General features: G+C 71.5%; 98 protein-coding genes and 1 pseudogene (1 of these 99 running past the window's edge). 48 read left to right on the top strand and 51 right to left on the bottom strand.

The genetic code is table 11. From position 1 onward, the window contains the following. The 3 genes from Ade02nite_RS14165 to eno all read right to left on the bottom strand — a co-directional run. Positions 1-29, bottom strand: partial view of a DUF501 domain-containing protein gene (locus Ade02nite_RS14165; RefSeq protein ID WP_203762118.1) — the 5' end (the start) only. The gene continues 463 nt to the left of window position 1, outside the view; the window shows 29 of its 492 coding nt (coding positions 1-29); its start codon is at positions 27-29; its stop codon lies off the left edge, out of view. Position 30: 1 nt separating this feature from the next. After that, a complete protein-coding gene (locus tag Ade02nite_RS14160) occupies positions 31-579 on the bottom strand; it encodes an FtsB family cell division protein (protein WP_203762116.1) in 549 nt (182 codons plus the stop codon). An 84-nt stretch (positions 580-663) separates the two neighbouring features. Beyond that, complete coding sequence (eno, locus tag Ade02nite_RS14155; protein ID WP_203762114.1) at positions 664-1,947, bottom strand: phosphopyruvate hydratase; 1,284 nt, start codon at positions 1,945-1,947, stop codon at positions 664-666. A gap of 166 nt (positions 1,948-2,113) precedes the next feature. On the opposite strand from eno, the gene Ade02nite_RS14150 reads away from it, so the two are divergent. The 4 genes from Ade02nite_RS14150 (at position 2,114) to Ade02nite_RS14135 (ending at position 4,513) form a co-directional block, all read left to right on the top strand. Continuing rightward, positions 2,114-2,737: a PilZ domain-containing protein gene (locus Ade02nite_RS14150; protein WP_239168740.1), complete on the top strand. Its 624-nt coding sequence runs from the start codon at positions 2,114-2,116 to the stop codon at positions 2,735-2,737. 42 nt (positions 2,738-2,779) lie between these two features. Continuing rightward, positions 2,780-3,442, top strand: a complete 663-nt coding sequence (locus Ade02nite_RS14145; protein ID WP_203762112.1) for a hypothetical protein — start codon at positions 2,780-2,782, stop codon at positions 3,440-3,442. A gap of 100 nt (positions 3,443-3,542) precedes the next feature. Then, positions 3,543-4,067: an RNA polymerase sigma factor gene (locus Ade02nite_RS14140; protein WP_203762110.1), complete on the top strand. Its 525-nt coding sequence runs from the start codon at positions 3,543-3,545 to the stop codon at positions 4,065-4,067. Beyond that, positions 4,064-4,513: a hypothetical protein gene (locus Ade02nite_RS14135; RefSeq protein ID WP_203762108.1), complete on the top strand. Its 450-nt coding sequence runs from the start codon at positions 4,064-4,066 to the stop codon at positions 4,511-4,513. The genes Ade02nite_RS14140 and Ade02nite_RS14135 overlap by 4 nt, the downstream gene beginning before the upstream one ends. Here Ade02nite_RS14135 and Ade02nite_RS14130 read toward each other — a convergent pair. The 7 genes from Ade02nite_RS14130 to mfd form a co-directional block, all read right to left on the bottom strand. Then, positions 4,510-5,751, bottom strand: a complete 1,242-nt coding sequence (locus Ade02nite_RS14130; protein ID WP_203762106.1) for a serine hydrolase domain-containing protein — start codon at positions 5,749-5,751, stop codon at positions 4,510-4,512. The genes Ade02nite_RS14135 and Ade02nite_RS14130 overlap by 4 nt on opposite strands. A 100-nt stretch (positions 5,752-5,851) precedes the next feature. Continuing rightward, the gene (locus Ade02nite_RS14125) at positions 5,852-7,084 is read right to left on the bottom strand and encodes an RICIN domain-containing protein (RefSeq protein ID WP_203762104.1); all 1,233 of its coding nucleotides are present in this window, start codon (positions 7,082-7,084) and stop codon (positions 5,852-5,854) included. A gap of 138 nt (positions 7,085-7,222) precedes the next feature. Further along, complete coding sequence (locus Ade02nite_RS14120; protein ID WP_203762102.1) at positions 7,223-7,930, bottom strand: hypothetical protein; 708 nt, start codon at positions 7,928-7,930, stop codon at positions 7,223-7,225. Positions 7,931-8,009: 79 nt separating this feature from the next. Beyond that, complete coding sequence (locus Ade02nite_RS14115; RefSeq protein ID WP_203762100.1) at positions 8,010-9,626, bottom strand: DUF885 domain-containing protein; 1,617 nt, start codon at positions 9,624-9,626, stop codon at positions 8,010-8,012. Positions 9,627-9,635: 9 nt separating this feature from the next. Then, positions 9,636-10,889, bottom strand: a complete 1,254-nt coding sequence (locus tag Ade02nite_RS49245) for a nucleoside triphosphate pyrophosphohydrolase (protein ID WP_239168739.1) — start codon at positions 10,887-10,889, stop codon at positions 9,636-9,638. Between the two features lie 20 nt (positions 10,890-10,909). Then, positions 10,910-11,617, bottom strand: coding sequence for a hypothetical protein (locus tag Ade02nite_RS14100; protein ID WP_203762098.1), 708 nt, complete (start codon positions 11,615-11,617; stop codon positions 10,910-10,912). 137 nt (positions 11,618-11,754) lie between these two features. Next, complete coding sequence (gene mfd, locus Ade02nite_RS14095; protein WP_203762158.1) at positions 11,755-15,369, bottom strand: transcription-repair coupling factor; 3,615 nt, start codon at positions 15,367-15,369, stop codon at positions 11,755-11,757. A gap of 162 nt (positions 15,370-15,531) precedes the next feature. Between mfd and Ade02nite_RS14090 the strand changes: the two genes are divergently transcribed. The 7 genes from Ade02nite_RS14090 (at position 15,532) to Ade02nite_RS14060 (ending at position 26,084) form a co-directional block, all read left to right on the top strand. Continuing rightward, positions 15,532-17,295 carry an enoyl-CoA hydratase-related protein gene (locus Ade02nite_RS14090; RefSeq protein WP_203762096.1) on the top strand — a complete coding sequence of 588 codons (1,764 nt, stop codon included), beginning with the start codon at positions 15,532-15,534 and terminating at the stop codon, positions 17,293-17,295. 122 nt (positions 17,296-17,417) lie between these two features. Continuing rightward, positions 17,418-20,213: a phosphoenolpyruvate carboxylase gene (ppc, locus tag Ade02nite_RS14085; protein ID WP_203762094.1), complete on the top strand. Its 2,796-nt coding sequence runs from the start codon at positions 17,418-17,420 to the stop codon at positions 20,211-20,213. Between the two features lie 117 nt (positions 20,214-20,330). Beyond that, entirely contained in the window at positions 20,331-21,665 is a 1,335-nt protein-coding gene (locus Ade02nite_RS14080; protein WP_438870978.1) for a cellulase family glycosylhydrolase, read from the top strand. Between the two features lie 114 nt (positions 21,666-21,779). Next, positions 21,780-22,970 (top strand): MFS transporter, encoded by a 1,191-nt coding sequence (locus Ade02nite_RS14075; RefSeq protein ID WP_203762092.1) that lies wholly within the window; start codon positions 21,780-21,782, stop codon positions 22,968-22,970. After that, positions 22,967-23,707 (top strand): GntR family transcriptional regulator, encoded by a 741-nt coding sequence (locus tag Ade02nite_RS14070; RefSeq protein ID WP_203762090.1) that lies wholly within the window; start codon positions 22,967-22,969, stop codon positions 23,705-23,707. The genes Ade02nite_RS14075 and Ade02nite_RS14070 overlap by 4 nt, the downstream gene beginning before the upstream one ends. 213 nt (positions 23,708-23,920) lie before the next feature. Then, a complete protein-coding gene (locus tag Ade02nite_RS14065; protein ID WP_203762088.1) occupies positions 23,921-24,304 on the top strand; it encodes a hypothetical protein in 384 nt (127 codons plus the stop codon). 52 nt (positions 24,305-24,356) lie between these two features. Then, on the top strand, positions 24,357-26,084 hold the full coding sequence (locus Ade02nite_RS14060) for an MOSC and FAD-binding oxidoreductase domain-containing protein (RefSeq protein ID WP_203762086.1): 1,728 nt from the start codon (positions 24,357-24,359) through the stop codon (positions 26,082-26,084). Here the strand turns inward: Ade02nite_RS14060 and Ade02nite_RS14055 are convergent, their stop codons facing one another. Next, positions 26,085-26,672 carry a TetR/AcrR family transcriptional regulator gene (locus Ade02nite_RS14055; protein WP_203762084.1) on the bottom strand — a complete coding sequence of 196 codons (588 nt, stop codon included), beginning with the start codon at positions 26,670-26,672 and terminating at the stop codon, positions 26,085-26,087. A gap of 120 nt (positions 26,673-26,792) precedes the next feature. Between Ade02nite_RS14055 and Ade02nite_RS14050 the strand changes: the two genes are divergently transcribed. From Ade02nite_RS14050 to Ade02nite_RS14025, 6 genes are all read left to right on the top strand, one after another. Further along, positions 26,793-27,632, top strand: coding sequence for an SDR family oxidoreductase (locus tag Ade02nite_RS14050; RefSeq protein WP_203762082.1), 840 nt, complete (start codon positions 26,793-26,795; stop codon positions 27,630-27,632). Between the two features lie 79 nt (positions 27,633-27,711). Continuing rightward, positions 27,712-28,626: an ABC transporter ATP-binding protein gene (locus Ade02nite_RS14045; RefSeq protein WP_203762080.1), complete on the top strand. Its 915-nt coding sequence runs from the start codon at positions 27,712-27,714 to the stop codon at positions 28,624-28,626. Then, positions 28,619-29,485 carry an ABC transporter permease gene (locus Ade02nite_RS14040; RefSeq protein WP_203762078.1) on the top strand — a complete coding sequence of 289 codons (867 nt, stop codon included), beginning with the start codon at positions 28,619-28,621 and terminating at the stop codon, positions 29,483-29,485. Before Ade02nite_RS14045 ends, Ade02nite_RS14040 begins: the two co-directional genes overlap by 8 nt. Next, on the top strand, positions 29,482-30,393 hold the full coding sequence (locus Ade02nite_RS14035) for an ABC transporter ATP-binding protein (protein ID WP_203762076.1): 912 nt from the start codon (positions 29,482-29,484) through the stop codon (positions 30,391-30,393). The genes Ade02nite_RS14040 and Ade02nite_RS14035 overlap by 4 nt, the downstream gene beginning before the upstream one ends. Beyond that, the gene (locus tag Ade02nite_RS14030; RefSeq protein ID WP_203762154.1) at positions 30,393-31,103 is read left to right on the top strand and encodes an ABC transporter permease; all 711 of its coding nucleotides are present in this window, start codon (positions 30,393-30,395) and stop codon (positions 31,101-31,103) included. The genes Ade02nite_RS14035 and Ade02nite_RS14030 overlap by 1 nt, the downstream gene beginning before the upstream one ends. A gap of 565 nt (positions 31,104-31,668) precedes the next feature. Next, positions 31,669-32,859: a radical SAM protein gene (locus Ade02nite_RS14025; RefSeq protein WP_203762074.1), complete on the top strand. Its 1,191-nt coding sequence runs from the start codon at positions 31,669-31,671 to the stop codon at positions 32,857-32,859. Here Ade02nite_RS14025 and Ade02nite_RS14020 read toward each other — a convergent pair. From Ade02nite_RS14020 to Ade02nite_RS14005, 4 genes are all read right to left on the bottom strand, one after another. Next, positions 32,850-33,215, bottom strand: a complete 366-nt coding sequence (locus Ade02nite_RS14020; protein ID WP_203762072.1) for a hypothetical protein — start codon at positions 33,213-33,215, stop codon at positions 32,850-32,852. The genes Ade02nite_RS14025 and Ade02nite_RS14020 overlap by 10 nt on opposite strands. A gap of 74 nt (positions 33,216-33,289) precedes the next feature. Beyond that, on the bottom strand, positions 33,290-35,362 hold the full coding sequence (locus Ade02nite_RS14015; RefSeq protein ID WP_203762071.1) for an SIR2 family protein: 2,073 nt from the start codon (positions 35,360-35,362) through the stop codon (positions 33,290-33,292). 59 nt (positions 35,363-35,421) lie between these two features. After that, positions 35,422-36,630, bottom strand: coding sequence for a YqgE/AlgH family protein (locus Ade02nite_RS14010; RefSeq protein ID WP_203762070.1), 1,209 nt, complete (start codon positions 36,628-36,630; stop codon positions 35,422-35,424). After that, a complete protein-coding gene (locus tag Ade02nite_RS14005; protein WP_203762069.1) occupies positions 36,627-36,995 on the bottom strand; it encodes an effector-associated constant component EACC1 in 369 nt (122 codons plus the stop codon). Before Ade02nite_RS14005 ends, Ade02nite_RS14010 begins: the two co-directional genes overlap by 4 nt. Before the next feature lie 179 nt (positions 36,996-37,174). Between Ade02nite_RS14005 and Ade02nite_RS14000 the strand changes: the two genes are divergently transcribed. Next, positions 37,175-37,717 (top strand): DUF4352 domain-containing protein, encoded by a 543-nt coding sequence (locus Ade02nite_RS14000; protein WP_203762068.1) that lies wholly within the window; start codon positions 37,175-37,177, stop codon positions 37,715-37,717. Here Ade02nite_RS14000 and Ade02nite_RS13995 read toward each other — a convergent pair. Continuing rightward, entirely contained in the window at positions 37,710-39,857 is a 2,148-nt protein-coding gene (locus tag Ade02nite_RS13995; RefSeq protein ID WP_203762067.1) for an MMPL family transporter, read from the bottom strand. The genes Ade02nite_RS14000 and Ade02nite_RS13995 overlap by 8 nt on opposite strands. Before the next feature lie 178 nt (positions 39,858-40,035). Between Ade02nite_RS13995 and Ade02nite_RS13990 the strand changes: the two genes are divergently transcribed. Genes Ade02nite_RS13990 through Ade02nite_RS13980 form a run of 3 tightly spaced genes read left to right on the top strand, consistent with a single transcriptional unit; the run spans position 40,036 to position 43,097 of the window. Further along, the gene (locus tag Ade02nite_RS13990; protein ID WP_203762066.1) at positions 40,036-41,202 is read left to right on the top strand and encodes a sensor histidine kinase; all 1,167 of its coding nucleotides are present in this window, start codon (positions 40,036-40,038) and stop codon (positions 41,200-41,202) included. Then, positions 41,177-41,860 (top strand): response regulator, encoded by a 684-nt coding sequence (locus Ade02nite_RS13985; protein WP_203762065.1) that lies wholly within the window; start codon positions 41,177-41,179, stop codon positions 41,858-41,860. The genes Ade02nite_RS13990 and Ade02nite_RS13985 overlap by 26 nt, the downstream gene beginning before the upstream one ends. 19 nt (positions 41,861-41,879) lie before the next feature. Continuing rightward, positions 41,880-43,097 carry a hypothetical protein gene (locus Ade02nite_RS13980; protein WP_203762064.1) on the top strand — a complete coding sequence of 406 codons (1,218 nt, stop codon included), beginning with the start codon at positions 41,880-41,882 and terminating at the stop codon, positions 43,095-43,097. A 367-nt stretch (positions 43,098-43,464) separates the two neighbouring features. On the opposite strand, the pseudogene Ade02nite_RS13975 reads toward Ade02nite_RS13980, so the two are convergent. Next, positions 43,465-43,812: pseudogene (locus tag Ade02nite_RS13975) on the bottom strand (ADP-ribosylation/crystallin J1); the annotation flags it as partial. 234 nt (positions 43,813-44,046) lie between these two features. On the opposite strand from Ade02nite_RS13975, the gene Ade02nite_RS13970 reads away from it, so the two are divergent. Further along, complete coding sequence (locus tag Ade02nite_RS13970; RefSeq protein ID WP_203762063.1) at positions 44,047-45,771, top strand: ATP-binding protein; 1,725 nt, start codon at positions 44,047-44,049, stop codon at positions 45,769-45,771. Here Ade02nite_RS13970 and Ade02nite_RS13965 read toward each other — a convergent pair. Both Ade02nite_RS13965 and Ade02nite_RS13960 read right to left on the bottom strand, forming a co-directional pair. After that, complete coding sequence (locus Ade02nite_RS13965; protein ID WP_203762061.1) at positions 45,768-46,616, bottom strand: hypothetical protein; 849 nt, start codon at positions 46,614-46,616, stop codon at positions 45,768-45,770. The two genes, Ade02nite_RS13970 and Ade02nite_RS13965, sit on opposite strands and share 4 nt — an antisense overlap. Before the next feature lie 9 nt (positions 46,617-46,625). Next, positions 46,626-47,951, bottom strand: a complete 1,326-nt coding sequence (locus Ade02nite_RS13960; RefSeq protein ID WP_203762059.1) for a glycoside hydrolase family 26 protein — start codon at positions 47,949-47,951, stop codon at positions 46,626-46,628. Positions 47,952-48,101: 150 nt separating this feature from the next. Between Ade02nite_RS13960 and cysC the strand changes: the two genes are divergently transcribed. The 8 genes from cysC (at position 48,102) to Ade02nite_RS13920 (ending at position 58,187) form a co-directional block, all read left to right on the top strand. Then, positions 48,102-49,607, top strand: a complete 1,506-nt coding sequence (cysC, locus tag Ade02nite_RS13955; protein ID WP_203762151.1) for an adenylyl-sulfate kinase — start codon at positions 48,102-48,104, stop codon at positions 49,605-49,607. 92 nt (positions 49,608-49,699) lie between these two features. Beyond that, positions 49,700-51,445, top strand: a complete 1,746-nt coding sequence (locus Ade02nite_RS13950; RefSeq protein WP_203762057.1) for a Wzz/FepE/Etk N-terminal domain-containing protein — start codon at positions 49,700-49,702, stop codon at positions 51,443-51,445. Further along, positions 51,442-52,818 carry a hypothetical protein gene (locus tag Ade02nite_RS13945; RefSeq protein ID WP_203762055.1) on the top strand — a complete coding sequence of 459 codons (1,377 nt, stop codon included), beginning with the start codon at positions 51,442-51,444 and terminating at the stop codon, positions 52,816-52,818. The genes Ade02nite_RS13950 and Ade02nite_RS13945 overlap by 4 nt, the downstream gene beginning before the upstream one ends. After that, positions 52,815-54,044, top strand: coding sequence for a hypothetical protein (locus Ade02nite_RS13940; protein ID WP_203762053.1), 1,230 nt, complete (start codon positions 52,815-52,817; stop codon positions 54,042-54,044). The genes Ade02nite_RS13945 and Ade02nite_RS13940 overlap by 4 nt, the downstream gene beginning before the upstream one ends. A gap of 1 nt (position 54,045) precedes the next feature. Further along, positions 54,046-54,927 carry a sulfotransferase family protein gene (locus Ade02nite_RS13935; protein ID WP_203762051.1) on the top strand — a complete coding sequence of 294 codons (882 nt, stop codon included), beginning with the start codon at positions 54,046-54,048 and terminating at the stop codon, positions 54,925-54,927. Further along, entirely contained in the window at positions 54,888-56,468 is a 1,581-nt protein-coding gene (locus tag Ade02nite_RS13930; protein ID WP_239168738.1) for a lipopolysaccharide biosynthesis protein, read from the top strand. The genes Ade02nite_RS13935 and Ade02nite_RS13930 overlap by 40 nt, the downstream gene beginning before the upstream one ends. Next, on the top strand, positions 56,465-57,199 hold the full coding sequence (locus Ade02nite_RS13925; protein ID WP_203762049.1) for a methyltransferase domain-containing protein: 735 nt from the start codon (positions 56,465-56,467) through the stop codon (positions 57,197-57,199). Before Ade02nite_RS13930 ends, Ade02nite_RS13925 begins: the two co-directional genes overlap by 4 nt. Continuing rightward, positions 57,192-58,187, top strand: coding sequence for a glycosyl hydrolase (locus tag Ade02nite_RS13920; RefSeq protein ID WP_203762147.1), 996 nt, complete (start codon positions 57,192-57,194; stop codon positions 58,185-58,187). Before Ade02nite_RS13925 ends, Ade02nite_RS13920 begins: the two co-directional genes overlap by 8 nt. Here the strand turns inward: Ade02nite_RS13920 and Ade02nite_RS13915 are convergent. Together Ade02nite_RS13915 and Ade02nite_RS13910 are read right to left on the bottom strand one after the other, a co-directional pair. Further along, on the bottom strand, positions 58,177-58,551 hold the full coding sequence (locus tag Ade02nite_RS13915) for a VOC family protein (protein WP_203762047.1): 375 nt from the start codon (positions 58,549-58,551) through the stop codon (positions 58,177-58,179). The two genes, Ade02nite_RS13920 and Ade02nite_RS13915, sit on opposite strands and share 11 nt — an antisense overlap. A gap of 2,180 nt (positions 58,552-60,731) precedes the next feature. Beyond that, positions 60,732-61,526, bottom strand: coding sequence for a WecB/TagA/CpsF family glycosyltransferase (locus Ade02nite_RS13910; protein WP_203762045.1), 795 nt, complete (start codon positions 61,524-61,526; stop codon positions 60,732-60,734). 62 nt (positions 61,527-61,588) lie between these two features. Here Ade02nite_RS13910 and Ade02nite_RS13905 point away from each other — a divergent pair, with 62 nt between their 5' ends. From Ade02nite_RS13905 to galT, 4 genes are all read left to right on the top strand, one after another. Beyond that, on the top strand, positions 61,589-62,521 hold the full coding sequence (locus Ade02nite_RS13905; RefSeq protein ID WP_203762043.1) for a sulfotransferase family protein: 933 nt from the start codon (positions 61,589-61,591) through the stop codon (positions 62,519-62,521). Then, positions 62,518-63,432, top strand: coding sequence for a glycosyltransferase family A protein (locus tag Ade02nite_RS13900; RefSeq protein ID WP_203762041.1), 915 nt, complete (start codon positions 62,518-62,520; stop codon positions 63,430-63,432). Before Ade02nite_RS13905 ends, Ade02nite_RS13900 begins: the two co-directional genes overlap by 4 nt. Positions 63,433-63,513: 81 nt before the next feature. Then, a complete protein-coding gene (locus Ade02nite_RS13895) occupies positions 63,514-64,290 on the top strand; it encodes a DeoR/GlpR family DNA-binding transcription regulator (RefSeq protein WP_203762039.1) in 777 nt (258 codons plus the stop codon). Next, positions 64,287-65,378 carry a galactose-1-phosphate uridylyltransferase gene (galT, locus tag Ade02nite_RS13890; RefSeq protein WP_203762037.1) on the top strand — a complete coding sequence of 364 codons (1,092 nt, stop codon included), beginning with the start codon at positions 64,287-64,289 and terminating at the stop codon, positions 65,376-65,378. Before Ade02nite_RS13895 ends, galT begins: the two co-directional genes overlap by 4 nt. Before the next feature lie 325 nt (positions 65,379-65,703). On the opposite strand, the gene Ade02nite_RS13885 is transcribed toward galT, so the two are convergent. After that, on the bottom strand, positions 65,704-66,708 hold the full coding sequence (locus tag Ade02nite_RS13885; protein WP_203762035.1) for a GlxA family transcriptional regulator: 1,005 nt from the start codon (positions 66,706-66,708) through the stop codon (positions 65,704-65,706). A gap of 71 nt (positions 66,709-66,779) precedes the next feature. Beyond that, entirely contained in the window at positions 66,780-67,994 is a 1,215-nt protein-coding gene (locus tag Ade02nite_RS13880) for an NADP-dependent isocitrate dehydrogenase (RefSeq protein WP_203762034.1), read from the bottom strand. Positions 67,995-68,156: 162 nt separating this feature from the next. Between Ade02nite_RS13880 and Ade02nite_RS13875 the strand changes: the two genes are divergently transcribed. Together Ade02nite_RS13875 and Ade02nite_RS13870 are read left to right on the top strand one after the other, a co-directional pair. Beyond that, the gene (locus Ade02nite_RS13875; RefSeq protein ID WP_203762032.1) at positions 68,157-69,779 is read left to right on the top strand and encodes an alkaline phosphatase D family protein; all 1,623 of its coding nucleotides are present in this window, start codon (positions 68,157-68,159) and stop codon (positions 69,777-69,779) included. Positions 69,780-69,856: 77 nt separating this feature from the next. Next, positions 69,857-70,657: an MBL fold metallo-hydrolase gene (locus tag Ade02nite_RS13870; RefSeq protein ID WP_203762030.1), complete on the top strand. Its 801-nt coding sequence runs from the start codon at positions 69,857-69,859 to the stop codon at positions 70,655-70,657. A 200-nt stretch (positions 70,658-70,857) separates the two neighbouring features. Here Ade02nite_RS13870 and mdh read toward each other — a convergent pair whose 3' ends face one another. From mdh to purN, 4 genes are all read right to left on the bottom strand, one after another. After that, positions 70,858-71,808 carry a malate dehydrogenase gene (mdh, locus tag Ade02nite_RS13865; RefSeq protein ID WP_203762028.1) on the bottom strand — a complete coding sequence of 317 codons (951 nt, stop codon included), beginning with the start codon at positions 71,806-71,808 and terminating at the stop codon, positions 70,858-70,860. A gap of 101 nt (positions 71,809-71,909) precedes the next feature. Further along, entirely contained in the window at positions 71,910-72,509 is a 600-nt protein-coding gene (locus Ade02nite_RS13860) for a pentapeptide repeat-containing protein (RefSeq protein WP_203762026.1), read from the bottom strand. Further along, entirely contained in the window at positions 72,509-74,077 is a 1,569-nt protein-coding gene (purH, locus tag Ade02nite_RS13855) for a bifunctional phosphoribosylaminoimidazolecarboxamide formyltransferase/IMP cyclohydrolase (RefSeq protein WP_203762024.1), read from the bottom strand. The genes Ade02nite_RS13860 and purH overlap by 1 nt, the downstream gene beginning before the upstream one ends. Beyond that, positions 74,074-74,691, bottom strand: coding sequence for a phosphoribosylglycinamide formyltransferase (gene purN / locus Ade02nite_RS13850; RefSeq protein ID WP_203762022.1), 618 nt, complete (start codon positions 74,689-74,691; stop codon positions 74,074-74,076). The genes purH and purN overlap by 4 nt, the downstream gene beginning before the upstream one ends. Positions 74,692-74,837: 146 nt before the next feature. Here purN and Ade02nite_RS13845 point away from each other — a divergent pair, with 146 nt between their 5' ends. Continuing rightward, entirely contained in the window at positions 74,838-75,179 is a 342-nt protein-coding gene (locus tag Ade02nite_RS13845; RefSeq protein WP_203762020.1) for a DUF4190 domain-containing protein, read from the top strand. 36 nt (positions 75,180-75,215) lie between these two features. Here the strand turns inward: Ade02nite_RS13845 and Ade02nite_RS13840 are convergent, their stop codons facing one another. The 5 genes from Ade02nite_RS13840 to icmB form a co-directional block, all read right to left on the bottom strand. Beyond that, entirely contained in the window at positions 75,216-76,637 is a 1,422-nt protein-coding gene (locus Ade02nite_RS13840) for a cell division protein PerM (RefSeq protein WP_203762018.1), read from the bottom strand. 95 nt (positions 76,638-76,732) lie between these two features. Next, positions 76,733-77,614 carry a succinate--CoA ligase subunit alpha gene (sucD, locus tag Ade02nite_RS13835; protein WP_203762009.1) on the bottom strand — a complete coding sequence of 294 codons (882 nt, stop codon included), beginning with the start codon at positions 77,612-77,614 and terminating at the stop codon, positions 76,733-76,735. 4 nt (positions 77,615-77,618) lie between these two features. Beyond that, complete coding sequence (gene sucC / locus Ade02nite_RS13830; protein WP_203762008.1) at positions 77,619-78,797, bottom strand: ADP-forming succinate--CoA ligase subunit beta; 1,179 nt, start codon at positions 78,795-78,797, stop codon at positions 77,619-77,621. A gap of 218 nt (positions 78,798-79,015) precedes the next feature. Beyond that, positions 79,016-79,585, bottom strand: a complete 570-nt coding sequence (locus Ade02nite_RS13825) for a hypothetical protein (RefSeq protein ID WP_203762007.1) — start codon at positions 79,583-79,585, stop codon at positions 79,016-79,018. Between the two features lie 330 nt (positions 79,586-79,915). Continuing rightward, positions 79,916-80,320 carry a coenzyme B12-dependent isobutyryl CoA mutase small subunit gene (gene icmB, locus Ade02nite_RS13820; RefSeq protein WP_203762006.1) on the bottom strand — a complete coding sequence of 135 codons (405 nt, stop codon included), beginning with the start codon at positions 80,318-80,320 and terminating at the stop codon, positions 79,916-79,918. 391 nt (positions 80,321-80,711) lie between these two features. Here icmB and Ade02nite_RS13815 point away from each other — a divergent pair, with 391 nt between their 5' ends. Further along, complete coding sequence (locus tag Ade02nite_RS13815) at positions 80,712-81,449, top strand: M23 family metallopeptidase (protein WP_203762005.1); 738 nt, start codon at positions 80,712-80,714, stop codon at positions 81,447-81,449. A gap of 151 nt (positions 81,450-81,600) precedes the next feature. Beyond that, complete coding sequence (locus Ade02nite_RS13810) at positions 81,601-82,422, top strand: M23 family metallopeptidase (protein ID WP_203762004.1); 822 nt, start codon at positions 81,601-81,603, stop codon at positions 82,420-82,422. On the opposite strand, the gene pcrA is transcribed toward Ade02nite_RS13810, so the two are convergent. Beyond that, entirely contained in the window at positions 82,419-84,800 is a 2,382-nt protein-coding gene (gene pcrA, locus Ade02nite_RS13805; RefSeq protein WP_239168737.1) for a DNA helicase PcrA, read from the bottom strand. The genes Ade02nite_RS13810 and pcrA overlap by 4 nt on opposite strands. A 178-nt stretch (positions 84,801-84,978) precedes the next feature. Here pcrA and Ade02nite_RS13800 point away from each other — a divergent pair, with 178 nt between their 5' ends. Then, entirely contained in the window at positions 84,979-86,802 is a 1,824-nt protein-coding gene (locus Ade02nite_RS13800) for a bifunctional metallophosphatase/5'-nucleotidase (protein ID WP_203762002.1), read from the top strand. A gap of 247 nt (positions 86,803-87,049) precedes the next feature. Then, positions 87,050-87,346, top strand: a complete 297-nt coding sequence (locus Ade02nite_RS13795; RefSeq protein WP_203762001.1) for a chorismate mutase — start codon at positions 87,050-87,052, stop codon at positions 87,344-87,346. Between the two features lies 1 nt (position 87,347). Here Ade02nite_RS13795 and Ade02nite_RS13790 read toward each other — a convergent pair whose 3' ends face one another. The 7 genes from Ade02nite_RS13790 to Ade02nite_RS13760 form a co-directional block, all read right to left on the bottom strand. After that, positions 87,348-88,355: an ABC transporter ATP-binding protein gene (locus tag Ade02nite_RS13790; RefSeq protein WP_203762000.1), complete on the bottom strand. Its 1,008-nt coding sequence runs from the start codon at positions 88,353-88,355 to the stop codon at positions 87,348-87,350. Then, positions 88,348-89,346 carry an ABC transporter ATP-binding protein gene (locus Ade02nite_RS13785; protein ID WP_203761999.1) on the bottom strand — a complete coding sequence of 333 codons (999 nt, stop codon included), beginning with the start codon at positions 89,344-89,346 and terminating at the stop codon, positions 88,348-88,350. The genes Ade02nite_RS13790 and Ade02nite_RS13785 overlap by 8 nt, the downstream gene beginning before the upstream one ends. A 5-nt stretch (positions 89,347-89,351) precedes the next feature. Then, the gene (locus tag Ade02nite_RS13780) at positions 89,352-90,290 is read right to left on the bottom strand and encodes an ABC transporter permease (protein WP_203761998.1); all 939 of its coding nucleotides are present in this window, start codon (positions 90,288-90,290) and stop codon (positions 89,352-89,354) included. After that, positions 90,283-91,209: an ABC transporter permease gene (locus Ade02nite_RS13775; protein WP_203761997.1), complete on the bottom strand. Its 927-nt coding sequence runs from the start codon at positions 91,207-91,209 to the stop codon at positions 90,283-90,285. Before Ade02nite_RS13775 ends, Ade02nite_RS13780 begins: the two co-directional genes overlap by 8 nt. Positions 91,210-91,300: 91 nt before the next feature. After that, on the bottom strand, positions 91,301-92,935 hold the full coding sequence (locus Ade02nite_RS13770) for a peptide ABC transporter substrate-binding protein (RefSeq protein WP_239168736.1): 1,635 nt from the start codon (positions 92,933-92,935) through the stop codon (positions 91,301-91,303). A gap of 226 nt (positions 92,936-93,161) precedes the next feature. Further along, the gene (locus tag Ade02nite_RS13765) at positions 93,162-93,824 is read right to left on the bottom strand and encodes a response regulator (RefSeq protein WP_203761996.1); all 663 of its coding nucleotides are present in this window, start codon (positions 93,822-93,824) and stop codon (positions 93,162-93,164) included. Then, positions 93,821-95,044 carry an ATP-binding protein gene (locus Ade02nite_RS13760; protein WP_203762143.1) on the bottom strand — a complete coding sequence of 408 codons (1,224 nt, stop codon included), beginning with the start codon at positions 95,042-95,044 and terminating at the stop codon, positions 93,821-93,823. Before Ade02nite_RS13760 ends, Ade02nite_RS13765 begins: the two co-directional genes overlap by 4 nt. A gap of 189 nt (positions 95,045-95,233) precedes the next feature. Between Ade02nite_RS13760 and Ade02nite_RS13755 the strand changes: the two genes are divergently transcribed. From Ade02nite_RS13755 to Ade02nite_RS13745, 3 genes are all read left to right on the top strand, one after another. Further along, positions 95,234-96,721: a PspC domain-containing protein gene (locus tag Ade02nite_RS13755; RefSeq protein ID WP_203761995.1), complete on the top strand. Its 1,488-nt coding sequence runs from the start codon at positions 95,234-95,236 to the stop codon at positions 96,719-96,721. Further along, the gene (locus tag Ade02nite_RS13750) at positions 96,718-97,077 is read left to right on the top strand and encodes a hypothetical protein (protein ID WP_203761994.1); all 360 of its coding nucleotides are present in this window, start codon (positions 96,718-96,720) and stop codon (positions 97,075-97,077) included. Before Ade02nite_RS13755 ends, Ade02nite_RS13750 begins: the two co-directional genes overlap by 4 nt. Positions 97,078-97,259: 182 nt before the next feature. Further along, positions 97,260-98,501, top strand: coding sequence for a phosphatidylserine decarboxylase (locus tag Ade02nite_RS13745; protein ID WP_203761993.1), 1,242 nt, complete (start codon positions 97,260-97,262; stop codon positions 98,499-98,501). Between the two features lie 59 nt (positions 98,502-98,560). Here Ade02nite_RS13745 and Ade02nite_RS13740 read toward each other — a convergent pair whose 3' ends face one another. The 3 genes from Ade02nite_RS13740 to Ade02nite_RS13725 form a co-directional block, all read right to left on the bottom strand. Next, positions 98,561-99,442: a CDP-alcohol phosphatidyltransferase family protein gene (locus Ade02nite_RS13740; RefSeq protein WP_203762141.1), complete on the bottom strand. Its 882-nt coding sequence runs from the start codon at positions 99,440-99,442 to the stop codon at positions 98,561-98,563. A 300-nt stretch (positions 99,443-99,742) separates the two neighbouring features. Continuing rightward, a complete protein-coding gene (locus tag Ade02nite_RS49240; protein ID WP_239168735.1) occupies positions 99,743-100,885 on the bottom strand; it encodes an NUDIX hydrolase in 1,143 nt (380 codons plus the stop codon). Between the two features lie 66 nt (positions 100,886-100,951). After that, the gene (locus Ade02nite_RS13725; RefSeq protein ID WP_203761992.1) at positions 100,952-101,902 is read right to left on the bottom strand and encodes an NUDIX hydrolase; all 951 of its coding nucleotides are present in this window, start codon (positions 101,900-101,902) and stop codon (positions 100,952-100,954) included. A gap of 204 nt (positions 101,903-102,106) precedes the next feature. On the opposite strand from Ade02nite_RS13725, the gene Ade02nite_RS13720 reads away from it, so the two are divergent. Continuing rightward, positions 102,107-102,307: a PspC domain-containing protein gene (locus Ade02nite_RS13720; protein ID WP_203761991.1), complete on the top strand. Its 201-nt coding sequence runs from the start codon at positions 102,107-102,109 to the stop codon at positions 102,305-102,307. Position 102,308: 1 nt separating this feature from the next. On the opposite strand, the gene guaA is transcribed toward Ade02nite_RS13720, so the two are convergent. From guaA to Ade02nite_RS13705, 3 genes are all read right to left on the bottom strand, one after another. Next, positions 102,309-103,856, bottom strand: coding sequence for a glutamine-hydrolyzing GMP synthase (guaA, locus tag Ade02nite_RS13715; protein ID WP_203761990.1), 1,548 nt, complete (start codon positions 103,854-103,856; stop codon positions 102,309-102,311). Positions 103,857-103,865: 9 nt separating this feature from the next. Next, positions 103,866-104,777 (bottom strand): S8 family serine peptidase, encoded by a 912-nt coding sequence (locus tag Ade02nite_RS13710; protein WP_203761989.1) that lies wholly within the window; start codon positions 104,775-104,777, stop codon positions 103,866-103,868. Positions 104,778-104,896: 119 nt separating this feature from the next. Next, the gene (locus tag Ade02nite_RS13705; RefSeq protein WP_203761988.1) at positions 104,897-106,693 is read right to left on the bottom strand and encodes a S8 family serine peptidase; all 1,797 of its coding nucleotides are present in this window, start codon (positions 106,691-106,693) and stop codon (positions 104,897-104,899) included. Between the two features lie 129 nt (positions 106,694-106,822). Between Ade02nite_RS13705 and Ade02nite_RS13700 the strand changes: the two genes are divergently transcribed. Then, positions 106,823-107,899, top strand: coding sequence for an LCP family protein (locus tag Ade02nite_RS13700; RefSeq protein ID WP_203761987.1), 1,077 nt, complete (start codon positions 106,823-106,825; stop codon positions 107,897-107,899). Here Ade02nite_RS13700 and Ade02nite_RS13695 read toward each other — a convergent pair. The 3 genes from Ade02nite_RS13695 to guaB are packed head-to-tail and all read right to left on the bottom strand — an operon-like array spanning position 107,896 to position 111,977. After that, positions 107,896-109,311, bottom strand: coding sequence for a M1 family metallopeptidase (locus Ade02nite_RS13695; protein ID WP_203761986.1), 1,416 nt, complete (start codon positions 109,309-109,311; stop codon positions 107,896-107,898). The two genes, Ade02nite_RS13700 and Ade02nite_RS13695, sit on opposite strands and share 4 nt — an antisense overlap. Before the next feature lie 9 nt (positions 109,312-109,320). Continuing rightward, positions 109,321-110,439: a GuaB3 family IMP dehydrogenase-related protein gene (locus Ade02nite_RS13690; protein ID WP_203761985.1), complete on the bottom strand. Its 1,119-nt coding sequence runs from the start codon at positions 110,437-110,439 to the stop codon at positions 109,321-109,323. A gap of 50 nt (positions 110,440-110,489) precedes the next feature. Next, the gene (guaB, locus tag Ade02nite_RS13685) at positions 110,490-111,977 is read right to left on the bottom strand and encodes an IMP dehydrogenase (protein WP_203761984.1); all 1,488 of its coding nucleotides are present in this window, start codon (positions 111,975-111,977) and stop codon (positions 110,490-110,492) included. A 122-nt stretch (positions 111,978-112,099) separates the two neighbouring features. Between guaB and Ade02nite_RS13680 the strand changes: the two genes are divergently transcribed. Further along, positions 112,100-112,501, top strand: coding sequence for a DUF5319 domain-containing protein (locus tag Ade02nite_RS13680; protein ID WP_203762137.1), 402 nt, complete (start codon positions 112,100-112,102; stop codon positions 112,499-112,501). Between the two features lie 31 nt (positions 112,502-112,532). Here Ade02nite_RS13680 and Ade02nite_RS13675 read toward each other — a convergent pair whose 3' ends face one another. Then, positions 112,533-113,381 carry a response regulator transcription factor gene (locus tag Ade02nite_RS13675; protein ID WP_203761983.1) on the bottom strand — a complete coding sequence of 283 codons (849 nt, stop codon included), beginning with the start codon at positions 113,379-113,381 and terminating at the stop codon, positions 112,533-112,535. 231 nt (positions 113,382-113,612) lie between these two features. Here Ade02nite_RS13675 and Ade02nite_RS13670 point away from each other — a divergent pair, with 231 nt between their 5' ends. Next, positions 113,613-114,002 carry a WhiB family transcriptional regulator gene (locus Ade02nite_RS13670; RefSeq protein WP_097322711.1) on the top strand — a complete coding sequence of 130 codons (390 nt, stop codon included), beginning with the start codon at positions 113,613-113,615 and terminating at the stop codon, positions 114,000-114,002. Between the two features lie 178 nt (positions 114,003-114,180). On the opposite strand, the gene Ade02nite_RS13665 is transcribed toward Ade02nite_RS13670, so the two are convergent. Further along, positions 114,181-115,343: molybdopterin-dependent oxidoreductase (locus Ade02nite_RS13665; protein WP_203761982.1), on the bottom strand; the 1,163-nt coding region annotated here is incomplete at its 5' end.

Below are 115,343 nucleotides of genomic sequence, written 5' to 3'. Positions count from 1 at the left end.
GCCTCAACGATGTCGAGATCGTCCTGCATATCAGTTTTGTGACTCCGCGTCTGCGGCTTGGACGCTGCTCCACAGCGTGTCGTACCAGCGGTCGGGTGGAGCCGCCGGATCTTTCTGACCGGCGTCGGCCGCGGCGCCGGCCGGGTCGTTGAGCACCAGCAGGGGGATCTCCCCCGGGCGCACGTAGAACAGCTTCTCGCGGGCCTGCGCGCGCAGGTATTCGGGGTCGTTCCACTTCTGGAGCTCTTGCGACGTCTGGGCGATCTTTTCGCGCTGGGCGGCCTGGTCGGCCTCGAGCTGCTCGATCTGGGAGCGCTGGGCGAGATAGACCCGCAAGGGATAGGTGTACGCCAGGGCGAGCGCGATCAGCACGATGATCAGGACGGTGGCGCGCCCGGTCAGCGCGCGCGGCCGGGGGGCGGCGGTCCGCTTGGTCGTGCCCCGGTTGACCGTGACCGTGCGCCGGGAGGCGGACGGCCGGTTGCGCTGGATGCGGGTCGAGCCGGTCGTGCGCACGCGCGACGACGCGGGGCGGCGGGCCGGGCCCTGGCCGCTCGGTGCTCGTCGCTGTGTCGTCACCCTGCTCCCCCGCTCGTGGCGCCTGCTTGCGAACTTATGCCCGGAGAAGCAGGCGCCACAACTTCATGATCTAGCGGATACGGGTCAGGCCGTGCGGTAACGCGGGAAAGCTCCCGCACCGGCGTACCGGGCCGCGCCCTCCAGCTGCTCCTCGATGCGCAGCAGCTGGTTGTACTTCGCGACACGGTCGGAACGGGCCGGCGCGCCGGTCTTGATCTGGCCGCTGCCCACCGCGACGGCCAGGTCGGCGATCGTGGTGTCCTCGGTCTCGCCCGAGCGGTGGCTCATCATGGTCGTGAAGCCGGCCCGGTGGGCCAGGTCGACAGCGTCGAGCGTCTCGGTGAGCGAGCCGATCTGGTTGACCTTGACGAGCACCGAGTTGGCCGCGCCCTCGGCGATGCCCCGGCCGATGCGGGTCGGGTTGGTCACGAACAGGTCGTCGCCCACGATCTGGATCTTGCTGCCGAGCTCGGAGGTCATCGCGCTCCAGCCGGCCCAGTCCTCCTCGGACAGCGGGTCCTCGATCGAGACGATCGGGTAGTCCGCGGCCAGCTTGGCGTAGTAGGCGATCATCTCGTCGGTCGACTTCGGGTTGCCCTCGAAGACGTACGACCCGTCGGAGTAGAACTCGGTCGCCGCGACGTCCATGGCCAGCACGATGTCGGTGCCCAGCGAGAAGCCGGCGGCCTGCACGGCCTCGGCGATCAGGTCGAGCGCGGACGCGTTGGACGGCAGGTTCGGCGCGAAGCCGCCCTCGTCGCCCAGGCCGGTCGAGAGGCCCTTCTTCTTCAGCACCGACTTGAGGGCGTGGTAGACCTCGGCGCCGGTGCGCAGCGCCTCGCGGAAGGTGGGCGCGCCGATCGGCGCGATCATGAACTCCTGCACGTCGACGTTCGAGTCGGCGTGGGCGCCGCCGTTGAGGATGTTCATCATCGGCACCGGCAGGACGGCCGCGTTGGGGCCGCCGACGTAGCGGAACAGCGGCAGCTCGGCGGAGAGCGCCGCGGCCTTGGCCACCGCGAGCGACACGCCGAGGATCGCGTTGGCGCCCAGCTCGGACTTGTCGGCGGTGCCGTCCAGGTCGAGCATCTTCTGGTCGATCAGCCGCTGCTCGCTGGCCTCGTAGCCGACGAGCTCGTCGGCGATCTTGTCTTCGACGTTGGCGACGGCCTTCTCGACGCCCTTGCCGAGGTAGCGCCCCTTGTCGCCGTCGCGCAGCTCGATCGCCTCGAACGCGCCCGTGGAGGCGCCCGAGGGCACCGCGGCGCGGCCGACCGTGCCGTCGTCGAGCCCGACCTCGACCTCGACGGTCGGGTTGCCCCGGGAGTCGAGGATCTCGCGGGCGACGATCACTTCGATGGTGGCCATGTGTCGTGTCGCTCCCTCTTGATGTCACCTTGGGTAAGGCTGCAAGTTCCGACCGCGACCCTGCGGCCGACCACGGCAATGAGCGTATCGAGCCGGGGTGGCGGGCGTACGCGCGGTCGGTGAAAACTCTAAGCTCCGCCGCCCGGCTGCCGATGACACCGGCACTATGAGCGCACCCATGCTGCCCGCCGACGGGTCGTACGTGGAGATGACCTCCTACGGCGAGACGATGCCCGAAGTCCGCGTCGTGCACGCCTCCGGCACGGTGATCACGCTGTCGCTGGCGATCGCCGACCTGCCGCCGGAGAACTCGACGGTCACGCTGCGCTGGGCGGCCGCGCCCCGGGGCCGGTACGCGCTGGCGGGCAACGTGGTGGCGATCGACGGAAACCGGGTGGAAGTGCGCTTCTCAGGCGAACCGGCGATCGAGCAGAGCCGCAACTTCGTCCGGGGCGGCGGCGGGGAGCCGATCGTGCTGCTCCTGCCCGGCGAGGAGGCGGCGCAGGGCCACGTGCACGACCTCAGCGAGCACTCCGTGCGCGCCCGCTTCACCGACGTCACGGTCCGCCCCGGCGACGAGCTCACGCTCCGCATCCAGCTCGACGACGAGATCGTGGAGTTCCCGGCCCGCGCCACCAAGGTCAACTCCGTGCGCCAGCAGGTGCCGGTGCGCGGCCCGCTGATCGTCGAGCTGGTGGCGGTCTTCCCGGACAAGGACGAGCATCAGGCGCGCATCATCCGGCGCTACATCATGCAGGCCCAGCTGCGCGCCCGCGCCCGCGGCGAATAACTGATTTGCGAGGGGTTGCGCGCGTAGGCCATGGTGTCAGTCGTGCCCCGTGTCCCGCGCCTTACCCCGCTCGGCCTGCTCGCCGCCGGCGCGCTCCTGCTCGGCACCACGGCCTGCACCGGCCTCGACGAGGCCAGCGCCGCGAGCCTCACCCGAGACGACCTGATCTCCGAGACGGCGGCTCAGCTCGCCGCCGGCGACGCGCTCACCTACACGGCCACCTACCACCTGGCCGGCGGCGACACGGCCACCATCACCCAGGCGCAAAAGCCCGCCCGATCCGCGTACGTCTATCCGGGCGGCCGCCTCATCGTCACGCCCTCGGCCACCATCCGATGCAAGGGCAGCTCCTGCACGGAGTCGGCACCCGACCCGGCCGCGCCGGCCACCCTGACCGGCGCGCTGGTCACCCCCGAGGCCGCCCAGGCGATGCTGGCCACGGCCGCGCTCGACCCCGAGGTCGTCTCCGAGCAGCGCGACACGACGATCGCCGGCCGCCACGCCACGTGCCTCTCGCTCGACGGGGTGACCGGCACGCCCGCCAGCGCCTTCGACCTGTGCGTCACCAATGAGGGCGCGCTGGCCAGCTTCACCGCCACCATCGCCGGCAAGCAGACGGACGTCACCCTGACCGCTCTCACCGACGACACGTCGGCCGACGCCTTCACCGTCCCCGCCAAGGCCAAGCTGACCTCCCAGCGCTGAGCGGCACCGGCCGTGTCCCTCGGCCCGGGCTCCCGTCGCGCCCTTCCCCTTCCCTGTCTCGGCGTGAACTTCTGCGAGGGCTGACGCGACTGAGCAAGGCATGAGGGACGAGGCGCTGGTGGTCCGCTGCCAGTTGGGCGACCGTGACGCGTTCGGCGATCTGGTGCGTGCCTGGCATCAGCCCGTGGAGCGCTACGTCGGGCGGATGCTGGGGCGGGCCGACGACGACGTGGTGCAGGAGGTCTGGCTGGCGGTCGTTCGAGGGCTTCCGCGGTTGCGGCAACCCGAGCGGTTCGCGCCGTGGCTCTTCGCGATCGCGCGGCGGGCGGTGATGAATCGGCTGCGGCAGGCGTACGCGTCGGCGGAAAGCGAGCCGATCACCGGCGACCTGCCGGCGGACGGCTCGGACACCGACCTGGTCCTCGACCGGGAACTCGTCGACGGGGCGCTGGCCGCGCTGCCGCGCGCCGAGCGGGAAGTGGTGCTGCTGTTCTATCTGGAGGATCTGCCGCTCGACGCGTGCGCTCAGATCTGCGACGTGCCCGTCGGAACCGTGAAATCCCGTCTCCACCGCGCTCGGCGACTGCTGCGAGCCGAGCTTCTGCGAAAGGGGTACCAGGCATGACGCCCGACGACGTCCTCACCGGACTGGAAGCTCCGCTGTCCCTGCGCCGCCGCGTGTCCTCTGTGGCGGCCGGGCTGGCGGGACTCACGGGAAGCTCGCTGATCGCCCTGCTGTGGGCGACCGAACCGGTTCTGCCGGCGCGCACGCACGTGGCCTTCGGAGTGCTCGTGGCGATCGGCCTCGCGTGGGCCGGGTTCGCCGGGTGGGCGGTCACCCGCCGGACGCCGTTGTTCGCCCGCGATCGGGTGGTCGCGGCGTGGCTCGGCGTCGCCGCCTGGCTGCTGTTCACCGCCGGCGGTCTGGCCATCGCCCTCGGGCGGCATCGGCTCTCGCCCTGGCTGATCGTCGTCATCGCGGTCCTCGGCGTGGCGGCCGCGGGCAACCTGCACGCCGCCCGGCGAGCGAGGGCCCGGCTGCTCCGCCGGGCCCTGCTTCTCGGCCGCTAACCCCTCCCGCAGATGACGTCGTCCATGAGGCGGTCGATGCGGCGCTGGACCGTCAAGGCCGTCTCCTCGGACCCCGGCTGGGTGGTCAGGGACAGGACGGCGACGCGCCCGCCGCCGGGGCTCACCGCGTTGGCCGTGTGGGTGCCGAGGACGTCGCCGCCGTGCGCCCAATAGCCGCCGCAGCGGTTGGGAACGAACGCGATGCCCAGGCCGTAGCGGGCGCCCGGCAGGAAGTCCTGCCAGGTCTCCGCGAAGACCGTGCGGTGCATCTCGGCCATCTGCCGCGGCTTCAGCAGGCGCCCCTGCTGGAGGGCCTGCCAGAAGCGCGCCAGATCGGTGGGCGTGGTGATCAGGCCACCCGCGGCGGAGGCGGCGGTCGTGTTGAAGGCCGTCGTGTCGTACAGCGGGCCGTCCGGCGCCCACTGCTGATACGCCTTGGCGTGCGGGGCCGGCAGCGTGGGACGGTCGCCCGGGTACGACGTGTGCCGCAGGCCGAGAGGCCGGAGGACGCGGTCGCGGACCTCCGCGGGCCACGGACGGCCGGTGGCCTTCTCGACGATCATCCCGGCGAGGATGTAGTTGGTGTTCGAGTAGTCCCATCGGGTGCCGGGCGCGAAGACGGGCGCGTGCTTCATCGCCAGGGCGACGAGAGCGGCGTCGTTCCAGTGGTCGTACCGGTGCGCCAGGTAGCTCTCGTGCGACCCGAGCGCCTCGATCTCGTTGGTGTAGTTGTAGATCCCGCTGGTGTGCTGGAGCAGCTGCCGCACGGTGATCCGGCTGCCGTCGTGGCCGTTGCCGCTGACGACTCCCGGCAGCCACCGCTCCACCGTGTCGTCGAGCGAGAGGCGCCGCTCGCCGGCGAGCTGGAGCACGGTCACCGCGACGAACGTCTTGGTGTTGCTGCCCATCCGGAAGTAACCGTCGACCGGCACCGGCGTCCCCTTGTCGAGGTCGCCGACGCCGGCGCGGGCCGTGTCCGTGTCGCGGCCGATCCTGGTCAGGCCCTGCACCCCCGTGATGCCCAGCCTGTGCAGATCGTCGACGGCCTGCTGGAGGTCCGCCGCCGGCACCCGGGAATCACCGGACCCGCGAGCACCGTCGGCGGTGGCGTTCGGTGGATAGAACGTTCGTTCTGGTGAATGCGCGCGCGTACCGGCGGCCGCGGGACCCGCCGTCCCGGCCACGAGCGCCGCGGCCAGCGCGGTCGCGGCGCCGTACCGGATCAGATGTTCTCGCATGTTCCCCTCCCCCGTCGGGAATCGATGGACAGACCGACGGTATGAAGCTTTTCGATGCGATCCCATCCGGCGAGCCCCCGGACACAGGGTGGGGCTAGGACTATTGCGCCAGCCTGAAGCTTTGGGCGGCGGTGCCGTTGCAGGTGTACTGGACGAGCTGCACGCTGTCGGCGAGCGAGGCGGCCGGGACGTCGAGGCACTTGCCGCTGTTGCGGTTCACGAAGTGGTAGTGGCCGCCGCCCTCGTCGACGGGCAGCCACTGCTGGTTCGCTCCCCCTCCGTACGACCAAGTCTGGATCTTGGCGTTGTCGGCGGTGGACACGTCGGTGACATCGAGGACCTGGGCGGGGTTGCCGCGGTTGGCGATGCGCACGTAGCCGTCGCTGGTGGGGACGAGCTGGTACTGCTGGGCGCTGGTGCCGTTGCAGGCGTACTGCTGGATCGCTGTGCCGTTGACGGTGCCGGCGGCGCGGGCGTCGAGGCACTTGCCGCTGTTGTCGTTGACGACGGGATGCCAGGCGGACGGCTCGCCCTGCGCACCCGCCAGCCAGAGGATGCTGTTGATGAGCCACTGGTTCTGCTGCGCGCTGGCGAAGGTCGACGACGTACGCGTGTTGGTCTCGTAGTTCATCGCGTTGTGCCCGAAGTTCGCGTAGATCATCTTGTAGTTGCGGTTCGTCCACATAAGAGGGTAGTAGCCGCTGCGCCACTGCTGGTTCGGATCGGTGCCGACCGGGAAGCTGGACGCGTCGACCGACGCCAGGACGTCGATGTCCGGGTTCTGCCGCAGGTCGCGGCTCCACGAATACCACTCACTGACCGACGACGTGATCGTGGCGGGCAGGCCGGCCGTGGTCGGATGGGTGCGGTCGTCGATCCGCAACGTCTCGGCGGTCGGCCCCCACGTGTTGGTGGCGAAGTTCCCGGAGCCGAGGAACGTGTTGTAGTACCAGCTCCAGCTGTTCGCGTCGGTCGTGAACGCGCTGACGTGGAACCCGAGCCAGGCGCCGCCGCTCTGCATGTACTGCTGGAACGCGGCCCGCCTCTCCACCGGCGGCGCGTCGTCCAAAAACATGATCAGCTTGTACGGCGCCAGCCCGCTCGCGCTGAGCCGGCTCCAGTCGGTGGTCGCCTCCCACGTGAAGCCGTGCTGCGCGCCGGCTTGCGGGAACCATTCGCGGGCTTCCTTGTCGAAGTCGATGTGCGCGGCGTCCCAGGTGCCGTTGTAGAACGCCAGCACCTTGAACGGCTCGGCGGCACGCGCACCCACCGGCACAACGAGCACGGCGGCGGCAGCCAGGACGGCGATGAGGACACGTCTGAGCAGACTCATGGCAGGTACCTCAGGGGAGGAGAGCGGGGATGGGGGCGGCGCCGCTGGCCTCCATCCTGAGGCATCGACAGAGGTTGATTCAAGGAATAGTTAATCTCATTTCCAGAAGGGGCCGGGTCGGGCAGGGCGTGCGGTCTGTCAGCCGGTGATGTTCTTCGGTCTGGCTATCGTGACGGTCTTGCCGTGGTCGCTGAACTTGGTGGTCATCACGAACGTGAGATCGGGCGTCCTGACGACCGTGCCGATTGAGGCGATGTTGCCCTGCTGGTCGGTGGCGGCGATGAAGTCGCCGGCGGACCGGGCGGTCATCTCGAGCGCCGGGATGCCCAGCGGGAGGTAGCGGGAACGCTTCGGCAGGACGAAGGAGCCCCTGTAGGCGTGTGCGCCGGTGCGCTCGACAGACGTGACGTTCTCGGCGAAGCGGGCCAGGCCGGTCGGGTCCTTCTGGTCGAAGCCGGTGACGGTCGCGAAGGTGCCGACGCTGCTGTGCTGCCAGGGCTCGCTGTCGTTGATCCGGGAATAGCTGTCGTCGCCGATGACGATGGCCTGGAGCGGGTCGTCGCCGGTGACGCGGTAGGTGCGGGCGATTCGGTGCGCCTTCGGATCGTGGACGCCGGTGGCGGTGATGCGCGTGGCGACCGTCAGTTCACTGTCGGCAGTGAATCGGTAGGGGGCCGCCTGGAGCCGCCGCAACGCCGTGCGGAACTCGTCCTGGACGGCCGGCCCGGTTGCCGTCGGCTCGGCTCGCGTGCCGCGCGGGGATTCCTCCCAGTCGGCGTCGATGCACCCGGCGAGCACCAGCACCGACAGCGGGAGGGCGAGGAGGACCGATCGGAGGTTGCGCATCGCTTTCCCGGAGCCGCGGTCGCGCCGTACCGCGGCGACCGTCCACTTACCACAGACGCCGGAACGATACCGTGCTCGGTCAGACGCCGAGCAGGGTGCGCAGGTGGCGGGGTGGCGGGGAGCCGTGGGCGAGCATCGCGTCGTGCCAGGCCTTGGGGGTGGCGCCGAACGGGCGGGCGGCGGCCAGGGCGGAGACCTCGGTGTAGCCGACGAAGTAGGTGGAGAGCTGGGTCGACGTGAGCAGGGCCCGGCGCCACTTGCCGGCGGCCTCGCCCTCCTCCTGGAAGCCGGGGCCGGTCATCATGGCCATGGCCTCGGACTCGGGCAGCTCCTCGCAGTGGGTCAGCTGGTCGATGATGGCGTTGAGGCTCATCCGGAGCTGCATCTTGAGCTGCTGAAGGCGCACGGGCAGGCCGCCGAAGCCCAGACCCGACATGAGCTCCTCGGCGTAGACGGCCCAGCCCTCGACGAACGGGCCGGACCAGCCGAGCGAGCGCACGCGGGTGGCTGCCCGGAAGCGGCGGGCGTGTGCCAGCTGGAGGAAGTGGCCGGGCATGGCCTCATGGACGGTGAGGTCGCGGATCATGTGGTCGTTGTATTCGCGGTAGAACGACTCGACGCGCTGGGCGGACCAGTCGGCCGGAGTCGGGGAGATGCAGTAGAACGTCGGGACCTCGGCGGTCTCGAGCGGGCCCGGCGGGTCACAGTAGGCGACGGCGACGCCGCGGGCGAACTCGGGCATCTCCTCGATGACGAGCGGGTCGTCGACGAGGCTGAGCACGTCGTGCTTGCGGACGAACTCGGTGGCCTCCTCCATGGTCACGCGGGCCAGGGCGACGATCGTCTCGTCGGTGGGGTGCTGGGCGGCGAGGCTGTCGAGGGCGCGGCGGACCGTGTCGTCGGTGGCGGGACCGCCGACCAGCTCGGCGGAGGCCTGGCGGAGCTCCTCGCCGACGCGGGCGAGATTGTCGCGGGCGCGGGAGAGCACCTCGGCGGCGGGCAGCTCGGTGTCGAGCGTGTGCCAGAGGCGGGCCTCCCAGAGCCGGCGGCCCAGGCGCGGGTCGCGGCCGGGGTCGCCGCCGTCGAGGAGGCCGCGGAGCCAGCCGTCGAACTCGCCGAGCGCGGCGACGGCGGTGGCCGCGGCGGGCTCGACGGTGGCGCGCATGCCGGGCTCCTGCTCGAGGAGCAGGGGCACCTCGTCGCGGATCAGGCCGGCCGTGCCGGCGAACTGGCCGATCGCGGTCTCGGCGTGGATGCGCGGCACGTCACGCAGCACGGCGCGGGCGGTGGCGAGCGCGTCGGGGATCGCGGCGAGCCGGCCGGCGAGGCTGGTCAGGCGCTCCTCGGCCGGCGCGAACTGGCGGGAGAGCAGAGCGTGCAGCAGCGGGCCGGGGTTGTGGTGCAGCGGGTTCCACTCGTGCTCGCGGACGTCGGTGGCCTCGAACAGGCCCCGCTCGACGAGGGCGGACAGGATGCCGTGGTCGACCTGGTCCTCGGCGTCGAGGCCGTCGGCGTCGACCCCGGAGAGCGCGTCGGCGGCGTCGCGCAGCATGGCGACCCGGGCGGCGACGGCGCCCGGCGAGAGGTCGGGCATGCGGTCGTCGAAACGGTGGTCGCCCGTCTCGGTGGCGAGCCCGGGATCGGCCTCGAGGATGGCGTCGACGATGCGCTCGGCTAGGGGTACGAACTCCGGCATGCGAGAAACCTACTCGGCATCGAGCCTTCGGTCCGGCTCAGGGCGGTGGGACGGGGCGACGTTCTCGCGCGCACGCACGGCTTCGGCGTAGTCCAGGGCGGCCTGGCGCAGCAGGTGCTCGGCGTCGGGGTGCTCGGCGACGAGGCGGAGCAGGCGGGAGCCGACGTCGTCGCCACCGGGGAGCGGCACCGGGAGACCCGCTCGCCGCGTACGAGAAAGGATCTTGGCAGCGAGGGCGAGTGCGGGCTGGGAGAGGGCGATGCCGTCGAGCACGGACCGGCGGGATTTCTCGGCCTTCTTGATGCGCTCCCAGTTGGCGGTGATCTCCTCGATGTCGGCGACCCGCTCGCCGGCGAAGACGTGCGGGTTGCGGCGGATCATCTTGTCGACGAAGCCGCCGGCCACGTCGTCGATGCTCCAGCGCTCGTCCTCGGGATGCTCCTCGGCCAGGCGGGCGTGGAGCAGGACCTGCAGCAGTACGTCGCCCAGCTCCTCGCGAAGCGCGTCGGTGTCGCCGCTTTCGATCGTGTCGTACGCCTCGTAGCTCTCCTCCAGGAGATATTGCGCGAGGGTGCGGTGGTTCTGCTGCCGCTTCCACGGGTCCCCGCCGGGCGAGACGAGCCGGTCCATCACGGCCACGGCGTCGAGCAGGCGGGCGCCGGGCGGATCCCAGGAGCCGTACATGAGCTCGAGCTCGGCGAGACCGGGCTCGCGGGCAAGGCGCAACCCGAGCGACCGGGCGAAGCTCTCGTCCCCGTCGGGCCCCGCAAGCCACACGACGGTTCCCCCAACACCGGACATTTCCGAAATATCCGGTGAAGAGGAAGCGGCGGTGGACGGGGAGGCAGAGGAGGCGGCCGTGCCGGGCGGGGTGGGCGCGGGCGCGGCGGGCGCGGCGGGCGCGGCGGGCGCGGCGGGCGCGGCCGTGGTGGGCGCGGCGGGCGCGGCCGTGGTGGGCGCGGCGGGCGCGGGCGGGGTGGGCGCGGGCGGGGTGGGCGCGGCGGGCGTGGGCGTGGTAGGCGCGGTAAGCGTGAGACGGGGCGCGGGGGGCGCGGGGGTGGTGCCCGTGAGGGCGGCCAGCAGCGCCTCCGGGTCGGGTGGGATGACCGTTACCGGGACGCCGCCGGCGCGGAGGGCCGCCGCCTGGGGTGAGTCGGCGGCGGCGTAGACCGGGTGGGCGCGGACGGTGTCCCAGGCGGCGGCCGTCAGCAGGCCCGCGGGCAGGCGTGGTGAGGTGACGAGCAGGACGATCCGAGCGGTCATGTCGCCAACTGTGCCAGCTCTCAGGACACGTCGATCACCGGGGCGCCGGCGTCGGCGGCGCCGAGGGGGACGGTGACCAGGGGGCGGAGCTGGCCCTGCTGGGTCTGGAAGTCGAGGACCGAGATCTGCAGGGGCTGGTAGCGGGGATTGACCTTGATTTTCAGGTCGCCGGCGGCGGCGGCCACCTCGTCGCGGACGGCGGCCGACGTGGTGACCAGTTGCAGGTTGTCGGCCGGGAGCTGGGTCTTGAACTGCTCGAAGGGCAGGCTCGGGTCGACCTCGCCGGCCTCGCGCAGGGTGTCGTAGACGGTGCGGAGGTCGTCGTCGCTGGGCTGGGCGCCGGACGACGCGGACGCGCCGGCGCGCTCGCGGAGCAGGCGGATCAGGGCGTCGCTCTCGGCGTAGAGCCGCACGTATTCGGCCTGCTCGGGCAGCTTGAGCTGGGTGGCGTAGTCGCCGAGCGGCAGGTTGGTGGGGAGCGTGACGTTCTCGCGCTTGGCGACCTCGGTCATCACGTCGGCGCTGACCAGCGTGCGGACGATGTCGCCGCGCGAGATCGGGACGGTGCCCTGTGCCCCGGCCTCCGACAGGGAGGTGCGGGCGTCGTCCCAGATCTCCTGCACCCGCTTCTCGGTGATGCGGGTGGAGTCACCCACATAGGCGGCGACCGAGGGCTCGGAGCGGCAGGCGGAGAGGCCGGCCACGGTCAGGGACGCGACGACGGCCATGGATGCGAGTCGGCGGGCACGCTGCATGGCCATGACTCTCTCACGACCTCTATGACCCACGTCACCCGCCCCGCCGAAGATCGGTCAAAGGCCCGGCCGGCGCGTCCCGTCAGGACAACGCCGGCCGGCCCGAACGGTTATGCCGGAACGGGAGCCGGCTCGCCGAGGACGTCGGTCAGCAGCTGGGCGCACCACTCCAGCAGGGCCTGGTCACGCAGCGGCTCGCCGCCGAGCCGGCGTGTGCTCGGCCGGGGCACGCTGACCTGGTCGTTCGCCTGCTTGTAGACGGCGTCCGGGTGGTAGCGCTTGAGCCGCAGCTGCTTGGAGTCGGGCAGCGGCAGCGGCGAGAAGCGGATGTGCTTGCCCTGCATCGAGACGTCGGTGAGGCCGTACGCCCGGGCGCGCTGGCGGAAACGCGCGACCGCGATGAGGTTGGCCACCTGGGCGGGCGGCTCACCGTACCGATCGGTCATCTCGGCGACGACCTCGCGCAGCGCCTGCTCGTCGCGGGCCTCGGCGAGCTTGCGGTACATCTCCAGGCGCAGCCGCTCGACGGCGATGTAGTCGACCGGCAGGTGGGCGTCGACCGGCAGGTCGATCTTGACCTCGGGCTCCTCCTCGGGGCGCTCGCCCTTGAACGCCTGCACCGCCTCGCCGACCATCCGCACGTACAGGTCGAAGCCGACGCCCTCGATGTGGCCGGACTGCTCGCCGCCGAGCAGGTTGCCGGCGCCGCGGATCTCGAGGTCCTTCATCGCCACGTACATGCCGGCGCCGAGCTCGGTGTGCTGGGCGATGGTCGCCAGCCGCTCGTGGGCCTGCTCGGTGAGCGGCTTCTCGCGCGGGTAGAGGAAGTAGGCGTACGCCCGCTCGCGGCCCCGGCCGACGCGGCCGCGGATCTGGTGGAGCTGGGCCAGGCCGAGCAGGTCGGCCCGCTCGACGATCAGCGTGTTGGCGTTCGGGATGTCGATGCCGGACTCGACGATCGTGGTGCAGACCAGGACGTCGAACTCCTTCTCCCAGAAGCCGACCATGACCTTTTCGAGCTGTTCCTCGCTCATCTGGCCGTGCGCCACCGCCACCCGCGCCTCGGGCACCAGCTCGCGCAGCTTGCGTGCCGCCTTGTCGATCGACTCGACCCGGTTGTGCAGGTAGAAGACCTGGCCGTCGCGGAGCAGCTCGCGGTGCACGGCCGCGGCGACCTGCTTCTCGTCGTGGGCGCCGACGAAGGTGAGCACCGGGTGGCGCTCCTCGGGCGGGGTGGCGATCGTCGACATCTCGCGGATGCCGGTGATCGCCATCTCGAGCGTGCGCGGGATCGGCGTGGCCGACATGGTGAGCACGTCGACCGAGGCGCGCAGGGCCTTGAGCTGCTCCTTGTGCTCGACGCCGAAGCGCTGCTCCTCGTCCACGATGATCAGGCCGAGGTTCTTGAACTTGGTGGAGTTGGCCAGCAGCCGGTGGGTGCCGATCACGATGTCGGCGGTGCCGTTCGCCGCCTGCTCGAGAGTCAGCCGGGCCTCGGCCGGGGTCTGGAAGCGGGACAGCTGCTTGATGGTGAGCGGGAACTGCGACATGCGCTCGGTGAACGTGTTGAAGTGCTGCTGGGCGAGCAGGGTCGTCGGCACGAGCACCGCCACCTGCTTGCCGTCCTGCACCGCCTTGAACGCCGCCCGCACCGCGATCTCGGTCTTGCCGTAGCCGACGTCGCCGCAGATCAGGCGGTCCATCGGGACGGACAGCTCCATGTCGTGCTTGACCTCGGAGATCGCGGCGAGCTGGTCGGGCGTCTCCTGGTAGGGGAAGGCGTCCTCGAGCTCGCGCTGCCACGGCGTGTCGGGGCCGAACGCGTGGCCCTGGGACGCCTGCCGCGCCGCGTACAGCTGGATGAGCTGGGCGGCGATCTCCTTGACCGCCTTGCGCGCGCGGGCCTTGCTCTTCTGCCAGTCGGCTCCGCCCATCTTGTGCAGCGACGGCGACTCGCCGCCGACGTAGCGGGAGAGCTGGTCGAGCTGGTCGGTCGGCACGTAGAGCCGGTCGCCGGGCTGGTTGCGCTTGGACGGCGCGTATTCGATCACGAGGTATTCGCGGTCGGCGCCGTTGACCGTGCGCTGCACCAGCTCGACGTACTTGCCGATGCCGTGCTGCTCGTGCACCACGAAGTCGCCCGGCTTGAGCTCGAGCGGGTCGATCGTGTTGCGCCGCCGCGACGGCATCTTGCGCATGTCCTTTGTGGAGGCGCCGCGGCCGCCGGTGATGTCGTTGCCGGTGATCACCGCGAGCTGGGAGCCGGCGTCGATGAAGCCGTGGTTGAGCCCGCCGCGGGTGACGACGAGCTGGCCCGGCTCGATCGGCGCCTCGAGCGAGTCGGCCGGGGTGACGCCCAGGCCCGCGTCGCGCAGCACCTCGGTGGCGCGCTGCGCCGTGCCGTGCCCCTCGAAGACCAGCGCGATGGCCCAGCCGGCGGCGGCCCACTCGTTCAGGTCGGCGGCGAGCTTGGCGGTGTCGCCGTGGTAGAGCGGCACGGGCTGGGCGGCCAGCGCGATGGCGTCGCCGGCGTCGGGCGAGACCTCGACGACCGGGGTCTCGAGCCACGGCTGGTCGTCGACCGGCGTCTCCTCGGCCTCGGTGAGGCCGAACGGCGACACCGTCCACCACGGCTGACGCAGGGTCGCGGCGTGCGCTCGCACGTCCGCGAGGGTCTTGAAGGCGGCGGCGCCGACGTCGATGGGCGCTTGACCCCCGACGGCGGCGGCGGCCCAGGAGGCCTCCAGGAACTCGGCGGAGGTGCGGGTGAGGTCGTGCGCCCGGGTGCGGATGCGCTCGGGGTCGCAGAGCAGCACGTGGGTGTCGGCCGGCATGCAGTCGAGCAGCAGCTCCATGCTGTCGGTGCCGTCGAGCAGCGCCGGCGCGAGCGACTCCATGCCCTCGACCGGGATGCCTTCGGCCAATTTGTCCAGGATTTCGGACAGTTCCGGGTGCTCCGCGGCGAGGGCGGCGGCCTTGGCGCGCACAGAAGGCGTCAGCAGCAGCTCGCGGCACGGCGGCGCCCAGAGCCGCTGGACCGGGTCGATGGTGCGCTGGTCGGCGACCGCGAAGGTGCGGATCTCCTCGACCTCGTCGCCCCAGAACTCGACCCGGGACGGGTGCTCGTCGGTGGGCGGGAAGACGTCGAGGATGCCGCCGCGCACGGCGAACTCGCCGCGCTTGGTGACCAGGTCGACCCGCGCGTACGCCATGTCGGTGAGCCGGCGGGCGACCCCCTCGAGCTCGGCCTCGCCGCCGGTGGTCAGCTCGACCGGCTCGAGGTCGCCGAGGCCCTTGAGCTGGGGCTGGAGCACCGAGCGGACCGGCGCGACGACGACCTGGATCTCGTCGCCGGGCGCGGGGTGGGCGAGGCGGCGCAGCACGGCGAGGCGCCGGCCGACCGTGTCGGAGCGGGGCGACAGCCGCTCGTGCGGCAGCGTCTCCCAGGACGGATAGACGACGACCCGGCCGGCCGGCAGGAGGCAGCCGAGCGCGTCGGCCAGGTCGTCGGCCTCGCGGCTGGTGGCCGTGACGGCGAGGACCGGCCGCCCGGCGCCGCCCGTCTCGGCCGCGCCGGCCACGGTGGCGACCAGGAACGGGCGCAGCGACGCGGGCGCCGTCAGGTCGAGTGAGTCGGAGTCGACGAAGCCCTTGCGCGCCAGGTCGCGGGCGCGCGCCAGGCCGCGATCGCGAAGAGCGGCCGGGATCAGACCGGAAAGCTGCATGACGGAGATCTCCACGTCGAAAAACCCCAACGCCCAGGAGGGGCGGGGGTACGGCGCCAAGTCTAGTCCGCCCGTGTGACATTCCACGGGCGCACAAGATGTCCGACAAAAGCGCCTATGCCGGGTGAAGAGTCCGTAGGCACATCTCTGAGGGAGGCCACCTTGCGGATCCTGCTGCTCGTCACGGCGTTCAACGGGCTCAGCCAGCGCGTCTGGTGCGCGTTGCGCGAGGCCGGCCACGACGTGGGGGTGCAGCTGGCGACCGGCGCGGCCGACATGATCGAGGGCGTCCGGCAGGCCGACCCGGAGTTGATCCTCTGCCCCTTTCTCAAGGACCGGGTGCCCGCGGAGATCTGGCGGCACCGCCGCACCGTGATCATCCATCCGGGCCCGGTCGGCGACCGCGGGCCCTCCTCACTGGACTGGGCCATCGCCGAGGGCGCCCGCGGCTGGGGCGTCACCGCGCTGGAGGCCGTGGAGGAGATGGACGCCGGGCCGATCTGGGCGACCCGCACCTTCGCCCTCTCCGCGACGCCGCCGCGCAAGTCGTCGCTCTACAACGGGCCGGTCGCGGACGCGGCACTGGAGTGCGTCTTCGAGGTCGTGGCCAAGGCCGGCGACCCCTCCTTCACCCCGGTGCCGCCGGACCACGCCCCCACCGAGACGCCCGGCGCGCGGCCCCGCCCGCTGATGACCCAGGACAAGCGCGCCTTCGACTGGACCGACCCGACCGAGCACATCCTCCGCTCGATCAGGGCCGCCGACGGCGCGCCGGGCGTGCGCACCGAGATCGGCGGGCTGGCCGTCTTCGCGTACGACGGCACGCCCGGCGCCGCCCGCACGGCGCGCCCGGGGCAGATCCTCAGCCGCCGGCAGGGCGCCGTGCTGGTCGGCACCGGGGACGGCGGCCTCTGGCTCGGCCACCTGCGCGCCGCCGACCCGCAGCACCCCCGTGCCGGCATCAAGCTGCCCGCGACGACGCTGCTCGGCGCGCGCCTGCGCGGGGTGCCCCACTCGCCCCTGCCCGCCGACAGCGAGTCCGAGTCGCCGGGCGCCTACCGGCAGGTCCGCTACCGCCGCACCGGGCGCGTCGGATGGCTCACCTTCGACTTCTACAACGGCGCGATGGCGCCCGGGCACTGCCGGCGGCTGCTCGCCGGCCTGCGGCACGCCGTCGCGCAGGACACCGACGTGCTGGTGCTGCGCGGCGGCACGGACGCCTTCAGCAACGGCATCCACCTCAACGTGATCGAGGCGGCTCCCGACCCGGCCCGCACCGCGTGGACGAACATCCGAGCGATCAACGACGTCTGCCGCGAGATCGTCACCTGCACCAAGCAGGTGGTCATCGCCGGCTACGCGGGCAGCGCCGGCGCGGGCGGCGTGATGCTCGGGCTCGGCGCGGACGTCGTCGCGGCCCGCGACGGGATCGTGCTCAACCCCTACTACGACATGGGGCTGTACGGGTCGGAGCTGCACACCTTCACGCTGCCCCGGCGGGTCGGCGCGGATCAGGCCCAGCGCCTGGTCGACGACAAGCTACCGGTGAGCGCCGCCCGGGCGGCCGGCCTCGGCCTGGTCGACGAGGTCGGCCCGCGCCACCCCGACGCGTACGCGGAATGGCTGGTGGCCCTCGCCGAGCGCGAGAGCGACCCGCGCGCCGCCCGGCGACGGCGCCAGGCGAAGGCCCGGCGGCTCGCCGCCGAGCGGGTGCCGCTGGAGGTCTACGAGGCCCGTGAGCTGGCCGAGATGAGCCGCGACATGTACGGCGACCGGTCCGGCTTCGCGGCCGCGCGGCACGCCTTCGTCACCAAGGCGCGCGCCACCCGGACCCCGCAGCGGCTGCTGCCCGCCTGGCGGCCGGCCGCCACCGCCCGGCCGCGGCGCTCCGCTACCCTGCGACCGGCGATTCCGGTATCCGCCTGAAGCATTCCTCGTCCCAAGGTGAGACTTGCCTCAGTTTGCCCGGCACTGGGGTCGCGCCGATACGATCGGCGGAGTCGGGACAGCGCTGTCCTGGAGCACCTTGAGGCGAAGGAGCGCCCCCGATGACCGACCAGCAAGGCCAACTAGACCCCGACGGTCCCGACGCTGCTCTCCGAGCAGACATCCGCCGGATCGGCACGCTGCTGGGCCAGACCCTGGCCCGCCAGGAGGGCCGGCCCCTGCTCGACCTCGTCGAGGAGGTCCGCGCCCTGGTCCGCCAGGACGCGCAGGCCGCCGCCGACCGGCTCGCCGCGATGGACATCACCACCGGCACCAAGCTGGCCCGCGCGTTCTCCACCTACTTCCACCTGGCGAACATCACCGAGCAGGTGCACCGGGCCCGCGACCTGCGCCGCCGCCGCGCCCGCGACGGCGGCTGGCTCGACCAGGCCGCCAAGCTGATCGCCGAGAAGGGCGTGCCGTCCGACGAGATCGCCGCCGCGGCCCGCCGGCTCGCGGTGCGGCCGGTCTTCACCGCCCACCCGACCGAGGCGGCCCGGCGCTCGATCCTGTCGAAGCTGCGCCAGCTCGCCGACGCCCTGGACGCCGAGGCGGCCGCCGCGATCCTCTACGGCCAGTCCGACACCACCGCGTCGACCCGCAAGTTCGCCGAGCTGATCGACCTGCTCTGGCAGACCGACGAGCTGCGCCTCGACCGGCCCGAGCCGACCGACGAGGCCCGCAACGCCGTCTACTACCTGCGCGACCTCTACGCCGAGGCGGCCCCGCAGGTGCTCTCCGACCTGGCCGAGACGCTGCGCCAGCTCGGCGTCGAGACCGCGCCGACGGCCCGCCCGCTCACCTTCGGCTCGTGGATCGGCGGCGACCGCGACGGCAACCCGTTCGTCACCCCCGAGGTCACCCGCGACGTGCTGCTCATCCAGCACGAGCAGGGCATCCAGGCCACCGAGGCGGCCATGGACCAGCTCATCGACGTGCTGTCGGTGTCGCGGCGGCTGCGCGGGGTCTCGCTCGACCTCTCCGCGTCGCTCGCCAAGGACCTCGACAACCTGCCCGAGGTGGCGCCGCGCTTCCGCCGCACCAACGCCGAGGAGCCCTACCGCCTGAAGGTCCGGGCGATCAAGGCGAAGCTGGCGAACACCCGCGAGCGCCTGCGCAACGGCACCGCCCACGTGCCCGGCCGCGACTACCTCGGCAGCGACGAGCTGATCAGCGACCTCGAGCTGATCCGCGCCTCGCTGGCCCGCAACGGCGGCCAGCTCACCGCCGTCGGCGTGGTCGCCACGACCATCCGGACGGCGTCCGCCTTCGGGCTCCAGCTCGCCACCCTCGACGTGCGCGAGCACGCGGAGAAGCACCACGAGGTGCTCCAGCAGATGTACTCGCAGGTGGGCGAGGTCGACGACTACGCGGCGCTCGACCGGGCCCAGCGCACCAAGCTGCTCGCCACCGAGCTCGCCGGGCGGCGGCCGCTGTCCAGCGCCGACACCCCGCTGACCGACTCGGCGCGCAAGACCTTCGACGTCTTCAACACGATCCGCGACGTGCAGGACCGCTTCGGGCAGGACGTCGTCGAGACGTACATCATCTCGATGACCCTGGGTGTCGACGACGTGCTCGCGGCGGCGGTGCTCGCCCGCGAGGCCGGCCTGGTCGACATCCACACCGGGCGCGCGCGGGTCAACATCGTGCCGCTGCTGGAGACGCCGGCCGAGCTCGACGCGGGCGGCGACCTGCTCGACGAGATGCTGTCGCTGCCGGCCTACCGCGAGATCGTGCGGGCTCGCGGCGACGTGCAGGAGGTCATGCTCGGCTACTCCGACTCCAACAAGGAGGGCGGCATCACCACCAGCCAGTGGGGCATCCACAAGGCGCAGCGCAAGCTGCGTGACGTGTCGGCCCGGCACGGCGTGCGGCTGCGGCTCTTCCACGGCCGCGGCGGCACGGTCGGCCGGGGCGGCGGCCCCACCCACGAGGCGATCCTGGCCCAGCCGTACGGCACGCTCGACGGCGCGATCAAGGTGACCGAGCAGGGCGAGGTCATCTCCGACAAGTACACGGTGCCCGCCCTCGCCCGCGAGAACCTCGAGCTGACGGTGGCCGCGGTGCTCCAGGCGACGCTGCTGCACACGTCGCCCTCGGTCGACCGGGAGCTGCTCGACCGCTGGGACGCGACGATGGACTGCGCCTCGGCGGCGGCCTTCAAGGCGTACCGCAGCCTGGTGGAGAATCCGGACCTGCCGGCCTATTTCTGGGCGGCGACCCCGACCGAGCTGCTCGGCCAGCTCAACATCGGCTCGCGGCCCTCGAAGCGCCCGAACGCGGACGCGGGCTTGGGCGGCCTGCGGGCGATCCCGTGGGTGTTCGGCTGGACCCAGACCCGCCAGATCGTGCCGGGCTGGTTCGGCGTCGGCTCGGGCCTCAAGGCGGCCCGCGAGGCCGGCAAGACCGAGGTCCTGACCGAGATGTACGGCAACTGGCAGTTCTTCAAGACGTTCCTGTCGAACGTCGAGATGATGCTGACCAAGACCGACCTGTCGATCGCCCGCCGGTACGTGGAGACGCTCGTGCCGGAGCACCTGCACCCGATCTTCGAGGTCATCCAGCGGGAGTACGAGCTGACCGTGCGCGAGGTGCTCGCGATCACCGGCAGCTCGGCCCTGCTGGAGAACCAGCCCGAGCTCAAGCGCACGCTCGACGTCCGCGACACCTACCTGGAGCCGCTGCACCACCTCCAGGTGGCGCTGCTCCGGCAGTACCGGGACCTGAACGAGGCGGACCGCCAGCTCACGGTGGGCCCGGGCGCGCGGCGGGCGCCGTCCGACTCGACGGCGCTGGAGCGGGCGCTGCTGACCTCGGTGAACGGCATCGCGGCCGGCATGCGCAACACCGGCTGACCCTTGTGGCGCACGTGAGCCGGGCACCCTTCGGGGTGCCCGGCTTTATTTACAGCCGTCATTTTCCATGCCATGGTGGGAGCGCTCCCAAATTCCCCTCATGGAAGCGGATCCCCCATGCGCAAAATGTTCGCGGCCGCGGTCGCCGCCCTCGCCGCCGCCGTTCTCATGGCCCTGCCGGCGAGCGCGGAGACCGCCGCGTTCACCGTGGTGAGCTCCTGGAGCTCCGGCTACCAGGGCCAGGTCACGGTCACCAACACCACGTCCTCGACGATCACCACGTGGCGGGTCGAGCTGGCCTTCCCCGCCGGCACCACCGTGGCGCAGTCGTGGAACGCCACGCAGTCGGGCACGGTGTTCACCCCCGCGAGCTGGAACGGCACGCTGGCGCCGGGCGCGTCGGCGAGCTTCGGCTTCATCGCGAACGGCACCGGCCGGCCCACCTCCTGCCTGATCAACGGCGTCTCGTGCGACGGCTCGACCACCCCGCCGACCACGCCACCGACCACGCCACCGGCGGGCTCCACCCCCGTGGCGGCCAACGGGCAGCTGCGCGTCTGCGGCGTGCACCTGTGCAACGCTGCCGGCAAGGCGATCCAGCTGCGCGGCATGAGCACCCACGGCCTCCAGTGGTTCGCCGACTGCTACAACGACGCCTCGCTCGACGCGCTCGCGACGGACTGGCGGGCCGACCTCCTGCGCGTCTCGATGTACGTGCAGGAGCAGGGCTACGAGACCAACCCCTCCGGTTTCACCGCGCGGGTCAACAGCCTGGTCGACGAGGCGTCGGAGCGCGGCCTCTACGCGATCATCGACTTCCACACGCTGACGCCCGGCGACCCGAACTACAACCTCGCCAACGCCAAGACCTTCTTCGCGAACGTCTCCGCGCGCAACGCGGCGAAGCAGAACGTCATCTACGAGATCACCAACGAGCCCAACGGCGTCAGCTGGGCCGGCATCAAGTCGTACGCCGAGCAGGTCATCCCCGTGATCCGCGCCAACGACCCGGACGCCGTCATCATCGTCGGCACCCGGGGCTGGTCGTCGCTGGGCGTCTCGGACGGCTCCACCTCCTCGGAGATCACCGCCAACCCGGTCAACGCCACCAACATCATGTACGCGTTCCACTTCTACGCGGCCTCGCACCTGGACAACTACCGCGCCGAGGTGCAGCGCGCCGCGGCCTCGCTCCCGCTCTTCGTCACCGAGTTCGGCACCGTCACCTACACCGGCGGCGGCACCGTCGACCTGGCCAGCACCACCACCTGGCTCGACCTTCTCGACCGCCTCCAGATCAGCTACGCCAACTGGACCTACTCCGACGCCGACGAGAGCAGTGCCGCCTTCCGCCCCGGCACCTGCGGCGGCCCCACCTACGCCGGCACGTCCGTCCTGACCGAGTCGGGCGTCTTCATGCGTAACCGGATCCGCACTCCCGACAACTTCTGAGCCTCCTCGAGAAGGGCTCCGGGCATCCCGGAGCCCTTTCTCATTTTCCAAGTTGTCCGACCGACATGTAATCTCAGCTTGTATAACAACTGATGATCATGGTGGTCGCTCGGTATGACGGTGATGGAACGCGAGGCGATGAGCCCCGCACAGGTGCGGCTGTCGGCGACCCTGCTCGCGTCGTCGCTGGTCGGCCGGCTGCCGCAGGCCATGTCCTCGCTGGCGCTGCTGCGGGTCGTGCTCGACGCGGGCGGCGGCTACGCCTTCGCCGGCGCGCTGACCTCGATCTACATCCTCGCCGGCACGGTCGGGGCACCGCTGATCAGCCGCGTCATCGACCGCACCGGCCGCGCGCGGCAGACCCTGCTCGGCGGCGCCGCCGCGTCCGGCCTCGCCTTCGCCGGCATCGCCCTCACCGCGCCCGGGCACCCCGTCGCGGCGATCGCGTGCACGCTGATCGCCGGCGCGGCCGCGCCCCCGCTCGAACCCGTCCTGCGCAGCCTGTGGCCGCGGATCATGCGGACCGGCGGGCAGCTCACCCGGGCGTTCAGCGCGGACGCCGCCGTCCAGGAACTGATCTTCGTCCTCGGTCCCCTGGCCAGCGCGATCAGCATCGCCGTGCTGGGCGCCCCCGGCGCGGTCGCCGTCATGGGCGTCATCGGCCTGGCCGGCACCGCGCTCTTCTGCTCGCACGCCATCCTCGAGCGCACGGCACCGGCGGCGCACACCGGCAGACGTGGCTCCCCCATGCGGCTCCCGGCGATCCGCACCCTGGTCCTCGCCCAGGTGGCGGCCGGCGCCCCGGTCGGCGTGCTCGCGATCACCGCCACCGCCCACGCCACCAGCGCCGGCATCGCGGCCCTGTCCGGCTGGGGTCTCGCCCTCAACGGCATCGGCGCGTTCGCCGGAGCGCTCTATGTGACGCGCCGCCCGTTCCGGGCCGCACCGGAACGGCTCGTCCGGCCGGCGCTGCTGCTGGTCGCGCTGCTCTACGCGCCGACGGCCTGGGTGCAGGCGGCACCCGCGTACTGGCTCGCCGCCGCCTTCGTCAGCGGTGTCTGCCTCGCGCCGTACCTCACCCTGGTCTTCCGGGCGACCGAGACCAGCGCCCCCGCCGCCCTCGCCACCGAGGCCAACGCGTGGGTGGTCAGCGCCTTCAGCGTCGGCATCGGCGCCGGCACCTCCCTGGCCGGCCTGCTCACCGACCACTGGGGCGCGGGCGGAAGCACCGTGGCCGTCCTCGCCGCGTCGGCGGTGGCCGCGCTCGGCGCGCTCAAGGCGCGCTTACATACCATCACCGCGTGACCGACCGTCTCTCCTTCCTGTCGGCGCCGCTCGCCCGCGACGCCGCGGTGCCGCTGCGCGTCCAGGTGCACAGCCGCATCCTCGACGGCATCCGCACCGGCGTCCTCACCCCCGGCTCGATGATCCCCACCGAGGCCGAGATCGGCCGGCTGCTCGGCGTCAGCCGCACCGTGGTCCGGGAAGCCCTGATGCTGCTCGACGAGGACGGCTTCATCGTCTCGCGCCGCGGCGTCGGCCGCTTCGTCGCCGACGCGGTCCCCCAGGCCGGCCTGGAACGCCTGCGCCCCATCGAGGACCTGCTCAGCATGCCCGGCAGCCGGCTCGAGCTCGAGCGCACCCAGGCCGAGCTCCAGCAGAAGACGTCCACCTACATCGCCGAGGAGCTGGCCATCCCGTCCGGCTCGGCGGCGTGGTTCGTCGAGACGGTGGTACGCCGTGACGGCCAGGCCATCGCGCTCACCCAGGAACACCTGCCGGCGGGCGTCGACCTGGACGACCCGGCGGCCGGCGGCACGGCCCTGGCGAAGCTGCTCGCCCGCCTCGGCCCCGCGGTCGGCTCCGGCGTCGTCCGGTTCAGCGCCGGCCTGCTCGGCGAGTCCCGCGCCGCCCCGCTCGGCGCCGACCCCGGCGAGCCCGTCCTGATCGTCACCCAGACCGCCCGCCTGAACGGCCGCCCCGTCTACCTCGCCAAGCACATGCTCCGCGCGGGCGCGGGCCAGCTCTCCGTCCGCCAATGACGCCCGTCATCCCGCTCAGCTCATCGACCCGCGATTCGGCGCGGTGGACGGTCGCCTCCCGCGACGTGGTTTCCGACCGCCGAGGATGTGCTCGACCGAGTCGTGCGAGTGTTACCTGACTGATCGTCATGCCGGCGGCATGTGCGAAGCCCTGAGGGGCGTTCGGCAGCTGTTCCTCCACCCGCGGGCCTTGGTGTGCGGGATGCTCAGGGCGTGCGAAGCGTGGTTCTGCCGGTTGTCTGGCTCGGCCTGCTCCTGACCGCCGGCTGTGACGGGGCCGAAGCGGAACCGGAGCCGTCGCCGACCGGGCGCGGCGGCATCGAGCTGGTGCCCGACGATCGGGATACCGAGGCGATGGCGGTGGCGATCGTGTCCGCCGAGGCCGATCTTGTCTCGCATGCCTTCAACGACGGGGTCCTCCAGCTCGGCGTCCGCGGGGAACGGGCGGCCGTCGACGCGCGGTTGAGGCTGTGCGACCGGCTCGTCGACGAGTTCCGGGACTCTCCGGCCTTGGAGCGGATCCTCGTCACCGCCGCGCGGGCGCCGCTCGTGCACTGGAACAGCGGGGACGCGCGATGCGTGGCGGACGCCGAGTGAGCGTCGCCGCTTTCGGGTGGTCTCGGCTGGGTGCCGGCCGCAAGATGGTCGGGTGGCGAAGCTGCTCTCGGTCAACGTCGGCCTGCCCCGCGATGTCTCGTGGCGCGGCCGCACGGTGCACACCGGCATCTGGAAGTCGCCGGTCGACGGGCCCGCGATGGTGCGCCGGCTCAACATCGACGGTGACGGGCAGGGTGACCTCGGCGGGCACGGCGGCGAGCAGCGTGCCGTGTTCGTCTACCAGCTCGGGTCGTACCGCTACTGGGAGAGGTTCCTGTCGCGCGACGATCTGGAGTACGGGCAGTTCGGCGAGAACTTCACGGTCGACGGCCTGGCGGACGACGAGGTGCGCGTCGGCGACCGGTATCTGATCGGTGCGGCGCTGTTCGAGGTGACCCAGCCGCGCGTCACCTGCTATCGCGTCGGGATCCGGATGGACGAGCCCCGCATGCCGTCCCTGCTCGTCCAGCATCACCGGCCCGGCTTCTACTTCCGGGTGCTCCAGGAGGGTGCGGTGCGCGCCGGCGACGACATCGTCAAGGTCGCCGACGGGCCGGAGGCGCTGACCGTGTCCGATGTGGACGCACTGCTGTACCTGCCGGGTCATCCGCGCGAGCGGATCGAGCAGGCGCTGCGCATCCCGGCGCTCAGCCCGGGCTGGCGCGCCTCCTTCCGGGCGATGCTCGACCAGCCCGATGCGGCGAGCGGGAACGCCGGCCTGGTCGCCACCGAGCCGCCGCCGGCGTGGGCCGGGTTCCGGCCGCTGCGCGTGACGGCGATCGAGCGGGAGAGCAGCACGATCACCTCGGTGCGGCTCGCCGATCCGGACGGCACGCCGCTGCCGGCCGCACTCCCCGGGCAGTTCCTGACCGTACGGCTGCGCCCCGCCCTCGTGCGCAGCTACTCCCTCTCCGGCGGGCCGGGCGACCCCGGCTACCGGATCAGCGTCAAGCGCGAGCCGCACGGGGCGGGCAGCGAATATCTGCACGCGAACGTCCGTACCGGCGATCTGCTCGACGTGGCCGCGCCGCGTGGCACGTTCGTGCTGCGGCCCGGGACGGCGCCGGTGGTTCTGATCAGCGGCGGCGTCGGCGCGACACCGGTGCTCGCCATGCTCCACGCGCTCGCCGGGCAACGGCCGCAGCGGGAGGTGTGGTGGGTGCAGGCGGCCCGCAACGGCGACGAGCGCCCGTTCGCCGCCGAGGCGGCCGGCCTCCTCGCGACGATGCCGCGATCACATTCGTACGTCGGGTACAGCCGCCCCGGTCCGCGGGACCACGACCACGACTTCGCCGGCCACCTGTCCGCGGACCTTCTGCGGACGTTCGGCCTGCCCCCGGACGCCGACGTCTACCTCTGCGGTCCGGCCGAGTTCCAGGCCGGCATCACCGCGGCCCTGGCCGAGATCGGCGTCCCGGCGGCCCGGGTGCACACCGAGGTCTTCGGCGTGCGGTCCGGCCTGACACCGGGCATCAGCGCGAAGCCGGCCCGGTCACCGCACCCGCCGGCGGGCGCACCGGGCGACGGCCCGGCGGTGTCCTTCGTCCGCAGCGACCTCACCGTGCCCTGGCCCCGCGACACCGCCAGCCTGCTCGACCTGGCCGAGGCCTGCGACGTCCCGGTCCGCTGGTCGTGCCGCGCCGGGGTCTGCCACAACTGCGAGAGCGGCCTGCTCTCCGGCTCGGTCACCTACACCGCCGAGCCGGCCGACCCGCCGGCCGCGGGCAACGTGCTGATCTGCTCCGCCCGGCCGGACGGTGACGTCGTCCTCGACCTCTGATCAGCGGGGGCGCAGCCCGCGGAGGGCCGTGGCGACGACGCGATCCGCGTAGTCCTCGGTGAGCGGCCCGCTGCGCTGGAGCCACCGGTTGAGCAGTGGTCCCCAGATCATGTCCATGGCCACGTCGAGGTCGACGTCCGCGGCGATCTGACCGGCCGACTGGGCGCTGCTCAGGCGCCGGCGCTTGGCCCGCTTCAACGGGCCGTCGAGCCGTTCGGCATAGGCGCGGGCGAGCTCGGGATCCTGCGTGATCTCGACGGCCAGCGCGCGCATCGGCGGCTCGTAGCGGGGATCGTTCAGCTCGGCGACCGTCGCGCGCAACACCAGGGTCAGGTCGGCCTCGAGGTCGCCGGTGTCCGGCAGCGCCGGCTCCTCGCCGGCGCCCTCGCTGAGCAGGAGGAAGGCGTCGAGCAGGATGGTGCCCTTCGACGCCCACCAGCGGTAGATGGTCTGCTTGCCCACGCCGGCCCGCGCGGCGATGCCCTCGATGGTGAGCTTCGCGTAGCCCACCTCCAGCAGCAGGTCGAACGCGGCGGTGAGGATCGCCCGCCGCGAGGTCTCCTTGCGGCGGGCGGTGTTGGGCGTCATGGACGATCACCCTACCACTCACGAGACGAACCGTCTCGTCTTGACAGCTTCGCCCGGCACGGCTTAGCGTTCCTTACTGACGAGACGGACCGTCTCGTCTCGCCAACGGAGGAGAATCGCATGCGTACCTGGTTCATCACCGGCGCCGGCCGCGGCCTCGGCCGCGCCTTCACCCTCGCGGCCCTCGAACGCGGCGACCGGGTCGCCGCCGCCGCGCGCACCATCGAGCAGCACCCCTTCGACGGCCGGTACGGCGACCGGCTGCTGCCCCTCACCCTCGACGTGACCGACCGGGCCGCGGTGAGCGCCGCCGTGGACGCCGCGGCCGAGCGCTTCGGCCGGCTCGACGTCGTCGTCAACAACGCCGGCGCCATGTACATGGGCATGATCGAAGAGTTCACCGAGGCGCAGGCCCGGGCCCAGTTCGAGGTCAACTTCTTCGGCGCGCTCTGGGTCAGCCAGGCCGCGCTGCCGCACCTGCGCGCGCGGCGGTCCGGCCACATCGTGCAGATCTCCAGCATCGCGGCGCTCGCCGGCTTCCCGAGCACCGGCCTCTACAGCGCGAGCAAGTTCGCGCTGGAGGGCATGAGCGAGGCCCTGGCGATGGAGGCGGCGGCCTTCGACGTCAAGGTGAGCATCGTGCAGCCCGGCGGCTACTGGACCGGCCTCTACACGGGTATGACCGCCACCACCCCGATGGAGGCGTACGCGCCGCTGCGCGCCGAGCTGGAACGGCAATGGGCCGAGGGCTCGATCGACAGCGAGCCCCGGCTGGCCGCCGAGGCACTGCTGCGGCTCGTCGACAGCGACGACCCGCCGCTGCGGCTGTTGCTCGGCAGCATGGTCTACGACCTGGCGTTCGACATCTCCCGGCAGCGGATGGACACGTGGGCGCGCTGGGAAGAGGTGAGCCGCTCCGCCGAGCACGCCGTCCCGGCCCCCGGCGCCCGCGAAAGCTGAGAGCGAGCTGAGAGACCCTGTAGTGGCTCTCAGGGTTCCACCGGATCCGGTGGATGCGCCCGCTTCCTACGCTGAGCGCGTGACCATCATCGCGACACAGTCATTGACGAAGACATACGGCGGCGGGGTGACCGCGCTCAGCGACCTCACCGTCGACGTCGAGGCGGGCGTCATCGGGCTGGTGGGTGCCAACGGCGCCGGGAAGAGCACGTTCATCAAGATCATGCTGGGGTTGATCGCGCCCAGCGACGGGAGCGTGCGGGTGTTCGGCCTCGATCCGGTCGTGCAGACCGATCAGGTGCGGGCGCGGGTCGGCTACATGCCCGAGAACGACTGCCTGCCGCCGGACGTGTCGGCGGCGGAGTTCGTCACGCACCTGGGCCGGCTCAGCGGGCTGCCCAGGACGGCCGCGCGGGAGCGGGCCTCCGAGGCGCTGCGGCACGTCGGGCTCTACGAGGAGCGCTACCGGCAGATCGGCGGCTACTCCACGGGCATGAAGCAGCGGGTCAAGCTGGCCCAGGCGCTCGTGCACGACCCCGACCTGCTGCTGCTGGACGAGCCGACGAACGGTCTCGACCCGGCCGGCCGCGACGCCATGCTCACCCTGGTGCACCGCATCGGCACCGAGTTCGGCATCTCGGTGGTCGTCTGCTCGCACCTGCTCGGCGAGGTCGAGCGCATCTGCGACTCGCTCATCGCGATCGAGGGCGGCCGGCTGCTGCGCGCCGACCGGATCTCCGCGATGACGGCGGCCTCCGACGTGCTCGCGGTCGAGGTCTCCGAGGGCATCGACGAGCTTTTCGACGCGCTGACCCAGCTCCAGCTCGCCGTCACCCGCGAGGGCCGCCAGCTGCTGGTGCCGCTCGAGTCGGAGAGCTCGTACGACGAGATCCTGCGCGCGGTCGCCGAGCTCGACCTGCCGCTGCACCGCCTGGACCAGCGACGCCACCGGGTGGCCGAGCTCTTCACGACGAAGGAGACGGCCGATGTCTGACGCCGGCGTCATTCACGACATCGGATACCAGCGGTACGAGGGGCCCCGCCTGGGCCGCGCCGCGGTGTTCGGCGCGCTCTACCAGCACGGGCTGCGGGCCTCGTTCGGGCTGGGCCGCTCGATCAAGGCCAAGATCTTCCCGTGGCTGGTGGTCGGCATCGTGCTGCTGGTCGCGGTCATCAACGCGGCGGCCCGGGCACAGTTCGACGTGATCCTGTTCGACTACTTCGAGTTCGACAGCACGATCAGCTGGCTGATCATCTTCTTCGTCGCGATCGTCGCGCCCGAGCTGATGTCGCGGGACATGCGCGCCGGGGTGCTGCCGCTCTACTTCAGCCGGCCGCTGCGCGCCGCCGACTACGTGGGCGCGAAGGTCGCCTCGCTGGTCACCGCGGTCTTCCTGCTGCTCGGCGTGCCGCAGCTGATCATGTTCTTGACCGCCGCGTTCACGCTCGACGGCGGGATCGGCAAGGTGTGGGAGGAGTTCTACGGCGCGCTGCTGCCGGGCTGGGCGTACAGCCTGCTCTGGGCCGTGCTCTTCGCCTCGATCAGCCTGCTGATCGCCTCGCTGACCGGCAAGCGGGCGTTCGCCGCCGGTGGCATCGTCGCCTTCTTCCTGATGACCACCCCGGTGGTCGGCGTGCTCAGCATCCTGCCGTCGGAGACGGCGCAGGACCTGGCCGGCCTGGTCAGCCCGATGTCGCTGATCAACGGCGTCTACATCTGGCTGGCCGACGGTGTGGACCTCGGCCTGGACGTGGGCCGCTTCGGCCCGATCTACGGCATCGAGGCGTTCTGCCTGGTCGCCGTCGCCCTGCTGCTGTTGCTGGCCCGCTACCGGAAGGTGGCCTCCCTGTGAGCACCGTCGAGCTTCGGAACGTCTCGCGCTGGTACGGCAACGTGGTCGCGGTCAACGACGTCAGCATGACCCTCCAGCCGGGGGTGACCGGCCTGCTCGGCCCGAACGGCGCCGGCAAGACCACGGTGCTGCACATGATGGCCGGCTTCCTCGCGCCGTCGAAGGGCGCCGTCACCATCGACGGCTCCCCCACCTGGCGCAACCCGGGCATCTACCGCGAGCTGGGCCTGGTGGCCGAGCGCGAGGCGGTGCACGGCTTCCTCACCGCCCGCGAGTTCGTGACGGCCTGCGCCAAGATGCAGAAGCTGCCCGACCCGGCCGGCGCCGCCCAGCGCGCGCTGGAGCTGGTCGAGATGACCGGCGCCCAGGACCGGCGGATCGACACCTTCTCCAAGGGCATGCGCCAGCGCACCCGGGTCGCCGCCGCCCTGGTGCACGAGCCGCGGGTGCTGCTGCTCGACGAGCCGTTCAACGGCATGGACCCGCGGCAGCGCATGCACATGATGGAGCTGCTGCACCAGCTCGGCGACCAGGGCCACACGATCCTGTTCAGCTCACACATCCTCGAGGAGGTCGAGCAGCTCTCCGGCCTCGTCCAGGTGATCGTGGCGGGCCGGCTCGCGGCCTCCGGCGACTACCGGCGGATCCGCCGGCTGATGACCAACCGGCCGCACGTGTTCGCCGTGCAGAGCTCCGACGACCGGCGGCTCGCGGTCGCCCTGATCGGGGAGAAGTCGGTGAGCGGCGTCGAGATCGAGGCGAGCGGGCTGACCGTGCGCGCCTCCGACTACGGCACCTTCACCCGCGCGCTGCCGCGCATCGCCCTCGGCGAGGGCATCCGGCTGCGCAAGCTGCTGCCGTCCGACGAGTCGCTGGAGAGCGTCTTCTCCTACCTGCTGGAGGCATGATGTCCACGGTCGCCTACATCACCGCCCGCGGCCTGTTCGGCCGCCGCCGGGCGCTGCTCCTGCTGCCGCTTCCCCTGCTGCTCGTCGGCCTCGCGCTGATCTGCGAGGCGTACGACGTGAGCCCCGCCGACTGGGGCCAGCCGGTCGTGGTCGGGCTGGGCCTCGCCGTGGTGCTCCCGGTGACGGCCCTGATCGTCGGCACCGGGGTGCTCGGCTCCGAGGTCGACGACGGCACGATCATCCACATCCTCACCAAGCCACTGCCCCGCCGCGACATCATCCTGGCCAAGATGCTGGTGGCGGCCGGGGTCACCGCGGTGACCGCGGCGGTGCCGCTCTTCGTGGTGGGCGCGCTCGCCGAGTCGGTGCGGTTCGGCCTCGCGCTGGCCGTCGGCGCGGTGGCCGGCGCGCTCGCGTACTCGGCCCTGTTCCTGCTCCTCAGCCTGCTGACGCGCCGGCCGGTGCTGGTCGGGCTCGCCTACATCCTGGTGTGGGAGGGGCTGCTGGGCCGCTTCGTCAGCGGCACCCGGGTCCTCTCCATCGAGCAGTACGTCATCGGCATCGCCGACAAGATCGCCCCGAGCGCGATCCTCGACGGCAAGGTGTCGCTGCCGGTCGCCGTGGTGATGAGCGCGATCTTCGCGGTCGGCGGCACGCTCTACGCGATCAACCGGCTGGGCTCGTTCAGCATGGCCGGCGAGACGAGCTGACCTTCACCGGACGCGAACCGGTAGGCCGGGTGCAGGCACTCGGCCTACCGGTAGGTTCATCTCGCTCTGAGGAGTTCGACGACGTGCCGCAACAAGGCCCCGGTCGCCGCTGCGGCCGCGGTGGAGGGTGGCAGCGCACGGCGTGACCGAGCAGGAGACCGTGGCCGCCAGTGCCGACACCCCGTAGTGCCGATGACGGCCCGCCGCGCGGTGCCCGCAAGATCGCAGCCCTCTGTACCCCCCTTTGGCCGAGTCGTTGACCGACGCATGATGCAGCGTCCTTCACACGCGTCCTCGGCCGGCGCGAAGGGCAAGAAGCCCGTTGCCGATCGGGGCCTGGCTCGTTGCTCACCCGTGCCGCAAGCTGTCATGCCGGCGTTCTGGCCGACCGCCGCGCGGATGGGCCCGGATCCGGCGTTTCGCCCCCCAGGCAAGGGCTTCGTGTCCTAGGCTGCCTCGTGCTCATCGCGGCGCCGCAGCCGGCAAGCCAGCGATCGACCAGTGAGCACGTGCCTCTCGGGTAACGGCCCCTCGGTGATCGAAGGATGTAGGAGGTAGGCATCAGGTGAGCGCCGAAGCGACACCGGCCGAGGGCCCGCCGGCCGAGCTGGCCCCGTTACGGCTCGACGGGGAATCCATCGTCGGCGCCGGCGGCGTCTTCCGGCCCGAACGCTTCGGCGGCCTGGCGTACTCGAGGGAGTGCGACCGGTTCTACGCCATGGACACGAAAAGCTTCCGGGCGATGCGGAGCTTCACGCAGCCGACTTGTCCGGCGCCGGCGGGGCATGGGGAGAGCTCGTTCGTCGGGGAGTTCGCGCAGCGCCCGATACCGGATCGCCCCATGGTCGTCAATTGCCTCGTCACCGCGTACTGCCCGCTTCGGTGCCGCTACTGCCATGCCGACGACCTCATGGGGCCGTTCCGGGCGGGTGAGTCGGACGACGATCTCGACCGGATCGTGCGGACGGCCGAGCTCGTTCCGGCGATGGTGGCGGTGATCACCGGCGGTGATCCGATCGTCCGCCCGGATCGGGCCATCCACGTCATCGAGCGACTGGCCGAAAGTAAGGCGCTGGTGCTCGACACCTCCGGCGCCGGTGACATCGGCCCGCTGCTTCCCGCCATGAAGGCGCACAACGTGCACCTGAGGGTGTCGTTGGATGCGGCGAGCGCCTCGCCGAACGATGAGGTTCGGCCGATAGACCGGCGTCACCTGCCGCTGGGAACAAGCAGCCACGCGCAAGCCCTGGAAACGATCAGGCGAGCACGTCGGGCGGACGTGCGGACAACCGTGCAGACCGTGGTCACGAGCCGCAACGAACACGAGGCCGAGCTTCTCAGGCTGCACGACCTGCTGGTCGACCTGGGGGTCCGGCATTGGGCGTTGCACGTCATGGTGAACGCCGGAAGGGGGGCCCAACCGAGAAGCCGGCGACTCCGGCCGTCGGGCGAGTCCCTTGCCCGGCTACCGGCAACCGTCGACCGCCTCCGCCTCGAGGGATCACCCGTCCATGTGCGGATCACCCGCACCGACCAGCAGCCGAATGCGGTGATCCTGGTCAACAATCGGGGTGACCTCTATGCCGAACGGGGCGGCGCGATGGGCAAGGTCAAGATCGGTTCGGCGGAGAGCAGTGCATCGGAAATCGAAAAGGCCTTCCGCGCCACCATCGACCTTGCGGCGCACGCCGATCGGTATCTGATGCGCCGCCCGGCGACTCTCGGCCGACATGGCGACCGGGCGGCTCAGGAATGATCGGACCTGGCGTAGGCCTCGGCGAGCCCGCGGACCTGGTGCCATCGCTGCCGATCTTGCGATTCGCGCAGGACGGTGGCCGCCCTCAACCCATCGAGTTCGTCGTGTCGGTCACGCAGCCACGATCGCATTCGCGCGGCACCCTGCCGACCGGGTATCAGCCCAGCGATCTTGAGGGCGATCTCCAGGCGATCGCGCGCCAGCACGGCAGTGGAATGGTTCACATCGAGCCATCTGACCGCGTGGCACGGATTGCGGCCGCCGCCCACGTAAGAGGTGAGTTCCCGGCCCAGCAGCGACTGACACTCGGCCAAGAGCTGGTCGGTGTCGGCCGCCCACTTCTCGGCCTCGATCACAACTTCGCCTCGATCACAACTGCTCTCCGTGGCATGCACCGAGGTTACGGGACCGGCGCCAGGACCGCGAGGCGTCAGGTCTGTTGACCGCCGTGGAAGACGGACGATATCCGCATCGCGAGCGGCGTGGCGAGGCTGGGCGAGACCTCCAGCGCCGCCAGGACGTCCTGCCAAGCGTCAAATCGCTGACCGTCGAGGTTTACCCCGGTACCGAACCGCAGGTATGCGGGCAGGAGCAGCGCGTTGCGTACCAGCCAAGGCACGAATCGATTCGGCTCGCGCCATCGTTCCGAGCGCATCGCCTGCTCGATCTGTTCGCGAAGATCGTCGTAGTGCTCGCAGTGAATCAGATCCGACTCGTTCGACAGGTTCACGATTCTCGGGTTGTGCAGGTGCCGTGTGTTCTGCTGAAACGCCTCACGCCAATGTGCCCAGAAGCGGTGCTCGTCCTCACCGCCCAGGGTGAGGGTCTGCTTCGCGTAGGGTTTCTCCATGAGCTGGTGGAGGTGTGCCCACACCTCCGGAGCGGTGAGCAGCCGGGTCGGCTTCTCGCTGAGCAGCGCCCGGACGATGTCGGGAGCGCGCTCGATGGCCCGGTCGGGATCCACCTCGGGGATCGCCTTGGCGGCGCGCAACACGCTGTAGAGCGAGGGGCGGAAAACCGCGTAGTACTCGTACAACACCGCCCACGGCCGGAATGGACGAACCATCGCGTCGGCGTCGCCGGGACCCGTGCCGAACACGTCGCTGGCGTCGAGCACCTCCTGGAGCGACACGACTTCCGCGAGTTCGGCCCCGGGGATCAGGCTGAACCATTCCCGGGCGCGGGCGGCGAACAGCTCGAAGGCCTTTCTCTGCACCCCGAAGTCATCGAGAGAGAGCACAACCCGCACGCCATGCGTGGACATGGCGGCGGCGGCGAGCGCCTGGACCATGTGGATGAGCGAGGGGCGCCGCAGCCGGACCGGCCAGAACAACAGCGTCGGCGCGGGTGCGGAGCGCGGGGGCTCCAGTCGCCAGCCGAACCGTTGGACGAGTTGGCGCAGCAGTTCGCTGACGTCCTGTGGGGGTCGGCGTAGCGGTAGCGCGCCGATGGCCTTGACCAGTTCCGGTTGCGGCACGCGACGGGAGACCCGCGTGATCGTCGCGGGTGGTTGGGCAGGCGCGGGCGTGAACCCGCGGCGGATGCCGAGCCGCTCAACGACGGCGGGCAGGAGCGTGTTCACGTCCACGCCGGAATAGAGGCCGGCCCCCGAGCCCTCCCAGGTGTGGATGGGCGAATCGGGTGAGGGAGCGGATTCCCGTATCGCCCACAGCAGCTCGATCTCGTTGTCGGCCAGCATCGCCCGCAGCGTGTCGACGATGACCTGATCCGCGCCGCCGTAGCCGAGAACGCAGACGACCGACTCCCGCAGGAGCTCCCGCAACTGGCTGCGGAAGGCGTGCGACGTGCGGGCGAGTCGCCGGGGATCGTGCAACGGACTGTCGTCCTCGCGCAGCGGACGCCAGTACCCGTGCAGATGAACGATGTTGATCGGCCCGGGGTCGGTCACCAGGGAAACCACCGCGCCGTTGTTGCCCGGCACCAACGTGGTGAAGTGCCCGCCGGCCCGACCGATCGCTATCTCGAGCGTGGGGTCCACGTTCGTGGTGAGGATCTGGTGTCCGAACCGGTGTGGTCGCCAGGTGACGAGCCGGCCGATGGCCGTTGTCGCGTCCGTCAGCGACCAGGCCTGGTCGTCGAGTTCGATGCGCCGTGCGGTCGCCAGGTCGATCAGTTGCCATGGGGCGCGGTCCGCCCATGCCGCGAGATCTTCCGACGGGCGGTAGGCGTGCAGGACCGCTCGCTGAACGATGATGTCGAACTTGTCAGGTCCGAGCCAACCGGCGAACGCGTTCCGGTACTCCTGGTAGCGCTGGGCGATGCTCTTGCCTGCCTCGGCCCGGATCTGGTCCAGGCTCCGCACGAGGTCGTCGTTTCGCTGTTGGCGGGCGTACTCGTCGGCCAGGCCGAGGATAGTCTCGGTGTCCGGCATCGTCGGGCGGGTGACGCCGCTGCCCAGCAAGGGCACGCATTTCTTGGCACCAGAGCGCAACAGGGTGGCGAGACGCTCGACCAGGTCGGCCTCGCCCGCGTACAGCGTCACGCCTCCTCCTCCGCCCTGTGCCGATGTGGCATTCAGCCCGCGCCATCGTGCCGACCAGCTCATCCGCCGGGTATCTGCAGCAAGGACTCCGGAACCTCGCCTAGTGATCGCAGGTTGCCGCCGCTCAGATCGCGCTCCAGGTCTCCGCGCGCCCATCCGTAGTATCCGGCGAACACCCGGAGGGCAGTGACGGCTTCCCGGGCCGGCCCGGGGTCGGCGGACAGGTCCACCAACCCGAGCCGACCGGCGAGCGGAGTGAATCCGCCGAACGGGGCCGCGGCGGGGGTGACCTCGGCGAGCGCGAGCGCGATGTACCGATCGACCGGACCTCCGTCGAACACGACCGCCGGTTCCTGCGCCAGCTCCGCCCATTCGGGGAGGGCCGCCCGTACAGACTGCTCGGTGGGCTGGTTCAGGCGGATCGCCAGCGCACCGCGAAAGTCGTGCGCCACCACCAACAGAGACGCGTCACCCAGCTCGGCATCCATTTCGGCGACCAGGACTTGGCCCACCAGGCTGTGTGGCCGATGATGCGCCGCGTTGCGCACGAACGGAAGCCTTGCGCCGTTGTTGTCGGTGCGCAGCTGTGGCTCCGGATAGCCGTTCGCGTGCAGAGCACCGCGCAGGCTCTGCCAGATCGTGTGCAGATCAAGACCCTCGGGCCCGTCGTCGACCCCGCGACGCAGCAGCGACAGCAGCTCATGGGTGAACGCGGTATGGCTCGCCCCCGCCGGCGCCACGGCAGTCCGGTTCGCGGGCGCGGCCGCCAGTATGCACGAGCCACCGATCGCGAGCTGGGCGCCGAGATCGGCCGGGTCCGACATGGCCTCGAAGGCCCGTCCCGAGAAGCAGCAGTCGAGGATGACCAGCCGATTGAGTGCCGGGGAGTCTCGGACATAGTCACGGACCACGCTGTACGGCACCTGGGTGGTCCGCTTGCTCGTCCGTGATTGGGTCACCGTGAGGTAGAGATCTCCCCTGGAATCCAACAGCCCGTGTCCGGCGTAGTAGAGCACCAGCCAGCCGTCCGGCTCGACCTCCTCATTGGCCAGCGCGAGCGCGTCTTCGATATCACCGCCCTGATGCGGGTCGACCCGTTCGTGGCAGCGGCCGGGGTGCAGTCCCCACAGATCCGGATCACGGAACGCGGTCGACAGTCCGGTGACATTGTTCGCCGTGGCCGGGAGAGGGGAGAGGTCCTCATACGCTGCGACACCGATGAGCAACGCGACCGACGCGGCGGTATCGGGAAGAGTGACGCTGGTCAAATGTCCTCGTTCCGATCTCGAGCCGGGGGCGCGAGGCCCTCCTGGATTCGTCGGGCCACCTGCTCGGGATCCTTGATCCGCCTGCTGTCGATCTCGATTTCGCGGTCGCCGTCGCGGACCTTGACACGGGTGACCCGGGCGCGACTGCCGACCCATGCACCAACGGCCGTAGCGACGGCGGTCAAGAGGCCGGGATTCTCGAACACGATCTTCAGGCCGTCGCTCCAGGCGCCCATGTCGTCCGGTCCGGGCTCTTCCGAGCAGGGGTGAACGACAATGCCCGGAGGGAACTGCTCACGGCGGAGCCAGTCCTGCAACGCGAGCACCGCCCCATGATCGTCCGACGACACCGTGATGTACCCCACATCGGTACGGTATTCGGGTCGTTGCACTGAGACAACCCACGGTCACGGCGTGCTAGGCGACGAGGGGCGGCGGCACGAGCGCGCTCCGCAATGTGGAGAGACCCCGTGGCGTAATGGTCCGGAAACATCGGCTGAACGGGCCACTGCGGACCGTGACGGTCATCGTTTGGATGTGTTGCGTGATCGCTCCCGGGTACGCACCCGCCACGTCGCGCTGGCCGCGGATCATCGGCGGCCTCGTCGTGCTCGCCCTGGTCGCCGCGGCCGGCCTGCTGGGCTATGCCAAGTGGCGTGACCGCGGCGGCGACGAGGTCCTGACGACCTCGGGCGGTCAGCTCAACACCCCCGTGCCGGACGGCAAGCTCGTCTTCACCGTCACCGCCGTGCGCTGCCGGGTCGCCAGTGTCGGCGACGGGTCGGTCGACCTGGAGCCGGAGGGCTCGTTCTGCCTCGTCGACGTCGTGGCCCGCAACGCGTCGCCGAGCGCGCTGCCGTTCGACAGCGCGGCGCAGAAGGCGTACGACGGCAAGGGATCCGCACACGAGAACGACATGCAGGCCGCGGTCGTGGTGAACCCGGACCGGAACTTCATCTATCCGATCGCCGCCGGCAACGAGGCGCGCGGGACGCTGGTCTTCGACGTGCCCAAGGGCGAGACCCTGGCGGCGGTGGAGCTGCACGAGTCGTTCGACTCCACCGGCGCCAGGATCGCCCTCAGGTAGCGGCGCCGGCCAGCTCGGGCTCCTCGCGGCGGGCGAGCTCGCGGCCGAGCTTCGCGCCCTCGATGTCGACGTCGGGCAGGACCCGGTCGAGCCGGCGCGGCAGCCACCAGGCCGACCGGCCGAGCAGTGACAGCACGGCGGGCACGATCGTCATCCGTACCAGGAAGGCATCGACCGCGACGCCGAAGGCGAGCGCGAAACCGAGCGACTTGATGATCGCGTCGTCGGCGAGGATGAAGCCGGCGAAGACGCTGATCATGATGAGGGCGGCGGCGGTCACCACCCGGGCGCCGTGCCGCACCCCGCTGATCACGGCCTCGTCCGGCGAGGCGCCGTGCACGAACTCCTCGCGGGCCCGCGTCACCAGGAAGACCTCGTAGTCCATGGCGAGGCCGAACAGCACGCCGATCAGGAAGATCGGCATGATGCTGACGATCGGCCCGGTGCTGTCCAGGCCGAGCAGGCCGGACAGCCAGCCCCACTGGAAGACCGCGACCACCGCGCCGAAGGTGGCGGCGACCGAGAGCAGGAAGCCGAGCGTGGCCTTGACCGGCACCGCGACGCTGCGGAAGACCAGCATCAGCAGCAGGATCGCCAGGCCGACCACCACGGCCAGGTACGGGATCAGCGCGTCGTTCAGCTTCTCGGAGACGTCGATGTTGATCGCCGTGGTGCCGGTGACCGCGAGCGTCGCGCCCGGCACCGTGTGGTCCCGGATCGCGGTCACCAGGTCGTGGGTGGCCTCGCTGCTCGGGCCGCTCGCCGGGATCACGGTCAGCAGCGCGGTGTCGCCGGCCTTGTTGACGGTCGGCGGGGCCACCATGACGACGTCGTCCAGCCCGGAGATGACCTTCGTGGCCGCCTGCGCGGCACCGGTGGCCCGGCCCGTGGGCGCCTCGACGACCACGATGAGCGGCCCGTTGAAGCCGGCGCCGAAGCCCTCGGCGAGCTGGTCGTACGCCTTGCGCTGGGTGGAGTCGACGGCGGCGGTGCTGTCGTCGGGCAGCGCGAGGCGCAGGTCGGCGGCCGGGACGGCGATCACGGCGAGCACGCCCGCGGCGAGCAGCAGGGCGGGGACGCGGCGGCGCACCACGAACCGGGCCCAGCGCTCACCGAACGGCATGCCGGTGGCGGAGCGCCTGCGCCGCTTGGCGAGGATCTTGTCGCCGGCGAAGCCGAGCAGCGCGGGCAGCAGGGTCAGCGTGATCAGCACGGCGACCGCGACGGTGCCCGCGGCGGCCAGGCCCATGCTGGTGAGGAAGCCGATGCCGGCCACCGACAGCGCGGCCAGCGCGATGATCACGGTGAGGCCGGCGAAGACCACGGCGGATCCCGCGGTGCCGATGGCGCGCCCGGCCGCGTCCTCCTTGCTGCGGCCCTCGGCCAGCTCGTGGCGGTAGCGGGAGACGACGAAGAGCGCGTAGTCGATGCCGACGGCGAGGCCGAGCATCGTGGCCAGGGCGGAGGTCGATCCGCTGAGGTCGAGGAAGCCGGTGGCGATCTGGATGCCCAGCATGCCGACGCCGACGCTCGCGATCGCGGTGAGCAGCGGCAGCCCGGCCGCCACGAGCGCCCCGAACGTGATGACCAGGACCACCGCGGCGACGACCACGCCGATCGCCTCGGTGGCTCCGCCCGCCTCGGCGGCCTGGGTCGCGGTGCCGCCGAACTCGACCTCGACGCCGGCCGGCTCGGCGGTGCGCCCGGCCGCGTACAGGGCCTCGCGGTCGTGCTCGGTCACGCCGCCGGCCGCGACCGTGTAGGTCACGCTCGCGTACGCGGTCTGCTTGTCGGCCGACATCGTCGGCTCGGTGACCGCGGCGACGTCGGGGGCGCCGCGCAGCGCGGTCACCGCCCGCTTCAGCGCCGCCTGCTGGTCGGTGTCGGTCAGCTTCGTGCCGCCGTCGACGGTGAAGACGACCTGGGCGGACGCGGTGTCCCCGCCGCCGCCCATCTTCTCCTTGATCACCTCCATGGCCCGCGACGACTCCGTGCCGGGGATGGAGAAGGCGTCGCTCGTCGGGCCGGAGAGGGTGGCCGCGCCCACGCCGAGGATCGCGAAGAGCAGCAGCCACGCAACGGTCACCCGGCGGCGCCGCCGGAACGAGAACCGGCCGAGCCGGTAGAGGAGTGTCGCCACCTGGGAAGCCCTCCGAGAGGTCGAGAAGAAGTGACCTCTCCACGGTCGTCTTCCCCGGCGCGAACGTCGTCGTCCCAGCGCGGTCGGTGCGTACCACGTCCGCGGTATCTCCGGCGGGCGCCCGCTACTGCGCCAAGACGACGCCGGGGCGGGACGGCGGCGCCTACCGTCGAGGGTGATGAGGACCAGGGTCGAGGCGTGGGCGCGCCGGCGCCAATCCACGCTGTGGGACCTGCTGATCGCCGTGATCATCGGCTGGGCCACGGTGCAGATCGAGCAGGCGCAGGGCGAACGGCGCTACGTCGTGCTCACCACGATCGCGGTCGCGGCGGTCTTCGCGCGCCGCCGGTGGCCGTTCGCGACGCTCCTGGTCGTCACCGTGGCCACACTGGTGACCATCGCGACCCGGGCGCCCTCCGGCGGGCTGCTGCTGGCGCTCGGCGTGGTCCTGTACGCGGTGCCGTTCCGCCCGCGGGAGTACGCGTGCGCCGTCTCCGCGGCGATCTTCGTGACCGGGCTGATCGCCGACACCAGCAGCTGGTGGAACATCCAGGCCCTGGCCGCGTTCTCCTGGATCTTCGGCGGGGCCGGTCTCGGCCTCGGCGTGCGCGCCCGCCGGGCGTACATCGCCGAGGTGACCGAACGGGCCCGCCAGGCGGAGCAGACCCGCGAGGAGGAGGCCCGCCGCCGGGTGATGGACGAGCGGCTGCGCATCGCCCGCGAGCTGCACGACGTGGTGGCGCACCACATCGCGGTGATCAGCGTGCAGGCCGGCGCCGCCGGGCATGTGCTCCAGAAGCACCCCGAGCAGGTCTGGCCCGTGCTCGGGCACATCCGGGACGCGGCGGACACGGTGCTGCGCGAGATCCAGTCGGTGATCGGCGTGCTCCGCGACCCCGACGAGGTGGACAGCACCGAGCCCACGTCCGGGCTCGACCGGCTGCCGGACCTGCTCAGCGGTCTTCGCGCGGCGGGCTTCCGGGTACGCGACGTCAGCCGCGGCACGCCGCGCGCGCTGCCCGCGGTGACCGACCTCGCCGCGTACCGGATCGTGCAGGAGGCCCTGACCAACGCGCACCGCTACGGCGACGGCTCGGCCGGCCTGGAGATCTCCTACGACGCGGACGCGATCACCATCGACGTCACCAACACGATCGTCGGGTTCCGGGTGGCCACCCGGTCGGGCTCGGGGTTCGGCCTGATCGGCATGCGGGAGCGGGCCGCGGCGGCGCACGGGACCCTGACCACCGGACCGGACGGCGACGGGCGCTACCGCGTACGAGCCGTCCTGCCTGTCGCACCGCCGAAGGGAACCACCGATGACCATCCGTGTGCTGCTCGCTGACGACCAGGCGCTGATCCGCGCCGGCTTCAAGATGATCCTCGACGCCGAGGACGGTCTCGAGGTCGCCGGCGAGGCGTCGGACGGCGCGGAGGCCGTCGAGCTGGCCCGCTCGGCGCGGGTCGACGTGGTGCTGATGGACATCCGCATGCCGCGCCTGGACGGGCTGGAGGCGACCCGGCGCATCTGCGCCGACGACCACCTGGCCGGCGTCCGCGTGCTCGTGCTCACCACGTTCGAGAACGACGACAACGTGGTGCTCGCGCTGCAGGCCGGGGCGAGCGGCTTCCTCGGCAAGAACGTGGCCCCCGCCGACCTGGTCAACGCGATCCGCGTGGTCGCCGGCGGCGAGGCCCTGCTCTCCCCGCGCGCCACCCAGGGCCTGGTAGGCCGCTTCCTCGACCAGCTCCGCCCGCCGCCCGCGCAGGCGCTGGCCGCCCTCGACGTGCTCACCGACCGCGAGCGCGAGATCCTCGTGCTGGTCGCGCACGGCCTCTCGAACGAGGACATCGCGCAACGCCTCTACGTGTCGCCGCTGACCGCCAAGACCCACGTCAACCGCGCGATGGCCAAGCTGAACGCCCGCGACCGCGCCCAGTTGGTGGTGCTCGCCTACCAGAGCGGCCTGGTCCGGCCGGGCGACCCCCTGCCGAGCCCGTGAAGGCCCTACCCTGTGCCGGGTGCTCAGGCTGATGTCGTGGGCGATCGTCGCCCCGTTCTTCACGCTCCTGGTCCAGCTCGCGATCGGCGACCCGGACTTCACCGCCGCCGGCTTCCTCCCGCCGGTGGCGACGGTGCTCGCGTGCGCGCTGGTGAGCGTCCCGCTGCACGAGGGCGGCCACCTGCTGGCGGCGCTCCTGCTGCGCCTCGAGGTGACCGAGGTGAGGATCCGGTACGCGGCGCCGGCGTACGTCCGCGTCCGGGCCGGCGCCCCGAGGTGGCGCTTCGTCCTGTTCCACCTGGCCGGCCCGGCCGTCAACGCCGGGATCGCGGCCGCCCTCTTCCACTACGCGACCCGCCCGATGCCGCAGCTCGCCCGGGAGTGCCTCGCGGCGGCGGCGCTCACCAGCGCCGTGCTGGGCCTGGAAAACCTGGTGCCGCGCACCTTCGACGGCTTCCGCAGCGACGGCGCCGAGGTGCTGCGCCGGCTCTTCCGGCCCGCCCAGGCCCGCGCCGACATCGCGCTGGCCCCGGAGGCGCTGCGCCGCGTGGCCGACGGCACCATCGACGACGCGGCGCTGGACGCCTTCATCGACACCACCGCCGACGCCCGGGTCGCGACCGCCGCCGTGTGGCTGCGCTTCCTGCGCAAGCAGGGCCTGCGCGCCGGCAACGGCAGCGAGCCGCTGACGGTCGCCCACGTCACCATCGGCCCGTCGGCCGCGGCCGACCATGCCCGGGTCCACGCGTACGTCACCTCGTCCGCCGCGGAGCCGGAGGTCTTCGACGCCCTGGCGCCGGCGGTCGGAGTGCTCCCGGGCCTGGGGCAGCTGCACCGCGTGCTGGTCGACGGCATGCCGGCCGATCCCGTCGCCGTCGCCCGGATCGAGGCCGTCGCCGCCGCCTACGCCGGCCGCCGTCCCGAGGCCCTGTATCGCCGGGTCCTCGACTCCCTTGTGGACCTGCTGGGCGGGCGGCCGGCGGAGGCCCACGACCGCCTGCTCGGGATCGAGCCGACGGCGGAGGCCGACAGGACGGACGCGGTGTCGATCCGGCTGCTGGCCGCATCGCGCCTGGGTGACCACGCCGAGGCGGACCGTCTGGTGCACGCCCTGCGCGCCGTCCACGCCCGGGCCGGAACCCCGGGCGGCGGGGAGCTGCCGCCGGTGCTGGCCGCGATCCTGGCGGGCAGCCGGAACGGCATGGTCACGCCGGGAGAGGCTCCGCCGGGTCGGTGAAGTCGAAGTCGAAGGTGCCGGCCTCGACCCGCTCGATGAGCTCGGCGACGCCGGCGGCCTGAGGGATGGCGTTGTGCCAGCCGTCGCTGGTGATGTCGACGAGCAGGACCGGCGGATCGTCCTCCCGCAGGTCGAGCACCAGCTGTTCGCGGGATCCGTTGCCGCCGATGATGGCGAGGCCCGGGTGCAGGCCGGCAGCCTCCTCCCAGGCCTCGAGCAGCTCGGCCGACCAGCGCGGCGGGTGCAGCTCGACGAAGGCGCCGCTCTCCAGCCACCCGCGGCGGAACCAGGACTCGCTCTGCAGGTAGGCGCGCCACGCGGCCGGCAGGGCGGGCGCCCCGGCGAACTCGTCGTCGCCCACCGGGCCGCGGAACTCGGCCTCCTCGACGATGACCCCGGCGATGTGGGCGTTGAACTCGTCGAGCTCCCCGGCCGGGATCCGGTACTCCAGCACGTCACGGCCGCCGGCCTGGCGCACCTCGTGCCGGTCCAGATAGGAGCGCCGGACGTCGAACCGGGTCACGTGGCCGACGCCGCCGGCGGGCACGTTCCACTCGCGGGCGATCTTCGTGGCGTACCAGCGCTGGAGCACCGGATAGAAGATCGGCTGATCCGGCAGCCGCGGCGGCCAGGCCCGCCAGCCCGAGGCGGCCACGAGATCGAGCTCGGCCTGCCCGGTGGGCCGCCACAGGGTGGTCGTCTCGGAGTCGTCCACGGCTCGTCCTTCGTGCTCGTCCGGCGTCCCGTCGCAGCGTAGCGGCGCGCACAGGCCGAGCACGACGTCGCCAGGGGCCCATCGCCCGGCGCGCCCGCCGTCGGGGTGCGGCGACGGGCCGGTTCCGGCAGGTCGGGCAACGCTGGAACGATGCCCTGCGAGCGCTGTGTGGGAATCTGTGTGGGAATCTGTGTAGGAATCTGTGTGGGAATCCGGCAGCCGAGAGGGCGCCTCGTGGACAAGACCGAACTAGCAGACCTCCTGGAGTCACTGCGCACCCATGGCGCCGATCACTACACCTGCGAGGCGAAGAGGGCTAAGGGCGGCATTCCGGCCACGCTGTGGGAGTCGGTCAGCGCGTTCTCGAATGCGGCAGGTGGCGTGATCCTGTTGGGCGTCGACGAGAAAAGCGGCTTCACCGTTACGGGAATTGATGACCCGGCAGCGACGGAGGCCCAAATCGGCGCGATCTGCTCGGAGATGGAGCCGCCCATCCGGGCCGAGATCGTCACCCTTGCCCTGGACGGGAAGAACGTCACGGTCTGCACCGTGCCTCAACTACCGCGCGATCAGCGGCCGTGCCACAGACGAGCGCTCGGCCCGTGGGCCGGATCGCGGATTCGGGTCGCTGACGGCGACAGAAAGCTGACCGACTACGAAGTCGCTGTCCTCCTGGCGAACCGGACGGAACCTCGGTGCGATCTGACGCCCGTGCCGGCAGCCCGACGCGAAGACTTCGATCCCGTGCTCGTCGACGCGTTCCTCCGCCGGATCCGTGAAACCCGTAGCGAGATCTTCCAGCGTGTCGACGACGACCGCGCACTCGCCATGCTGAACGTCTTGACCGCGTTCGAGGGTCGGCTGGTACCCACGCTGGCCGGACTTCTGGTGTTCGGCGTGTACCCACAGACTTTCGAGCCTCAGCTGGACATCACGGTCGTGGTCTATCCATCGAGCGAAGCCGGCGTACTCGGCCGGTTCGGCGAACGTTTTGTCGAGAACCGGTCCATCGATGGCCCGATCCCGCTGATGGTCGCGGAGAGCATCCGGATTCTGAAGCGCAACATGCGCCGACGCAGCATCGTGTCCGGCATCTATCGAGTCGACGAATGGGAGTACCCGGAGGAGGTGCTGCGCGAGGCTCTGGTGAACGCGCTGGTTCACCGCGATTACTCGGAGTTCGCCCGTGGCACTCAGGTGCAGGTCGAGATGTATCCGGACCGGCTGATGATCCGGAATCCAGGCGGACTGTACGGGCCCGTGGAAGTGGGCTCGCTGGGTGCGGTCACCGTCACTTCTTCGCGGAACCGGGCCCTCTTGAAGATTCTCGAAGACACCCCCTTCGGCGATGGCCACATGGTCTGCGAGAACCGCGGAACGGGAATCGCACGCATGCTGATGGGTCTCACCGAGGCGGGCATGGAACCCCCCATTTTCACCGATGACATCTCGACGTTCACCGTCGAGTTCCCCAACCACACTCTCCTGGACGAGGAAGCCCTGGCGTGGCTCGCTTCCTTGCCGGTACCGCCGCTGACACGGTCGCAGATGACCGCCTTGGTCATGATGCGCAACGGTGGGGTGCTGACCAACAGCAGCTACCGAGCCTCCACCGGTGTCTCGGACAGCAGAGTCGCGACCCGCGAACTCAAAGAGCTGGTCGACGCCGGCGTCGTCGAGCAGACGGGTACACGGGGCTCAGCGACTTACCAGGTGGTCTCGGCTGCTCGTCAGCGGCCGAGTGACACAGCCGCGCGTCCCGCCCGGTTGTCCGCCAACGAGGCGAGCGTTTTGGCAGTCCTTGCCGATGGCCCTCTTTCACGGGCAGACATCGAGAGCGCGACGGCTCTCACCAAGGAACAGGTGAACTATGCGCTGCAAACCCTCCGGCAGAAGGGCCGCATCGATCTGATCGGTAAACAACGATCGCGAAGTGCGCGGTGGCGCGCCGTCGATTAGCTTGCTCGGGCCCGGATGATCAGGGCGGCGCCGAACAGGGCCGGCAGCACCATCACCTGCGGGAGCACGGCGATCAGGCCGTGGCCGTCGAGGCGCCAGTCGGTCCAGAGGCCGACCGCCGCGGCCAGCGCGATGATCGCGGCGCCGGTGAGGGTGTCGCGGGTGGCGGGGCGGGGTGCCGGGGCGGGCAGCGGCCGGTCGGGCTCCACGGCCATGCCGGCGATCAGGCGGCGGTAGCCCTCGGGCGTGCCGATCGCGGGGCGCTCCTCGGGGTGGGCCAGGTAGAAGCGGATCGCTGCGGCCACGAAGGCGCCGGAGGTGGTGTCGAAGATCAGGACGTCGCGGTTGGCGGGTCTTCCGGTCACTTCGGGGTCTCGTACGAGGGTGAGCGTCACCTCGCCGTCGAGCTCGTTGCGGGGCTGGGTGTCGGCGAGCGCCGTCCACGGGACGAAGAAGGCGCCGGCGAGCTTGCCGGCTCGTACACCCGTGGGGGTGAGCGTGACGCCGATGCCGTGCCACAGGCCGTACGCGTAGAAGGGCAGCGGCGCGAGCGTGGCGATCAGCAGCACCACCCACGCCGTGCGGTCGGTCTCGCCGAGGCCGAGCGCCAGGCACGCGGCGATCAGCGCGACGTGGGCGAGGCCGGCCAGGATGATCGCGGGGCCGTGCGGCGTGGCGAAGCCGGGCATCGCCGGGGTGCGCGGGCGCTCGGCGAACCACCAGGAGAGCAGCGCGAGGACGACCGCGACGCCGATGAGGGTGGCGCCGCGGCCGGCGAGGGCCGCGACAACGAGAACCGCCGCGCCACCCAGCAGGGTGGCACGGCGGTGCCGGACGAGAAGCACGGTCACAGGCTAGCGGCGCGGGGTGACGGCAACCTGAAAGATGGGCAAACGGCCGAGCTTGCGGTACGCGTTCAGGGCCGCCGGGGTGCTGTCCACCGACGAGTCCTGGCCCTTCTGGTTGCTCGGCGTCTCGAACTGGACCATCGCCTTGATCCGCGGGAACTCGCGGATGTCGTCGCCCATGCGGCGGTAGAAGTCGGCCTTGTAGCGGGTGTTGCGCTTGGACGACCAGACGCCCCACTCGGCGAGCATCAGCGGCTTGTTCGGGTGGCGGGCCACGGCCCAGCTGTAGAAGCCGGGCCAGCTGCGCTTGCCCTCCAGGCGCCGGTTGAGGATCTCGGCGAAGTCGCCGTGGCCGTAGCCGGGATCGCTGTACGCGTACGTGTCGAAGCCGATCCAGTCGACCACGTCGTCGCCGGGGTACATGTGGTTGAACCAGCTCTGCTGCGCGTGCGGCACGTAGGCCATGTGCACGAGCACCGAGACGACGTTGGCGGCGCCCTTGGCGCGCAGCCGCTTGATGACGTGGCGGTACATGGCGGCGTAGTCGCGCGCGGTGTAGCCGGAGCCGGCCTTCTCGCGGACGTCGTTCTCGCCCTCGTGGTGCACGGCGAAGAAGAACTGCTCGGGGAAGTTCTTCTTGAGGTGCACGGCGAGCCGGTCCAGGAACGCGTCGGTCTTGCGGTCGCCCTTGGCGATCTGCGCCCACGACGCGGACTCCGGCTTCCAGTTGAGGAAGAGGATGCGCTTGCGGCCCGGCTCGTGCGCGATGGCGATCTCTTGCTCGGTGGGGAACAGCTGCCGGATGCCGCCGTGGTAGGCGTGGTAGATGGCCTGGTGGCGGCCGGTCTTGCGCTCGAAGCGGGCGAGCGCGGAGCGGCCGCGGCTCTCGGTGTGCGCGCCGGGGGCGACGCCCCAGAGGACGCCGCAGGTGGGCACCAGGTTGTGGCCGGTGTAGCAGCGTCCCCCGCGGCGCTGCTGCTGCGGCTCGGGCTGCGCGGCGGCAGCGGCGGCGGGCGCTGCCAGGTTGGCGATGCGCGGGGCCGGGGCGGGGGCCAGCACGGAAGCCGCGGCACCCGACGCCGTCGTGGCGGCCGCCGAGGGGGTGGCCGGCGACGCCGCGGCGGACGGACGGTGAGCCGGCGGCGCCAGGCCGGGGCGCGCCGCTTGCGGGCCGGCGGGCGGCACGAGCACCGGCTCGACGACCGTGGGGTCACCGAGCGGGAGTCCGATCTGGTCGACCCCGCCCGTGTACGCCCAGGCGAGCGTGGCGGCGACCGAAAGGGCGAATGCCGTGGGTATCGCGGCGAACTGAACAAGCCTACGTCGACTCACGATCAGCCAGTATTGAGGCTTAAGTCCGTTTTGTCTAATACCCGACGGGAAAAGTGCGAGCGAGTGGAGACCCGTCTCGACCGCGATCACGCGGGCTGCCAAACTGTCCCCTTAGTCGGCCCGCAGGGGGATACGGAAGTGAATGGTTCGATGCTGCCCGAGGACGTGCTGCGCGACGCCCCGTCGTACACGCCGCACCCGCACGAGCTGGCGGACCTCGAACTCCTGCTCTCCGGCGCGTACGCGCCGCTGACCGGCTTCCTCGGCCGCGCCGATCTCACCGCGCTGCGCCGGCAGGGCCGGCTCGCCGACGGGACACCGTGGCCGGTGCCGGTCACTTTGGAGGTTCCCGAGGAGATCGCCGGCCGGCTGTCCCTGGAGGACCCGCTGCACCGCACGGTCATCCTCACCGACCCCGAGGGCGCGCCCGTCGCCGCGCTCGAGGTCAGCGACGCGTGGCAGACGGCCGAGCGCCAGTGGGGCGTCGGCGGCCGGGTGACCCGCATGGGCGACGGCGGCCACGGCCCGTTCCAGCGGCTGCGGCGCACGCCCGAGGAGGTCCGCGCCCTGCTGCCACCCGGCCGGGTCCTTGGCGTGATCGCCGACCGGCCGCTGCACCGGCCGCAGCTCGCCCAGATCGCCCACGCGTCCCGCACGCTCGGCGCCCACCTGCTGATCCTCGTGCCGGTGAGCGGGCCGGGCCCCGACGGGCTGCCGCCCGAGGCGCTGGTCCGCACCGTCTTCGCCGCCCGCGACCGGATGCCCCCGGCGACCATCGTCGCGGTGCCGCTGCTGCCCCGCGGCGACGAGATGCGCGACGCCATGCTGCGCGCCCGTGTCGCGAAGTCGTACGGCGTGACCCATGTGCTCTCCACCGGCGAGATGCTCACCGGCGGCAACCTGCGGGTGCTGGTGCCGCGCGAGCTGGCGTACGACAACCGGGACGGCCAGTGGCGCTGGCGCGACGACATCCCGCCGCGCAACCGCCGGCTCGCGATGACCCCGGCCGAGATCGACGACCTGCTCGACCGGGGCTTCCCGCTGCCCGAGTGGCACACTCCCCCGGCCGTCGCCAAGGAGCTGGTGCGCGCCCGGCCGCCGCGCCGCCACCGCGGCCTGGTCGTCTTCTTCACCGGCTTCTCCGGCTCCGGCAAGTCGACCATCGCGCGCGGCCTGGCCGACTCGCTGCGCGAGAGCGGCGAGCGCACGATCACCCTGCTCGACGGCGACGTGGTGCGCCGCGAGCTCTCCGCCGGGCTGGGCTTCAGCAAGGCCGACCGCGACCGCAACGTGCGCCGCATCGGCTGGGTGGCCGCCGAGGTGGGCCGCCACCGGGGCATGGCGGTGGCCTGCCCGATCGCGCCCTACGAGAGCGCCCGCGCCGCGGTGCGGGCGATGGCCGTCGAGGCGGGCGCCGGCTTCGTGCTGGTGCACGTCAACACGCCGCTGGAGGTCTGCGAGCAGCGCGACCGCAAGGGCCTCTACGCCCGGGCCCGGGCCGGCCAGCTGCGCGGCATGACCGGCATCGACGACCCCTATGAGGAGCCGGCCGACGCCGAGCTGACCATCGACACGACCACGATGTCCGTGGCCGAGGCCATCGAGATCGTGATCGCCTATCTGATCGAACACGGCTGGGTGGAGCCGAAAATGTAAGGCACCCATCACGTCGGCGGGAGTGAGACGTTGAGCCCTTGGGGGCGAAACGCCCGAAAACCTCACTCCACCCCCGAAAGGGCCGCCAACCGATGGAAGCGTCACGCCCCGCGGATGTCTCGCACTACCTCGGTGTCTTCCGCCGGCACTGGTGGATCGCACTGATCGCGACGGGTGCCGGTCTGGGTGCGGGTGCGGCGCTGACCTCGGCGATGCCGAAGGTCTACGAGTCGTCGACCGCCGTGCTCGTGCAGGCCGTCGACCAGGACACGAACGCGCAGGGCGGTCGCACCAAGGGCTCGGTCAACCTGGACACCGAGGCCCAGCTGGTCGGCTCGGGCGCGGTCGCCGCGAAGGCCGCCACCCTGCTGCGCAGCTCCCGGTCGCCGATCGAGCTGGCCAAGGACGTCTCGGTCGAGGTGCCGGCGAACACCACCGTCCTCATGATCACCTTCAAGGCGGACACGCCGGAGGGCGCGCAGTCGGGCTCGCACGCGTTCGCCGAGGCCTATCTGCGCAACCGCGAGGAGACCGCGCAGAGCGGCCTCGACCAGCAGATCAAGACGCTCAGCGCGAAGATCAAGCAGCTCACGACGACGCTCACCGGCATCAACGCGCGGCTGGCCCGGGCCACCCGGGGCAGCTCGGACGAAAGCAACCTGCAGAGCCTGCGGCAGAACTCGCAGAACCAGCTCAACGGCATGACCGGCAAGCTGAACGAGCTCACCACCACCACGATCGGCGCGGGCAGCATCATCAGCGACGCGCGCCTGCCGGAGAGTCCGGTCAGCCCCAACGCGATGATCAACATCGCCACCGGGGGCATGCTGGGCCTGCTGCTCGGCCTGGCGCTGGCCTTCGTCCGGGAGCGGTACGACCGGCGGCTGCGCTCGGCGGCCGACGTGCGCGACCGCGGCCGCATGAACGTGCTGGCGGCGCTCGACGAGCGGACCACCCCGCATTTCGACGACGTCCTGCAGCCGTACGGTGCCGGCGGGCGCGTCTTCAACCGGCTCCGCAACGAGGTGCTCGCGACCCTGCCGCCGGAGGCCCGGATCATCGTGGTGACCGGCGCGAGCCGGGGCTCGGCCAGCACCCTGGTGGCCGCGAACCTGGCCGCCGCGCTCGCCCGTACCGGCAGCGATGTGGTCCTGATCGGCGCGCACCTGCCGGACAGCGTCGTGGACGCCGCGCCGCTCGCCCGGATGCTCGGCATCTCGGCCGTGCCGGGCCTGTCCGACCTGCTCGCCGGCCGCGTCGGCCTGAACCGCGCGCTCCAGCGCACCCCGCGCATCCCGTCGCTGCGGGTGATCACCACGGGGGGCGCGGCGACCGCGGCCGGGCTGATGCAGTCGCAGCGGCTCAAGGACACCCTGGACACGCTGCGCGGGCAGGGCGGCTACGTGGTCATCGAGGCGCCGTCGACGGCGAGCAGCGCGGACGCGCAGAGCCTGGCCAGCCTGGCCGACGCGGCGATCCTCGCGGTCGAGCTGCGCCGGTCGCGCCGGCCCGCCCTGCTCGACGCGGCGGAGCAGTTGCGGCGCGTCGGCACCCCGCTGCTGGGCGCGGTCGTGCTGCCGCACCTGACCAACCTGCGCACGGCCGAGCCCACCGCCCCCGCCGTGACCCTGACGCCCCCGCCGGCCACCCCGGACGGCCCGCGCCCCGACGACACGGCGGTGCTCACCGCGCCGCAGCGCTTCCCGACCAACACCGTGTCGGCGGCCGAGAAGGCGGCGCTGCGCCAGCGTGACGCGAACAGCACCGAGGAGATCACCGCGGTGATCGACATGTCGGGCGCGGTGAAGGATCCCGCCAAGGACGGCGACAAGAAGTGACCCAGACGGCCCCCACCCCGGCGCGCGTCGCGGGCGGGGCGGCGCACGGTGCCCCGAAGAGGCGGGACCTGCCGGCCTGGCCGGTGGCGAGCATCCTGGCGTTCTACCCGATCTGGTGGGCGCTCGGCCTCGGCGTGCTGATCTTCGCGCTGATGGCCGTGCCGATGCTCTTCCTGCTGATCCGGCGCCGCGCCGCCGGCCGGCCGCTGCGGCTGCCGCCCGGCTTCGCCTGGTGGGCGATCTTCCTGGCCGCCGTGGTGATCAGCATCGGGGCGCTCGGCGCCGACCCGGCCGGCACGGTGGCCGAGCACGCGACGAGCCGCCTGCCCGCGGTCGGCTACAAGGCGATCATGTACGCCTCGCTGACCGTCCTGCTCGTCTACGCGGGCAACCTGACCGAGGCCGAGCTGCCGAAGCGCCGGCTGGTGCGCCTGCTCGGCTGGCTCTTCGTGGTGACCGTGCTGGGCGGGCTGCTCGGCATGGTGGCGGGCACGTTCGAGTTCACCTCGCCGGTCGAGTGGCTGCTGCCCTCGGGCGTGCGCAACAAGGGCTTCGTGCAGTCGCTGGTGCACCCGTACGCGGCGCAGATCATGGACATCGTCGGCGAGGGGCAGCCCCGGCCGGCCGCGCCGTGGGGCTACACCAACACCTGGGGCAACAACTTCTGCCTGCTGGTGGGCTGGCTGATCGTCGCGGCGTGGCGGTTCGGCACGGGCAAGGCCCGGTTCTGGGCGGTCGTCTGCCTGGCCGTGTCGATCGTCCCCGCCGTGGTCTCGCTCAACCGGGGACTGTGGATCGGCATCGGCGTGCTGGCCGTCTACGTGGCCGCCCGCTACGTGCTCGCCGGCAAGCTCTGGATCCTCGGCGCGGTGGCGGTGGCCGGCGCCCTGCTCGCCGTCACCCTCGTCGCCACCCCCCTCGGCGACGTGGTCGGCGCCCGGATGGACAACGGCAAGTCCAACGGCGTGCGCTCGTTCCTCGTCGAGCGCGCGCTCGACGGCTTCACCGGCTCGCCCGTGATCGGCTACGGCGGCACGCGCAACACCCTCGGCGGCCGCAACTCGATCACCGTGGGCGAGAGCGCCGGCTGCGAGCGCTGCGGCAACTTCACCGTCGGCGGCAACGGCCAGCTGTGGCAGCTCCTCTACGCGCACGGCGCGGTGGGCACGGCCGGCTATCTCGGCTTCTTCGCGTACGGCCTGTGGCGCTTCCGCCGCGACCGCAGCGCGATCGGGGTGGCGGGCAGCGCCGCGATCGTCTCCTCGTTCTCCGCGATGCTCTGGTACAACTCGCTGGTCACCCCTCTGGCCTTCACGGTTCTGGCCTTCGCGCTGCTCTGGCGCAATTCATCCGAGGGGGATACGACGACATGAGTCCGGTCAAGACGGCGCCCGCCGAGCTGACCGCCGGCGACGCGGAGCTGCGCACGCGGTACCTGACCGAGGTGCTCGATCTGCTCTACCCGCAGCCGTGCCGCACCGACGGCTCGCCGGGCACCCCGATCGCGGAATACCTCGTGGTGCCGGACGCCCGGCGGCCGCGCCTGCTGGTGCCGGCGATGTCGCGCCGGGTCGCCGCGTCGGCGGTGCGCCGGTACGCCGAGCCCCAGTCACGCGCGGCCCGCCTCAAGCGCGAGGCCGTGGTCGCCGCCGTGCGCACCGGCGCCTCCGGCGTGCTGCTGCGCGACCGCATCCGGGTCACCGGCCCGTACTCGCAGTGCATCGACGGCCACCTCAGCGAGGCGCTCGGCCGCGAGCTGGCGGTCAGCGTCCACATCGGCCCGGCGCGCGCCAACCGCAAGCCGGTGCTCCAGCTGCTCAGCCCGGACGGGGAGACCTTCGGCTTCACCAAGCTCGGCACCGGCCCGCTCACCCAGCACCTGGTGCGCGCCGAGGCGGCCGCGCTGACCGCGCTCGGCAACAGCGGGCTCACCAAGCTGACCGTGCCGCGGGTGCTCCACGCCGGCGAGTGGCGCGGCCTCCAGGTGCTGGTGCAGTCGGCGCTGCCGGTCTGGCTGCCGCGCGCGCCGCTGAGCCGGCGGCGCCTGGTCGCCGCGATGCTCGACATCGCCGGCTGCTGCGGCTACACCACCGGGGCGCTGTCGGGCAGCGCGTACTGGCACGAGCTGCGTGGCCGGCTCGCCGCGGTGAGCGACCGGCCCGAGGGCGTCGGCCTGGCGTCGGCGGCCGAGATGCTCGTGCGGCGCGGCGGCGACCTGGTCTTCCGCTACGGCGCGTGGCACGGCGACTGGGCGCCGTGGAACATGGCGAACCTCGCCGACGCGCTGCTGGTCTGGGACTGGGAGCGGTTCGCGACCGGGGTGCCGCTGGGCTTCGACGCCATCCACCACGAGCTCCAGAAGCGCATCCAGTCGACCGGCGACGCCCGCGACGCCGTCGAGGCCACCGTCCGGCGCGCGGGCGAGCTGCTCGCCCCGTTCGGCGTGCTCCCGCAGGGCCGCGAGGTGACCGCCCTGCTCTACCTGGTCGACCTCGCCACCCGATATCTGACCGACCGCCAGGCCGAGGCCGGCGCCCGTCTGGGCGTGCTCGGCACCTGGCTGCTCCCGGTGCTGATCCGCCGGGTCGAGGAGCTCTGACATGGACGTACGCAACATGCCGGCGCCGATGAAGCGCGTGGTGCACCTGGGCTCGCGCTCCTACGGCCGGCTCACCGCGCCGGGGCGGATGACGCCGTCGTTCCTCATCTGCGGCGGGCAGCGCTGCGGCACCACCTCGCTCTACCGCGCGCTGGCCGGGCACCCGATCGTGCTCAAGGCCGTGCTGCACAAGGGCGTGCACTACTTCGACACGTCGTACGGGCGCGGGATGGGCTGGTACCGCGCGCACTTCCCGCTCACGCGCAGCGCCGACAAGATCGCCGATCGGTACGGGGTGCAGGCGCAGACCTTCGAGTCGAGCCCGTACTACATGTACCACCCGCAGGCGGCCGCCCGGATCGCGCGCGACCTCCCGTACGCGAAGCTGCTCGTCCTGGTCCGCGACCCGGTGGAGCGCGCCTATTCGCAGCACCACCACGAGGTGGCCCGCGGCTTCGAGACGGAGCGCGACTTCGGGGCGGCGCTGGCGCTGGAGCCGGCCCGCCTGCACAAGCAGGAGGAGAAGCTCGCCGAGGACCCCGAGTACTACAGCTTCAGCCACCAGCACCACGCCTACCGCGCGCGCGGCGAATATGCCCGCTACCTGAGCGTGATGGCGCAGCACGTGGGCCGGGAGCGGATCCACGTGGTGGAGAGCGAGCGCTTCTTCGCCGAGCCGGAGCCCGTCTACGACGAGGTGTGCGAGTTCCTGGGCCTGCCCAGCTATCTGGAGCGGCCGGCCTTCGAGCGGCACAACGCCCGCCCCCGGCAGGCCGACATGGACCCGGCGCTGCGCCGCGAGCTCACCGACTACTACCAGCCGCACGACGAGGCCCTGGCCCGATGGCTGGGACGCATGCCGATCTGGCGCCGCGCGGCATGACGCCGGTTCTCGAGAGATCCGGTGCGACCGAGGCGGCCGCGCGGGGCGGGCTGGCCACCATGGCCGGGTCGGCGCTGGCCGGCGGCACGGGCGTGGTGGTCACCTGGATCGTCGCGCGCTCGCTCGGCGCCGAGCAGGCGGGTGCGTTCTTCGCGGCGACGGCCGCCTTCGTGCTGGCCGGAGGGCTGGCGAAGCTGGGCACACAGACCGGGCTGGTCTATTGGCCGGCGCGGCTGCGCGCCACCGGCCGGGCCCACCTGCTCGGCGCCTGCCTGCGGGCCGGGCTCGTGCCGGTCGCGGTGGTCTCGGTGCTGCTCGCCGCGGCGATGTGGCTGACCGCGCCGGTGATCGCCCGGGTCACCGCGCACGACGCCGGGCACGTCGTCGAGGCGCACACCGCGGGGCTGCGGGTGCTGGCCGCCTTCCTGCCCCTCCAGGCGCTGACCGACGCGCTGCTCACGGCGACGCGCGGCTACCGGGCGATGCGGCCGACCGTGATGCTCGACCGGATCGTGCGCAGCGCGCTCCAGCTGGTGCTCGTGGGCGCCGCCGGCGTGGTGGCCCTGTGGACCGCGGGCTCGCTGCCGGGGTTCGCGCTCGCGTGGGTGGCGCCCTATCTGCCGGTGACGGTGCTTTCGGCGTACGGCCTGAGAAGGGTCTATCGCGCGGGAAAGCCGCCCGGGGTGACCACCCGCCGGGCCGAGCGCAGCGGCCTCCGCCGGGACTTCTGGCGCTTCACCGGGCCGCGGGCGCTGGCGAGTGTGGCGCAGCTGGCGCTGCAACGGGTCGACGTGCTGCTGGTGGCGGCGCTGGCCGGTCTCGCCCCGGCCGCCGTCTACGCCGTAGCGGGGCGATTTGTCGTCTTGGTGCAGTTCGCGAACCAGGGGATCTCCCAGTCGGTGCAGCCGCGGCTCGCCGAGGCGCTGTCCACAGGGGACCGGCGCGGCGCCAACCACCTCTACCAGACGGCGACCGGCTGGCTCGTGCTCGTCACCTGGCCGGTCATCCTGCTGGTGATCCTCTTCGCGCCGCTGTGGCTGCGGCTCTTCGGCGAGCACTACGCCACCGAGGGCCGGGTCGTGGTCGCGGTGCTGGCCGGCGCGATGCTCGTCGCCACCGGCTGCGGCATGGTCGACATGGTCCTCGCGATGGCCGGGCGCACCTCGTGGAACCTCGCGAACGTGCTGATCGCGCTGGCCGTCACGATCGGGCTCGACGTGCTGCTGATTCCCCGGTACGGCGCGCTCGGCGCCGCCATCGGGCTGGCCTGCGCGATGGTCGCGAACAACCTGCTGCCACTGATCCAGGTCGGCCGCGCGGTGGGGCTGCACCCGTTCGGCCGGGGCACGCGGGCGGCGGCGCTGCTCGCGGTGTGCTGCTTCGGCGCACTCCCCCTGACCGTCACGACGATCGCCGGGACCGGCGGCACGGGCCTGACCCTCGCGGCGCTCGTGGCCGTCCCGGCCTACTGCGGCGGCGCCTGGCTGCTGCGCGAACGCCTTGCTCTGGACGCCTTCACACCTTCCAGGAGGACGAGATGACCACGGACTACACCAAGGTGTTCCAGGACACCGAAGCGGTCGAGAAGTACGAGAACGTCACCTACGCGCCGGACAGCTACGCCTCGCAGATCAACGACCGGCAGCAGGACTACCTGCGCACGCTGGTGCGGCGCGAGTTCGGCCCGTTGGCGCCGGTGCAGCACGACTTCGCCTGCGGCACCGGGCGGGCCATCCGCATCCTGCACGGGCTGGTCCGCGAGGCGCACGGCTACGACACGTCGGCCGAGATGATGGCGAAGGCGGCGGAGGTCGGATCGCGCGCCAACTGGCATCAGGTGGCGCCGGACGGGCCGGTGCCGCACCCGGTGCCGGCGGGCTTCCCGGCGATCGTGACGATGTTCCGGCTGCTGCTCAATGTGGACTCCGCCGTCCGGGAGCGGGCTCTGGCGTTCGCCGCGAAGGCGCTGCCGAGCCGGGACTCGGGGGTGCTGGTCGTGGAGAACCACGGGAACTCCGGCTCGGTGCGGCACCTGCGCGCCCGGCGGCATCGCGGCGAGAGGTGGTTCGCGGAGCTGTCGCACGAGGAGGTGGCGTCGCTCTTCGAACGCCACGGCTTCGAGATCGTGGAACGCCGCGGCTTCTCGATGATCACGCCGTCCCTGCACGGCAACCCGGTCGCCCGCGCGGCGGACGCGGCGGCGCGCCGGCTGCCCGGCAGCGACGCGTACGCCGTGAACGTTCTCTACACCGCCCGCCGTGTCCATGCGTAAGGTTCTCGCCGCCCTCCTCGCCCTTCTCGTCCTCTCCAGCTGCTCGTTCGGGGAGGACAAGAAGGAAGAGTCACCACCCGCGCCGCCCGATCTGTCGGCGCCGCCGGCCCCGGTCGCGGTGCGGCAGGGGCCGTTCGCGTCCGGGCCGGTGAAGGCGCCGCGCCGCGGGGCGCTGGTCGGTGCGTGGATCAAGCCGGACGCGCTCACCCACGTCGGCCGCCTCGCCGCGGTCGACAGCCTCCAGGCCGACCTGGGGCGCCGGTTGAGCATCGTCAACACGTACCGCCGGTTCGAGCAGATGGTCGGCACGCCGTCCGACAAGGAGTTCCTCGCCCGCGGCGCCACGCTGATGGTCAGCTGGGCGACCGGCGACAACCGGTCCATCCTGGACGGCGAGCACGACGAGCTGATCCGCAAGCAGGCCAAGGCCATCCGCAAGATCAAGGCACCGGTGCTGCTGCGCATGCGCTGGGAGATGGACCGGCCCAACCTGCGCGCGACGATGTGGTCCGGCGCCGACTACGTGGCCGCCTGGAAGTACGTACGGAAAATCTTCCAGGAGGAACGCGCCACGAACGTCTCGTGGGTCTGGTGCCCGACCGCCGAGGGCTTCATCCGCGGCGACGCCCCCGGCTTCTACCCCGGCGACGACCAGGTCGACTGGACCTGCGTCGACGTCTACGCCGGCGAGCGCTTCGAGCCGATCGGCGACCTGATGGGCCCGTTCCTGCGCTGGGCGGCGCAACGCCCCAAGCCCATCGTGATCGGCGAGTTCGGCGTCGCGAAGGCGTGGGGCTCGGCCGGCCGCGCGGCCTGGCTGAAGGACGCGGGCCGCACCTTCAAGGCCAACCCGCAGATCAAGGCGATCGCCTACTTCGAGTCCGACCCCGAGGGCAACGGCCCGAACAAGCAGTTCCAGCTCACCGGGGACAAGGCCGCGTTCAGGGCCTTCCACCGGCTGGTGCGGGACCCGTACTTCAATCCCTGACCGCCTCGAGGAACTCCAGCCGGTTCCCATGATCGTCCCGCGAGTAGAACCGCCGGTGGCCCGGAAAATGAGGATCCCACTCAACCGGGCGACCGGCGGTTCTCAGCCTCTCCGCCAGCCCCTCAAGGCCGCTGACTCGTACGCCCGGATGCGCCCTGGTGGCCGGAGCAAAATCGGGCACGGGGCTGACATGCACCTCCCACCCGCCACCCCGAAACCAGCACCCACCGCGCGCCGCCAGGGCGGGCGGCTTGGCGAGCTCGGTCATGCCCAGAACGTCGGAGTAGAAGCGACGGGCCACATCCTCCCCGCCGGGCGGACACAACACCTGAACGTGATGAAGACACTCGAACGCGAAGGTCATCCCAGCACCCTACATGCAAACCGTACGTACGTCTTGCTATAGGTGACGGGCTGACGGCGATCGAATCGACATGACCCGGCTGCCGTGCACCTACCACCTGCCCGCATCCACGGGCCTGCCAGCGTCCCCACCGGCTCACCTACGGGCCATCGAGACATCTGCTTCCGCACGCCCTCACCGCGGGTCCGGCGACACACCTGCCCGGCGGGAACTGCCACCTCCCACCCATCTCGGCTGACCCTTTCCTACGCCCCCACCCGCTGGCCCGCCGACAACCCGCCCGCCGGCAACTGCCACCTCCCACCCATCCACCCGCCTGCCCCTTCCCTACGCCCCCACCCATCCACCCGCCTGCCCCTTCCCTACGCCCCCACCCACCGGCTCGATGGCACCTGCCCGCAGAGCTACCGTCGGCCCGTTGCCGTCGCCCTCGCGTCTGCCTATCCGCTCACCCGGGTGGCGCTGTCCGCCCCCGTCCGCCCGCCCCGCGCACCATTGGCCGCGCGAACGCCCGGGTCGGCTACGCGCACGCCCGGGCCGACCACGCCCACGCCCGGGCCGACCACGCCGACGCCCTGCTGGCCGCACCCCCTCACAATCTGGCAATTCCGGCAGCCGCCGCAGCTTGACAATTGCATTGGCGCAACGAGCTCGGAACAATACCGATTGCCTGAAATTGGCATGATTCAAAACTGACGTGCACGGCCCTCGTTGCGGGAAAATAGCTCATGCGGCAGCTACAGTTCTTCACCTCAGCTCAATTGGCCACGATGAGGGACCGCACCAGGTCTCGCAACTACTCCCCCGAGCGTGAGGAATTCCGCCGAGACCATCAACGCCGCCGTTATTGGGGCCTGAAACAGCGCCACGCCGAAAAGATGCGGCGCAACCACGGTTCGGTGGCGGCCGCAGAGGCTTACTGCCGCGCGCGCTGCGAGCAGTTGCGCGCGTCAGCCGCGTCAGCCACGCCTACGCCAGCCGCGGAGCCGCGCGCGGCGCAGCCGGCCACGAAGAGTCAGATGGCCGGCCCCGCAACCCCAACTCCGCGGCCGACCGGCACCCACGGGCCACGAGGTTGCAGGCCGCAGTCGCCGCAGGCCGCGTGTGTGCAGGGCACCTCCACGCGAGGGACATGCGCGCCAGACATTTCCACACAGGACGGCCGCGGTCGGATCACGCGCACACATAACGCGGCCGCACAGGCCACAACCGCGCAGGCCATACGGGCACAAGACCCGGAGCCCCGGGCCGCTCGCACACAAAACACAACCGCGCAGGCCATACGGGCACTAGACACGGAGCCCCGGGCCGCTCGCACGCAAAACACAAGCGCGCAGGCCATACGGGCACTAGACACGGTGGCCCAGGCCGCGCGCATACAAGGCGCAACTGCCCAGGCCGCCGGCGAGCCAACCCGGGGCGAGGCTGCATCGTCGTCCGCGTCCACGCATTCCGCGGCGCGGTGCAGCACACCGCGGCGACGCACGGCGTGGCAGACCGCAACGGCACGAGAGGCCAAGGCCGCGCCGATTGGTGACGACGCCGCGAGTGACTACGCCGTGCCAGTCGAGAGCGACTCGGAGGGCCCGGCGGAGGTCGCACTTCCCCGACCGGCTGTTCACGCAACCAGCCGACCGCGCAGGTCGAGGCCGGCGCCATCTTCCCGACCAGCAGCCGCCCCACCCGGCCGGTCACGCACATCGACTCCGATGCCGTGGAGTTGTTCGGCTGCATCCGGCCACGGGGGTCGGTATCAGGCCGGTGTGAGTTTCGCGCCGACGCCCGGCTCACGATTACATTATCGGTTCGGCGAGGGCTCTATACCATTCATTCATCCGCGCATTCGGGCCGGCATCCGAAAACGCGGATCGCGCATCCACTCTTGCGGGAGGGCTAAACGATTTCACCGACCGCCGATGACAAGCCGGGAGTTCGGCAACGTGCGAAATGCTCGGGCGCGCCGCTTCGGCAGGCTGTCGGCGGAAGGAAGAGGACGCACACACATCGTCGCCGGCAGGGATCAGCCAGCCGGAATCAGCCCGCAGGGGTCGGCCGGCAGGGATCAGCCAGCCGGATCAGCCGGCAGGATCAGCCGGCCGGGATCAGCCGGCCGGGATCAGCCAGCAGGGTTGGCCGGCAGGGGTCGGCCGGCAAGGGCCGGCGGGGGTTGGCCGGCGGGATCAGCGGGTTCGGGCTCGTTGGCCTGGGGCCTGGGCCAGCAACCGCAGGGCGTAGGGGGCGTCGTGGCGTAGGTAGCGGCTTGCCAGGCGGCGGGGCTCTGTTCCCAGGCGGTGGGCCCATTCCAGGCCGGTTCGTTGCATCCAGCGGGGGGCTCGGTCCACGTCGCCGGCTACGAAGTTGACTGCGGCGCCGCAGCCGATGAACCAGGACTGGGGGAGGGTGGCGCGGAGGCGGGTGATCATGCGTTCCTGTTTGGGGTAGCCAAGGCCCACGAAGACCAGGTCGGGGCGGGCGTCGGCGACCTTGGCGCAGAAGTCCTCGTACAGCAGCGGGTCGTTGTCGAAGCCGAACGGTGGGCAGAGCGTGCCGGCGATGCGCAGGCCGGGGCATTCGGCGGCCAGGCGGTCGGCGGCTCGGGTGGCGCCGTCCTTCTCGTTGGCCTTCGCGGGGGCGCCGCCGATCACGTAGACGGAGCGGCGGTCGCGGCCCAGGCCCTCCGAGAGGGACCAGATCAGGCTGCTTCCGGCCACCCGCTCGGGCAGGGGGCGCCCGCCGAGGCGGCTCGCCCAGACCAGGGGCATGCCGTCGGCGACGATCAGGTCGGCGTCGTTCAGGTGGCGGCGGCATTCGGCGTCGCCCTGCGCGCGGCGCAGGATGTCGACGTTCGGCGTGATGATCCGGCCGCCCCGGCCGCGGGTCAGGGCCTCGCGCACCACGGCGACGACCTCCGCCTCGGTGATCCGGTCGATGCCCGTGCCGTCCAGGTGGACCCGGTCGAACGCCTCGATTGTCACGCAACGCCTCCTTCAGGCTTGTTCGCTCGTTATAGGAGCGAAACGAGCGAAGGTGGGCAAGAGTGGCACGCGTGGTATTCCTGGGCGGATTAGGACGAAGTGGGACAACGCTCGTCGAACGTCTGCTCGGTGAACTTCCCGGGGTCCGCGCGCTCGGCGAGGTCGTCCACCTGTGGCAGCGCGACGTCCGCGACGACGAGCGCTGCGGCTGCGGGTCCCGCTTCTCCGGCTGCGCCTTCTGGCGCCGGGTCGGGCAGGAGGCCTTCGGCGGCTGGCACACCGTGGACGTCGACCGGGTGCACGCGCTGCGCGACGCGGTCGAGCGCACCCGGCACATCCCGCGCCTCGCGACCGCGGCCGAGGCTCCCGACGAGGTGCACGAGTACGCGCGGTTCTACGCCCGGGTGTACGCGGCCGCCGCCACGGTCTCCGGAGCCGAGGTCGTCGTCGACTCGTCCAAGCATTCGGCGCTCGCCCACGTGCTGCGCTGGGCCGGCGACATCGACCTGCGGGTGGTGCACGTCGTGCGGGACGCGCGCGGCGTCGCGTACAGCTGGACCAAGCGTGTCGCCCGGCCCGAGACCGACGGCGCCGACGAGATGACGCGCTACTCCCCCGGGCGCTCGGCGATGCTCTGGAACGCGCACAACGCCGCCTTCGGCCTGCTCGCCAAGCGGGGCGTGGCCGTGCACCGGGTGCGCTACGAGGAGCTCCTGGCGAGCCCGCGGTCCGAGCTGCTCAAGATCGGCGACTTCGCGGGGCTGCGACTGCTGCCGTCCGATCTGGACTTCCTCGGCGACGGCTACGCCGATCTCGGCGTGGGGCACAGCGCGGCCGGCAACCCGATGCGCTTCACCGTCGGGCGGCTCCAGCTGCGCCGCGACGACGCCTGGGTGACCTCGCTGCCCGCCAAGCAGCGGCGCCTGGTTGGCGCGGTGTGCGCGCCGATGCTGCGCGCGTACGGATATCCGCTCCTGAAGGAGGAGACCCGATGAACTGGCCGTCCGTGGGCGTCGTCATCCCCACCCGCAACCGGCCGGAGCTGGTGCGCAAGGCGATCGCCTCGGTGCGCGACCAGCGCTACCCCGGCGAGATCAAGGTCCTGGTGGTGTACGACCAGACGGAGCCCGACTACCTGCTCGCCTCGACCGAGGGCGTCCAGGTGCTCGTGCTGACCAACTGGCGCACGTCGGGACTGGCCGGCGCGCGCAACACCGGCATCCTGGCGCTGGACACCGAGTACGTGGCCTTCTGCGACGACGACGACGTGTGGCGGCCGGACAAGCTGCGCCGTCAGGTCGCCGCGCTGCTCGCCGAGCCCGAGGCCGAGTTCGCCACGTGTGCGATCGAGGTCGAGTACGAGGGGAAGACCACCGCACGCCTCGCCGGGCGCAGCCGGGTCACGGTCGACGAGCTGGCCCGGTCGCGGATGGCGATGCTGCACTCGTCGTCGTTCCTGATCCGCCGCGCGGCGCTCGCCGAGGACGCCGTCGGCCTGGTCGCCGAGGACGCGCCGGGCAGCCAGAACGAGGACTGGGACCTGCTGCTGCGCGCGGCTCGCCGGGCGCCGATCGTGCACCTCGACGAGCCGCTGGTCCGCGTGCTGTGGGGTCGCACCTCGCACTACGCGTACGAGTACGCCACCAAGATCAGCTCGCTGCGCTGGATGATGCAGCGCCACCCGGAGATCAGCGGCTGCCGTCCGGGCGCGGCGCGGGTGTACGGGCAGCTCGCCTGCTGGTCGGCCGCCACCGGCAACCGCAGCCAGGCGTGGCAGTTCAGCAAGGAGGCGGTACGGGCGAACTGGCGCGAGCCTCGTACCGCCATCGCCCTCGCCGCGATGACCGGGGCGGTCAAGGTCGAGAACGTGCTGTCGGCGCTGCACAAGCGCGGCCGAGGTATCTGACCTCACTGCGCGGCCACTCTTTCGGTCACGCCCGATCACAAGGTAGTGTTCGGGCGTGTTCGAATTAGTGCGGTTCCTCTGATGCTGGCGCAGCAGCGCCAAGCCGCGATCCTCGACCGGGTCCGTGCCGCCGGCGGCGTGCGAGTCAGTGAGCTGGCCGCCGAGTACGGCGTCTCGGACATGACGATCCGCCGTGACCTCGAGTCGCTGGCCGATCGCGGCCTGCTCGCGAAGGTACACGGCGGAGCGACGACCGTCAGTCCAGGCTCCGCGCACGAACCCGGCTTCGCGGCGAAGAGCGTCCGCCAGCGCGCCGAGAAGTCCGCCATGGCCATGCGCGCCGCCGCGATGGTCTCCCCCGGCGACGCGATCGCGCTCTCCGCGGGGACCACGACGGCCGAGCTCGCGCAGCGCCTCGTCGACGTGCCGTCGCTGACCGTGGTGACCAATTCGATCCCGGTCGCCGACGTCTTCTACCGCGCCGGCCGGCCCGACCAGACCGTCGTGCTCACCGGCGGCACCCGTACCCCCTCGGACGCTCTGGTCGGCCCGGTCGCCGTCGCGGCGATCGGCACCCTCCACCTGGACATGCTCTTCCTGGGCGTGCACGGGATGAGCGAGCGCGCCGGCTACACCACGCCCAACCTCATGGAGGCCGACGTCAACCGCGCCCTCGTCGAGGCCGCCGAGCGTCTGGTCGTGCTCGCCGACCACACGAAGTGGGGAACCGTCGGGATCAGCTCGATCGTGCCGCTGGGGCGCGCCGACGTGCTGATCACCGACGACGGGCTGGACGAGCAGGCCCGGGCATTGCTGAGCGAAACAGTTCCAGAACTTGTGATGGTGAGTGGCCAGTGACCTTCAAGAGCCGCACGGCGATCCGTCTCTCCGACGGTCGTGAGCTGATCTACTTCAACGAGGAGGAGGGCTCGCACCGGGCCGAATACCCGGACACCCGGCAGCTCCCGCCTCCGCCGCCCACCTCGCAGCTGCGCTACGACCCCCTGGTCGACGAGTGGATCGCGGTCGCGGCCCACCGCCAGACCCGCACGTTCCTGCCGCCGAGCGACGCGTGCCCGCTCTGCCCGGCGAAGCCCACGTTCGCCGGCGAGATCCCGGCGCCCGACTACGACGTGGTCGTCTTCGAGAACCAGTTCCCGTCCTTCAGCGACCGGGTGGCCCCCGGCGAGGTCGACGAGATCAACCCCATGGTCCCGGTACGCCCGGGAGTCGGCCGCTGCGAGGTCGTCTGCTTCACGAGCGACCACAACAGCTACTTCGGCGCCCTGACGCCGGCCCGCGTCCGTACGGTGGTGGACGTCCTCGCCGACCGCACGGCCGAGATCTCGGCGATGCCCGGCGTGGCACAGGTCTTCCCGTTCGAGAACCGCGGCGTGGAGATCGGCGTGACGCTGCATCACCCGCACGGGCAGATCTACGCGTACCCGACCGTGCCGCCGCGCACCAAGCTGATGCTGGCCGCGGCCGCCCGCTACCTCTCCCGCACGGGAAACGACCTTTACACCGACGTGCTGGCCGCCGAGCGGGAGCAGGGCACGCGGATCGTCGGCGCCAACGAGCACTGGACGGCCTTCGTGCCGGCGGCGGCCCGGTGGCCGTTCGAGGTGCAGATCGCGCCGCACCGCAAGGTCGCCGACATCCCCGCCCTGTCCGACCAGGAGCGCGACGCGTTCGGCCCGCTCTACCTCGACGTGCTGAAGCGCTTCGACGGCCTGTTCGGCAAGCCGATGCCGTACATCTCGGCCTGGCACCAGGCGGTCGTCGGCGAGGGCCGCGACCTGGGCTACCTGCATCTCCAGCTGTTCAGCATCCGCCGCGCCGCGGACAAGCTGAAGTTCCTGGCCGGCTCCGAGTCCGCCATGGGCTACTTCGTCAACGACATCGTCCCCGAACGGGCAGCCCAGCTCCTCCGCGACGCCGCCTGACGGTCCCTCCGCTCGCGCCTTCGCCACCGCGAGGCGCCGCAGCTTCCCTTCCTCTTTTCCGCCTTCTCGCAGAGCGGCGAGGCCTTCGGGGCGGAGAAGAGGGGCGGGGGTCCCGGGACAGGGGACCCCCGCTGGGAAGGGACGGCAGGCGCAAGGTGGTGGGCGCCCACGTGGCCGGCACTTCACCGAGAGAACCGATCGGCGCCCGGGACAAGGCGGCCGGATCGGTGGGCGACCCCTCGATGTCGCGCGGCCCATCCGTTCTGCTTGGAAAACGAGGCCCGTAACCAGTGGTTACGGAATCAAACATGCGATTTGTCGCATGTCACGAATTCCTTGAGAACCGGCGCCGATACTCCGCCGGCGAGACCTCGATGGCCCCGAGGAACGCTCGCCGCATGGCCTCCGGCGTGCCGTATCCGGCGGCCTTCGCCACCTCGGCGACCCCGTCCGTCGTCTCCTCCAGCAGGCGCCGGGCCGTCTCCAGCCGTACGCGGTCCACGTACCGTCCCGGCGAGATCCCGGTCTCCGCCGCGAAGGCGCGGGCGAACTGCCTCGGCGACAGGTTCGCGTGCGCGGCCAGCGCCGTCACCGAGAGATCCGCCTCCGGATGCTCGATGATCAGCCGTTGCACGTCGCGCAGCGGCTCCCGATGCGCCGTCTGCGCCGAGAGCTGCGCGCTGAACTGGGCCTGGTTGCCGGGCCGCCGCAGGAACATGACCAGCGCGCGGGCGACCATCAGCGCCGCGTCCCGTCCCAGGTCCTCCTCGACGAGCGCCAGCGCCAGATCGATCCCGGCGGTGACCCCCGCCGACGTGAAGACGCCGCCGTCCCGTACGAAGATCGGGTCCGGCTCGACGGTCACCTCGGGGTAGCGCTTGGCCAGCGTCGCGCAGTAGTGCCAGTGGGTGGTGGCCCGGCGCCCGTCGAGCAGGCCCGCCTCGGCGAGCAGGAACGCCCCCGTGCAGACCGACATGACGCGCTTCGGCCGGTCGCCGTTGCGGCGCAGCCACTCCACGACCTCCGGCGGCGGCAGCCGCGTGCCCGCTCCGCCCGGAACCACGAGCGTGTCGGGCGGGCCGGCGCCCAGCGGGCCGCCGTTAAGCGGGCCGTCGTTCGGCGGGCCGCCGTCCAGCGGGCCGCCGTCCAGCGGGCCGTCGTCCAGCGGGCCGTCCGGGATCAGGGTCAGGCCGCTCGACGTGCGGACGGGGCGGCCGCCGGGGCTCGCCGTCGTGACCCGGTAGGCGCCCGCGTTGGCGAACACCTCGACCGGCCCGCTGACGTCGAGGCTCTGCACGCCGTCGAAGAGCAGCACTCGTACGTGATGCACCCACCCATCGTCGCCCACCAATGCCACAGGGCCGCCGGCTTCACGCCGGCGGCCCTGTGGCTATTGCGAGATCAGGCGAGCTTGCGCGCCAGGTTCTCGTCGAGCGCGTTCATGAACTCGTCGGTCGAGAGCCACGGCGCGTCGCGCGAGATGAGCAGCGCCAGGTCCTTGGTCATCTGGCCGCCCTCGACGGTCTCGACGCAGACCCGCTCGAGCGTCTTGGCGAACTCGGTCACCTCGGGGGTGCCGTCCAGGACGCCGCGGTGCTTGAGGCCGCCGGTCCAGGCGAAGATCGAGGCGATCGGGTTGGTCGAGGTCTTCTCGCCCTTCTGCCACTGGCGGTAGTGCCGGGTGACAGTGCCGTGCGCCGCCTCGGCCTCGACGGTCTTGCCGTCCGGGGTCATCAGCACGGAGGTCATCAGGCCGAGCGAGCCGAAGCCCTGCGCCACGGTGTCGGACTGCACGTCACCGTCGTAGTTCTTGCAGGCCCAGACGTAGCCGCCCTCCCACTTGAGCGCGGCGGCGACCATGTCGTCGATCAGCCGGTGCTCGTAGGTGAGGCCGGCCTCCTTGAACTGCTCGGCGAACTCGGTCTCGAAGATCTCGGCGAACAGGTCCTTGAACCGGCCGTCGTACGCCTTGAGGATCGTGTTCTTGGTCGACAGGTAGACCGGGTAGTTGCGGGCCAGGCCGTACCGGAACGAGGCGCGCGCGAAGTCGCGGATCGACTCGTCGTAGTTGTACATGCCCATGCCGACGCCGCCGGCCGGGAAGTCGGCCACGTGGAACTCGATCGGCTCCGAGCCGTCCTCGGGCGTGAAGGTCATCGTGAAGCGGCCGGCCTTCGGGGCGACGAAGTCGGTCGCCTTGTACTGGTCGCCGTGGGCGTGACGGCCGATGATGATCGGCTTGGTCCAGCCCGGCACCAGCCGCGGCACGTTCTTCATGATGATCGGCTCACGGAAGACGACGCCGCCGAGGATGTTGCGGATGGTGCCGTTGGGCGACCGCCACATCTTCTTGAGGCCGAACTCCTCGACGCGGGCCTCGTCCGGGGTGATCGTCGCGCACTTGACGCCGACGCCGTGCCGCTTGATGGCGTTGGCCGCGTCGATGGTCACCTGGTCGTCGGTCTCGTCGCGGTACTGGATCGACAGGTCGTAGTACTCGAGGGGGACATCGAGGTAGGGCAGGATCAGCTGCTCCCGGATCTGCTTCCAGATGATCCGGGTCATCTCGTCGCCGTCGAGCTCCACGACCGGGTTTGTGACCTTGATTTTCGCCATTCGGCCGGCGCTCCTCTCCCGAAAACCATGCTTTAGCAGTACGAGCGTACTGCAGGGCCGTTGAAGATCATCGGTCGCCCCCGACCGGGATTTACCCGGATCGCCCCAACCAGTTTGCCCGCTGGTCGGCCCCTTGTACCGGAAACCGGGTGGCATCGAGGAATGTCACTACGACAGAAGCTCAGCCAGCCGATCGGCCGCCGCCTGCTCCTCTCCGGCGCCGCCGGGGCGGTGGCCACCGGGCCACTGCTGCTCAACCCCACCGCGGGGTACGCGCACACCAGCACCACGCTGCCGTCCGACGTCTTCGGGCTCGGCGTGGCCTCGGGCGACCCGCTGCCGGACGCGGTGGTGCTCTGGACCCGCCTGCACGGCGCCGTCCCGGACCGGGCCGTACCCGTCGAGTGGGAGATCGCCGCCGACCCGCTCTTTCGCAAGGCGCGCCGCTCCGGGGTCACCGCGGCCCTGCCCTCGCTGGGCCACTCGGTGCACGTGGACGTGCGCGGGCTGCGGCCGGACGCGGAGTACTTCTACCGCTTCCGCGTCGCCGGCCAGATCTCGCCCGCCGGGCGCACGCGCACCGCGCCCGCCGCCTCGTCGCAGCCGCGGCACCTGCGGTTCGCCTTCGCCAGCTGCCAGGATTACCAGGCCGGCTTCTACACCGCCTACCAGCACCTGGCCCAGGAGGACCTCGCCTTCGTCGCGTTCCTCGGGGACTACATCTACGAGGGACCGAGCAACCCGGCGGCGCCCCGCCAGCACGAGGGCACCGACGAGCCGTACACATTGGAGCAGTACCGCAACCGGCACGCCCAGTACAAGAGCGACCCGGACCTGCGGGCGGCGCACGCCGCCTTCCCGTGGATCGTCACCTTCGACGACCACGAGGTCGACAACAACTGGGCCGACGAGATCCCGCAGGACCCCGAGCTCCAGACGCCTGCCGCTTTTCGAGCTCGCCGGATCGCGGCCTTCCAGGCCTACTACGAGCACATGCCGCTGCGCCGCTCGTCGCTGCCGCGCGGGCTGGACATGCAGCTCTACCGCCGCTTCCGCTACGGGTCGCTGGCCAGCGTGCACGTGCTCGACACCCGGCAGTACCGCAGTGACCAGCCGGCCACCCTGGAGGCGGCCCAGGACCCGGCGCTGAGCATGACCGGCCCCGAGCAGGAGAGCTGGCTGGTGAACGGGCTGCGCCACTCCGGAGCCCGCTGGAACCTGCTCGCCAACCAGGTGATGTGGGCGCAGAACGACCGCAAGGCCGGTCCCGAGCAGGTATTCGACTTCGACAACTGGGACGGGTACCGCGCGCAGCGCACGCGACTGCTGAAGCTCTTCCGCCGCGTGGACAACCCGGTGGTGCTGACCGGCGACCGGCACTGCACGTGGGTGAGCGACCTGCGCCCGAACTTCGACGACCCGTCGGCGCCGGTCGTCGGCGCCGAGATCACCGGCACCTCGATCACCTCGGGCGGCAACGCGAACACGGCGTCCTTCCACGCCACCTACGACCCGATCATGGCGGAGAGCCCGCACTGGCGATACATCGACAACCAGCGCGGATATGTGGTCTGTGACGTCACGCGCGAGCGCATGGTGAGCAGCCTCCGTCTCGTCGACACGGTCTGGGCCCCGACGGCCTCCGTGCGCACGGCAGCGGATTTCGTCGTGGAGTCGGGCCGCCCGGGCATCGCCGAGGTGATCGAGCGGGCGACGCCCACGGCCGCCGCGAAGGGCGCCCAGCGGGCCTACGACGTTATCGACGACCAGGCGGCCGGCCGCTAGTTATCCACAGCCCCGGGTTGTCCACAGATACGAGATCGGGGGCGCGGCGCCGGCCGCGTCCCCGGCAGAATCGCGGCATGCCACTCACTCAAGCCGTCGGCCGGCTCACCGTCATCGCCCTGGACGACGCCCAGGGGCCCTACTTCCGGCCCCGGGCCGAGGCTTTCCCCGACGCGACAGCCGAGCAGTGGGCGGCGGCCGACCGGGCCGATCCGGCCGTGGTGACGCCCGAGGGCGAGTGGGTGCTGCCCTTCCGCAGCTACGCGATCCGCCACGGCGACGGCCCGGTCACCCTGGTCGACGCCGGCATCGGCCCGGCCGGCGCGCTGGCGGCCGACTGGGCGCCCGTGCCCGGCCGGCTGCCCGAGGCGCTGGCCGAGGCCGGCGTGCGGCCCGGCGACGTCGAGACGATCGTGCTCACCCACCTGCACAACGACCACATGGGCTGGGCCGTCCCCCGCGACTCGCCGTTCACCAGGGCACGGGTCATCGCGCAGCGGGCCGACGTCGATCTCTACGAGGCCCATCGCCACGAGGCGGGCCAGTTCGACCTGCTGGTCGAGCCGCTGCGCGCCGAGGGGCGCCTCCAGGAGCTCGACGGCGACCTCGACCTGGGCCCGGGCCTCCGGGTGGTCGCCACGCCCGGTCACACGCCGGGCCACCAGTCGGTGCTGGTCACCGATGGCGACGACAGCCTGCTGGTCACCGGCGACCTGCTCGTGCACGCCGTCCAGCTGATCGACCCGGGCCTGGCCTACGCGGGCGACGGCGATCCGGCGCGGGCGCGGTCCAGCCGGGAGCGCGCGTTGGAGGAGGCGGCAAAGAGAGGCTCGACCCTGGCCGTGTCCCACTTGGGTGAGCCGTTCCGCAAGCCCTGAGCCGCGCCGCCACCCCACAGCCGCGCCGCCATCCGCGCAGCCTCGCCGCCACTGCCACCGCGCCGGGCCAAGCGGGCAGCGGGCGGGCCGGACGACCGTCGGCCGGGAGCCGGGGACGGGGCTCCTGCGGTTGGGGGCGGGGCTCGCCCGTACAAGCAAGAAGGCCGGACCACGACGGCCCGGCCTTCTCCTCCTTGCGACTACAGGGAGGCGACGTCCGCCTGCTTGGCGCGGACGGCCTCGGCGGCCTCCTTGAGGCCGGCGAGCTCGGTGTCGGTGAGCTTGTCCTCGACGACCTTCTTGATGCCCTGGGCGCCGAGCTCGGCCTCGACGCCGAGGTAGACGCCGGAGATGCCGTACTCGCCGTCGACCCAGGCGCAGACCGGCATGACCTCGCCGGAGTCCTCGACCACGGCCTTGGCCATGCGGGCGGCGGCGGCCGACGGGGCGTAGTAGGCCGAACCGGTCTTGAGCAGGGCGACCACCTCGGCGCCGCCGTTGCGGGTGCGCACGACGAGCTCCTCGATCTTCTCGGCGGGGAGCAGGTCGGACAGCGGCTTGCCGTCGACGGTGCAGCGCGACGGGACCGGGACCATGGTGTCGCCGTGCGAGCCGAGGGTCAGCGCCTTGACGCTCTTCACCGGCACGCCGAGGGTCTCGGCGATCGAGTTGGTGAAGCGGGCGGTGTCGAGCACGCCGGCCTGGCCGAAGACGCGGTTCTTCGGGAACTGGGTGGCGATCTGGGCGAGCGCGGTCATCTCGTCGACCGGGTTCGACACGACGATGACGACGGCGTTCGGGGCGTACTTCGCGATGTTCTCGGCGACCTGGCGCACGATCTTGGCGTTGACCTCGAGCAGGTCCATGCGGCTCATGCCGGGCTTGCGGGGCAGGCCCGCGGTGACCACGACGACGTCCGAGCCCTCGATGGCCTCGTAGCCCTCGCCGTTGGGGCCGGTGGTGACGCCGACGACCTTGGTCTCGAAGCCCTCGATCGGCCGGGACTGGTTCATGTCGAGCGCCAGACCGGCCGGCTTGCCGTCGATGATGTCGGTGAGCACCACGGTGTCGAAGATGTCGTACTCGGCCAGGCGCTGCGCGGTCGTCGACCCGTAGAAACCGGCGCCTACGACGGTTACCTTCTTGCCCATAGCTCTTCCACTCCCAAGTCCGGGCGGATTTTCCGCGAACGTATCAGTCGGTTAACGCCACGTTTCGGCCTGGTCGGCTGAACGCGAAGTAAGCCACTCCCCTATTCCCGCACGAGAGCGCCGTACGCGGTGGCGAACTGCACCGCCTGCGCCATGTCGATCGTCGCGCCGGTCACGTCGACGTCGCGCAGCTGGACGCCGTCGAGGTCGGCGCCGCGCAGGTCGGCGCCCTTGAGCACGGCCTTCGCCAGCCGGGCGTGGGAGAGGTCGGCGTCGCGCAGGTCGGCGCGGGTCAGGTCGGCACCGGTCAGGTCCGCCTCCCGCAGCCGCAGGCCGGTCAGCGCCGCGCCGGTGAGGTTCTGCCCGCGCAGCGACACGAAACCCCAGTCGCCGCCCTCGACCCTCAGCGGCCGCAGCCCGCAGTCGAGGAACTGGGTGCCGGTCAGCTTGCAGCCGGCCAGGGTCGCGTCGAAGAACGAGCAGCGCTGCATCGACGACTGCATGATCGCGACGCTGGACAGCACCGCCGCGTTGAAGCGGACGTTGCCGAAGGTGCAGTTGGTGAAGACGCAGCCGGTGAGGCGCGCCTCCGACCAGTCGACGTCGTGGAACGCGCAGTCCTCGTACCGGACGCCGGTGACCTCCTCGAGCGCCCAGTCGGCGCCCGAGAAGGTCCTGTCCTGCACGAGGAGGCCGGACATCAGCCGTGGTAGAAGTGCCGCGTCCCGGTCAGGTAGACCGTCATGCCGGCCTTCTCGGCGGCCTCGATGACCAGGCTGTCGCGGATCGAGCCGCCCGGCTGCACGACCGCCTTGACGCCGGCCGCGATCAGCACCTCGAGCCCGTCGGGGAACGGGAAGAACGCGTCGGACGCGGCCACGCTGCCCTTGGCCCGGTCGGCGCCGGCCCGGTTGACCGCGAGGTGCGCCGAGTCGACCCGGTTGACCTGGCCCATGCCGACGCCGACCGTGGCGCCGTCCTTGGCCAGCAGGATCGCGTTGCTCTTCACGCTGCGGATCGCGCGCCAGGCGAACGCCAGGTCGGCGAGGTCCTCGGCGGAGGCCGGCTCGCCGGTCGCCAGCTCCCAGTTGGCCGGGTCGTCGCCGGGCGCGTCGATGCGGTCGGCCTGCTGCACCAGGGCGCCGCCGCCGATCTGCTTGACCTCGGCACGCGGCGGGTTCCACGCCGGGGCGGCCAGCACGCGCAGCTTCTTCTTGGCCCGGAAGATCTCGAGCGCCGCCGGCTCGTAGGACGGCGCGACGATCACCTCGGTGAAGATGCCGTCGAGCTGCTTGGCCATCGCCTCGGTGACCTCGCGGTTGACCGCGATGACCCCGCCGAACGCCGAGACCGGGTCGCAGTCGTTGGCCTTGCGGTGCGCCTCGGCCACGTCGGCGCCGACCGCGATGCCGCACGGGTTGGCGTGCTTGATGATCGCCACGCACGGCTCGGTGAAGTCGTTGGCGCTGCGCCAGGCCGCGTCCGCGTCGACGTAGTTGTTGAACGACAGCTCGCCGCCGTGCAGCAGCTCGGCCTGGGCCAGCCCGGCCGGCGCGCCCGGGTCGAGGTAGAGGGCCGCCTGCTGGTGCGGGTTCTCGCCGTACCGCAGCGTGTTCTGCTTGGTGAGCGCCAGGCCGGCGAACTCGGGCCAGCCGGCCTCGCCGACCAGGGTCGTGGCGGTCCAGTTGGCCACCGCCACGTCGTACTCGGCGATGTCGGCGAAGGCCCGGGCCGCGAGCGCCCTGCGCTGCGGCAGGGTGAAGCCACCGGCGGCGAGGGCCTCCTTCACCAGCGGGTACGCCTCGACGGCCGTGACGACCGCGACCGACGGGTGGTTCTTGGCCGCGGCGCGGACCATCGCGGGCCCGCCGATGTCGATCTGCTCGACGCACTCGTCGACGCTCGCGCCCGACGCCACCGTCTCGGTGAACGGGTAGAGGTTGCTCACCAGCAGGTCGAACGGCTCGATCTCGAGCTCGGCGAGCTGCTGCTCGTGCGCCGGCAGGCGGAGGTCGGCGAGCAGGCCGGCGTGCACCCGCGGGTGCAGCGTCTTGACCCGGCCGTCGAGGCACTCCGGGAAGCCGGTCAGCTCCTCGACCCGGGTGACCGGCACGCCGGCGCCCTCGACCCGCGAGGCGGTCGAGCCGGTGGAGACGATCTGCACCCCGGCCGCGTGCAGCGCCTGGGCGAGCTCGACCAGGCCGGTCTTGTCGTACACGCTCAGCAGCGCGCGGCGGATCGGGCGGCGCCCCTCGGCGTCCGAACTCATGGAATGCGTACCTTCCTGTCCTGGATGGTCCAGCCCTCGCGGACCAGCCGGCCGACGTAGTCGACGAGCTGGGCACGCTCCGCCACCTTGATGCGCTCGGTCAGCGTCTCCTCGGTGTCGTCGTCGAGCACGGGAACCGCGACCTGGGCGATGATCGGGCCGGTGTCGACGCCGGCGTCGACGAAGAAGAGGGTCGCCCCGGCGATCTTCACGCCGTAGGCGAGCGCGTCGCGCGGGCCGTGGATGCCGGGGAACGCCGGCAGCAGCGCGTTGTGCGTGTTGATGTAGCGGTCGCCGAAGGCCGCCAGGAACGCCGGGCCGACCAGCTTGAGGAAGCCGGCGGAGACGACCAGGTCGGGTTTGTGCTCGGCGACGTGGCTGGCGAGGGCCGCGTCCCAGTCGTCGCGCGTCTCGTACGCCTTCACCGAGTCGACGAAGGTCGGCACGCCGGCGGCCTTGGCCCGGTCGAGGCCGGCGATGCCGTCGCGGTCGGCGCCCACCGCGACGACCTGAGCGCCGTACGCAGGATCGGCGGTGGCGTCGAGCAGGGCCTGGAGGTTGCTGCCCGAGCCGGAGACGAGGACGACCAGGCGGGCGGGCGCGGGGTCGGTCACCTGAGCACCCTATCTCCGCGGTTGACGGCGGACGACAACGGGTAGTGCGGCGGCACGCGAAAGCCCTGATCATCGGTTACGCTGCCGGTTCTCAGGAATCTCGATTTCTCACTTGTGCCAGCGCCATCTCTGACCCTGGAGGACGCGTGACAACCCCACCCCCTTACTACGGCCCCCCGGCCGGTGACCCTGTCGGCCCGCCGGCCGGCAACGAGAACACTCAGGGCCTCGTCGGCATGATCCTGGGGATCGTGGCGATCCCGCTGGTCTGCTGCGTCTATCTCGGCATCCCGCTCGGCATCGCGGCCGCCATCGTCAGCTGGCTCGGCCTCCAGAAGGCGAACGCGGGGCGGGCATCCAACCGCAGCCAGGCGCTCACCGGGCTGATCTGCGGCGCGATCGCCGCGGTGCTCGGCATCGGCCTGCTGATCTGGGCGCTGACCGCCGGTCAGAACATCAACTGGGAAGACTTCAACACCAACAACTGACGCTCGCCCACGGTGAGGGCCGCCGCTCGGCGGCCCTCATCGTGGGGTTTTGAAGCGCTTGCCGGCGGCCGCGCCGATGGCGGCCGAGACGCCGACGACGGCGGTGGCGACGAGTCCGACCTGCCAGGCGTCGGGGCCGATGGTGGCCATCCGGCCGTCGCCGAGCGGCCCGCCGGAGAGCCAGGACATCACGCCGAGCACCAGGCCGGCCGCGGGGCCGGCGATCAGGCCACCGCCGATCAGCAGCGACCACGGGATGCCGGGGGCCCGGCGCCCGGGGCGGACACCGGGATCCGGCGGCGCCTCCTCGGCCTCGCGGACGGCGCGCAGCGTGAGCATCCAGCCGGCGGCGAGGCCGGCGAGCACCGGGATCGCCAGCAGCAGGGCGCCGACCGCGCCCATCGGGCCGTTCGGCAGCCCGGCGAGCAGGGGCAGGGTGGGCAGCGGCCCGACGGTCACCTCGGTCAGCCGCACCACCGATCCGGTGCCGAGCGCGAACCCGGGGCCGAGCAGGTAGGCGGCCGCCCAGATCGCGCCGTTCACCCCGTACGCGAGGCTGACCAGGGTGATGCCCGCCTGCCCGGCCACGCCGGTGCGGTAGGCGGAGATCATGTCGGCGGCCTGGCCGCCACCGACGGCGACGGACAGGCCGGTCACCGCGGCGCCGGCGGCGAGGATCACCAGGGCCGCGAGCACGCCGGTGCGCAGCCCGTGCCGGAGGGTGGCGGGCATCGTGCGCGCCCAGCGGTGCAACGCCCCGGTGCCGCGCAGCGAACCCGCGAGCGCGGCGACGCCGCCGAAGACGAAGAGGTTGACCGCGGCCCTGCCGGGCGCGACCTCGGTGCCGCGGCCGTCGACGGCGAGCGCGGCGAGCGAGCCGAGCAGCGAATAGGTCAGCGCGATCGCGAAGGCGACGGAGAGGGCACTCGCTGTGGACTCCGAGCGGCGGGCGCCGACGGCGCGGGTGACGTGCAGGCCGGCGCGCTCGAGCCGCCAGACGATCAGCGCGGTGAGCAGCAGCGGAGCGAGGCCGAGCGGGCCGATGGAGGTGCCGATCGGCACGCCGTGCCCGAGCAGCCAGCCGGCGAGCCCGGCGTGCGCGGCGCCGGCCAGGCCGCCGGAGCCCTCCAGCGTGCGGGCCAGGCCGATGACGGCGGCGACGGGCAGATAGGAGATGAGCGCGGCCCAGAGGGTGGCGAAGCCGGCGGCCACCGGCAGCGGGGCCCGGCGCACCCGTTCGGGCGGGGGCGAGGGCCGGCGCTGGCTGGGCAGCTTGACGGTCTCGCGGTTGCCCAGCGCCTTGTCGTCGACGAGGACGGTCTCCTGCGGGGCAGGCTCCTGCTGAGCCGGGTCGAAGGCCTCGGTGCGGCGCTCGACCGGCTCGGTGTCGCGCAGGACCGCGTCGGCGACCGCGAGCGGGTCGTCCGAGTTGTCCGGGCGGTCGGGTGGCGTCGACATCGTGAACTACTTTTTCACGCCGGAGGCTGACCAGCGAGGCAGATACGACGGCGCGCCGCCAATCAATTGACGGCGCGCCAACGTGCGAACCGAGATCAGCTCATGACCTCACGCATGAGCCGGGCGGTCTCGCTCGGCGTCTTGCCGACCTTGACGCCCGCGGCCTCGAGCGCCGCCTTCTTGGCGTCGGCCGTGCCCGCGGAGCCCGAGATGATCGCGCCGGCGTGGCCCATGGTCTTGCCGGGCGGGGCGGTGAAGCCGGCGATGTAGCCGACCACCGGCTTGGTGACGTTCGCCTTGATGAACTCGGCGGCCCGCTCCTCGGCGTCGCCACCGATCTCGCCGATCATGACGATCGCGTCGGTGTCGGGGTCCTCCTGGAACGCCTTGAGCGCGTCGATGTGCGTGGTCCCGATGATCGGGTCGCCACCGATGCCGACGGCGGTCGAGAAGCCGAAGTCGCGCAGCTCGTACATCAGCTGGTAGGTCAGCGTGCCGCTCTTGCTGACCAGGCCGATGCGGCCGCCCGGGGTGATGTCGGCCGGGATGATGCCGGCGTTCGAGGCGCCGGGCGACGCGATGCCGGGGCAGTTCGGCCCGATGATCCGGGTCTTGTTGCCACGGTCGATGTTGTACGCCCAGAAGGCGGCCGAGTCCTGCACCGGCACGCCCTCGGTGATCACCACGGCGAGCGGGATCTCGGCGTCGATCGCCTCGATCACGGCCGACTTGGTGAACGCCGGCGGGACGAAGATGACCGACACGTCGGCGCCGGTCTCCTTCATCGCCTCGGCGACGGTCGCGAAGACGGGCAGCTCGGTGCCGTCGAAGTCGACCTTCGTACCGGCCTTGCGCGGGTTCACGCCGCCGACCACCTGCGTGCCCGCGGCGAGCATCCGCTTGGTGTGCTTGGAGCCCTCCGAGCCGGTGATGCCCTGGACGATGACCTTGGAGTCCTTGGTGAGCCAGATCGCCATTACGTCACTTCCCCGCAGCCGCGAGCTCGGCGGCGCGCTCGGCCGCTCCGTCCATCGTGTCCACCCGCTGCACCAGCGGGTTGTTCGCTCCGTCGAGGATGGCACGGCCGGCCTCGGCGTTGTTGCCGTCGAGGCGCACCACGAGCGGCTTGGTGACGGTCTCCCCGCGCTCGGCGAGCAGGGCGAGGGCCTGGATGATGCCGTTCGCGACCGCGTCGCACGCGGTGATGCCGCCGAACACGTTCACGAAGACCGACTTCACCGACGGGTCACCGAGGACGATCTCGAGGCCGTTCGCCATCACCTGCGCGCTCGCGCCGCCGCCGATGTCGAGGAAGTTCGCCGGCTTCACGTTGCCGTGCTTCTCGCCCGCGTAGGCCACCACGTCGAGGGTGGACATGACCAGGCCGGCGCCGTTGCCGATGATGCCGACCTCGCCGTCCAGCTTGACGTAGTTGAGGTTCTTGGCCTTGGCGGCCTGCTCCAGCGGGTCCACCGCGGACTGGTCGACCAGCGCCTCGTGGTCGGGGTGCCGGAACGCCGCGTTCTCGTCCAGGGTGACCTTGGCGTCGAGCGCCAGCACCCGGCCGTCGCCGACCTTGGCCAGCGGGTTGACCTCGACGAGCGTGGCGTCCTCGGCCACGAACGCCTGCCACAGCTTCACGGCGATGTCGACGACCTGGTCGGCGACCTCGGCCGGGAACTTCGCGGTCTCGACGATCTCGCGGGCCTTCGCCTCGTCGACGCCCTTGCTGGCGTCGATCGCGACCTTGGCGACCCGGTCGGGCTGCTCCTCGGCGACCTGCTCGATCTCCATGCCGCCGGCGACGCTGGCGATGCAGAGGAAGGTGCGGTTCGCGCGGTCGAGCAGGTAGGAGAAGTAGTACTCCTCCTTGATGTCGGCCGTCTCGGCCAGCATCACCTTGTGGACCGTGTGGCCCTTGATGTCCATGCCCAGGATGTCGCCGGCCCGGGCCTCGGCCTCGTCGGGACCGTCGGCCAGCTTGACGCCGCCCGCCTTGCCCCGCCCGCCGACCTTGACCTGCGCCTTGACGACGACCTTGCCACCGAGTCGCTCGGCGATCGCCCGGGCCTCCTGCGGGGTCTCGGCGACGCCGCCGCCCAGCACGGGCAGCCCGTGCCGTTCGAACAGGTCACGCCCCTGATACTCGAACAGGTCCACGTGTCTCCTTTCGCTCGCGACGCCAAGCGCCGGCAAGCCGCACCATTGCGTCCCGACCTGTGTGCGCGGCGAACTCTTTGAGGCGTCGCCGGCGTGAAGAATGTCCGGCCCTGCGGGCCTTCATTCGCAGACTAGCGACCTGAACGGGTGCTCCGAAGGCGCGGGTGCGCGGTGTGCAAGACCACACACCCGGGGCCCCTGGGACGCCTGTGGCGGGTTCACGCCAGTGGTACGCGGTTCGCCGCGAAGTAGGCCACGGCCTGGAGGATCTCGTCCTCCTCCTTGTCCGCGAAGGTCAGCGTGGCGGTCAGCCCACTGCCGTAGAGGGCCTGGAGCCGGGCCGTGTCCGCCGCGGTGAACGCGCCCAGGCCGCCGCTCACCCGCGGGTCGCGCGGGTGCACCACGAGCAGCTTCTCGACGTACCACCGGCGCCGGTCGATCAGCCCGATGTGCTCCCAGGGCAGCCAGATGGCCTGGCCGCGGGTCGGGCGCGTCTTGATCCAGAGCCCGGCGGGGCCGGCGGCGAGGACCGGGCCGCCACTGGAGACCAGCCAGGTGAGGAAGCCGACGAAGAGGAAGAAGAACACGCCGATCGCGAACGGCATGACGAGCAGGCCGGTCCGGTTGGCGTCCTCGTCGAGAGCGGCCGCTCCCAGCAGGCAGAGCAGGAACAGGGTGAGCCCTCCGGACGCGAGGCCGGCGAAGCGCAGGCGCTTGGCGAGGTGGGGCCGGACGATGAAGGGCTGGTCCTCGGGGATGCGGCTGACGACGGGGTACGGGGTGGTCACGCGGGCCTCTTGAAGCGGTGAGCGGGGCGGGGCCGCGACAGGCTAGACGACTCGGGACGCCGCCGGGTGACCCCCGCCCAACTTCCCTCCGGCGCCGCGTAACCCGTCCTCGCAGGCGTCGTTGAGTGTGATGTCGGTGCGCTACGGCGCCCGGCGCGAAGGCGGCCGATGCCCTGTCGGTCGAGGGGTGGCGGCGGGGCATCGTGCATAGAGAGGCCGGACGTGTGAGGGGTGCGTCCGGCCTCTCCCCTTGCCCCGTGTCCCGCGCCCGCGGCGCGGGCCTACCCCCGGCGTCAGCCGTGGCGGGCCCGGCGATATGCTTTTCGCTGGTCAGGCCACCGGCGCAGAGACATTGGCGCGCACCCATTCGACGATGGACGCGGTGGTCGCGCCCGGCGTGAATATGCGGGCCACTCCCAGCTTTTCCAATTCGGCGATGTCGTCGGCGGGAATGATGCCGCCGCCGAATACGACGACGTCGTCGGCGTCACGCTCCGCCAGTAGTTCGATTACTCGGCGGAACAATGTCATGTGCGCGCCGGACAGAACGGACAAACCGATCGCGTCGGCGTCCTCCTGAATGGCGGTCTCGACGATCTGCTCCGGCGTCTGGTGCAAGCCGGTGTAGACCACTTCCATGCCGGCGTCACGCAGCGCGCGAGCCACCACCTTGGCGCCCCGGTCATGCCCGTCCAGCCCGGGCTTCGCGACGACGACCCTGATCCGTGCCTGCATCCTGACCCTCCGTGCCACTGACCGCGATGTCACCTGAACGAACGGTAACCCGCCCGCGCACCGAGGGGTAGCAGTGGGCGCGAACCGGTGATCACCTGGCGTGACGAGAAATGTATTCTGCGTCACCTCACTTTGCGCTTCCCGGTCAATCACACCGCGTGTGCGAACAGTTCGCCAGGGAAAGGCCACGAATTCGGACATTCGCTGCGCAATGCGGACCGGGAACTGTCAGCGAATTGGCGCTGCGACTTGTGACCCGGCTGCCGTTTCGTTACCGTGGCTCCCGGCTGTCAACCGGTTAACGCCGATCCGACAGCACGGAAGCCCCGGTTCACCGGAAATTTCGGTAGGCCGGAACTGCCGACGTTTTGCCACCGACGGAGGGTTGTTCGTGCGCCAGCGCTTGTCGTCTGAGCCCGATCGCTATCGCGGCCGCCGCCGCGTACCCACCCCTCCCCGCAGCCGCTACGCCGTCGCCGTCACCTCCGCCTTCGTCGGAGCCGGTGTGGTCGCCCTGGGCGCGGCCAACATGCCCGACGCCAAGCAGGTCGACAGCGAGGTCCTGCAGAGCCTCAAGAGCGCGCAGTACGCCTCCGACGCCGTCGCCGACCGCGCGGCCGACGAGACCGCCGCCTCGCGGAGCGACAGCCGCGACTCCGCCGCCAAGCAAAAGGTCAGCGCCGAGCAGGCCGCCGAGGACGTCTGGCTGCTGCCGCTCGACGACTTCCAGTTCACCTCGCCGTACGGCATCCGCTGGGGCAAGCTGCACGCCGGCATCGACCTGGCCGCCCCCGAGGGCCTGCCCTACAAGTCGGTGCACGCCGGCACGGTCACCCAGGCCGGCTACAACGGCGGCTACGGCTACTCGGTCACCGTCAAGAACGACGACGGCACCGAGGTCATCTACGCGCACTCCCGCCGCGTGCTGGTCAAGGCCGGCGACAAGGTCAAGGCCGGCCAGGTGATCGGCGAGGTGGGCAGCACGGGCGCCTCCTACGGCACCCACCTGCACCTCGAGATCCACGTCGGCGGCGTCCCGACCGACCCGATCCCGTTCCTCCGTGAGCGCGGCGTCGACATCAAGCTCCAGGTCGAGTCGGTCTACGCGGGGATGGCCGCCGCCTCCTGAGGCAGTGACCTCCTACCCGGGGGTCGCACGGTGACACCTCTTTTTCCTTCCCGCTTTCCCTCTTTCGGTGCCGAGTGGTTGCCGCTCGGTAGGCGTTGCGTTCCCAGGACCCCCGGCGGCTCAGTGCCCACCGGGGCGCGCCGACAGGCAGATGTCGGTCGCCAACTGGGAGGTCCTCACCGTGCCGCATCGAGCCGAACCGCGCACCGGCGGTCGTCACCGCCAGGAGACGGTCCGCCGGCACGTCGCCCTGCCCTCCGTCTTCACCACGAGGCGCAGCCGCACCGTCCTTCTGGCTGCGGCCCTGGGCGCCGGGCTGGTCACCGGGGTCACCGGCGGGGTCGCCGCGGCGGCCGAGTCGTGGCAGAACGACAAGCCGGCCGACCTGCCCGTCTCGATCGCCGCCGACCTCGGCAGCGGCGACGAGCTCGCGCCGGGCGACTCGTTCCTGGCCGCCGACGCGCCGCCCTTCGCGGCCGGTGACGTCGCCGCGCAGCAGTCGCGGCTCAAGACGCGGCCGAAGCCGATCGCCGTGGCCACCGAGCCCGCCGCCGACCGCCCCGCGCCGGCCGCCGCCTGGGTCAACCCGAACCCGGCCGGCCGGGTCACCTCCTGCTACGGCCCGCGCTGGGGCCGCATGCACCAGGGCGTCGACATCGCCGGACCGTACGGCTCGCCGATCCTCGCCGTGGGCGCCGGCGTGGTCGTGCGCGCGGGCGAGGCCGCCGGCTACGGCAACGCGGTGCTCGTCGACCACGGCAACGGCTACCTCACCCACTACGGGCACCTGGCGACCGTCGCCGTGCGCGCCGGCGACCACGTGCGCACCGGCCAGCGCATCGGCGACGAGGGCTCGACCGGCCACTCCACCGGCCCGCACCTGCACCTCGAGGTGCACGCGGGCGCGTACAAGAACCCCGTCGAGCCCACCCGGTGGCTGAGCGAGCGCGGCGTGCGGCTCCGCGGCTGCTAGATCTTTTCGATCGGGGCGTGCCGCAGGATCAGCCACATCACCTGGTCGCCGAAGTCGATCTGGGCGCGGGCGCCCGGGCCCTGCCCCTCGACGGTGACGACCCGGCCGAGGCCGTAGCGCTGGTGGTTGACGCGGTCGCCGGCGGCCACCTTGGGCGCCTGCGGCAGCTCGCTCGCCGTCGCGAGCTTGCTGCCGTCGATGCCGAGGCGGCTCGCGAGCTGCTGCGCCTTGGGGGTGCCGCCGGAGAAGCCGCCGCCGCGTGCGCGGTCTCCCCCGGCGCGGCCGCCCACGCCGCCGCCCGTGCCGGACCAGGACGTGTAGTTGCCGGCCGTGCGCTCCCAGCGGATCAGCTCGGACGGCAGCTCGGCCGTGAACCGGGAGGGCGGGTTGTACTGCGGCTGACCCCAGGCGCCACGCGTCACCGCGCGCGAGAGATAGAGCCGCTGACGGGCGCGGGTGATCCCCACGTAGGCCAGGCGGCGCTCCTCCTCGAGCTCGTTGTTGTCGCCGAGCGCGCGGGTGTGCGGGAAGACGCCGTCCTCGAGCCCGGTCAGGAAGACCACCGGGAACTCGAGGCCCTTCGCGGTGTGCAGCGTCATCAGCGTGACGACCCCCTGGTGGTCGGGGTCGTCGTCGGGCAGCTGGTCGGCGTCGGCGACGAGCGCGACCTGCTCGAGGAAGCCGGCGAGTGTGGCGGCCTGCGCTTCCTCGTCCTCTGCCTGGGCTTCCACACGCTCCGTGTACTCCCGGGCGACGCTCACCAGCTCCTGGAGGTTCTCCACCCGGCCCTGATCCTGCGGGTCGAGGCTCTCCTCCAGCTCGGAGAGCAGGCCCGAGCGCTGGAGCACCGACTCGAGCACCTCCTCGGGCGGCGCCGTGCGGGACAGCTCGCGCAGGTCGTCGAGGAGCTGCACGAAGTCGAGGATGCTGTTGGCCGCGCGCGTGGAGATGCCGGGCGCGTCCTTCGCGCGGCGCAGGGCCTGGCCGAACGAGACGCGGTCGCGCGCGGAGAGCGCCTCGACGCACGCCTCGGCCCGCTCGCCGATGCCCCGCTTGGGGGTGTTGAGGACCCGGCGGATGCTCACCGTGTCGTCGTCGTTCACCACCGCGCGCAGGTAGGCCAGCGCGTCGCGCACCTCTTTGCGCTCGTAGAAGCGCACCCCGCCGACCACCTTGTAGGGCAGGCCGACGCGGATGAACACCTCTTCGAACACCCGGGACTGCGCGTTGGTGCGGTAGAAGACGGCCACGTCGCCGGGACGCGCCTCGCCGCGGTCGGTGAGGCGGTCGATCTCGCGGGCCACCCAGTCGGCCTCGGCGTGCTCGGTGTCGGCCACGTATCCGACGATCTGCTCGCCGGCGCCCTGGTCGCTCCAGAGCCGCTTGGGCTTGCGCGACGTGTTGCGGTCGATCACCGCGTTGGCGGCCGAAAGGATGGTCTGGGTGGACCGGTAGTTTTGCTCGAGCAGGATCGTGCGCGCGTCGGGGTAGTCGCGCTCGAACTCGAGGATGTTGCGGATCGTCGCGCCGCGGAACGCGTAGATCGACTGGTCGGCGTCGCCCACGACACAGAGCTCCGCCGGCGGAACCTCCGAGCCCTTCTCCCCCACCAGCTCCTTGACCAGCATGTATTGCGCGTGGTTGGTGTCCTGGTATTCGTCGACGAGCACGTGCCGGAAGCGCCGGCGATAGGTCTCGACGACGTGCGGGTGCGACTGGAAGAGGTGCACCGTGGCCATGATGATGTCGTCGAAGTCGAGCGCGTGCGCCTCGCGGAGGCGGCGCTGATAGAGCTCGTACGCCTCGGCGATGGCCCTCTCCTGCGGGCCCTTGGCCTTGTCCTTGAACTCCTCGGGCTCGATCAGCTCGTTCTTGAGGTTGGACACCTGGGCCGCCAGGCCGCGGGCCGTGTAGCGCTTGGGGTCGAGGTCGAGCTCGCGGATCACCAGCTGCATGAGCCGGCGCGAGTCGTCGGCGTCGTAGATGGAGAAGGTGCTCTTGAGGCCGGCGTGCTCGTGCTCGGCCCGCAGGATGCGGACGCAGGCGGAGTGGAAGGTGGAGACCCACATCAACCGGGCGCGCGGGCCGACCAGGTGTGCCACCCGCTCCTTCATCTCGCCGGCGGCCTTGTTGGTGAAGGTGATCGCGATGATCTCGCCGGGGTGCACGTCGCGCGCGGCCAGCAGATAGGCGATGCGATGGGTCAGCACCCGGGTCTTGCCCGAGCCGGCGCCGGCCACGATGAGCAGCGGCGACCCGGCGTGGGTGACCGCGTCGCGCTGGGGGCCGTTGAGGCCGGTCAGCAGCGACTCGGGGTCGAGCCCGCGGGGCGCCGGGCGCGCGGGGCGGGGCGCCTCTGGCTGCCGCACGGCGGGCATGGCGAACAGGGCCCCGTCAGTGGGAGCTTTGTCTGTGGATTCAGAGGAAGGTCGCATCGCGGGGGCAAGTCTATGCCGACCCCCCGACAAGTTCGCCCGTTGTCCACAGGCATAGATATCCACAGTTTTCGCCGAACCGGTAGCGCGCACCGTCGTCGATGAGTAAGAGTCCAACACTATGGATCGCCCACGTCTCGCGGCGCTCGGGCTGGCGCTCGCCCTCGCCGCCGCCCTGCCGCTGGCCCAGCCCGCGCCGACCGCCGCGGCGCCTCCGCCGGAGTTCGCGCCGGTCAGTGTCTCCTCCGGCCTGTCACACGGCACGACCGTCAAGGGACAGTTCCTCAGCTACAACGACTTCCACGGCGCGATCGACCCGCCGAGCGGCAGCGGCGCCGTCGTCAACGCCTCCGGCACCAGCACCCCCGCCGGCGGCGTCGAATACCTCGCCACCTATCTCAAGAGGCTGCGCGCCGAGGCCACCGCCGAGGGCCGCTCGACGCTGACCGTCGGCGCGGGCGACCTCATCGGCGCGTCCCCGCTGGTCAGCGCCGCCTTCCACGACGAGCCGACGATCGAGCTGATGAACCAGGTCGGGCTCCAGGTGAGCTCGGTCGGCAACCACGAGTTCGACGAGGGCGTCGACGAGCTGATCCGCATGCAGCGCGGCGGCTGCCACCCGGTCGACGGCTGCCAGGACGGCGACGGCTTCGGCGGGGCGAAGTTCACCTACCTCGCCGCCAACACGATCAACAACGAGACCGGCCTGCCGATCCTCCCGCCGATCGACATCAAGGTGATCAACGGCGTGCCGGTGGGCTTCGTAGGCCTCACGCTCGAGGGCACGGCGGGCATCGTCAACCCCGCCGGCATCAAGGACGTGCACTTCACCGACGAGATCAAGACGGCGAACAAGTGGGGCACCATCCTCAAGACGTTCGGCGTCAAGGCCCAGGTGCTGCTGCTGCATGAGGGCGGCTCGCAGGGCACGGCCTCCCCGACGCCCGGCGTCTCCGACTGTGTCAACTTCTCCGGCCCGGTGGTGCCGATCGTGGCGGGCCTCAACCCCGAGTTCGGCCTCGTGGTCTCGGGCCACACCCACCGCTTCTACTCGTGCACGCTGCCCAACTCGCGCGGCACGTCGGTGGTGACCAGCGCCGGCACCAACGGTCAGCTGATCACCGACATCGACTACACGCTCGACACCCGCAGCGGCCGGTTCGCCGGCATCACCGCCAAGAACGTGATCGTCGAGAACGGCGTGCCGGACGGCCAGGGCGGCTGGAAGAAGGACGCGAACGGCGTCTACCTGAAGAACCCCGAGACCGTCGACCCGGACGCCAAGAAGATCGCCGACAAATACCGTACGGCCGTCGCGCCGATCGCCAACCGCGTCGTCGGCTCGATCACGGCCGACATCACGCGCACCGCGACCCCGGCCGGCGAGAGCGCGCTCGGTGACGTGATCGCCGATGCCCAGCTCGCCTACACCCAGGGCGCCGGCGCGCAGATCGCGCTCATGAACCCGGGCGGCATCCGCGCCGACTTCGACGCCGAGGCGTCCCCGGGCGGCGAGGCGACGGGCCAGGTGACGTACGGCGAGGCGTTCACCGTCCAGCCGTTCAACAACCTGGTGGTCACCCAGACCTTCACCGGCGCCGAGCTCAAGGCGGTGCTCGAGCAGCAGTTCGCCGGTCACGAGGGCCAGACCACGACCAAGATCCTCCAGGTGTCGGCGGGCTTCACCTACACGTGGAGCGCCTCGGCCGCCCTCGGCTCCAAGGTCACCACCATGGCCCTGAACGGCACCCCCATCGACCCCACCGCCACCTACCGCGTCACCACGAACGACTTCCTGGCCAACGGCGGCGACGGCTTCAGCTCCCTGACCGCCGGCGACGACCGCGCCACCGCACCCGGCTTCGACATCGACGCCCTGACCGCCTACCTGGCAGCGGCACCGGTCGCACCGGGCCCCACCAACCGCATCAGCACAACGGCCTGACCACCCAGGCGGGACGAGTGGGAGGCGTCCCACGGATCGGGCGCTTTTCTTGCGGAGTCGTTCCTGACGGGGGCATACTCGGCAACGTGATCCAGCAGGCGCGATTTTTTTACTACGGCCCGGAAGTCCCGGCAGCCGTAGGCCGCGTCTGAACGACAGACCTACATCGAGCCCCGGGCTTCACCGCCCGGGGCTTGATGCTGCCCGGGCCGGGTCGACCGGGGCGCAAGCACCCGAGGAGCACGACATGACCGCCGAACCCGTCGGTATGGACCTGAAGACCGGTGCGGCCGAGCCGCTGGCCGCGCACGAGATCCGCGCGATGCGCGAGCGGATCGACGAGATCGATCAGGCGATCATCGACCTCTGGCAGGAACGGGCCCGCCTCTCCCAGGAGGTCGGCCGCACCCGCATGGCGAGCGGCGGCACCCGCCTCGTCCTGTCCCGCGAGCGTGAGATCGTCGAGCGCTTCCGCGCGGCCCTCGGCGCCGACGGCGCCCAGGTCGCCCTCATGATCCTCCGAGCCGGCCGCGGCCCGCTCTGAGTCAGTAGCGGCGGGCCAGGTCGAGGGTCTCCGCGTAGTGGCAGGCGCTCGGGTGGGGCGAGCGCTGCCGCACCTCCAGCGTGGGCTCGTGCTGGGCGCAGCCGGGCTGGGCCTTCCAGCAGCGGGTGCGGAAGCGGCACCCCGACGGCGGATCGGCCGGTGACGGCACGTCGCCCTCCAGGACGATGTGCCGGCGGTGGCCCCGCAGGCGCGGGTCGGGCACCGGCACCGCCGAGAGCAGCGCCTGCGTGTAGGGGTGCGTCGGCTGGTCGTAGATCGCGACGTGGCTGCCCGTCTCGACCACCTTGCCCAGGTACATCACCGCGATGCGGTCGGAGATGTGCCGGACCACCGACAGGTCGTGCGCGATGAAGATGTACGACAGGCCGAAGTCGCGCTGGAGCCGCTCCAGCAGGTTGATCACCTGAGCCTGGATCGACACGTCGAGGGCCGAGACCGGCTCGTCGCAGACGATGATCTCGGGGCGGAGGGCCAGGGCACGGGCGATGCCGATGCGCTGGCGCTGGCCGCCGGAGAACTGGTGCGGATAACGGTTGATGTGGTCCGGGTTGAGGCCGACCACATCCAGCAGGTCGCGCACCGCCCGCTCGCGGCCCTGCCTCGGCACCGCGTCCGGGTGGATCGCGAACGGCTCGCCGATGATGTCGCCCACGGTCATCCGGGGATTCAGGGACGCGTACGGGTCCTGCATGACCATCTGGATGTTGCGGCGGGCGTGCCGCAGCGCCGGGCCGCGCAGGCGCACCATGTCGTCGCCGCGCACCTGGATCTCGCCGCTCGTCGGCTTCTCGAGCCCGACCAGCATCTTGGCGAGCGTCGACTTGCCGCAGCCGCTCTCGCCGACGATCCCGAGGGTCTCGCCGCGGCGCAGCTGGAGGTCGACGCCGTCGACCGCCCGTACCGCACCGGCCTTCGTCCTGAAGACCACGCCCTTGGTGATCGGGAAGTGTTTGACCAGGCCGCGCGCCTCGAGGACGACGTCAGACACCGAGGACCTCCCGGATGAAGTGGCAGCTGGCGATGCGCTGGGACGCGATCTGGTACGCGGGCGGCGGCGGATCCTGCCGGCAGACGTCCCGGGCGTACGCGCACCTCGGGTGGAACGGGCAGCCCCGCGGGATGTCGGTGAGCGCCGGCGGCAGCCCGCCGATCACGTTGAGCCCGCGCCCCTTGAAGTCGAGCCGCGGGATCGATTCGAGCAGGGCCTTCGTGTACGGGTGTGCCGGGCGCGCGTAGATGTCGTAGACCGGCGCGTATTCGACGACGCGGCCCGCGTACATCACCGCGATGGTGTCGGCGACGTCCGCGACCACCCCCATGTCGTGGGTGATCAGCATCAGGCCCATGGTGCGCTCGCGCTGGAGCTCGGCGAGCAGGCCCATGATCTGCGCCTGGACCGTCACGTCGAGGGCCGTGGTCGGCTCGTCGGCGATCAGCACGTCCGGGTCGAGCGCGAGCGCCATGGCGATCATGACGCGCTGGCGCATGCCGCCGGAGAACTGGTGCGGGTAGTCGTCGACGCGGCTCTTCGCGGCCGGGATGCGCACCTGGTCGAGCAGCTCGACGGCGCGGCGCTTCGCCTCCTGGCGGGACGCGCCGCGATGCGTACGGAACAGCTCGCCGATCTGGAAGCCGACGCTGTAGACCGGGTTCAGCGCGCTCAGCGCGTCCTGGAAGATCATCGCGATGCGGTTGGCGCGGATCGAGCGCCGCTCGTCCTCCGGCAGCCGCAGCAGGTCGACGCCGCGGTAGAGCACCTCGCCCTTGGTCACGTGCGCGGGCGGCGAGTCGAGGATGCCCATGATCGCCTGCGCGGTGACCGACTTGCCGCAGCCCGACTCGCCCAGCACGGCGAGCGTCTCGCCGGGGCGCAGGATGAGGTTGACGCCGTTGACCGCGCGCGCCACGCCGTCGCGCGTGCGGAACTCGACGTGCATGTCGTTGACCTGGAGCAGCGGGGCCTGGGGGTCGAAGTTCATCGCGGTCACCGCAGCTTCGGGTCGAAGGCGTCGCGCACGGCGTCGCCCAGCATGATGAAGGCCAGCACCGTGACCGCCAGGAAGACCGAGGGCCACACCAGCGGACCGGCGGCGGTACGCACGGACGGCCCGGCCTCGGCGATCGCGAGGCCCCAGCTGATCGCGTCGCCCTTGAGCCCGACGCCGAGGAACGACAGTGTCGCCTCGCTCGCGATGTTGACGCCGAGCAGGATGGTCAGCACCACCAGGAACGGCCCGGCCGAGTTGGGCAGGATGTGCCGGAACATCTGGCGTGCCGCGCCCGCGCCGAGCATGCGGGCCGCCGCCACATAGTCCTGCCCCTTCGCCGAGATGACCGCCGAGCGCATGACCCGTGCCGAGGTCGTCCAGCCGAGCAGGCCGAGCGTCAGCGTCACCGCGACGATGCCGTTGGACTGCGGGTCGCTGGAGAGCCGCTTGGCGAGCACGATGGCGGCGAGCAGGAACGGCACGCCGAGCATCACGTCGACGAAGCGGGACAGCACCGCGTCGAGCCAGCCGCCGTAGTAGCCGGCGGCGAGGCCGGCCAGCAGGCCCACCACGCCGGCGATCAGGGTCGCGAAGACGCCGACGATCAGCGAGTCGCGCGCGCCGTAGATCGTCTTGGCGTACACGTTGCAGCCCTGGAAGTCGTATCCGAAGGGCGCGCCGGAGGTCGCCGCGGCGTGCTTGTTGGCGAGCACGCAGTCGCGCGGACCGGCCGAGGTGAACAGCGACGGCCAGACCGCCATCAGCAGGATCACCGCGACCAGCGCCGCCGAGATCCAGAAGATCTTGCTGGAGCGCAGGTCGAGCCAGGCGTCGCCGGCGAGGCTGCGCGGCTTGGCCGGCGAGCTGCCGTGCCGGGGCCGGTTCGCGGCCGGGCCGGGCGCCTCGGCCGTGGTCACGGCGTTGAGGTCACTCATAGCGGATCCTGGGGTCGAGGGCGGCGTACAGCAGGTCGACGATCAGGTTGATCACCAGGAAGACGATCACCAGGACGCTCACGAAGCTGACCACGAGCGGGCCGTCCTCGAGGCGGATGCCCTTGAACAGTTGGTAACCGACGCCGGGGATGTTGAAGACGCCCTCGACGATGATCGCACCGGACATGAGGGCGCCGATGTCCACGCCGATCAGGGTGATCACCGGGATCAGCGAGTTGCGCAACACGTGCACGCCGATCACCCGCTTGGTCGCCAGACCCTTGGCCTTGGCCGTACGCACGTAGTCGGCGCGCATGTTGTCGGCGACCGAGGAGCGGGTGACCCGGAGCTCGGTCGCGAACACGACGGTGCCCAGCAGCAGCGCGGGCAGCAGCAGGTCGTAGAGGCCCGCGTCGCGGGTGACGGTCACCGGGAACCAGCCCAGCTTGACGCCGAAGATCACCTGGGCGAGCGGCGCCAGCGCCACGAGCGGCAGCGCCAGCATGACGAGGGCGACGGCCAGCGTGGCGTGGTCGAAGATGCCGCCGCGGCGGATGCCGGCGAACACGCCGGCCGAGACCGCGATGGCGGCCGAGATCAGCACCGCGAGCAGCGCCAGCTTGATCGTGACGGGCCACGCCTCGGCCAGCATGTCGTTTATCGAGCGGTTGGTCAGCGAGATACCGAAATCGCCGGTGAGCAGGCCCTTCACGTAGTGCCAGTACTGCGTCAGGAAGGGATCGTCGAAGTGGTACTTCGCGTCCAGCGCCGCTCGCTGGGCCTCGCTGAGCGGGCGTTCACCGACCAGGGCCTGGTACGGGTCGTCCTGGTTCGCGAACATCAGCGCGTACACCAGGAACGTGGCGCCGAAGAAGGTGAGCACCATCTGGAGCAGGCGCCGCACGATGTAGCGGAACATGTGGTGAAGCCTTTTGGGCCGAAGGGGTAGACACAGCGGTGGCGCCACGGTTTCACCTCAACCGTGGCGCCACCACCGTTCGAGCGTCACATTAACTGGCGATATCGATCTTGTAGATGTCCACCTTGGCGAACAGGTCCATGGTCACGTCGGTGACCCGCTCGGAGTGGCCGAAGACGTTCTGGCTGAACCGCAGCGGCAACACCGGCATGTCCTGCGCGAGGATGTTCTCCGCGGACTGCCAGTATTGCTGGGCCTGCGCGACCGTCGGCGCCTCGGAGCCCTGGCGGACCAGGGTGTCGAAGGCCGTGTTCTTGTAGCCGTAGTAGTTGGACGAGCCGTCGCTGGTGTAGAGCGGGCCGAGGTAGTTCTCCATCAGCGGGTAGTCCATCGACCACGCGAGGCGGAACAGGCCGACGTCCTCGTGGTTGCGCACCTTGGCGAGCAGGTCGGTCAGCTTCGGCACGGTCGCGCCGACGCAGTTGACGCCGAGCGCCGACTTGATCTGGTTGCACATCGCGTCGATCCAGGGCTTGTGGCCGCCGTCCGCGTTGTACGTGATCTTGATTTCGGACGGGCCGCCCGCGGCCGTGTACAGCTGCTTGGCCTTGGTGGGGTTGTACTCGCACGCCTGGCCGCAGCTGTCCTTGCGGGCGCCCTGCACCACGGGCGAGACGAACGCCGTCGCCGGGGTCTCGGAGCCCAGGAAGATCTGGTCGGTCATCTCCTGGCGGTTGATCGCCATCGAGATGGCCCGGCGCACCTGCGGGCTCTTGTACTTGTCGTCGTACATCGGGAAGGCGACGAACGCGAAGCCGGAGCTCGGGCTCTTGAGGAAGCGGTCGCCCAGGTCGCCGGAGGCCGACGAGAGGCTCTCGACCGGGATCTGCGTCTCGACGTCGAGGTTGCCCGCGACCAGGTCGTTGTACTGCGTGGTGAGGTCCTGGTAGATCTTCCAGGTGATGCCGTTGACCTTGGGGATCGTGCCCTTGAAGTCGGCGACCTTCTCGACCTGGATCTGCTGGTCGTGCTGCCAGGTGCCCTTGACCTTGAAGGGGCCGTTGCCGATCGGCGCCTCGCCGTACTCCTTCTTGAGCACGCCCTCGCTCGCCCACGCCGCCTTGGGCAGCGGGTAGAAGGCGTCGTAGCCCATGACCGACTCCCAGCCGGCGAAGCCCGCGGAGAGCGTGACCGTGAAGGTCGTCGCGTTGACCTTCTTGAGCCCGCTCATCTTCTTGGCCTTGGGCTCGGGCGCCTCCTGCGGACCGTCGTCGTCCGGGTCCTTGGACTGGAGGTCGGCGAAGCCCTGGATCCGGCTGTAGAAGTACGACGCGAGCTGGCCGTTCGGGCCGTATGCGCCGTAGTTCCAGGCGTCGATGTAGTTGTCCGCCGTGACCGGCTCGCCGTTGCTGAAGGTGAAGCCCGGCTTGATCTTGATCGTCCAGACCTTGTTCGCCTTGTCGTGCGTGATCGACTGGGCGGCGACCGGGTAGGGCGCGCTCTTCTCGTCGAACCGCACGAGCGGGTAGAACAGGGACGCCAGGACCTGCGAGCCACCCGTCTCCACCACATTGGACGGGATCAGGCTCGTGGGCTCGACGATGCCGATGCTGATGCTGTTCGGCAGCGCTTCGGCGTCGTCCGAGGAACTACCGCTGCAGCCGGACGCCAACAAGGCGATGGCGGCCGCTCCGGCCGCCATCTTCCATGGGCTTTTCCCAGGCATGGGGTGGGTGCCTCCTTCAAAGGCGCTCACGGGGGTCTGTGAGTCGCCAGCAACTGTGACACAGAGCCAATGACAGCCAAGGCCCCGTTACCAAGCCGATACTAGACAGGCCCGGTGCCACACTTGCTCCCCGACCGGTTCTTCGATATGAGGACCGGCCCTGAGCTGGGAAAACATCGGTCGGTGCACGAACGGCAACCCACCGCATCGACGGTGCGGCGCGCAGTCAGACGAGCCGGCGATCCGCCGCCCATCGTGACAATTCGTAACGGTTGCTCATCTGGAGCTTGCGCAGGACGTTCGACACGTGGGTCTCGACCGTCTTGATCGAGATGAACAATTCCTTCGCGATCTCCTTGTACGCGTAGCCGCGCGCGAGCAGCCGCAGCACCTCGCGCTCGCGGTTGGTGAGCTGGTCGAGCTCGGGGTCGGCGACCGGCACGTCGGGCCGCGACGCGAACGCGTCCAGCACGAAACCGGCGAGGCGCGGGCTGAAGACCGCGTCGCCGTCGGCCACCCGGCGGATCGCCGCGGCCAGCTCGTCCGGCGAGATCGTCTTGGTGACGTAGCCACGCGCGCCGGCCCGGATCAGGCCGATCACGTCCTCCGCCGCGTCGGAGACGGACAGGGCCAGGAAGCGTACGTGCGGATGGGTGCGCCGCATCGCGTCGAGCACCGCGCGGCCGCCGCCGTCGGGCATGTGCACGTCGAGCAGCACCACGTCGGGCTCGGCCGCCGCGATCTTGTTGATCGCCTCGGCCACCGTGCTGGCCTCGCCGATGACGTCGACGTGCGCGCCCAGCTCGGCGCGCACTCCCGCGCGGAACATCGCGTGGTCGTCCACCAGGAAGACGGTGAGCCGCCGGCTCTCGCTCACGGGCTCGGTCATCGTGTTGCCTCCTTACCGGCCGTCACGCTGTCCCGCGACATGGGCAGCGTCAGCCGGACCTCTGTGCCGTCGCCGACGGCGCTGCGGATCTCCGCCTTGCCACCGTGACGCTGCATCCGTCCGATGATCGAGCCTCGCACGCCGTGCCGCGATTCCTGTACGCCGTTGAGGTCGAATCCGGCGCCGCGGTCGCGCACGAAGACGCTCAGCTCGTCGGGCTCGACCTCGGCGTAGAGCGACACCGTCTGCACGCCCGCGTGCCGGGCAGCGTTGACCAGCGCCTCGCGCCCCGCCGCGACCAGCGCCGCGACCCGCTCGTCGCACTCGGTGTCGCCCACCACCACGGTCTCGACACTGATCGCGTAGGTGTCCTCGACCTCGGCGGCGGCCTGCTCGAGGGCGGCGGCGAAGCGCTCGGTCGGCGACGCGGTCGGCTTGTAGAGCCAGTTGCGCAGGCTGCGCTCCTGGCCGCGGGCGAGCCGCTGCACCTCTTTGATGTCGGCGGAGTTGCGCTGGATCAGCGCCAGGGTGTGCAGCACCTGGTCGTGGATCATGGCGGCGACCTCGGCACGCTCCTGCTCGCGGATGCGGCCCTCGCGCTCGGCCCGCAGCTGGTTGAACATGCGCCACAGCAGCGGGGCGGCGACCACCCCGACGCCGAGCAGGCCGACCAGCGCGAAGATCACCCCGTTGATGACCGAGGTGAGGCTGCCGGCCGGCGCGTAGACCGCGACCACGCCGATGATGCCGGTCGCGACCAGCACGCCGCCGCCGATGAAGCGCAGCAGGAAGAAGCGCCGGTCGCTCTCGGCCACCACGGCGGCCAGCCAGGGCGTCTGCGGCATCGTCGCGTTCCACTGGCGGCGCGTCGGGTCGGACTGGTGCCAGATGATGCCGGCGCCGACCGCGACCACGGCGATCAGCCAGCCCACCGTGCCGGCGACGTTGTCCTCGAAGACCAGGGCCTGCAGCAGGATGACGCCGAGGCCGATCGCGCCGAAGGGCAGCAGCATCGCCAGGTCGCGCCGCGGTGCGGGCTCGCCGGTGGCGACGATCTGTTGCGGCAGGACGGCCCAGAAGGCCGCGTAGAGCAGGAGGCCGAGGCCGTTGAACCCGAGCAGGACGACCAGCGCGATGCGCACGGCCAGCACGGGCAGCCCGAGATGCTGCGCGAGGCCGGAGGCGACGCCCGCGATGATGCGGTGGTCGCGCGGCCGCATCAGGCGGCGCGTCGGCGGTGCGGCGGCGGTGGTGATGGCTCCTCCTCGGTTGTGTACTCCGATCGTCACACGTTCGGGCCGCGCGGACCACGGGGAACTTCCCCTGGTATCCGGGTGGCCGGATCTCAGGGTGGCCTCAGGGTCGCCGCCGGAAGCGCCTCGGGTGCCCGGGGCGCGAGGATCGATGCCATGACCGACGAAGCTGCCGAACAGCAGGGTGCGCACCAGGGCACGCAGCCGCCCCCTGCCGCGGCGCCTCCTCCTGCCGCGGACAAGAACGCCCCGCCGTGGGCCGGTGGCCCCACGTTCTCGCGGGACAAGCTCGTGCGCCCCCGCCAGGGCCGCTATCTGGCCGGCGTCTCGGGTGCCCTCGCCCGTGCCACCAACACCGACCCGGTGCTGTGGCGGGTGCTCTTCGCCGTGCTGGGCATCATCAGCGGTGTCGGCGTGCTGCTCTACCTCATCGGGTGGCTGATCATCCCGGCCGAGGGCGACGCCGTCTCGCCGGTCGAGTCGCTGCTCGGCAAGGGCAAGGCCGGCATCTCCCCGGTCTCGGTGGTGATCCTCGGCGTCCTCGCGGTCCTGTCGTTCGCCTTCATCGTGCAGGACGGCATGCGGGCCAGCCTGCTCGCGTGCGGCGTCATCCTCGGCGCCATCCTGCTGATCAAGCGGTCCAGCAACCACGGCTCCGACTCAGCGCCGGCCACCTCTGCGCCGGCCACCTCTGCGCCGCCGCCCCCGCCCGCGCAGGATCCGTTCGCCTCGCCGGCGCAGGACCCCTTCGCCACGGCCGAGTTCGCCGCCGCCCCGCCGGCCTCGGCGACTCCGGCGCCCCCGGCCGCCACGACGGAGCCGCCGACGGCCGAGCCGCCGATGGCCGAGCCCCCGGTGGTGGAGCCGCCGGCCGACGAGCCGGTGACCGCTCCGATGCCGCCCGTCGCGCCGCCGTTCGCGCCGCCGCCCGGCGCCTACCGGCCGCCGTTCGCGCCGCACGGCCCGTACGCCCGGCCCACCCCCGCCACCTATCCGCCGGCGCCCCCGGCTCCGCCGCGCCCGCCGAAGCCGCCCAAGAAGCCCAAGGAGCGCTCGAAGCTCGGCCGCCTCACCTTCTTCGCGGTGATCGTGGTGATGGGCGTGCTGACCCTGATCGACATGGCCGGAGCGAGCATCGCGGTCTCCGCGTACTTCGCGGCAGCGCTCGCCACGGTCGCGGCCGGTCTGATCGTCGGTGCCTGGCTCGGCCGGGCCCGCGGGCTGATCGCGCTCGGCCTGCTGCTCACCATCGGGCTCTTCATCGCCACCGGCACCGAGCGCTGGGGCGACGACGTCGGCAGCAGCGTCTACCGGCCCACGTCGCTCACCCAGGTCGCCGACCGCTACGACTTCACCTTCGGCGACGCCACGATCGACCTGCGCCAGGTCGACTTCGCCGGGCAGCAGCAGACGATCACGGTCAGCATGAAGGTCGGCCAGGTGCGGGTGATCCTCCCGCCGAACGTCGACACGACCGCGGCGCTCCAGGTCGAGAACGGCCGCGCCGAGGTGTTCGGCAAGACCTTCGAGGGCGAGTCGATCGACAACGAGGACCTGACCGACCTCGGCCCGGACGGTGCCGGCGGCGGCACGCTCAAGCTCGACCTGCGTCTCAACGCGGGCAACCTGGAGGTGCACCGATGAGGCCGCATCGCACGGACGGCGTCTCGCTCAGCTTCGGCATCCTGTTCCTGCTGGTCGTCCTCTGGTGGGCGGTCTCGGCCGTGGTGACCGTCCACCTGCCCGCGGTGGGGTGGCTGGTGGCCGGCGGGCTGATCGTCTTCGGCGTGATCGGCCTGCTCGGCGCCCTCCGGTCGGCCCGCGGCGTGACGCCCGAGCCGGCCATGGCGGCCGCCGCGCCCGCCGAGCCGGCGCAGCCGGAGATCCCGGGCGACCTCCCGCCCGAGATGCACGCGTCGATCGTCCGCGAGCTCCTGGACGACCCGGCCGACCGCTTCGGCCGCGAACACCCCGCACCACCCGAGAAGGAGCAGCGCTAGGGTCTGCCCTGCCGATCACGGGGGAGCGAGACGAGGTCCAGGTGGTGGCTGGCGTCGGCCGCGGAACGGCCTCATACCGGGGTTGTATGTGGCCGTTCCGCGGCCGCCGTCAGGCGCCGCCTGGGCCACGTCGCAGACCCGCGCGATCGGCAGGGCAGACCCTTCCCCATATGCTCGTTGACATGACGTACCCCGTGGTGTCCAACGCTCCGATCGCCGGCGTCGGCCCCGTCGCCGCCCGGGCCCTGACCGCCGAGTTCGCCCGCCACAACGCGCCCACCACCGCCCTGGTGTACGGCGCCGACCACGCCACCGAGGTGGTGGCCGCCGCGGTCGAGGCCCTGCTGCCGGCGGACAAGCTGACCCTGGTGGCCGGCGAGCGCAGCACGGCCGACCTGCTGCGCGACCACATCACCGGGCTGGGCAGCTGGATCGCCGATCGGGTGCGCGTGGTCGACGCGCTCGAGGAGGCCGAGCCCGCCGACGTGGTGATCGTCGGCGAGCCGCTCACCGGCACCGCCGACGAGGTGCGCGGCCTGCTCGACCGCCTCGGCAAATACCTGAACGAGGGCGCCGTGCTCACCGTGGCCACCCCGGCCACGCCGGGGCGCACCGGGGGCGCGGCGGCCGAGCTCTTCCGGCAGGGCGCGCTCTTCGGCGTCGGCTCCGACCTGGTGCTGCGCAACCAGCCGCCGCTGCGGGTGCACAAGCTGCGGTTCACCGCGGCCGACCCGCGGGTGGCCGCAACGCTCGCGCCGGCGTACAGGCCGTCCAGCGTGCCGGTGACCCGCTCGATGCACATCGACTCCAACGGCGTGGCCGCGGCCGGCATCGCGCTGGTGCTGGCGGCGCTCGCCCGCCGGGCCCGGCCGAAGTCGAAGCTGTGGCTGCTGCCGGCGCTCGCCGCGGCGCCGGTGGCGGCATTCTTCCGCGACCCCGAGCGCGAGGTGCCCGGCGACGCGTCGACGGTGGTCGCCGCCGCCGACGGGCGAGTCCTCTCGATCGAGCGGATGACCGACGAGCGTTTCGGGCCCGGCGAGTTCCTGCGGATCGCGGTCTTCCTGTCGGTCTTCGACGTGCACGTCAACCGGGTGCCGGTGGCGGGCCGCGTGTCCGACTACTTCGTGGAGGAGGGCGGGTACGCGAACGCGATGACCGCCGCCGCCGAGCACAACGTCGCGGCGTACACGGTGCTCGACACCGAGCACGGCACGGTGGTGGTTGCCCAGCGCACCGGCCTGATCGCCCGGCGCATCGTGCAGCGCACCCCGGTGGGCACGCTGGTCGCCAAGGGTGAGCGGATGGGCCTGATCCGCTTCGGCTCGCGCACCGACGTCTACCTGCCGGCCGGCGCCGCCGAGCCGCTGGTCGCGGTCAACGACAAGGTCATCGGCGGTTCTTCGGTGATCGCCCGCTGGCTCTGACGTCAGGTTCGACAAAAATGGCCGCCCCCTCGCCGGGGGCGGCCATTGTCAGCTGTGGGTCACGCGGTGCGCTTCGCCCGCATCCAGAGGACCGGGCCGCTGAGCAGGTAGGCCGCCACGACCATCACGAAGGTGAGGCGGGCGTCGACCAGCGCGCCGACGATCGGCAGCAGCCAGAGCCAGGCCGGCAGCCGGAGCAGACGGGCCAGCTTCGCGTACGGGAAGCTGGAGACCATCGCGAACGCGAGCAGCGCCACGCCGCCGATCAGCACCATGCCGGGCAGCGGCAGGCCGATCAGCACCGTCACGGCGAGGACCGCGGCCGCCATCGTGGTCGGCACGCCGCAGAAGAACTTGCCGTCCTTGGGCGAGACGTTGAAGCGGGCCAGGCGGATCGCGGCGCAGGCGGCGACCAGCATGCAGGCGACGGCGGCGGCCGGGGTCGGCACCGTGTGCGCCAGCGAGGCGTAGACCACGACCGGCGCGGCCAGGCCGAACGAGCACATGTCGGCCAGCGAGTCCATCTGGGCGCCGAACGGGCTCGAGACGCCGAGCTTGCGGGCGAGCGCGCCGTCGAGGCCGTCGAACGCGACGCAGGCGACCAGGCAGGCGGCCGCGAGGCGGACGTCGCCCTGCATCGCCAGGAAGATCGCCGTGAGGCCGAGACCGAGGCTGGCGATGGTGCAGCCGTTGACGATCGCGAACCGGACCCGGCGGGCCGCGGTGTGCTCGCCCGGCAGCAGCGAGGCCGGCAGGGCCTCGTCGGGAACGACCGGCGGGGTCGCCAGGTGCGGAGCGGCGGGACCGAGGACCCGTCCGTGCTCGGCACCGGTGTAGATGACTTCTGCCCTGGTAGCGGTGGCGGCTCGGCCTGACTCGGCGTTACGCCGGCCGACGCGCACCATCAGGGCCTGCCGCGCGAGGCTTCCTCCGCGGCGCAGACGGCCTGCCCAACGACGACCGGCGGGACGGGGGCTATCCGTCGTTCGACGCCGGCGCCAAGGGGTTCTCGGCACGTGCTTCCTCCATGGGATAGGTGGCCCCACCTGCACTGTTGCGGTGGGTTGGGTCCCGGTAGCCCGCCGCACACGCGGACCGGGGAAATTCGCGGGTTACACCATCGCACAGCCGGACGACCTTGGCGAGAAGTCGATCGACCGCCGTTTGGGGGGTGCCACTCCGGTTTCCTTGCCCGGGCGGGTTCGGGACGGGCCACGCTTTCTCCCCTCCCGGTGACGATTCTAACTCGCCCGTTCCGCCCCGATTCGGGCTACGGCGACGGCCGCCGGCTCGGTGAGGTCGAGCCGCCGCGCCTCGTCCAGCGTGAACCAGCGCGCCTCGGCGGTGGACCCGTCCACCTCCTTGACGGCCGGTTCGGTCGGCGTGTCGACCTCCACCCGGAAGAGGACACGGATGACGTGCCAGTCGATCGGCACCCCTTCCGGGCCAACGGCCCGCGGGTCGTAGCGATGCGAGATCTCCACGAGCCCGGTCACCCGCCCGTGTTGCCCGGTCTCCTCGAACACCTCACGGGCCAGCGCAGCCTCAGGTGTCTCGCCATGATCGGTACCCCCGCCGGGCACATGCCAGCGCCCCGCCCCGGGATAGCCGGCCGCGATCTTGGTGAGCAGCACCCGCCCGCCGGGATCACTCGCCGCCGCATAGGCCCCGAAACGCTGCACCCGATCCGGCCGAGCGACCTCCTCGTCGGCCGCCGCCACGCCAGCCAGGTCGACGAGCCCCGCATTGCCTTCCGCAGTCCCAGCACCCCCGCCTTCCACAGCGCCGCTCTGCCCTGCGACTCCTTCCACAGCGCCGCTCTGCCCTACGACTCCTTCCACAGCGCCGCTCTGCCCTACGACTCCTTCCGCAGCGCCGCCGCGCCCTCCGCCCCCACCTCCCACAGGGCCGGCCTGCCCAGCCACGCCACCTTCGGCCGCGGTCTCCACCCCTCCGTTGCCCGATTTTTCGGAAATGTCGGAGAAGTGGTGGCCGAGGGCGGCGGCGGTGAAGGGCATCAGGGGCAGAGCCGACGGATCGGTGACCCACTCGACCAGCTCGGTGGTGCCCTCAGCCTCGTTCTGGAGCGTGCCGCCGAGGACCGAGACGTCGTAGATGATCCGATCGGTGTGCTCGAGGTCGCCGCCCGGCAGGCGGAAGACGTCGGCGGTGACGGTGTTCAGGCCGTCGACCCGCACCTCGAGGCCGGTCTCCTCGCCGAACTCGCGCACGACGGCGTCGTCCGGGTGCTCCCCCTGCTCGACGCCGCCACCCGGCAGCGTCCACAGTCCGGGAAACTCACTGAGCGGCGAGTTCCGGGCGAGCAGCACCCGGCCGGATTCGTCGCGGCAGATCCCGTATGCACCGACCCGTCTGATCTTCACAAGGCAAAGATAGCCGGACTCGACGCCCCACCTCCCTGCCCGCTGACAGGGAAGTGGGGGCGCGCGTCAGAGGAGGCCGGCCTTGTGGAGGGCCTCGGCGGTGACCTCCGTGAGCTGGTCCCGCGGCAGGTCGGCGACCTCCTTGAGGGGCATCCAGCGCGCCTCGGAGGTGGAGCCGCCGACGTCCTTGACGGTGACCTCGGTGGGGTCGTCGACGATGACGCGGTAGAAGGCCCGGACGCCGTGCCAGTCGATCGGGTAGCCCTCGGGGCCGAGGGACGCCGCGTCGCGGTGGCTGGCCACGCCGAGCAGCGAGACCAGGCGGCCTTCCTGGCCCGTCTCCTCGACCAGTTCGCGGATCAGGGCCGTGCCGGGCTGCTCGCCGTAGTCGGTGCCGCCGCCGGGGAGGTGCCAGCATCCCTCGCCGGGGTATCCGGGCGCGATGCGGGTCAGCAGCAGGCTGGTGTCGTGCGGGTCGGTGGCGATCGCGTACGCCGCGAAGCGCTGGGCCCGGTGCAGCCCGTCGGGGCCGGGGTAGGCGTAGAAGGACGGGAACGTGGGCGCCGGCTCGGGGCGCAGGTCGGCCGACGCGCCGCCGAGGCCGAGCGCGGTCGCCGTGAACTGGCGGAGTTTGAGGCGCTCCGCCTCCTCGAGGGTGTGCCAGCGGGCCAGGTCGGTGGGGTGGCCGACGCGGTCCACCAGCGTGCCGCCCCGGATGGAGACCGAGTAGATGAGGCGGTCGGTGTGGATCGTGACGCCGCGGTGGGGCAGCGCGCGCATGTCGGCCAGGACGTCGCGGAGGCCGGAGACGGCCACGGAGAGGCCGGTCTCGGCCGCCGTCTCGCGGACGACGGTGTGGTTGGGATCTTCGCCGTGGTCCACGGCGCCGCCGGGCAGGGACCAGACGCCGGGCGTGCCGGAACGGCTGGAGGCCCGGACCAGCAGCACGCGGCCGTCGTCATCGCGGGCGACGGCGTAGGCGGCGATCCGGCGGAGCGGTTCGAGTGCGGGGGTCACGGGCGGCATTCTGCCCGGAATATGTTAACTGCAGAAAACATCTGTCGGATTCCTGACAGCGTGCTCGCGCTGCGTAATCCCTGATCAGAGCGTTGCCCGGGACAACGTGCACCGGATCGACCACGGCAGGTAACCATCATTTCAGGGTACGTATCCGGGCCTCACCTGAGGTCGTAGGGCCTCGTCCCGTCCCACCATGGTGGCATGAACGAGGCACCCTACAAGCTCCTCCGCCGCCCGAAGGACGACCGCGTCGGGGCAGGCGTGTGCAGCGGCATCGGCCGCTATTTCGGGGTCGACCCGGTGCTGATCCGGGTCGCCTTCGTCGTCCTGGCAGCCGTCACCTGGGGTGCGGCGCTGCTCGCCTACCCCGTGATGTGGTTCCTGATGCCCGAAGAATGGTGACTCACTCCCACTCGATGGTGCCCGGCGGCTTGCTCGTCACGTCGAGGACCACCCGGTTGACCTCGCGGACCTCGTTCGTGATCCGGGTGGAGATCTTGGCGATCACGTCGTACGGCAGGCGCGACCAGTCGGCGGTCATCGCGTCCTCGCTGGAGACCGGGCGCAGCACCACCGGGTGGCCATAGCTGCGGCCGTCGCCCTGCACCCCGACGCTGCGCACGTCGGCCAGCAGCACCACGGGGAACTGCCAGACGTCGCGGTCGAGCCCCGCCGCGGTCAGCTCCTCGCGGGCGATCAGGTCGGCGGCGCGCAGGAGGTCGAGCCGCTCGCGGTCGACGGCGCCGATGATGCGGATGGCGAGACCGGGGCCCGGGAACGGGTGGCGGTGCACCATCTCGTCGGGCAGGCCCAGCTCCGTACCCAGGGCTCGCACCTCGTCCTTGAACAGGGTGCGCAGCGGCTCGATCAGCGCGAACTGAAGGTCGTCGGGGAGCCCGCCCACGTTGTGGTGCGACTTGATGTTGGCGGTGCCGGTGCCGCCGCCCGACTCGACCACGTCGGGGTAGAGCGTGCCCTGCACGAGGAACTCGATGTGCCGCTCGGCGTCGAGCTCGCGGGCCGCGGCCTCGAAGGTGCGGATGAACTCGCGGCCGATGATCTTGCGCTTCTGCTCGGGGTCGGTCACCCCGGCCAGGTGGCCCAGGAACGAGTCGGCGGCGTCGACCACCTTGAGCCGGATGCCGGTGGCGGCGACGTAGTCCTTCTCGACCTGCTCGGCCTCGCCGGCGCGCAGCAGGCCGTGGTCGACGAAGATGCAGGTGAGCTGGTCGCCGACGGCCTTGTGGACGAGCGCGGCGGCGACCGCCGAGTCGACACCGCCGGAGAGGCCGCAGATCACCTGCTTGTCGCCGACCTGCTCGCGGATCGCGGCCACCTGCTCCTCGATGATGTTGGTCGAGGTCCAGGTCGGCTCGATGCCCGCGATGTCGTAGAGGAACCGCTTGAGCATCTCCTGCCCCTGCTCGGTGTGCGCCACCTCGGGGTGGAACTGCACGCCGGCCCGGCGGGCGGTGAGATCCTCGAACGCGGCCACCGGGGCGCCGGGCGTCGAGGCGGTCACCGCGAAGCCCTGCGGGGCGACCGCGACGCTGTCGCCGTGGCTCATCCAGACCGGCAGGTCGTCTGGGAGCTCGCGCAGCAGCGTGCCGCCCTGGGCGGTCAGCAGGGTGCGGCCGTATTCGCGCGAGCCGGTGTGTGCCACCGTGCCGCCCAGCGCCTGTGCCATGGCCTGGAAGCCGTAGCAGATGCCGAAGACCGGCACCTCGTTGTCGAACAGGCTCGGGTCGAGCACCGGAGCGCCCGGCTCGTAGACGCTGGACGGGCCGCCGGACAGGATGATCGCGGCGGGGTTCTTGGCCAGCATCTCGGCGACCGGCATCGAGTGCGGGACGATCTCGGAGTAGACCCGCGCCTCGCGGACACGGCGGGCGATCAACTGGGCGTACTGGGCGCCGAAATCGACGACGAGAACGGGGCGGGGAGTGCTCACCGGAGAAGTTTACCGGAGGGCCTGGAGGGCCTTCAGCGCGTCGACCCGGCCCGACGGCGACGACTTCGTCCCGACGATGGCGGCCCGGATCTCACCCGCGGTGGGCTGCAGCGGGCTGGAGGCGAGCAGGCCCGCCACGCCGGCCACGAACGGGGCCGCCGACGAGGTGCCGCAGTACTGCCCGATCGCGCCGGACGGGCCCTGCGCCGGGTTGCAGCCGGGCGCGGTGACGTCGACCCACGAGCCGTAGTTCGACCAGCTGTACCGCGCGCCGGTCGAGGTGACGCCGCCGACCGCGAGGACCGACGGGATGGCCGCCGGGTAGTGCGCGGCCGAGACGCCCTTGTTGCCGGCCGCGGCGACGATCAGCGCGCCCTTGCCCTCGGCGTAGGTGACGGCGTCGCGCAGGATCGTGCTGTCGGCGTTGCCGCCCAGCGACAGGCTGATCACGCGCGCGCCGCGATCGGCCGCGAAGCGGATGCCCTGGGCGATGTCGGTGTAGGTGCCGCTGCCCTTGGCGTTGAGCACCTTCACCGGCAGGATGCGGCAGTTCCAGCAGATGCCGGCGATGCCGGTGCGGTTGGCGCCGCCCGCGGCGACCACGCCGGCGGCCATCGTGCCGTGCCCGTTGTCGTCGGCCGGGTTGCTGTCCTCGTTGACGAAGTCGTGGCCGGGCAGCATGCGGGTCCGCAGGTCCGGCAGCGGGTTGACGCCGGTGTCGAGCACCGCGACGATCACCCGCGGGTTGCCCCGGTTGCTGTTCCACACCTGGTCGACGCGGGTCTGCTTGAGGCCCCACTGGGTCGAGAAGCCGGGGTCGTTCGGCCGCGACCAGCCGTCGGCCGACGCCATCGCGACGTCGCCGCCGGGCACGGCGAACAGCGCGGCACCCGCGAGCAGACCGGCGAACAGCTTCCCCACCCGAGCGAACAAGACGAACGACCCCCACAAGCGAAAAGGAGCCGGCCACGGTGGCCGGCTCCTTTCGATTCGGTTCGCTCACTGACCGTTGCGGTCCCGTCCGGGTGCGGTCAGGTTGTTCACTTCTTGTAGGTGTACTTGGCCGAGAGCGCCGAGTTGCCCGCCTTGTCGTACGCCCGCAGCTGCACCGTGGTGTTGTTCGGCACCGAGCTCGCCTTGAACGTGAACGGCGTGGTCGTGGAGCGCACCTGCGACACCTTGCCGTTGATCAGCAGCTGGACGACCTTGATGCCGCGCGCGTCCGACCGGGTGAACTTGACCGTCACCGTGCCGCTGATCTTCGAGCCGCTCTTCGGAGCCGAGGTGATCTTCACGACCGGCGCGACGTTGTCCACGATCAGCGTGCGCACCGACGGCGAGAACGTGTTGCCGGCCTTGTCGAAGATCTTCAGCTGCACCTTGGTGGCGCCGTTGTACGCGTTCGTCTTGAACGGCACGCCCCACGGCGCCTTGGCCGCGTAGCCCTTGTACACGCCGTTCACGTAGAGCTGGACCAGCCGGATGCCCGACCAGTTGTCCGAGATGCCGCCCGGCACGATCGTGGTCGTGGCGCGGACCAGCGCGTTCTGCGCCGGGCCGATGCCGGTCGACTTCGGCGGCGTGCGGTCGGTGGCGAAGGTCAGCGCGTCCTTGGCGTCGATCTTGCCGTACGTGACGACCGAGCCGATCTTGTGCTTCGCGGCGGCGCTCTGCAGGGCCGACATCAGCGACCAGCCGCTGAAGCCGGGGTTCTTGGCCTTGACCAGGCCGGCGATGCCCGCCACGATCGGCGCCGCGAACGAGGTGCCGTTGATCGTGGAGGTGGTGAGGTTGCCGTTGCGGTCGAGCTTGGCCACGGTGCCCGGCGCGGCGACGTCGATCCACTTGTCGCCGGACCAGTTGCGGTACGAGTACGAGGCGATCGCGTTCGACCGGTACGCGGTGGCGGCGACCGCCACCACGTCGGTGTAGGCCGCCGGGTAGGACCGGTTGGTCAGCGGGTCGCCGGCGTAGGACTTGTTGCCGGCCGCCGCGACGACCAGCACGCTGTTGGTGTTGGCGTAGGCGACAGCGTCGGCGAGCACCTTCGACGAGGCCGGCCCGCCCAGCGACAGGTTGATGACCTTCGCGCCCTGCTTGACGGCCCAGATGATGCCGGCCGCCACGTCGCTGTCGTAGCCGCTGCCCTGGCTGTCCAGCACCTTGACCGGGATGATCTTGCAGGTCCAGCAGACGCCGGCGATGCCCTTGCCGTTGTTGCCCCGCGCGGCGATGATCGCGGCGACCTGGCTGCCGTGGCCCGCGTCGTCGGCCGCCGACGAGTCGTTGTTGACGAAGTCGTGGCCGGGCAGCAGCGCGCCGGACAGGTCGGCGGTCGCGTTCACGCCGGTGTCCACGACGGCGATCTTGACGGGCGAGGCGCCGCCGGTCGTCGTGTCCCAGGCCAGCGGCACGCGCACCTCGCCCAGCTCGGGCTGCCGGCCGGACGTGTAGCCCGGGTCGTTCGGCGCCAGCGTCGCGCGACGCTGCTGGTCGACCTCGACGTAGGCCACGTTCGGGTCGCTGCGCAGCGCGGCGATCGCCGAGGCGCTGCGCGCGGCCGGCACCTGCACGGCCAGCGCGTTGAGCTGCCCGAGCGCCGCCTCGCCGGTCGCCGCGGCGGCGCTGAGCTTGGCGGCGCCGGCGGCCGCGAGCGTCTGCGCGGCCGGTGCGCGGTTGGCGCCGTCCTTGTAGCCGACGACCAGCCGCACGGGCTTGCCCGGCTGCGCGGGCGCCGACTCGGTGCCGGCCAGGGCCCAGGTGGTCGCGCTCGTCATCGCCACGACGACCGCGGCGGATGTCGCGCCGACGGCCAGCCGGCGCTTGGTGAGCCTCATCGAAGCTGCCTCCCCCGTTGAATAGCGGCGGTCAGCGTACGGGCCGGTGGCGGAAACGCAATGAGCGGTTTCACAGTGCGGGATCTTGGAGCATTGAGCGAGATCATCACCGTGAATTAGTGTTCCGCCATGCGGAACAGCAGGCTCGGTCTCTGGATCGCCGCGGCCGTGGCGCTCGCGCTGCTCGTCGGCGGCGGCATCGCCTGGGCCGTGCGCTCCGGGCCGGACAAGCCCTCAGCGGCTCCCACCCCGGTGCCGCCGGCGTCGGCGGCGCCCACGACGCCACCCACCACCGCGCCGACCACGCCGCCGCCCTCGCCCGGCGCCGACATCACCGGCCCGCTCGACCTGCTGCTGGTCGGCGTGGACACCCGGGTGAGCATCCCCGACTGGCAGCCGCACGCCGACGCCATCATGCTGCTGCACGTCGAGCGCGGGCTGAAGAAGGCGTACCTCTACTCGCTCCCCCGCGACCTGCGGGTCACCTACGACGGCGGCACCCACAAGATCACCGAGGCGATGAGCCGCGGCGCCGGCAAGCAGAACCCGGACGTCCGCAAGGGCTACGAGCTGCTCGCGAAGGCGGTGCGCGACTACACCGGCATCAAGGAGATCCAGGCCGGGGCGATCCTCACGTTCACCGGCCTGGCCCGCCTCACCGACCAGCTCGGCGGCGTCGACCTGGTGATCGACCAGACGGTGAAGTCGCGGCACCGCAGGCCGGACGGCTCGTTGCGGACCCTCTCGGGCGGCGACTACATCGGCCCGCAGGCCGTCTACCAGCCCGGCCGGCGCCACCTGTCCGGGTGGCAGGCCATCGACTACGCCCGCCAGCGGTACGGCCTGCCGAACGGCGACTACGACCGCCAGCGCCACCAGCGGCAACTGGTCGCGGCCCTGTTCGACAAGGCGCTCTCCCGCGACCTCGCCGACGACCCCGCCGCGCTGGAGGGCATCGTCGGCGCGCTCGGCGAGACCCTCGTCTACCTGGGCGGGCGCACGCCGGTCGAATACGCCTACGCCCTGCGCGGCCTGACCGCGAAGACCATCACCCGGGTCAGCCTGCCCGGCGACAGCGTCTCGGGCAGCAGCGGCTACCTCGGCGAGCGGCTGACCGCCGAGGGCAAGGGCTTCGTCACCGCCGTCGCCCAGGGCAGGCCCGCCGCCTACCTGGCGAGCCACCCCGGACTGGTCGACAAGGGCTAGGGCTTCGGCGGCTTGGCCTTCTCGTAGATCCAGGCGCGGAAGAAGTCGTCGAGCTGCTTGCCGGAGATCTGCTCGGCCAGGGCGATCAGGTCCTCGGTGGTGGCGTTGCCGTCCCGGTGCTGGGTGGTCCACGCGACCAGCAGCTTGTCGAAGGCGGCGTCCCCGATGGTCTTGCGCAGCGCGTACACGGTCATGCCGCCGCGCTGGTAGACGGCGTCGCCGAAGATCCGGGCGGCGCCGGGGTCGCCGGTGGTCTCGGGCGTCTGGTCCCACCCGTAGTTGTCGTAGACGTCGTCGAACGACTGCTCGACGGTCTGCACCTTCTCGTGCTCGTCCCACAGCCATTCCGCGTACGTGGCGAAGCCCTCGTTGAGCCAGATGTCCTGCCAGCGGTCGAGCGCCACGCTGTCGCCGAACCACTGGTGCGCCAGCTCGTGGGCGACCACCGTCTCGTTGTCGCCGGCGGCGAAGAACGCCGGCCCGTACACCGGGCGGCTCTGCGTCTCGAGCGCGTAGCCGATGCGCTGCTCGTCGACGACGACGCCGCCGTTGGCGTCGAACGGGTAGGGGCCGAACTTCGTCGCCAGGAAGTCGGTGATCTCGCCGGTGCGCGCGATCGACTTCGCGGCCGGGCCGTCGGCGGGCAGCGAGTCGGCGATCGCGGTGATCATCGGCTTGCCGCCGTGCGTGCTCGCGGCGATGCGGTATTGCCCGATCACCACGTACGACAGGTAGCTGGCCATCGGCGAGCTCTCGGACCAGGTCCACGTGCTCCAGCCCCCGTCGGTGCGGGCCGGGCTCTGCACGCCGTTGCTCAGCACCTCGAGCCCGGCCGGCACGGTCATCTCCAGCCGCCAGGTCGCCTTGTCGGACGGGTGGTCGTTCACCGGATACCACGTGCTGGCGGACTCGGGCTGGCCCAGCGCGATCGCCCCGGTGGGCGTCTCGAGCCAGCCGCCGTCGCCGAGGGCGGAGTTGGCGAGGCGGGACGGCTGTCCCCCGTACCGGATGACGGTGGTGAACTCGCGGCCCCGCGCGATGCCCCCGGACGGCTTGACGGTCAGCTCGGCGCCGGAGGCCGTGGAGGCCGCCTTCTCGCCGTCGACGGTCACGGCGCTGACGGCGAGCTTGGACAGGTCGAGGTTGAAGGACGACAGGTCCTGCGTGGCGGTCGCGGTGATCGTGGCCGTGCCGGAGAGCTGATCCGTCTTGGGGTCGAACCTCAGCTTCAGGTCGTACGCGGCGACGTCGTACCCGCCGTTGCCGTATTTCGGGAAATACGGGTCCCCGGCACCGTCGGCGCCGGCCGTGAAGACCGGCGCCGCGGAGGACGGACTCGTCACCGGCTCGGAGTCGTCCGAGCACCCCGCGGTCACCAGAGCGACCGCGAGCACCATCGCTACGCGCCTCATGGCGCGAGGTTAGCGGTCGAGGACCAGCGCGACTTTTTGGAACTCCTTGACGTCGCTGTAGCCGCACTTGGCCATCGCGCGCCGGAGCCCGCCGAAGAGGTTGAGGTGGCCGTCGGGCCGGTCGGCGGGGCCGAAGAGCAGCTCTTCCAGCGTGCCGTCGGGCTCACCGGCGATGCAGAAGCCGCCCCGGGGAAGCTGCGGGTGGCTCGCCGCGGAGTGCCACCAGGCCCCTCCGGCGGGCGCTCCCTCGGCCAGCGAGAGGGGCTCTCCGAGCATCACGGCGTCAGCGCCGCACCCGATCGCCTTCGCGATATCACCCGATGTGGAGAGGCCACCGTCCGCGATCAGGTGAACGTAGCGGCCGCCGGTCTCGTCGAGATAGTCGCGGCGGGCGGCCGCGGCGTCGGCGATCGCGGTCGCCATCGGCACCCTGATGCCCAGCACGGTGTCGGTGGTGGACCACTCGTCGGCGCCGACACCCACGATCACGCCGGCGGCGCCGGTGCGCATCAGGTGGAGTGCCGTCTTGTAGTCGGTGCAGCCGCCGACGATGACCGGCAGGTCGAGGTCGGCGATGAACTCCTTGAGGTTGAGCGGCTCGTCGGTGGTGGAGACGTGCTCGGCGCTGACCAGGGTGCCCTGGATGACGAGCAGGTCGACGCCGGCGTCGAGCACCACCGGGGCCAGCGCCAGCGTGTGCTGCGGCGAGACCCGGACGGCGACGGTGACGCCGCCCTCGCGCATCGTCCGCACCCGCTCGGCGATCAGCTCCGGCTTGATCGGCTCGGAGTAGACCTCCTGGAGCCGCTTGGTCGCGTCGGCGTCCTCGTCGAGCGAGGCCAGCTCCTCGAGGATCTTGGTGGGGTCTTCGTACCGGGTCCAGAGGCCCTCGGCGTTGAGCACGCCCAGGCCGCCGAGGCGGCCCAGGGCGATCGCGGACTCCGGGCTCATGGTGGCGTCGGACGGATGCGCGACGCAGGGGATCTTGAAGGGGTACGCGTCGAGGCGCCACTCGGTGGACACGTCGTCCACGTCGCGGGTGCGGCGGCTCGGGACGATGGCGATGTCGTCCAGGTGGTACCCCCGCTGGGCGGTCTTGCCGAGACCGATCTCCACTACGTCGCGCATGAGGGAATGCCTTCTATCCTTTGAGGGCGGTGGCGGGGTGGTTGGAAGGGTTAGCGGGAGTGGTAGTTGGGGGCCTCGACCGTCATCTGGATGTCGTGCGGGTGGCTTTCCTTGAGGCCCGCGGCGGTAATCCTGATGAGCTGGCCGCGCTCCTGCAAGTCCGGGATCGTCTCGGCGCCCGCGTAGCCCATCGCCAGGCGCACCCCGCCGACCAGCTGGCCGACGACGCGCGACAGCGGGCCGCGGTAGGGCACCTGGCCCTCGACGCCCTCGGGGACCAGCTTCTCCTCGGGCACGTCGTGCTGGAAGTAGCGGTCCTTGGAGTAGGACTTGGCCTGGCCACGCGACTGCATCGCGCCGAGCGAGCCCATACCCCGGTACGACTTGTACTGCTTGCCGTTCACGAAGATCAGGTCGCCGGGGCTCTCCTCGGAGCCGGCCAGCAGGCCGCCCAGCATGACCGCCTCGGCGCCCGCCACGATGGCCTTGGCGATGTCGCCGCTGTATTGGATGCCGCCGTCGGCGATCACCGGGACGCCGGCCGGGCGGCAGGCCCGCGCGGCCTCCATCACGGCGGTGATCTGCGGGACGCCGACGCCCGCGACGATGCGCGTGGTGCAGATGGCGCCCGGGCCCACGCCGACCTTCACCGCGTCGGCGCCGGCCTCGACCATCGCCTTGGCGCCCGCGTAGGTCGCCACGTTGCCGCCGACGATGTCGGTGGCGGTGTCGCGCTTGAGCCGGGCGATCATGTCGAGCACCTGGCGCTGGTGGCCGTGCGAGGTGTCCACGATGATCACGTCGACGCCGGCGTCGATCAGGCCGCGGGCCCGCTTGTACGACTCGTCGCCCACGCCGACGGCCGCGGCGACCCGCAGCCGGCCCTGCGCGTCCTTGGTCGCGTCGGGGAACTGCTCGCTCTTGGTGAAGTCCTTCACCGTGATCAGCCCGCGCAGGCGGCCGCTCTCGTCGACCAGCGGCAGCTTTTCGATCTTGTGCTGCTGGAGGAGGTGGAGCGCCTCGTCCTTGCTCACGCCGACCGGCGCCGTGATCAGCGGCATCTTGGTCATGACGTCGCGGACCTTGGCGTCTTCGTCGGTGACGAAGCGCATGTCGCGGTTGGTGACGATGCCGACCAGGGTGCCGTCGGCGTCGGTCACCGGCACGCCGGAGATGCGGTAGCGGCCGCAGAGCTGGTCGACCTCGCGCAGCGTGTCGTCGGGGCTGCAGGTGACCGGGTTGGTGATCATGCCGGACTCGGACCGCTTGACCAGGTCGACCTGGGCGGCCTGGTCCTCGGGCGAGAGGTTGCGGTGCAGCACGCCGATGCCGCCCTGGCGGGCCATCGCGATCGCCATGCGCGCCTCGGTGACCGTGTCCATCGCGGCGGAGAGCAGCGGGATGGTCAACTCGATGTTCCGGGTCAGGCGTGTCCTCGTATTGACCCGGCTGGGAACGATGTCCGATTCACCGGGCTGGAGGAGCACGTCGTCGAAAGTCAGACCGAGCGGAACCGTACGAGCGGAATCTGTCTCCACGGAGCATCCCTAACTGCAAGAGGACGGATGGTTCATCGTACCTATCCGCCACGGGACACCCGGGCGGACGGACCGGGCGTGCGGGCCAGCACACATCTGCTGAAGGTGAGTACGGTATGGGGGTGCAAGAAGAGCCGATCGACCCGTTCAACGGCGACCCCACCGACCCGGCCGCCGGTCTCGACGACCTTAGCGAGGACGCCGAGACCGAGCCGCTGACCGAGGCCGAACGGCAGGACGTCCTGGAGGACCTCTCCGACCTGGAGATCTATCAGGCGCTACTCAGCCCGACGGGCATCCGTGGCCTGGTCATCGAGTGTGAGGACTGCCACGAGCCACACTACTTCGACTGGGACCTGCTCCGGGGCAACCTGCGCCATCTGCTGAGCAGCGGGCGGCCGCGCGTGCACGAGCCGGCCTACGATCCCGACCCCGACCACTACGTCACGTGGGAGTACGCGAGGGGTTACGCCGACGGCGTCCACGACACGCTGACCGAGGGCACCGACGAGGGCAAAGAATAGGCCGGGGGCGCTCAGTCCCCCGGCCGGTTCCTCAGGCGACCAGCCCGGCCCGGAAGCCGGCTGCCACCGCGTGGGCTCTGTCGCGAGCCCCGAGCTTGCGGAAGAGGCGCCGGGCGTGGGTCTTCACCGTGTCTTCCGAGACGAAGAGCTCCCGGCCGATCTCGGCGTTGCTCTTGCCGTCGGCCATCCCCCGCAACACCTGCAACTCGCGCTCGGTGAGCGTGAGCCGCCGGCCGGCGGGCGCCGGGTCGGCGACGCCGACCTGCGTCTCGTTGCCCGGCCAGGCCACCATGGGCCGGCCGGTCGCGGGATCGATCGGGGCATCACCACGCTGCGCCGGCACCATCGGCGAGTTGGGCAGCATGGCGGGCACGGCAGCGGCGTTGGGCGAGCCCACGCCGAGACCGTTCTGATAGGCGGCACGCGCCGCGGTCGAGTTGGTGTTGCGGGCCCCGCCGGCCACGGTGGCCGGCTGGGCGTTCGCCCCGTTGATCGGCATGCCCTGCGGGCGCACCGGGAGCAGGAGCAGCAGCAGCGCCTTGGCGACCACGCTGACCAGGTCGTGCTCCACGCCGCGGATGACTCCGCGGGCGCCGGCGGCCACGGCCGCCGCGGCGACGCGCGGGTCCTCGGCACCGAAGAGGACGACCTGTGCCTGCGGGGCACGGGCGAGGACGCGCCGGGTGAAGCCGACGCTGTCGGGACGGGTCACGGCGGTGTCAGCCAGGACCACTTCAGCCGGCCGTTCAGCCAGGCGGATCATGGCCTCGGTCTCGCTGACCGCGGTCCGGACGACGCCGGTCATGCCGAGCCGGGCCGCGGTGGACGCGACGGTCTGGGCCGCCAGCGGGGTACGGACGCACACGAGGACGGTACGCACAGTGATCCTCCTTCTCTCTCAGAGGAGATCACGCGAGGGCCGCAGCATTACGCGCTTTAGATGGAAAAAATGGGAAAGATCGGTATGAGTTGCTTGCCCGATGTCATGCGGCTTCAGAAGACATCGACATGGTGCGTGTGAGCCGGGGATCACCGGGGTAACACCGCGGCAGGCCTGAGCAAGGGCCCTCATGACGACACTCCGCGTGGCCACGCGGGAGGAGGGTGTTTCATGTCGAACGTTCGCAGACTGCCCGGGCCCATTGCCGACCTCTGGGATTGGCAGCGACTCGGGCTGTGCCGGGGCCGGGACAGTGCACAGTTCTTCCACCCGGACGGCGAGCGCGGTTCGTCCCGCAACCGCCGGGAGGCCAAAGCAAAGGCCATGTGCGGCGCGTGCCCTGTTCGGGCCGAGTGCGCCGCCCACGCCCTCGCGGTTCGTGAGCCGTACGGGGTCTGGGGAGGTTTCAGCGAAGCGGAGCGGCTGCGGCTGCTCGCCGTCGGCTGGGAGGACCTCGCCGACCGTCATCACGGACGTGTCGACCTTGCTCGCCTGGAGGCCCGCCTCGGCCGGCCCCACAAGTCGGCGGTGCCGGCACAACGGCAGGCGCCCGCTGCCTGACGCTCGGACGCGTCCGGCACGACCATGACGATCCGGTCCCCGTCCGGGGGCCGGGTCGCGTTGTTCGACGGCTCTTCAACAACCGCATCGGTGGACATGCAACCCACCGTATGAGCGACTTGTCTTTCCGAGACGGACCGTTAGTGCGGCCTTCGATGATGTGGCACGGCGGCCCCCGTCAGCCGATGCTCACCTGGACAGCGTGCCAGCCGGTGGCGCCGTCGGGAGCGGGCGGCGCGGGCGTGCTCGTCTGGGTCTGCCCGGTACGGTCCGTGGCCCGCACCCGCAGCCGATGGTCACCGGGCGTGGCCTCCCACTGATAACTCCACTGCCGCCACGTGTCCACCGAGACCGTCGCGGCGAGCGTCGCCTCCGCCCACGGGCCGTCGTCGACCTGCACCTCGACCTTGGTGATGCCGGTGTGCTGCGCCCAGGCCACGCCGCCCACGACCACGGTGCCCGCGGACCGCTTCGCCCCGTCCCGCGGCGTGTCGATGCGCGACTCGGTCTTGATCGGGCCCTGCGCCGACCAGCCCCGCGGCACCCAGTAGGCGTCGAAGTCGGCGAACCGGCTCAGCTCGATCTCGGTGATCCACTTGCAGGCGCTCACGTACCCGTACAGGCCGGGCACGACCATGCGCACTGGGAACCCGTGGTCGACCGGCAGCGGCTCCCCGTTCATCCCCACCGCCAGCAGCGCGTCCCGCCCGTCGCGGAGCACCGCCGTCGGCGTCCCGCAGGTCCACCCGTCCACCGACCGCTGCACGACCTGATCGGCGCCCGGCAGCGGGCCGGCCTCGTCGAGCAGCTCCTTGATCGGCGTGCCCAGCCACAGCGCGTTGCCGATCAGGTCGCCACCGACCTCGTTGGACACGCACGCGAGCGTCACGTACCGCTCGATCATCGGCCGCTGGAGCAGCTGCTCCCAGGTCAGGGTGATCGGGTTGCGCACCATCCCGTGGATCCGCAACTGCCATGTCGACGGGTCCACCTGCGGCGGATAGAGCGCGGTGTCGATCCGATAGAAATCATCATTGGCGGAGACGTACGGGGTGACGCCCGGCACCTGCGCCCCGGCCGGCACCACCGGCACGGGCTGCCGTGGCCGCGGCAGCACCACCTCGTTGCGGGCCTGCTTGACCGCCTGCCGCGCCGTGAGCAGCCGCCCCGCGACGCCGCCGACCAGCGCGAGGCCGGCGGCCAGGCCGAGCCCTTTGAGGAAGCGCCGCCGCTCGTTCTGATCGAGATCACGCGCCCCGCGATCGCCACCACCGGCCCCGCCACCCTTTACTCCAGCCGACGCTTCAACCGCCACTCCACCGGCCGCGCCGACCGTTCCAG

The sequence above is a fragment of the Paractinoplanes deccanensis genome (genome assembly GCF_016862115.1).
GTDB lineage: Bacteria > Actinomycetota > Actinomycetes > Mycobacteriales > Micromonosporaceae > Actinoplanes > Actinoplanes deccanensis.
This window is presented reverse-complemented; position numbering and strand designations above follow the sequence as displayed.

Bases quoted from the DNA above. Each gene is read 5' to 3' on its own strand.
- eno (WP_203762114.1), bottom strand. From the start codon at position 1,947: ATGGCCACCATCGAAGTGATCGTCGCCCGCGAGATCCTCGACTCCCGG.
- Ade02nite_RS14150 (WP_239168740.1), top strand. From the start codon at position 2,114: ATGAGCGCACCCATGCTGCCCGCCGACGGGTCGTACGTGGAGATGACC.
- Ade02nite_RS14140 (WP_203762110.1), top strand. From the start codon at position 3,543: ATGAGGGACGAGGCGCTGGTGGTCCGCTGCCAGTTGGGCGACCGTGAC.
- Ade02nite_RS14135 (WP_203762108.1), top strand. From the start codon at position 4,064: ATGACGCCCGACGACGTCCTCACCGGACTGGAAGCTCCGCTGTCCCTG.
- Ade02nite_RS14130 (WP_203762106.1), bottom strand. From the start codon at position 5,751: ATGCGAGAACATCTGATCCGGTACGGCGCCGCGACCGCGCTGGCCGCG.
- Ade02nite_RS14125 (WP_203762104.1), bottom strand. From the start codon at position 7,084: ATGAGTCTGCTCAGACGTGTCCTCATCGCCGTCCTGGCTGCCGCCGCC.
- Ade02nite_RS14120 (WP_203762102.1), bottom strand. From the start codon at position 7,930: ATGCGCAACCTCCGATCGGTCCTCCTCGCCCTCCCGCTGTCGGTGCTG.
- Ade02nite_RS14115 (WP_203762100.1), bottom strand. From the start codon at position 9,626: ATGCCGGAGTTCGTACCCCTAGCCGAGCGCATCGTCGACGCCATCCTC.
- Ade02nite_RS49245 (WP_239168739.1), bottom strand. From the start codon at position 10,889: ATGACCGCTCGGATCGTCCTGCTCGTCACCTCACCACGCCTGCCCGCG.
- Ade02nite_RS14100 (WP_203762098.1), bottom strand. From the start codon at position 11,617: ATGGCCGTCGTCGCGTCCCTGACCGTGGCCGGCCTCTCCGCCTGCCGC.
- mfd (WP_203762158.1), bottom strand. From the start codon at position 15,369: ATGCAGCTTTCCGGTCTGATCCCGGCCGCTCTTCGCGATCGCGGCCTG.
- ppc (WP_203762094.1), top strand. From the start codon at position 17,418: ATGACCGACCAGCAAGGCCAACTAGACCCCGACGGTCCCGACGCTGCT.
- Ade02nite_RS14080 (WP_438870978.1), top strand. From the start codon at position 20,331: ATGCGCAAAATGTTCGCGGCCGCGGTCGCCGCCCTCGCCGCCGCCGTT.
- Ade02nite_RS14075 (WP_203762092.1), top strand. From the start codon at position 21,780: ATGACGGTGATGGAACGCGAGGCGATGAGCCCCGCACAGGTGCGGCTG.
- Ade02nite_RS14055 (WP_203762084.1), bottom strand. From the start codon at position 26,672: ATGACGCCCAACACCGCCCGCCGCAAGGAGACCTCGCGGCGGGCGATC.
- Ade02nite_RS14050 (WP_203762082.1), top strand. From the start codon at position 26,793: ATGCGTACCTGGTTCATCACCGGCGCCGGCCGCGGCCTCGGCCGCGCC.
- Ade02nite_RS14040 (WP_203762078.1), top strand. From the start codon at position 28,619: ATGTCTGACGCCGGCGTCATTCACGACATCGGATACCAGCGGTACGAG.
- Ade02nite_RS14030 (WP_203762154.1), top strand. From the start codon at position 30,393: ATGTCCACGGTCGCCTACATCACCGCCCGCGGCCTGTTCGGCCGCCGC.
- Ade02nite_RS13990 (WP_203762066.1), top strand. From the start codon at position 40,036: ATGAGGACCAGGGTCGAGGCGTGGGCGCGCCGGCGCCAATCCACGCTG.
- Ade02nite_RS13985 (WP_203762065.1), top strand. From the start codon at position 41,177: ATGACCATCCGTGTGCTGCTCGCTGACGACCAGGCGCTGATCCGCGCC.
- cysC (WP_203762151.1), top strand. From the start codon at position 48,102: ATGCTGCCCGAGGACGTGCTGCGCGACGCCCCGTCGTACACGCCGCAC.
- Ade02nite_RS13950 (WP_203762057.1), top strand. From the start codon at position 49,700: ATGGAAGCGTCACGCCCCGCGGATGTCTCGCACTACCTCGGTGTCTTC.
- Ade02nite_RS13940 (WP_203762053.1), top strand. From the start codon at position 52,815: ATGAGTCCGGTCAAGACGGCGCCCGCCGAGCTGACCGCCGGCGACGCG.
- Ade02nite_RS13935 (WP_203762051.1), top strand. From the start codon at position 54,046: ATGGACGTACGCAACATGCCGGCGCCGATGAAGCGCGTGGTGCACCTG.
- Ade02nite_RS13930 (WP_239168738.1), top strand. From the start codon at position 54,888: ATGGCTGGGACGCATGCCGATCTGGCGCCGCGCGGCATGACGCCGGTT.
- Ade02nite_RS13925 (WP_203762049.1), top strand. From the start codon at position 56,465: ATGACCACGGACTACACCAAGGTGTTCCAGGACACCGAAGCGGTCGAG.
- Ade02nite_RS13920 (WP_203762147.1), top strand. From the start codon at position 57,192: ATGCGTAAGGTTCTCGCCGCCCTCCTCGCCCTTCTCGTCCTCTCCAGC.
- Ade02nite_RS13915 (WP_203762047.1), bottom strand. From the start codon at position 58,551: ATGACCTTCGCGTTCGAGTGTCTTCATCACGTTCAGGTGTTGTGTCCG.
- Ade02nite_RS13900 (WP_203762041.1), top strand. From the start codon at position 62,518: ATGAACTGGCCGTCCGTGGGCGTCGTCATCCCCACCCGCAACCGGCCG.
- Ade02nite_RS13895 (WP_203762039.1), top strand. From the start codon at position 63,514: ATGCTGGCGCAGCAGCGCCAAGCCGCGATCCTCGACCGGGTCCGTGCC.
- Ade02nite_RS13880 (WP_203762034.1), bottom strand. From the start codon at position 67,994: ATGGCGAAAATCAAGGTCACAAACCCGGTCGTGGAGCTCGACGGCGAC.
- Ade02nite_RS13875 (WP_203762032.1), top strand. From the start codon at position 68,157: ATGTCACTACGACAGAAGCTCAGCCAGCCGATCGGCCGCCGCCTGCTC.
- Ade02nite_RS13870 (WP_203762030.1), top strand. From the start codon at position 69,857: ATGCCACTCACTCAAGCCGTCGGCCGGCTCACCGTCATCGCCCTGGAC.
- mdh (WP_203762028.1), bottom strand. From the start codon at position 71,808: ATGGGCAAGAAGGTAACCGTCGTAGGCGCCGGTTTCTACGGGTCGACG.
- Ade02nite_RS13860 (WP_203762026.1), bottom strand. From the start codon at position 72,509: ATGTCCGGCCTCCTCGTGCAGGACAGGACCTTCTCGGGCGCCGACTGG.
- purH (WP_203762024.1), bottom strand. From the start codon at position 74,077: ATGAGTTCGGACGCCGAGGGGCGCCGCCCGATCCGCCGCGCGCTGCTG.
- Ade02nite_RS13840 (WP_203762018.1), bottom strand. From the start codon at position 76,637: ATGTCGACGCCACCCGACCGCCCGGACAACTCGGACGACCCGCTCGCG.
- sucD (WP_203762009.1), bottom strand. From the start codon at position 77,614: ATGGCGATCTGGCTCACCAAGGACTCCAAGGTCATCGTCCAGGGCATC.
- icmB (WP_203762006.1), bottom strand. From the start codon at position 80,320: ATGCAGGCACGGATCAGGGTCGTCGTCGCGAAGCCCGGGCTGGACGGG.
- Ade02nite_RS13810 (WP_203762004.1), top strand. From the start codon at position 81,601: ATGTCGGTCGCCAACTGGGAGGTCCTCACCGTGCCGCATCGAGCCGAA.
- pcrA (WP_239168737.1), bottom strand. From the start codon at position 84,800: ATGCCCGCCGTGCGGCAGCCAGAGGCGCCCCGCCCCGCGCGCCCGGCG.
- Ade02nite_RS13800 (WP_203762002.1), top strand. From the start codon at position 84,979: ATGGATCGCCCACGTCTCGCGGCGCTCGGGCTGGCGCTCGCCCTCGCC.
- Ade02nite_RS13795 (WP_203762001.1), top strand. From the start codon at position 87,050: ATGACCGCCGAACCCGTCGGTATGGACCTGAAGACCGGTGCGGCCGAG.
- Ade02nite_RS13785 (WP_203761999.1), bottom strand. From the start codon at position 89,346: ATGAACTTCGACCCCCAGGCCCCGCTGCTCCAGGTCAACGACATGCAC.
- Ade02nite_RS13780 (WP_203761998.1), bottom strand. From the start codon at position 90,290: ATGAGTGACCTCAACGCCGTGACCACGGCCGAGGCGCCCGGCCCGGCC.
- Ade02nite_RS13775 (WP_203761997.1), bottom strand. From the start codon at position 91,209: ATGTTCCGCTACATCGTGCGGCGCCTGCTCCAGATGGTGCTCACCTTC.
- Ade02nite_RS13770 (WP_239168736.1), bottom strand. From the start codon at position 92,935: ATGCCTGGGAAAAGCCCATGGAAGATGGCGGCCGGAGCGGCCGCCATC.
- Ade02nite_RS13765 (WP_203761996.1), bottom strand. From the start codon at position 93,824: ATGACCGAGCCCGTGAGCGAGAGCCGGCGGCTCACCGTCTTCCTGGTG.
- Ade02nite_RS13760 (WP_203762143.1), bottom strand. From the start codon at position 95,044: ATGCGGCCGCGCGACCACCGCATCATCGCGGGCGTCGCCTCCGGCCTC.
- Ade02nite_RS13755 (WP_203761995.1), top strand. From the start codon at position 95,234: ATGACCGACGAAGCTGCCGAACAGCAGGGTGCGCACCAGGGCACGCAG.
- Ade02nite_RS13750 (WP_203761994.1), top strand. From the start codon at position 96,718: ATGAGGCCGCATCGCACGGACGGCGTCTCGCTCAGCTTCGGCATCCTG.
- Ade02nite_RS13745 (WP_203761993.1), top strand. From the start codon at position 97,260: ATGACGTACCCCGTGGTGTCCAACGCTCCGATCGCCGGCGTCGGCCCC.
- Ade02nite_RS13720 (WP_203761991.1), top strand. From the start codon at position 102,107: ATGAACGAGGCACCCTACAAGCTCCTCCGCCGCCCGAAGGACGACCGC.
- Ade02nite_RS13705 (WP_203761988.1), bottom strand. From the start codon at position 106,693: ATGAGGCTCACCAAGCGCCGGCTGGCCGTCGGCGCGACATCCGCCGCG.
- Ade02nite_RS13700 (WP_203761987.1), top strand. From the start codon at position 106,823: ATGCGGAACAGCAGGCTCGGTCTCTGGATCGCCGCGGCCGTGGCGCTC.
- Ade02nite_RS13695 (WP_203761986.1), bottom strand. From the start codon at position 109,311: ATGAGGCGCGTAGCGATGGTGCTCGCGGTCGCTCTGGTGACCGCGGGG.
- Ade02nite_RS13690 (WP_203761985.1), bottom strand. From the start codon at position 110,439: ATGCGCGACGTAGTGGAGATCGGTCTCGGCAAGACCGCCCAGCGGGGG.
- Ade02nite_RS13670 (WP_097322711.1), top strand. From the start codon at position 113,613: ATGTCGAACGTTCGCAGACTGCCCGGGCCCATTGCCGACCTCTGGGAT.